The following is an 83,675-nucleotide window of genomic DNA, read 5'->3' as shown; positions in this document are numbered from 1 at the left end:
GCTGATATATTGTTTCAACAATATCCTGTCTTAAAACAAGCTTACAGTTTATCTCAACAACTTAGAACTATCTATAATTCTACGACAGTAAAAGAAGTGGGATACACAAAACTTGCTCGTTGGTACAACGATGTTCAAAACACTGGATTAAAACAATTCAGTACTGTTATCAATACTATACAGGTTAATTACAAAACAATACTTAACTATTTTGATAATAGAAGTACGAATGCTTCTGCTGAATCATTTAATGCAAAAATAAAAGCTTTCAGAGCGCAATTTAGAGGCGTCAGAAATATTGATTTCGGATCAAAGTTAAAAGTTGGGGAGGAAATAGTAAAATAATATCTTTGTCTTATGATGGATAGCACAGAAATACTAAAACTAATCTTACCTGCTTACTTAGTAGAGCACTTCAATATTACTAAAATAGAAGAGTTAGAAACAAAACTACATATCTACTTTGAAGAAAAGAATAATTATGGGAATCAATGTCCTGAAAGACAACTAATTTCCAAAGGCTTTCATAGTATGATTACCATTGAAGACTTTCCATTACGAGGTAAATCAGTTAAACTACATGTACAACGTCGTCGTTGGACAGATAAACAAACAGGAGAAATTATATCACGTGATTGGAATATCATCGCAGAGGGAACACGAATGACTACTGAGTTTTCGGAGTTTTTAAAAAAAATTAGCCGATACTAAAATACTTAGCTGTAAAGCTATTGGTGAATTATTCGGTGTTAAAGGAGAGAAATTTCAACGTCAGTACAAACATAAGACTAGTGGTTTCAAACAATGGAATCAACATGAGCATGCACAAGATTGGCTACTCTACCCTCAAAATATAACTAGCCAACTATCCATAGATGAAGTTTGTCTATCCATGGGAGAATTGTATACTATACTGACCTCTAAAGCAGGTAAAGGTAAGAAGAGAACCATTGTAGCGATAGTTAAAGGAACAAAGTCAGATACTGTAATAAAGCATCTATCTAAACTCCCTAAAAAGCTTAGAGATAAAGTTACTGAGATTACCTTAGATATGGCCGGATCAATGAAACAAATCGCTAAGAAATGCTTCTGTAAAGCAGTACAAGTCATCGATCGTTTTCATGTTCAAAAGCTAGTAAGTGATGCCTTACAAGATATTAGAATAAAATATAGATGGGTAGAACTTGATAATGAGAACACTGCTATTTTAAAGGCTAAAAAAGAAGGTTATATGTATAATCCTGAAATACTTTCTAATGGAGATACTAGGAAGCAACTTTTAGCCCGTTCACGTTCGCTACTTTATAAAAATCAAATTAATTGGACACCAGACCAACAAGAAAGAGCTAAGATATTATTTGAATTATACCCTGAGATTAAACAAGCATATTTACTAGCTAATAATCTCAGAAACATATATAATTTAAAAATAGATAAAGAAATAGCGATGACTAAGCTTGCCCATTGGTTTAATGACATTGAAAAGGCTTCAATCAAATACTTTAATACGGTTTTAAAGACTTTTAATGTACACTATAACGAAATCATTAATTACTTTAATAATAGAAGTACAAATGCTTCTGCCGAATCGTTTAATGCAAAAATTAAATACTTCCGTATGATGTATAGAGGGGTTAGAGATAAGAAGTTTTTTCTTTTTAGATTAACTAAACTTTTTGCCTAGTCCCCAACTTTGGTCACTGATCCTTGATTTCTTCCTATACAGATTAGCTAAACTTTATGCGTAAACACAAATTTTGAGACTGATCCCTTTTGAGACTGATCCATAAAGATGAGTATGAATGGTAATCAATAAAAAAGGGAGGAAAATAAAAAAAGGAACCACTAAAAGTGATTCCTTTTGTCGGGGTGGCAGGATTCGAACCTGCGACCTCCTGCTCCCAAAGCAGGCGCGATGACCGGGCTACGCTACACCCCGATTGGGTCATCTAATATTTTTTAATCTAAGTTTGGGACTCGAACCCTGGCATCGGTTACCCGATGACAGATTAGCAATCTGCTCCGTTACCACTCCGGCACCTCTCCGTTGCTAAGAGAATTACTTCCCTATTGCGAGTGCAAACATACTACGAGTTTTTGTTTTGTGCAAATTTTGAAACCATAAAATAACTCTATTTTTCAATCATTTTTAACAATTACCACATATCGTATTATAAATGAGATAAATACCCTTGAATATTTTTTTTAACTTTTTTAAAAAAAAAGCACAACTACTCTCCATATTCTTCTCACCCCCTATGAATACTAGTATTTCTCCTACTTATAAAACACGATTACTGCTATAAAGTCACATATGTTTTATACTAACAGACTACAAATATTCCTTTTCAACCATTGCAAATACAGTCCCATATTTTAATTGGTGGACAATTCTTGGACAATAAGCAGTATATACTAGACTAGAGCTATCGTTTCTCCATCCATTGTTGAGATATTCACCATGTACTGTCCTATATCCGAAATATCTGAATAATACAACACCTCTTTTAAATAAGCCTTATTATCAAGATAGCATCTTGACTTAAAATCTTTCTAACACTTAACAACTTATTTTAAAACAGAAATAGTCACGGATTAAAAAAATGTGTATATTTGTTTTTCGTCTTTTACTTTTCGCGGTATCAGACATCGTATAGATAGTATTATTTAAACAATATAAAACTATACACGCTAACTAATTCAATTAATCATTTAAGTCAGGTAAGTCTCTTACCTGACTTTTTTGTTTTAGATTATAGATATTCTTGTTAGAGGAATTAGTACTTTTGTTTTTCAGTACCAATATTTGAAGTATAAATGGGAGATTTAAAGGCACACTGGGAAACTGTTTACAAAACAAAAACACCTAATCAAGTAAGCTGGACACAAGAGAAACCAATCAATTCTCTTAATCTTATAGAGAGTTGTAAGCTGTCCAAAGAAGCTAAGATTATTGATATAGGAGGAGGCGATAGCAATTTAGTTGATTACTTATTAGAGCAGGGCTACAGTGACATCACTGTACTAGATATATCTAAAGAAGCATTAGAACGCGCTAAAACAAGATTAGGAGATAAGGCTATACAGGTTAAATGGATTGAAAGTAATATACTGGACTTCCACCCTACTGAGCAGTATGATCTATGGCATGATAGAGCAGTATTTCATTTCTTAAAAGAAGGAGAAACTCGTCAATATACTGATCTAGTAGCTAAGGCTATAAATGGAGATTTAGTAATAGCTACATTCTCAAAACAAGGCCCTCTAAAATGTAGTGGATTAGATATCATTCAGTACAATGCTGAAGATCTAGAAGGGATATTTAAAGATTCGTTCTCTGTACAAGAGAGTTTCTATGAAGATCACATCACTCCTTTTAACACCACACAAAACTTTGTGTACTGTCATTTTAAAAAGAATAAATAATATATAGATATGGGATATAGTAGAGATATCAATTTTTCTTCAGACAGATTATCTTACCTAGTGGTAAATGATAGCTATAAAGAAGATATTTTTAATGCATTAACACCTACAGTTGCTAAGTTTTTACCTTTTATACCAACAGGTAAAATCGAAGACACTCAAGGATTTATTGATTACAGTCTAGATGTTTTAGACAAAGGAACAGATATCACACTAATCGCGGTAGATAAAGACACTAAAGAATTTATCGGATGTTGTGGTATCCACGATATTAACCCAGAGTCTATATCTTTAGGTATCTGGTTAAAAGAAGCAGCTTTTGGTAAAGGATATGGTCAAGAGTTAATCAAAGCACTAGAATCTTATGTAAACGAGAACTTAGATGTTGATTACCTAATCTACAATGTAGAGAAAGACAATCACGGAAGCATTAAGATTGCTGAGAAATTAGGATATATCTACCACAGTGATTTCGTAAGAAACATCAGTGAGCAGAAGATTCTTAATATGCTTCAGTACCGCAAAGACAATAAAAAGAAGTAATAAACTAAAGTTCAAAGGACCTAGTGTTCTTTGAACTTTTTTACAATACATTATGCATTACACAATAACAGAATTAGAACAGATTGACTTTAATACTATTCCTTGGGAGTTTTTAGTACATTATAACGGCCGTGCAGATGACCTTGCCCCTTTATTAACTCAGGCTATAGGCAGTGATATTAGAGAGAGTCGTTATGCCTTATTTTCTATAGCAAATAATATAGAACATCAAGGAGGAGTGATTACTACTACCCCTATCATACTTGTTCGCTTATTTCAGTTATTAAAAGAAACACCGCATAATCAAGATATGCTTCTTCGCATTATCCTAAAAGTAGCAAAAGCAATAGGGTTTCAGTGGGAGCTATTTAGAGATAGTAATGAGTTTGATAACATTCCTCCTATCCAAGAGCTTTACAGCACTCAATCTTCTTTCTTATGGCCTGAGTTTGAAACTAGAGAACAAGATGCTATTATTTGGGCAGCTACAGATATGCAAAAGGTATTTGACTACGCTTGGTTTTACACTAAGGAGGTATTGTGTACTTACCAATCTGTTTTAGAAGCGTTAACTGCTCGCGATGAGATAGAACAAGGGCTTATCTACGACATACTTACTGTAGTTAAAATGGTAAAAGACCAAAAACGAAACATTATTGATATCAATAAGACTTGGGAGAGCGACCATCTAAAATACACCATAGTAGAAGACGTTTTCTTAGGTTCTTTTTTAGAGAACTTAACACCAGAGATAACAAAGTACTTAAGCTTTGATGCTAATGGCAATCAACCTCTTTTAAAAGAGTACATCAGACGTTCTCGTATAGAAATAGCTAATGGTACAGCCTTAGTATTAGTCATACTTGATAAAGCTACTAATGAATTTATGGGAAGCTGTGGCCTGAGTGATATCAATGAAGATTCTGTAGAAATAGGCCTTTGGTTAAAAGCTAGTGCTCAAGGTAAAGGGTATGGTACAGAAGTAACTCAAAAACTAATAGACATCACTAAACAAGAGGTTAATACTAAATCGATTCTTTATGCTGTAGAAAAGGGCAATGACGCAAGTGTGATAATTCCTGCTAAGTTTGGTTTTACACATACGTATGATTTTATTATAGAGCCTAGTCCTCTTAAAAACAGAATGAGAGAAATGCAACTCTTCTCACTAACGCTAGCTTAAAAACAATGAATAGAACATTACCAATTATCTATCCAATTAATAGGTTTAAATTAGTTTTATATCTATTAGGAGCCTTGCTTTTAGTAGCAGCTGGAATACTTGTCTTCTATAATTGTTTAAACCATCAAGGGAGATACTTCATGGGATCTATAGAGCTAACATATATTCTAGCAGTACTGTGTATTGTATTTTTCGGATATGCTTCTATACTGTTTTGCTCTAAACTATTTAGCAATAAACCAGGTATTGTCATAGATGAAAAAGGAATAGTGGAGAACGCTACATCTGTCGTGAATGGTATAATCCCTTGGAAGGATATTACTTCTGTAGCACTGTATAAAATGCAAAGTAATAAGTTTGTATTAATCTATGTGCACAATCCTGAAGAATACATTGAAAGACAAAAGAATATCATCAAAAAGAAGTCCATGCAAGCCAATTTAAAAACGCATGGTACATCTATATTTATCAACACCAATATGCTAAAGATAACAGATGTAGAATTAGCTCTAGTTATTAAAGAACAATTAGCAATCAGACAAAACTAAACTCTACATTATGTCTAGACCTACCAATAAAACAGACTTATTAGCACTTTCTAGCAACTTATATGATAAACTAGTATCAACTATAGAGTCTATGGATAAAACTCGTTTAAACGAAGATTTCTCCTCTCTATCGCTTAATAAGAATGTAAGGGACGTACTAATGCATTTACATGAGTGGCATATCATGTTTCTTGCTTGGTATGAAGTAGGAATGGCTGGAGGCAAGCCTATAATGCCTACTGTAGGGTATTCTTGGAAAACTACACCTGAACTCAATATTGCTATTAATCAAAAACACCAAAATATCTCAGCTCTAAAAAGTATTGATAAATTCAAAGAATCTCACTTAAAGGTCATACAGATTATAAAACAACACAGTGATGAAGAACTATTCGAAAAGAAGAGATATACTTGGACAGGAAGTACTTCACTAGGTGCTTACCTAATATCAGCCACCTCTAGTCATTATGATTGGGCATTAAAGTTCCTAAAGAAGAATAGCATTAAATAACTACCCTATTTATAAATTAGCACAAAAACACATAAACTTCTTTGCTTTGTTTTGATAAGCTGCAGATTTGCTAGCATAGTTCACCTCTATCACTTCTGCAATTAATTGAACATCCACTTTGTACTTCTTTGCCAAGAGCATTAGTATATCCATAGCAAAAGCTTCTGTGGCTACCTTAGAATCATTAGAAAGCCATAACATCGACACATCTACTAATTGGCGTTCTTGTTTAGCGGTTAGTGTGAGTTTCTTACTTTTAGCCACTAGCCAACATATACGGCTTAGCAGTCGCTTACTAGATTCATTTGTAGCCTCACCTACTCTATCTAAATAGTTTTGCAAATAAGGTTTTATTCTAGTAATGTCCTTGTCTAAAACATCTTGTAGCAAGATACAGGCATTGACATAAATAGGATCTTTTACCTCAAAGCTGTATTTCATCAAAAACTTTAATACCTCGTCTTCTGTTCCTATTAAGTTTAGGGTATTCAGTCTACTTTTAACGTGGACGTCAGTAGCTAATACATATTGATAAAGTTCTTTTGAGGTCATTTTATTTGCTTTAGATTGAAATACGAATGTATAAAAAAAGCCCATGCAATAGCATGGGCTCTTATATTTTTACTTCTATATAGTATTAAACTAATACAGGAAGAATATGCTCCCAGTTTAACTGTTTTGCATAATCAACTGGTGTTTTACCTTCATTATTAGGTTCATTCTTATTAGCTCCTTTAGCTAATAATACCTCAACGCTAGTTAAGTTTCCACCTATAACCTCTTTGTGTAAGAATGTATATCCAGCTTCATCCTTATTCGTTAATTCATCTGGATTCTCATCTAAGAACTTCTCTAAGCTCTCTTTCATACTCTTACTCATAGGGTGTTCTATGATGTTCTCTGGGTGCTCATCTTGTTCAAATACATAATTAACGTGGTTAAAATCTCCAAAGTCAAGTCCCCAAGCAGCATCGTGCTCTGCTCTTTCTTCTTCTGTCATTACAGAACGCATAGCCTGTACTGTATATCCACCATATGTTTTACCTTGACTGATGAACATCCAGTCACTGATTTGGTCTAAAGTAACACCGATTTGTTCTCCTTCTTCGATATTTGTAAGAACATTTGGTTGGTTTAATAACTCACCGTAGATAACATCTCCATCGAAGTCCACATCACCTATCCACATATGCTCTACTACAGGCTCATCCTCTCCTTCTACTTCTTGTGTAAAAGCAACTTTCACACTTGCCATATCTAATCCTGGTACTATTCTTCTATATTCCCAAGTTAACTCTCTCCAAAAGTATTTGAATGAATCTTGAGCTTTCTTATATGCCTCAACTAAAATAGGATCATCTCCTTTTGCGTAAAAAATCGGGTTCTCTTTTTCCATAATAAGTGTTTTTTATATAGACAGGCTTTTGTGCCTATCTTATTTTATAAAGTAATCTAGTATTACTACGTATGCAAAAATACTTATCTCTGTGATTTATTCAAGTCTCTGAACTGAATAAACACAAGTATTAACACATATTTAATCCTCTGTATTTTACTTCGAAATATACTTAGGATCTATATAATCGGTAAGCCACACCCCATTAGCAGATTGATAGAACGCTATACCATCGGCATACATCTTACCAGCTAAAATTGTAAGTACAACTACCCTACCATGACGAGAACCAACATTAATAGCTGTCTCTTTATCTTGGCTTAAGTGTACATGTTGTCTACTCATTTTCTTAACTCCTTCTGCTTCTATACTATTTAAGAAACGATCAGCAGTTCCATGGTATAAGAACATCGGTGGCTCTACCGCTGTAAACTCTAAATCTACAGCTATAGAATGGCCTTGATTAGCTCTAATCTTAGTTTGATCCTCATTAAACGAATACCTCTTTTTATTGTTCGTCTCTACGATTTCATCTAACTCTTTACGAGTAAAAGATACCCTATGCTTAGCGCATTTACTAATTAGTTCTTCTACATTAGCCCAACCATTATCATCTAATGTAATCCCTATTTTACTTGGCTCGTGTCTAAGTACTAAACTTAAAAACTTACCTATATGTTTCTTTCTTGTTTCTTCCATTTTTAATTTAAATCTTCAATCTCCATCCCTAACTCACCTAATCGATGTTTAAGATTAGTAACGATATAATTATCCTCACTGCTTTCCTTATACTTCTGATATACTTCTTTATACACAGGTAGTAATTGCTCATCTAATACAGTACTTAACGCTTGTAGTGTATTTAAGACTACACGTTCATTACTATCTCTAAGGCCATTGATAAACGAAGATACATATTGTTGCTTATTGTTAAGTTGACCTAAAGTATAGATTGCTTGCCCTCTATTCTCAGCATTATCAGAAGCAAGTCCTACAGTTAATAACGGTCCAAAATCACTTGTAGCACTTACTAATACATAACTGTAAAAACGATATGTTTCTGCATCCATTACTTCTTTATTTTTAGCTTTTAATAAGGGTAACCAATACGCCTTATCCTTACCATACCAATGAATCATCTGTAATACGTGAAGTAAATCAGTATTCGCTTGTTCCTCTAAGAAAGGAATAGCTTTATCAAAAGCATTTTTAGATAAAATAGTAAGTAAACTTTTCTTTACTAATTCTGTAGCCTTAGGTATCTCTTGAATAATTTCCTCAATAAGTTGGCTTGTAAGCTCTTTTTTCTTTAGTAAACCTTCTAAGAAAGTTAATTGTTGAGCCTCTTGAGAAGTATGTTTATATGACTCCCATAAAGACTCACTACTACCTCCGATTGAATAGCCAAACCAGCCTGCATTATCAGACACTAAATCTCCTGATATAATCTCGTCTAACCAGCGCTCATACCAATCTAAAAAACTATCTTCATGAGCAAAGATAGGTTGATAATCCTCATTTAGATAAACGATACGTCCTTTGTATTCTCCTGTAAGTATTAGACAGGTCGTGATTGCACAGCCCTGAGTACCTATAGGAAGTAATCCTCCGAATAGATTACCCATTCGCTCATAATAGACCTCATCAGATATCCCCTCTTCTCTAGTACTCTCCGATAATGCTATCCATTGCTCTTCTGTCATATCTGATCTTAGTAAACAAGGGTAAGACGTAAAACGCTCTACATCCTCTACACCTAGATCATCTAACCCTTCGCCTACAGGATAAATACCATAATAAGGCCCTGCTGCACTATTTGCATAAGCTTCCTCACTAGTATTAGCATTTCCTATTTGGGTTAAGAAAGCCACGTAAGCCTCAGGTAAGTTAATATTATATGTTTGTTCGAAGTCTTTTATTTCTTGCTCACTAACTATTTTTCCTATTGTATATTCATGCGAATCTGCACCAAATACATTATAGTCCTTGTCATACTCTTTGATAGTAGCTAGCTTGTCTTTTATTCTATTGATTTGTGTATTCATAACTTTCTTTTGTACTTCTACAAAGAAACTACTTTTAAACAATAATGTTACTCCCTATAAAAAGGCATATTCTACAGAACTACATTTCTTTTAGCTCTTTTTTATAAATACTAAAATTCTCAAAATCATAACAAACAAACACAACTTCTTTAATCCCATTATTTGTTTGTAAAAAGGACTCTACAGTTCGAATTGCTACTTTAGCCGCTAACTCTTTGGGATAGCCATATATACCTGTACTGATATTAGGAAATGCAATAGTCTCACAATTGTGTTTTACAGCTAATAACAAACTGTTGTTATAACAGCTCTCAAGTAATTGCTCTTCATTCTTACTTCCTCCATTCCACACAGGCCCCACAGTATGTATCACATACTTAACAGGTAATCTCCCAGCAGTAGTAATTACAGCTTCCCCAGTAGCACAACTACCTTGTTTGGCTCTTATCATTCTACACTCTGCTAAGATATCTTCTCCTCCTGCTCTGTGAATAGCTCCATCTACACCACCGCCTCCTAACAAAGAACTATTCGCTGCATTTACTATCACATCTACTGTGATCTGTGTGATATCACCTTGTATGATTTTCATTCTCTCTTCCATAATCACTTATTTTTATAAAATCTTTAGAAAAAATCTCTAAATCACTACCATCAAAATCTGGTATGAAGTACTGGAATATAGGGTAATAAGCATTGTGCATCCCACTGTGTTCCTTTACCTTCTTTTTATTTTTCATAATAAAACCATCGTAAAAGCGATTCTTATCCTCTCCCAATACTTGTATCACAGCGATATCTAGATAAGGATGCTTTCTACTGAAGCGTTCTATCATATTATCATACTCATAGATTTCATCTACTCCATTAATCCCATTGATCATTGTATCAATATCCCTATAGACAATTAAAAACTGTTTTTGATGACAGACTACATTAACAATATTGCTTAAAGGAAATAATTTACTTACCTCTTGGTTAAAAGCATTCTCATTACAATCTACTAATGGCACTATGATATAAGACATTTCCATATACAACTTGGTTTTAAAGTTATCTTTATCCAAGTTACTATATATAATACACTATATTGTAACCAAATTCTTAAGTAATTATAACTAAAACATTAATATTACAACACTAAGATAATAATTTAAACTTTTTAACCCTAATTATATAGATTTTTACATATAAGCAAAACTATTCAAACATATTACCAATATCCTATAATCGCTTCTTTATCTAAAAAGATAGAAACACTATCTAGTTCTTTATTAATAATCACCAGACAATCATATTGCTTTAGATTATAATTATTTTCATTAATTGTCACTGTATTATCTCCTAGAGCAAAAACAAATACATGTCCTGATTGTGTGTTTACAGTATCTAAGCTCAACCGTACAGTCTCATTCTTTATAGAGTGATTTAGCATTAGGTTAAAGTCTTTACCAAATGAATAAGAAGTTATGTCATCTGAAGATTCAAATGAGAAAAGGACCTGATTATCATAGCATTCTTCTTTTCCATTTTTATATAAACGAATATCCCCTTCTAACATAGCTAAATACCTCTTATACCCCGTAAATTGGGTAAAATCTGATGGTATAGCCTCTATGGTAGCGCTGCTAATTCTAAACAGAAAATCTCTATCTGCATACTTAGCTTTACTCGGGTATATAATATATTCATTTGTCTTACCACCAGCCCACTGACTAGTAAGTACTTCTTCTTTTCTTATTAATCTAATATCCATAAATATCTTACTATCTATTGTGGAAGAAAGCGAACATCTTTTTCATGCTTCTTATCTATTACTAATATCAGACAAGGGTGTATCGTATAGCTTCTATCCTCTTGCTCCTGTTTGATCGAATATATCAACTCTAGATTATCCCCTTGAGTGTTTAACTTCTCTATCTTAAAAGATGTTTCTTTCTCAGTCGGTTGTCCTATTAGAGCTAAGACAAATGACTTCTTAAAATCAATAATTGTTGGTTCTCCATCTTTACCCATCGTTCTAGCTACTCCGAAAAACTTATCGAAGTGATCCTGAGAAGTAATGCGAAGGCTCTCTACCTTCTCATTCTTCACTGTATTTAAGACAAAGAAACCTTTAGCTTCTATATAAGGCACATCTTCACTAATAGTATTATCCGCTAACTCTATATTTTCTTTTACCTCTGTTTTAGTACTATTGCCTGTATTACAACTGCCCAACATAATCATTAGAGCAGCTAACATCCATATATTTTTTTTCATTCTGTTCTTTTATATAAATAACTATTACACAATACTTTTATTGCTAATACACTAAACTTTAACAACCTAAAATCAACTTATTTCTCTTTTTAATCAAATAACAATCTCGCATAAATACAAATTACAAATAGAAAATAGCTTAATAAAACAAACCTTTTATGACATATATCGTCATTATTCAAAGATATTACTATATTTATCATTAACTAACAACCTACATTATTATAACCTATGAGAAGAAAGACCTTTTTTGCAGGAGCTATTTTAGCAACTGCTTTTACATTTGTTGCGCTTACAGCGTGTAACAGCGATGACAATAATCAAAACATCGACAACAGTAAAGAATACGTATCCGAAAAGGACTATACGTTAGACAAACTTGATGAGGCTAGCTCTATCAAGATCATGACTTATAATATGCCTTATCTAAATGGCAAAAATCAGAGTGCTACTGCACTGATTATGTATCCTAAAACACCTAAACCTAAAGATGGGTATCGAATCGTAATATGGGCTCATGGTACTGTAGGTGTAGGTGATGCCTGCGCTCCTAGTAACAACGTATTAGGAGATAACTTTAAAGTAACAGCTAAAGCACTACTAGCTCAAGGTTATGTAATCATAGCTCCTGACTATGAAGGATTAGGTACTCCTGGTATACATCCGTATCTACACCTTAAGAGTGAATCACTATCTGCTATACATGCGATTAAAGCTGTAAAAGAGAAATATGCAAAAGACTTTAATGGTGATTGGATGTCTGCTGGACAGTCTCAAGGTGGGCAAGCATCATTAGGTATTGCAGAATATGCTAATACAGATAACACGTATAAAGGAGCAGTAGCTGGCGCACCTGCCTCTAGTCTAGGTAAGATTATCCTAGAAGTAGCGCCTAAAGCTTTGGCTGGTATCGAAGCCCAAGAGAATGCTAGTCCTGTTCCAATTCCTTTAGAGAAGAGAAGCTCTGTTACTTCTTATGCTACTTTATTAGCTTACGCAGCATTAGCAGGTGTGGGAATTAAAGCAGAGAAGCCTTCTTATGATTACACCTCTATCTTTGAAGACAGAGCGAAGGGATTTGCTAAACTAGCAGAGGGAAGCACTGGGGACAACGGAGACTGCCTAGATGGAGTACGCCAAGCATTCATGGCTGATATTATCAAGTTTATGAACGAAGATTCAAAAAACAAGGTAATGCAGTACCCTGGTCTAAATGCAGAGAAGTTTAAGAATGACCCTGTAATCGCTCAATTCTTAAAAGATAGTCAACCAGGTACTAAGAAGATAGACAAGCCTATCTTAGTAATCCAAGGTAAAGCGGATACGAATGTACCTGCTGTAGTAACAGAGGCAATGGTAAAAGGACTTAAAGATCTAGGCTCTCCTACTGTAGATATCATCTTAGTAGATGGTGCTGGACATACTCAAGCTATCGTATGGAAAAATGACGAACTAGTGAAGTTTATCAATAAATATATGCCTGCTCAATAATAGGCAATACAAAAGAGGTCATTAGCTAATTACTAATGACCTCTTTTTTTATATACTTATTAATTTCTAAATCTCGTGTTGTAATACGAAAGCTTTATTATAAGTCTCCTTACGCTGTTTTCTAGGATAGAACACTAATCCAATCTTACCATCTGTAATAGGATTAATACCTGATAATACTAAATCGTTATTATCAATAGACAATACCTCTTTAGTCAATAGGTTTTGGTATCCTTTCTTATTCTTGTTATAGAATAATTCGACTAATTCATCATTTTTAATCACTAACCATCCGTTTCCAAACTCTGTAGTAAACTGTACTGCATTAGTATCATCACTTACTCGTTGTGGATGCCAAGTACCGAAGAACTCATCACCAATATTAAATAGATCTCCATACATTCCTTCTCCATCTGCGTCTATCTCTACAATACCTATCTCTCCATTTTCTTCACATAATAAGTAAGACTTCTCTTCAAAAGATAAAGTCAATGCCTCGTGTACAAATGGGAAGTCAAACTCTAATAATCTTCTTCTTACCTCTTCTCCATTCTCATCTATTTGACGGTGAAGCCATCCATCTTCTACTTCTGTAATAATGTGTATCTCACCATTTTTTACACAAATCTTATTGGCTTTCGGGAAAGGTATTTCTACTTTCTTTTCACTTACTAATACACCATCTTTAAACTCTATCACGTTCATGACATCTGCCGCTTGTTCGCTCCAGATATCTACGTTATAGAATATACTATGATTAGTTGTACATCCTACAAAACGTCCATCAAATGACTTACTTCCTTTAAAACCTTTTGCACTTTTATCAAACACAGCATAAGAAGTCATCTCTTCTTCTTCTCCATTTACTAATGAGACAAAGTTCTCTTTAGTAGGGCTTAAAAATAAAGTAGGCAATACTCCTCTAGTCTCTTTCTCTTCTTTTGTATTTCCTTCTTTATCAATGATAGTGTACACTAATTCATACGAATTAGTATCCCCTTCATTCGAATAAATATAATTTGCGACTAACAATCCCTCTTTACTCCAGCAGCTTCCTTTTACACTTAATGCATTAGGTACTTCTATTGTAGATATTAATCCAAAAGATGTTTTTTCGTTCATAAGATTTTATACGTTTAATTCTTTGCAAAGGTAGCAAAAAAGAAAGCGGATAAATTATTATCCGCTTTCTTTATTTTATACTAAACATAGCTCCTTCTTTTGAGAAGCTATTCTATCTAATTATACCAGTACATCGCCAATCTCTGCTGCCATCTTCTTAAACATAGCACTGGCAAAAGGGCATAATGGTAATACCTTTAAACCTTTTTCTCTTACATAAGGTATTACTCCTTCAAGCAAGATAGCCTTACCTACACCTTTACCTCCAAATGCAGGATCTACATCTGTATGATCTATGATAATCTTATCTGCACCTGCTACTGAGTAGGTCATCTCTCCAGCGCGTTGTCCATCTATATAGGCTACGAACGAGCCTTTAGTTTCTTGAGCTTGATGTTTTATTTCCATAACTTTATTTTTATAGTTTATTGCTGTTATATTGCTAGTTCCGTATTGATTGTCACTTTACCTGTTAAGACTTTGTGTACAGGACATTTATCTGCTATAATATACAACCTCTTAGCCATATCTGCATCTAATGAAGCGCCTTCGAAATGTACTTTTCTATTAAAAGTAGTTTTAGTACCTGAAGCATCTCTAGTCATATCCACTTCTACCACTATCTTCTCCGCTGTCCATTGCTTTCTATCCATATACATTCTTAGAGTAGCTGCAGTACAACTAGCTAGTGAAGTAGCTAATATCTCGAATGGGTTAAATCCCTTATTTTGTCCTCCTAGATCAGTAGGTTCATCTGTGATTAACACATTATCACCTGCTGTTACTTCTGTATAATATAATTGAGTTCCTAAAACGGCTTTTACACTTACCTCCATATCTTATTTAGTTTTGTTTTTAAATGATTTCATTCCATCCGGGAATGGTACATAACTATCACTGTCTCCTTCTATTAATGGGAATACATCATAGTTCTGATCGATCCAGTCTTGCTTAGCTTTCTCTAGTTTAGCTGGGTCATGAGACACGAAATTCCACAGGATATAACGCTCTTCTGGAAGTGGATTCCCTCCGAAAATATACACTGTTGTATTAGGCATAATCTCAAATTCACATAGCGTACTATCGTTAGAGATTAAGATATTCTTAGATTCATACTCATGCTCTCCGCTCTTCACACTTCCTTCTAAGATATACATTGCTGCCTCTCCGAATAAGCCACTACCGATATTAATCTTCTTTTGTTCTTCTGATTTTATCTCTATATAATACAGTGGACTATACACTGGTACTGGTGACTTTCTACCTAATGCTTCACCAGCTATTAGCTTATAAGACACACCGTCTTCCTCCCAGCTAGGTAAATCTTTTGCCTCTATGTGTACGAATGATGGTTCTATCTCTTCTAACTCTTTTGGTAGTGCTATCCAGATCTGTAGCCCGTGTAAGATAGCCTCTGGATTAGTCTGACGTATATCCTCAGGCATACGCTCAGAGTGCACTACTCCCCTACCTGCTGTCATCCAGTTTACTGCTCCAGGTGTGATGCGCTCTAGACTACCTATGCTATCTCGGTGCATAATTGCTCCCTCGAATAGATAAGTCAGGGTAGATAAGCCTATATGAGGGTGTGGGTCCACATCTAAGTTATCGTGTTCTGCTACTGATATAGGTCCCATATGGTCTATGAAAGTAAAAGGCCCTACTGTACGTTTCTGTCTGAATGGCAACAATCTACCTACTAGAAAATTACCTATACTCGCAGCACGTTCCTCTATTACTAAATCTACGTTTGACATAATATATTTCTTATTGATTAATACTTATTTGTTCTAGTGTAAAAGTATAGAAGATAATACCATCTCGAGTTAACATAGATTAAGAACTCTACTAATACATAAGATATCACTCTAAATATACAAAAACCTAATAATAACCAATGTTAAGAAAACTGTTAAGCCTATATTATACAACAGACTAACCAAGAAGAGCTAGTTGTAAAAAAAATAACACTACAGTATGATTTTAAAAAAAAACATAGTGAATTATCTTGTAAGATTGGGTGAATGCAGAATCAAGATTAATCATTATACTAAGCATATATCTCCACCTAAAGGCATAAAAAAAGCATAAGTATGGAAGAACTTATGCTTTTATAAACAAAACCTAAATAATAAAAATTTATTACTTGTTTGATGCTAATAAAATCTGTTAACATCTCTCTCAAAAAAAAATAACTATGAATATAATACTACGCTTATTCTAAATACAAATGCCGTGCCAAAACATATAATCTAATAAATTTTCTCTTAATAAATTATAGTATAACAACATCTACCCTTAATAAAATAAGTAGTTTATATGTAATATTATATATTAGTCCCATTGATTCTTAGAAGATACAGCTAGGTTACCTCCACCTGTAAAGAATAATCCTACAGCTACTAAAGCATAAATACCTAATAACTCTACCTTCCATCCTCCATTGTCATTTAAACTAAAAATGTCTGCACTCTGTACTAATAACATAGCTGTAAGACAGTTAATCGCAAATACTAAACTAGCTAATCTAGTTCTATATCCGATTAATAGTAATAAAGGTGCTATTACCTCTCCTACATATACTCCATACCCGAAGAATGCAGGAAGTCCTTTATCCACTAATACACTCTGTATAAAAGAAATACCGTTAAACAACTTGCCGATTCCGTATAACAACATTGGAGCCCCAATACTAATACGCGTAATTAATAAACCGATGTCTTGATTCTTGTTCATATTTGATTTGTTTTTAAAGATTTACTTTAGCGAATACACCATAGTTCTCTAGATGTTTCCACGAATTATTAAACTGTTCTAAATTAACTGCTACCCCAAAGCTGTACTGTTCATACTTCACTCCCAATCTGATGTGTTGAAAACCTCGAGTGTATTCCTCTGTATTGACATTTCCTACTGCTGATACTCTAAACAATCCCTTTACTTTATCTGTTATTTGAGGACTGTACTCAAACAAAAGTGATTGTTCTAAAGTAAAACCGGCTTGATAGGTAGTCCCTACAGAATATGAGAATAATATATCCTTACCTGTAACTTGATATTGTAAAAGCATACTAGCGAACTTTCCAGGATTCTTAATCCCTACTGAAGTATTTAAGCTAAAATGTTTAGAGAATTGATAAGCTAGCGTGTTGCGCATAAATAAGATATTGTGCTTATCATTATCATACTCTGTATCAAATAAGATAAGATTCTGAAGTTTGACCTTATCGCTGATTTGATAATTAAAAGTATGTGTATAAAAGTAAGAACGGTTACCTACCATTCCCTCTGGTGTATATGAAAACTTCTGTGCCAAAACTGTTTGACCAAAAAGCATTAAAATCATTGTATAAAAAAAAGCTAATCTCATTTGTCTCTATCCTTATTTTGTATGAGACAAATGTATTAGCTAGCCTTAACCTGGTTCTTAAGATAACTTAAGAAATACTTTACAGGTGTTTTTTCTTTAAATAACTTAGAAATTCTGGAGTCACTCCTAAGTATGATGCCACAATATACTGGGGTACTCGTTGCTCTATATCTCTGTAATCCTTAATAAACTTTTGATAACGAATATATACTTCAGCACTTAAGTTCTCTATCATTCTCTCCTGTAGAGCAACATAAGCATTCTGTATCTTAATTCTAAAGAAAGTAGATACTTCAGGTACTTCTCTGTACAACTTCTCTAGATTAGACTGACTGATCTGTAAGATTACAGCAGATTCTATAGCCTGTATATACATCTGCGAATCTTTTTGAGTTAAAAAACTATACAAATCATTGATCCACCAATTCTCTATTCCTATCTGAAGTGTATGTTCCTGACTATTCTCATCAAGGTAATAACTCCTAGCACTACCTTCTGCTATAAATCGCATATGTCTAGAAGGCTGCCCAGGCGTTAATAAAAATTCCTTTCGCTTTAACTTCACTATTTCTACTACCTCTAATATTTTATCTATATCAGATGTGGTTAACTCTATAGTTTCTCTTAAGTGTTCAATAAAAGTTTTAAAATATTGTTCTGCCATATTTATTATCTTTAAAGTCTCTTTAGACCTTCCTTCTTCGTTTGTTTATTCCTATTCTTCTCTCGCTCTAGATTACATATTACTTCATACTGAATAAGTCCATAGTGAGTCCATGATGAGTCCATAGTGAGTCCATTATTTTAAATAAAACAATGGACTCACTATGGATATATAACTCAGTCAATTTAGACTTACCCCTAACTTCATTACTCTAAGTATCAATAATTAGTCCAATCATTAGCATTACAACTAAAAATAGACTCTATCTCTTAGAAAGCACAAAGAAAAGCTTTTCACTATGAATCGACAAACAACACAACTTAAGAGGGACTTATCTAAGATGACACCTTTTTGAGGAGTTAAATATAACCTCATCTTCTAATATTGATGAAACAATTCAAACATTTAAACCAAATACTATCACAATACAAATAATAAGGTTTTTAAATCCAAAACTCTTTCCTACTTTTAATCTGTACCAAATATATATCGTGTTTATGAATTCAATTAGATGAATGCAATAATAACACAATTAACTACTTTTTTATTACTATAAAAGGGACTTTCAACACCTAGTGAAAGTCCCTTTTTAATTTGTATTTTACGATATGTATTTTTGCTTTCTTCTTAAGAAGCTGCTACTACTTTTAATCCAATAATAGAACCAATCAATGTAGCGATAAAGAACATTCTCCAGAATGTAGCAGGATCTTTAAAAACAAATATTCCTACTAATACTGTACCTACTGCTCCTATTCCTGTCCATACAGCGTATGCTGTTCCTAATGGTAATGATTGAGTTGCTTTAACTAAGGCAGCCATACTACAAACTAATGCTATCAAAAATGCAGCATACCATCCGATAGCTTCTCCTCCAGAGGCTTCTTTTGCTTTACCTAAACAGAATGTAAATGCAACTTCGAATAACCCTCCTATAATTAATATAATCCAGTTCATCTTTGCTTTTAAATTTTAAGGGTGCAAAGGTGATTAATAAAATCATTTTATTTTTTATCAAATGAAAACAAAAATCTCATTTCTTTTTTGTAAAGACACTTTGTATTATTAAACTTATCTATCAATAACACATGAATTAGCAAAAGCTAGTATACACTTATTAAGACTAGCATACAATTTATCCGATAAAGCCAAATAAGTACTCTCTTGTTCTTTAGTCTCAAAAGAAACAACATCATTCCACGATCCCATACCACCAAATACATATGACCTATCTGCTGCCTCCATCAAAGCTAATGCTTCAGGAGTATAACCCCCATCTACTATCATATCTTTTAGGTAAGTAGACACAGAGGGCTTAGCATTATCTAATACTGTCTTAGCTCCTGCAAATATACTTTGCCATCCACTTTCTTTTATTTCACTACAAAACGATACTAACTCTGATAAAATCAATTTTAACTCTTCTGCCTGAGTATCTACAGTATATACTTCTGTCAATAGTTCTGTAATAGGTGCTTTCTTATAAGTCACAGTCCATATTCTATCAGAGCCTAATTTACGCTGATGTTCATCTACTTGCCACTTACTATACCAGAACTCTGACTTACCATCTAATACTGTCTCTACCATCCAGATACCTGCTCCCCCTACAAAACCTGCGGACATACGCTCTGGCATATTCAGATTAGGAACTGATTTATAATGCAACTTGACTTGCTGAACACCTCTATATTTTAAAGATAAGAACCAATCTATAGGAGCTTGGGTTGTATATTGAGTTTCATTGCCCTCCACTGGTATGTGAAACAACACCTTATTACAATACATAGATATCTTTTCTCCTTGATTAGATATCTCAGGTAACTGATCATTAAGATATGCGTTAGAATAGCTCACTATACTAACCATCTGAAGTATGGATACATTCATAATTGTAAATTATTGGTCTAATTTAGATAAAAACTCATTTATAAGCCAAGAAATAACAAGAATAATCTTCTCTATATGTTGTAATTTTCATAAAAACAGTGTGTTAAAGATCATTTCTATTTTCGCTAAAAACAGTACCTTTCCGGAATAGTTTAGCACTTAGTAAAACACAGTATGCCTAGTCCAGTAAAAATACCTTATCAAAGCTTTATAAAGATTGATAGAAACTCTTCTACAGCAATTTATATGCAAATAGCTAATCAATTTAGCAATGCAATACAACGCAACTTCATACCTGAAGGAACCAAATTGCCAGGTACGCGTACTATCGCTAGTCTACTAGAAGTAAATAGAAATACTGTAGTGGCTGCCTTCGAAGAGATAGCTACACAAGGATGGATAGAGATGCAGGCAAACAAGGGATGCTTTGTGCTTAATAAAAAGTCATTTAATCATAAAAGAACTAATGCTTCTAATTACAAAGCTTTAGAGCAATATCCTACTAAACCTGGATATACATTTCACTCTAGTAACTTATTAGACTCTCCTCTTGAAATCAGCAATTGTGATCACGTTTTTACAGATGGCACTACAGATAGTAGAATTATCCAGATAGATCAGTTATCATCATTTTACAGCGCGAACCTAAAGAGAAAGAGCAATAGAAAGAAACTACTTAGCAATACTCATCAAGACAATACTTCCTTTAGAAAGAATATGGCTAACTACCTCAACCTATCTAGAGGACTACACGTAAGTAGTAAAAATGTCTTGATAACTAGAAGCACAGAGATGAGCATCTACATCGCCTGTAGAGTCCTACTGAGTCCTAAAGATAAAGTTATTGTGGCGAACCTTAGTTACTACTCTAGTAATATGGCATTTCAGGAAGCTGGAGCTCAGATATTAACTGTATCTATAGACGAGGATGGTATAGATGTAAATGAAGTAGAACAACTGTGCAAAACACAACAAATAAGAATGCTCTACCTCACTCCTCATCACCACTATCCTACCACAGTAACACTGAGTGCTCAGCGCAGAGTACAACTACTTAATCTAGCTAATAAATACGGCTTTATCATACTAGAGGATGATTATGACTATGACTTTCATTATGACAAGAGTTCGGTATTACCACTAGCCAGTGTAGATACCGAAGGAATGGTAGTATATATAGGTTCTTTTGGTAAGTCGTTAGCCCCTAGTTTTGAGAATGGTTTTATAGTGGCTCCTGAAAATGTTCTGTTAGAGATGCAAAAATACTTGCGATTACTGGACCCTCGTGGAGATATGGTAATGGAGCAAGTGTTAAACGAACTAATAGAAGAAGGTGAAATATTTAGATATTTAAAGAAAGCCTCTAAGGTCTATAAAGAACGACGTGATACATTCGCTCAATTAATAACGCAATTCTTAGGAGATCAAGTAACCTTTAAACTTCCTGCTGGAGGATTAGCTATATGGATAGAATGGAAGGTTCCTATTAACTTAATGCAGCTACACAAAGAATGTGAAAAGAATAATCTATTCTTACCAAAAACTATTCTTTATCAAGATAGAACACTAACAGGGATGAGACTTGGCTTTGGTCATCTAAGCAGAGAAGAAATGGAAATAAACTTAGAAATACTATATCGCTCAATACTAACGCTATCAACAATAGATAAAACAAAAGGCAGTAACCAATAACCTCTCTCACAAATACAACTATAACATTATTTAGCTATATTTGTTTATCATTTACAATATTTGAATACAAAATATGAAAACATTTAAGACTTGTACTTATATTATTCTATGTACACTAGCTTTAGTTAGCTGTAAAAAAGAAGAAAGCTTTAATCTCCCAGAAATGACGGAGCAAGAAAAGACTCATGCTCAAACTATAGAAGGTGCTTGGACCGAATTCACTCCTTTTAATGAGCTAAAACCAAAGAGTTTTATCTTAGATGCAAATGGAGAAGCTAAGTCTACTAACATGATTAATAATGAGTATAAGAAGTGGTGGGTATCTAATAATAATTTATGCATCTTATCTCAAACAATCGATAGTAAGAATGATACCTTAGTATTTGGGTTAAAGGCACTAAGTCATGATGTTATGGTATTAGAACAAAACAATAGTGAATACACTTACAAGAGAGAGACTATAAAGTAGTCACTTCATAAATATAAAAAAGAGGCGGGATAGATTTAAATCTATCCCGCCTCTTTTTTATGACCTTATATAAGTATAGGTATCTTGTGCAGATAAGCTAACTGAAAGACCTTATCCTCTGAAGAATCACTAGTGATAAATCCTTTGTATTTAGGGGAACTCATCTCTTTATAAATCCTCTTTGCCTGTCCTACTAATCCCTCTCTCTTTAAGTAGTTATTAAAGCCCTGAGTACTCTCTTCTCTAGTTGCAAAACAACACATAAAGTCTATAGGGTAAGCAAAGTTTTTAGCTTGCATATAGTCATTTAGCCTCCATCCATTTTCGACAACATGTGCTATTAGTAACTGTCTATCTGTGAAAAAATTATAAATAGGATTAGCATATAAACTGAGCAACTGCTTTAAGTGTTCTTTAAACTCTTGTTCATTCTTCTGATTGATCTCCCAAGTAAACTTCTTTGGTTGTTCTGGAATAACATCTTGAATATTTGCCATAAACACGGTATCTGTAGCTAAATCCTTACTCCTATACTGTTTTAATCTCCACTCTTTTAGTTCTTCTGACAATACCGTTAGCATACAGTCAATAGTCATACTCTGCTTGACATCACTCTGTATGATATGAAACTTTAGCAAGAGTTCAAAACCATTAGTAGGTACTTTATACTTGAGTACTAAACCCTTCTGAGAAGATATAAAACCTCGTTGGACATAAACCTGTCCAATCTCATTTACCATATTTAAAACCGTTTGCTTTCCTATCATATAGATACACAGCTTAATAGTTTTATTACTCTCTTACTAACTCAATACAGTCTGCAGAGTCGTCTTTTTCTTCGAGATTTAACTTGTATATTAAAGCCTCTAGCTTTCTATAGAAATTAAAATAGGATGCAAACAACAGGGTACAAACTAAAATAAGTACATTAATAGCAATACCTATGTTTAACACAATACTAGCATCTACAAAATAGGCTATTCGATATTGAAACACTCTTAAAAGTACAATCAACAAGAAATTAACCCAAATCAATAATAACCATAATGGTTTATATCTTTTAAGTGAAACCTGAGTATGAACCTTAACGTAATTAACAGCGCTCAAACTCATCTTATTAAACAATCTATAAGGCATAATAAGATTAAACAAAGGTGCTATCCATCCTAATACTGCCCAATATTTATGATCTGTAAGTCTATTGTCTAAAGTCTGCATATTGGAATATGCTCTATATAACCAAACCATAAGAATGGCTACAAAGAAAAGACCTGCTACAATATTTGTAATAGAAACAATAAATATTATCGTTTCAAACCTTACTAAATCTCTATTGATATAATGAATGCCATCTGCTACATTACTATAGATAATTTGCTGAATTATTAAACAATTTAAACTAGCGATAGAAGCTATAATTAACATATTAATAGCTACCGCTAATACATTTCCTCTACTAACATTAGACAACAACATACAACGTCTTGTTTATTACTTATCTCCAAAGTTCTTGGCTCTGAATCTTGATTTCTTTTACTCTATTCTTTTCTTTATCTCCTATCTTATTCTCACACACTACCCAGTACATCAGTTTTCTTTTACTGTTTGGGTTAGTATACACACAGCTTAATAGTGGAGACTCTGGATTATTACCCTTACCATTTTTGTAACTCATCGGTGTAGTACAATATGGCATTAGATCTTCTATAGTAGTATTATATAGATAGTCCTTATCCTTATATGTTACCTTACCTGAAGGATCTTTAGTATACTCACTACTTATCAAAAACTGTAAGGTATAGAATAACTTATCTCCTTGCTTTAGTTTCTCAACAGAATAGCGAGGTTCATCAGCTGTCTTATATGGAATATAATAAAGTGTATCTCCTTCGAAGTCATCATAAATACTATAGTCCATCGCTCCTTCTTTCATCTCTTTAGGTGCGATAGCTAATGTTTTTAATATCTCTCTTACTTGGTTATTATCTACATTTTCTGCTGTTACTAATTCCATTAGTTTACCAACCTTTTGACTAAAGGTCATTTCTTGAGCATTCATAGTACATAGACTAAAGAATGCTACTATAGCGAATATCTTTTTATACATAACTAAATATTTGAATTCTCTAATTTATGACAATTGAAAACGAACACAAAATACTAATAGGTAAATTTATCTATATACGCTTGTCTTTTCTCAGGAGTAATACCTAATCCTGTTGTGATATAGTTATCCATAGTACCATACTTAGACTCTATTCCTTTAAACATAGCTTCTATATAAATTGCCTTAATCCATGAGAAGTTCTCTATCACTTGATAGTTGATCTTAGGAAACAGTACTTTACCTGCCTTGGCTAATTTCATTCTATTCGTTATGTCTTCTACTCTATAATTATTAGACAACATATACTCTGAGATAATAGTCTCTCTATCTACCTTAAGAATACTCAAAACTAAGGCTCCTATCATCCCTGTTCTATCTTTCCCAGCAGAACAGTGAAACAGTACTGCGTCATTAGACTCAAATAATTGGTCTACTATCCCCTTTACTAACTGTGGATTCTCTAGCATATATAGTTTATAGAACTCCATCACTAAACTATCAGACTGCACTGGTGTCACCTTACCTTTTAAGACCTCTTTCTTTGTCTTAGAGAACATATCCTCTGAATCATCGTACACTTGTACATTGGTATATCCTACTCCAGCTGGTATTCTATCTGGTTTTTTAGACAATTCCTTATCTGTACGAAGGTCTATAACAGTCTTAATGTTTAATTCGTTAAACTTGTTATATTCCTTATTCTTAAGCTTAGATAGATGACCACTTCTAAAGAAGTGCCCCCATACTATTTGTTTTCCTTCCTGGTTCTTAATACCTCCCATATCACGGAAGTTGTGAACTTTCTTAAACTCTATATGCCTATTAGATAAATAGGTAGTGTCTTTTGTCTCTACTACTTTGTAGATTTCTCTACTCTGAGTTGGAACGAATAGTTTCTCAGCCTTGACTACCGTCTGGTCATTTAAGACTAATTTATCTTCTGCAGGTAACTGCACTGTATATCCTTTTTTCTCTTCTACTATATTCTTTCCTTTATCTAAATCTGAGAAAGCAACAGGCTGATATGTCTTATAAGAACACCCTGTCAATAATACAGAAGTAAGAATATATAGCAATATATGTGGTTGGCGCATAGTATAAAATCTTTGGTTACTAACAAAAATAGGTATAATTATCTAGAATGTCAGTTTCTCAATTGCCTTTGAGGGCTATATACAAAAAAGCCTCCTAGCTATCATAAAATAGCAGGAGGCTTGGGGAGTAATATAAAATAACTATTATGAATTCATATGTTTACTAACATCGAAGTTTAGTCCTTGTGCGATTCTCATTCCTAATTCCATATTCGCTCTAAACCAGTGGCATAATTGTCTTCCGATGATCTCATCTCGTTTAGGCCCATCCACTCCACTCATCGCAGCTACGATATTAGCTACCGTATTTGTTTTTTCTTCAGGAGTCATGATTTCATATAACTTACCTGGTTGGCTAAAGTGATCATTCTCACCTTCTCCATTTCTATCATATCGATCAGCTACAAGACTATTCAAATCATACGCTGGTTCTTTATAACTTTGATCTACTACAATGTCATCAAAGCTATTTGGGAAATAGTTAGGTGCATCTTCTCCATTGCCATCTACTCTCATATACCCATCTCTTTGGTATGTATTAGTCATAAATGGGCAACGGTTTACAGGTATTTGCTCATAATTAGCTCCTAATCTGTATCGTTGAGCATCTGGGTAAGACAGTAAACGTCCTTGTAACATCTTATCTGGTGAGAACCCAATACCATCTACGATATGCGCTGGAGCAAAAGCTGCTTGTTCTACATCTTGGAAGTAGTTACGTGGGCTTCTGTTTAATTCCATTGTACCTACATCGATAAGAGGGTACTCAGCGTGTGGCCATACTTTAGTCACATCAAACGGATTTACTACAGCTGCTCTAGCTTGCTCTTCAGTCATTACCTGAATCTTAAGATTCCATTTAGGGAAATCTCCACTAGCAATATGCTCATTCAAATCTCTTTGAGCATAATCCATATCCTTAGCTCTCATCTCATCTGCCTCAGGTCCTGTAAGATTCTTAATTCCTTGAGCTGTTTTAAAGTGGAACTTCACATATACTCTTTCATTCTCACTATTAATCATAGAGAATGTATGACTTCCGTATCCGTTCATATGTCTATATCCATAAGGAGTACCTCTATCTGACATCAATATTAATACTTGGTGTAAACTCTCTGGGTTTAATGACCAGAAGTCCCAAACCATAGTAGCTGACTTTAAGTTAGTCATAGGGTGTCTTTTCTGAGTATGGATAAAGTCAGGGAACTTCTTAGCATCTTTAATAAAGAATACTGGAGTATTATTACCTACTAAGTCCCAGTTACCATCCTCTGTATAGAATTTAACTGCAAAACCACGTGGGTCACGCTCAGAATCCGCAGATCCTTTCTCTCCTCCTACAGTAGAGAAACGAACAAATACCTCTGTTTGTTTACCTACTTCACTAAATAGTTTTGCTTTTGTATATTTAGTAATATCATTAGTTACAGTAAAAGTACCATAAGCTCCTGCTCCTTTTGCGTGTACGATACGCTCTGGAATACGCTCTCTATTAAAATGAGCAAGCTTTTCGTGTAAGATATAATCCTCTAATAGTACTGGACCTCTAGCTCCTGCTGTTAGTGAATCTTCATGATCTACATATGGTCTTCCTGATGCTGTTGTTAGTTTTTTATCGTTCATAACTTTATCGTTTATTGTATTTGTTTCATTTTTCTTTTACAAATGTAGCCTTATAACACACTGATAACTAATATTAAGCATACTATAAAACAATACAACTATAAATAAAATTGATTGTTATTAAAAAATCAATAATAAAAACAAATACATATATTAATTACTTCAGTTACTCCTATACAAACTTTAAGCCACTATTCAACCAAAACTCAGTATCTACAATACTTAAACACTTTACAACCTAGCTATGAATGAGTTACTAATAATTAAAATTTTAATAAAATTATATTAATAAATACTGTAACTTTCTCTCCCAGAACCAGTGTTTAACAAGCCCAAAAAGATTAGAAAATTATAGTTTACAATGAATACAACTGAGTTTAACTTTGTTAAGTATGATACTATTCATACACCTCAGATAGAGGTATTACTTAAAGAAGTAGAACAGTTAGATAGTAATCCACAATACTTAAAGTTTGACAAAATCAAAACAAAGTACTGGCCTCATATATATCAAGCATTTCCTAATACACAATTCTTTGTATTTTGTGACAATTCCTTAGCTGCAGTAATTAACTGTGTTCCTTTGCATTTAACTAAAGGTGAGCTTAATAATCTATCTGATGACGGTTGGAGATGGGCATTAGAAAAAGCTTTTACAGACAGAGATAGAGGGAATAATCCTAATGCTATGTGCTGCCTTTCTATCAAAACTAGTAGGGAGTTTAATCAACAAGAGCTATTTCAATTTATTATCAAACATTTAAAAAATAGTGCTAGTATTACTCATTATCCTGTAATCTTATGCCCTGTAAGACCTAAGATGAAACAATACTATCCATTACAAGACATAAACAACTATGCCCAATGGATTAACAATTATGGCTTGCCTTATGATTCCAATATAAGAATGCACGTTAAAAATGGTGCTGTAATAAAAAAAACATGTAATAAATCACTTCAAATAGAAGGAACAGTGAGTCAATGGGAAATGTGGACAGGCTTTACCTTTCAGACAACAGGCGAATATACTTTAAACCGAGCTTTATCTACACTAAAAGTCAATGTAGAATTAAACAAAGCATATTATAATGATCCGCATATATGGATGCTATACAATGTTTAACTCCCTTCTTAATAAATAGTTTTACTTAAAAAACTAGTAATAGCACCTACCTCTATAAATGAAAAAGGTATGGTTTTTCCATCAGTATGAAATCTAAATTAGAAGAATATCAAAGGATATTACAGTTCCTACCCCCTCTTTACTATCTATTGCCAATTTAGAGTTTATAGCATGGAGTCTATCTCCCATATTCTTAAGTCCCAATCCTTTTTTGATTGTTTTTACATCAAAGCCTTTTCCGTTATCATGTATTACAATTGTAAAAGTAGTTTCTGAGACATACACTAATTCTAAAACACAAGCACTTGCTTCTGCATACTTTTGTACATTCTGAAATGCTTCTTGGAGAATTCGATATATATTAACCTTAACACGATGCGAAAGTATCTCTAAATCTAATTTTGTGTCAATAAAACAACTAAAATAAGTATTCTTACTTCTGTTTTGCAACATTACAAGCTCTTCTATTAATTGCTTAAAATCACTAACTAAAAACTTATCCTCATTAAGTAAAGCCTGCGAGCTATGTCTTATAAAGGTCTCCACCTCCTGTACTTCATTTGCTAACATATCTTTAGCAGATTGTAAACCTTCCTCTTCTAATTGTTGTAGTGAAAAACGCGTAACAAAAAGCTTATTCAATACTCCATCGTGAAGCTCTTTTGCGAACTTCTTACGCTCTATTTCTTGTACAGCATTTACTTTATTCTGTATGTGAATAATAGAGTCATAATATTTCTCAGTATCCTTTTGGTACATCTGTACCATATTAATCTCTTTAGCTTTATTTCTAAATACAATAAAGATTAATACCCCTAGTAATACTAATACAACAGTAGTACTTACTGTAACAATAATGAAGTACTGATTTTTTAAAAGTTCAATAGATGTAACAAGGCTATCTGATTCATACTTTAACTTAGCGAAGCTACTTCGTACAGTATTATTAGAGTGATTAATACGCTCATTCACTTCCTTATAGGAATAAAAATTAGCATTAATATTCTCCTTGTCATAAATAAGTAGTAACTCTAATGCCTTTTTCTGTGTTAATAGGTCATTATATTTTCTAGCAGAGACTAAAGCCTTATCTACATACTGCCTTGCTTTAGTAATATCCCCTGTTCTAAAGAAATACTCTGCATATAAGATATAATCTAAATTAAGTGAATACTCATTCCCTAAACGTTTATCTACTTCTAACAACTTAGTAATATATCCTAGTGCTTCTTTATACTTCTCTGTTCTTAATTTGACTCTAACTTTTTTATTTAACAACAAAGGTAAAAACAGCCCTTTATCCTCCTCTTTTAAAAAGTTTACATCTATTAAGGCTGTATTAGTGATAACATCTGCGATATCATATTCATGCTTAGAAATATATGCTCTAGCTAGGTAATTTTTAATAGCTAACTTATTTAAAGCTATCTGATAATCATTATACTGGTCTTTAATTTCTACATTATCTAAAAGGAAATTAGCTTGATTAAAACATTCTATTGCCTTATCATACTCTTCTAATCCCAACTTTACCATACCCATCACATGTATTTGAGCATATGAAGTATAAACACTTATATTTTTATTATTTAGAGTAATTGCATCGTCTAAATATAACTCTGCTTCTTGGAAAATACCTCTATCACAAAGTAGTATTGATAAAGACAAATAAGTTCGCTGAAGATGTTCTTTATTCTTTATGCCTCTATAGTATAATGCAGATTTGTTGTAGTAGTAATAACTACTATCTTGTGCTAAGTTATATTGAAAAAACTCTCCTAAAGCAAAACTAGAACTAGCTACCGAAACACTATCATCTAAAAACAAGGCTTCAGAATAATTCTTAATCAAATTATTCTTTTCTCTCTTCGCTTTTATAAAGCGAAATAAGTCTTCCCCTTCTTCACTATGATTACTAAAAGTTAATAGATACTTCGTTAGACGACTATTTTCACTTCTATAAAGAGAGTCACTAAGAACAAAGCTATTAGATCCAACAGCCATCTTCTCAGTCATTGTAACTAACTGATTTCCTACTTTATTAGTACAACTAACAAAGAAGATTATCATTAAAATATAGAAGACAATTTTATTAAACACGATAATAGATACTCTATTAAAAAAACAGTGCTAAAGATATAATAATATAAGTTTTAAAAAACAGATGTCTCTTCTTTTTATTAACACTTCTCTTTTTAGATTGATAAGATTAGTCTATATCAGCTCCTAAAGCTTGTTTAAAAGCCTTTAAAACACGTTCTCTAGCGAACTTATGCTCTACTATAGGCTGTACATAATCAAGTTCTCTCCATTCAGGCACCCATTTGTCCAAATAAACAAAATCCTTATCAAACTTCTTTACCTGTTCAGTTGGATTAAACACTCTAAAATAGGGTGCTGCATCACATCCACAACCTGCTACCCACTGCCAGTTGCCATTGTTAGATGCTAAGTCATAATCCAATAATTGTTGTGCAAAATATACTTCTCCCCATCGCCAATCTATAAGCAAGTGCTTTGTCAAGAAACTTGCTGTAATCATACGAACTCTATTGTGCATAAATCCAGTCTCATTCAGTTCTCTCATACCAGCATCTACGATAGGATATCCAGTCTGTCCATTACACCACGCTTTAAACTCTTCTTCATTATTGCGATACTGTACAGCTTCATACTTTGATTTAAAACAGTGATTTTCTACCTGTGGATATAAGTATAAGATCTGACTAAAGAACTCTCTCCAAATCAACTCTGATAACCATACCGCATTCTCCTTCAGTGCTATCTTAACACATTGCCTAACCGAAATAGTCCCAAAGCGTAGTGCAACACCTAACTTACTCGTTCCATCTATACCTGGATAATCTCTATATTTATCATAATTAGATATGATTGGTAGATCTACATATGGAGGTATAATACCACTAACACCATGAGTATACCCTAATGATTCTAAAGTAGGAATAGCACAATTAATAGAGTAAAATAACTCACTCGCTAACTTTACTGAATAGTCATATAAATGCTGATTGGTAAGTTGCTCTCTCCACTTTTTAGCATAAGGAGTATATACCTGATATGGTGTACCATCTTGTTTTAAGATATCCCCTCCTCTAAAGATGACTTGGTCTTTAAATAAATAAAAAGGAATAGAATAAGTCCCAAGATAATCACCTACCTGCTGATCCCTTTTTATTGCCTTCGGTTCATAGTCTTCATTGGCATAAATAGCTTTGATATCATACTCTTTGGCTAACTCACTAAAAACCTCTAATACAGTGCTGTGAAAACACATTACTCCTGTACCTAATGATTTTAATTGATTGTCTATACCAGCAACAGCATCGTGAATATAGGTAAGGCGTTTATCTAATGGATTAGGGAATTGCTTCAATACTTCTTTGTCAAAAATAAAGATAGGCAACACTTTATATTCACTTTGCAAAGCGTGATATAATCCTACGTTATCACATAAACGCAGATCTCTTCTAAACCAAAAAACAACAATCTCTTCTCTATGTTTCATTACACCAATATTAACTAACTACAAAAAAAAATGAGTTAAGTATTCCTTTATTCCCGAAAGATATAAAAGAATACTTAACTCACTAAATCAAATATAAAGTACTTATTAAAAAGCGCCTATTAAGCTCATCCAGCTAGTACCTATTACTAAATAAACAAACAGTAATAATAGTCCTATGATTAAACCATAGGTCCACCAAGACTTAAGCTCTACATATCCACTTCCGAAGAATACTGGAGCAGGTCCGTGTCCATAATGTGTTAATGTTCCGTAGATAGATCCCATAAATCCAAGCATCATCGCTAACAATACAGGAGGTACTCCTAATGATATACCAACTCCTAATAGAGCGGCATACATAGCTGCTACGTGAGCAGTTGCACTAGCGAATATATAGTGACTCAAGAAGTAAACAATAACAATAACTGGGAAGGCATAATGCCAATCCATATTGCCCATTTTACCTTTTACCAAGTCGCTAAACCATCCGATGAATCCTAACTTATTTAATGAACTAGCCATCATTACTAATACAGCAAACCATACGATTGTATCCCACGCTCCTTTTTCTGCCTTCACGTCATCCCAAGTTAACACTGAAGTTAACAATAAAATAGACAATCCTATAAAAGCAGTAGTAGTAGCATCAATACTAAATAAATCTCCTGTAATCCACAGTCCTAATAAGATAACAAACGTCACTAACATTAAAATCTCAGGAACAGATAACTTACCCATTTCTTTTAATTTCTCTGCAGCTACCTTTGGTGCATCACCAGTCTTTTTTAATTCTGGCGGAAAGATCTTATATAAAACTATAGGTGTAATAATAAATGCGATTAACCCAGGAACTAAACCAGCTGCTGCCCAAGACATCCAACTAATATTAATCCCCATATCAGCAGCAAACTTCTGACACATAGGATTACTTGCTGTACCAGTCAAGAACATAGAAGATGCTATCAAGTTCATATAATAACAATTCAATGTCAAAAAAGAACCTAACTTTCTATGCGTTTCTGGTTTAGCAGCATCAGAGCCAAAGCTAGTAGCCATAGACTTCATAATCGGATAGATAATACCTCCTCCTCTAGCTGTATTACTAGGGATAGCAGGAGCTAATACTAAATCAGCTAATCCTAATCCATAAGCTAGTCCTAATGTACTTTTTCCGAAAGCTCTGATAAACAGAAAAGCTATTCGGTTTCCTAATCCTGTCTTGATAAATCCTCTAGCGATAAAGAACGAAATACCTATCAACCAAATTACTTTATCCCCAAAACCACTCAAACTTAATGCAATGGATTGGCCAGGATTACCTGGAGCTAATAATTGGAAGAATGCCGTTAACGCTACTGCTAACATACACATTGTTCCCATCGGAGCCGCTTTTAGAATAATCCCTAAAATAGTACTCACAAAAATGGCAAATAAATGCCATGCCTCTACTGTTACGCCCTCTGGTATTGGACAAAACCATAATGCTGCGCCAACTACTACCGTAATGGCTAAGTTTTTAAGATTAATTTCCTTTATCATCTATTGTTGTTTGTTATGAGTTTTGCTTAGTACCTACACTGCAGCTGTATAAAAGCTAGATTAGAATTATACGTTGAAGTGTTCTGTATATTCTTCTTATAGTTATCTATCTGCATACCTATTTGTATTCTAGCTCCATAGTTCTTTAAGAACTCTAAACTAAACATAGGTACTAGTGTTTGGCGGGCATTTGAGTTTAGCTTTGACTCCGCATCTAAATATTCATAACGACAAGAAAATTCTACTGCTTGGAAGTGTTTTTTACCAATCTCATATCTGACATTCGGTACGACATAGAAACTTCTCATTAGATAGTTATCTAAACTTCCTAAGCGTTCTTCTGGTTTTAACTTAAAGAAGGCATCGTGATTATTACCTTGTTTTGCCTCTGTTTGGAAATCTAAACACCAGCGATCTCCAAGTGGAAACTTAGCTGCTGCTTCTATTCCGACAGCATACACATTTTCTTTTTGTACCTCACCGATACCACCACTAAATCCTACGTTAAAGTCGTGTTTCTTATCAATGTTAAACAACACTCTACTTGAGTAATGTTTACCATCATCACTATCTGTCTTATTTTTACCATTACCATTAGTTACAGAAAAACCGTAACTCATCGGAACATTACCTAAATCTACACTACCTGTAATAGCAGCCCCAACTTGGAAACTCATCCAACCGTTGTTACCAAATAAGTAATATGAATTAGAATAATCTATAGACTTCACAATATCCACAGGATAAGTCTCTTCTAATCCGAATAAAGGTCTAAACTGTCCAACTGTAATCTGGAAGTATCGATTAACAGTATACTTAGCATACGCATTCTCTAATACCTTAGTCTTAGGATCAGACTTAAAGTCAGCAAAGTTTACTAAGGTATTTACCTCTAAATTCTCAGTAATCTTTACATTCATAGATACACGCATTCTCTTGATATCAAAAGAGCTATTAGAATAACTAGTCTTCTCTGGTGTAGTAGCATGGTGTAATCCGTCTATATCAACACCTTTTTTAAAGTTCTCTAGATATCTAGTCTGAAATACCCCTCCTACTTTAAACTTAGGATACTTCTGTGGTTCAGGATGTAGTATTATCTTTTCTTCAAAGACTACTACAGTATCATTCTCTACCTCTTGTGCAAAAGAAATAAAGGAGCAGAACAAGCCTGCCCCTATTAATAATTTTGTTTTTAAGCTATGAAATAATGTAAGAGTGCTCATAGGCTTATCTTTTTATTTTTTAAATTTTAAAAAACTTGCTCTGTTGTACTCGTAGTTCATACGAGCGATGTTTAGTACAGAAATACCCTGTGGACATTCTACCTCACATGCTTCTGTATTAGAACAGTGTCCGAAGTCCTCAGCATCCATCTGGGCGATCATCTTCAAAGCTCTTTCTTTTCTCTCCTCTTGAGATTGAGGTAAGATAGCTAATTGAGTGATCTTAGCAGAAGTAAATAAAGCCGCACTACCATTCTTACACGTAGCTACACATGCTCCACATCCGATACAAGCTGCAGAGTCAAACGCAGCCTCAGCTGTCTCATGACTCACAGGTATAGTATTAGCCTCTGGAGCTTGTCCTGTATTTACTGATACATATCCTCCAGCAGATATAATACGGTCAAACGCGCTTCTATCTACTTTTAAATCTTTCTTCACAGGAAAACCTTTAGCTCTAAAAGGCTCTATCAGTACAGTCTCCCCATCTTTAAACTCACGCATGTGTAACTGACATGTAGTAGTGTTCTCTAGTGGTCCGTGTGCGTTACCATTGATAACTACACCACACTGTCCACAGATCCCCTCTCTACAGTCATGATCAAACTCTACAGGTTCTTCTTTATTTACAATTAACTGTTCGTTTAATGTATCCAACATCTCTAAAAAAGACATATGTGGATTTACATTCTCTAACGTATAGTTTACAAGTTGACCTTGTGCTTTACGATTTTTTTGTCTCCAAATTTTTAAATGCAGTTTCATAGACTTTTTTATTATTTATAACTACGGATAGTTGGTTGTACGAATTCGAATTTTAACTCCTCTTTATTTAAGATAGGTTCTTTGTCTAATGACCCTGGCCATTCCCATGCAGAGATATACTGGAACTCATTATCATTACGCTCTGCTTCTCCTTCTTCAGTCTGGAACTCCTCTCTAAAGTGTGCTCCACAAGACTCATTTCTAGTTAAGGCATCATAGCACATTAACACTCCTATCTCTAGATAATCTGCTACACGTCCTGCTTTTTCTAATTCAGCATTCATTGTATCATTTTCTCCAGGAACATAAACGTTTTTATAAAACTCGTCTCTTAGCTTTTTAATCTCTTCGATTGCAAAAGTTAATCCTTCAGCTGTTCTAGCTAAACCACAGTAATCGTATAATAACTTACCAAGTTTTTTGTGATAGTAGTCAACTGACTTATCCCCTTTTATATTTAATAATTGGTCTATTTTATCTTGATTCTCTTTGATCACTTTATCAAACTCTGGGTGATCTGTAGAGATCTTACCTACTCTAATCTGATCTGCTAAATAGTTAGCAATTGTATATGGAGCGATAAAGTATCCATCCACAGAAGCCTGAAGTAATGAATTAGCTCCTAATCTATTAGCCCCATGATCCGCAAAGTTAGCTTCACCTAATGCAAACAATCCAGGTATAGTAGTCATTAATTCATAATCTACCCATAGCCCTCCCATAGAGAAGTGAGCTGCAGGAGATATTTTCATTGGTTCCTTATATGCGTTGATACCCGTAATTTTCTCATACATACGGAATAAGTTACCATACTTCTCAGCGATTTTTGGTTGTCCTTGTTCCTTAATAGCTTTAGAGAAATCTAGGTATACAGCATTCTTAAGAGGTCCTACACCATGCCCAGCATCGATACGCTCTTTAGCAGCACGTGATGAAATATCACGTGGAGCTAAGTTACCGAATGCAGGATAGCGACGCTCTAAGTAGTAATCTCTTTCTTCTTCTGGAATATCATTAGCCTCTCTAGTATCATCTGCTTTTTTAGGTACCCATATACGTCCATCGTTACGCAGTGATTCAGACATTAATGTCAATTTAGATTGGTAATCACCTGACTGAGGTAATGAAGTAGGGTGTATCTGAGTCCAGCTAGGAGATGCAAAATAAGCTCCTTTTTTATGGGCTCTCCAGATAGCAGATCCATTACATCCCATCGCTAAAGTAGATAAGTAATAAATTTTACCAAATCCTCCAGTAGCTAATACTACAGCATGAGCAGAGTGTTTCTCTATTTCTCCTGTCTCTAAGTTACGCACTACTACCCCTCTAGCTTTACCATCGATAGTAACGATATCTAACATCTCATGAGAGGAGAATAACTGTACCGTTTTTTTATCTACCTGACGCATTAACGCTTGGTAAGTACCTAGTAATAACTGTTGTCCCGTTTGACCTCTTGCATAAAAGGTTCTACTTACCTGAACCCCACCGAATGATCTATTATTTAAATATCCTCCATATTCTCTACCAAAAGGAACCCCTTGAGCAACAGCTTGGTCAATTAGGTTAAGAGAACACTCTGCTAAACGATATACGTTAGCTTCACGAGCTCTAAAGTCTCCCCCTTTTAATGTATCTACGAACATACGGTACACGCTGTCACCGTCGTTTTTATAATTCTTAGCAGCATTTACCCCTCCTTGTGCAGCTACAGAGTGCGCACGACGTGGAGTATCTTGAAAACAGAACGCTTTCACATTATAGCCCATCTCTCCTAATGACGCAGCTAATGAACTTCCTGCTAATCCTGTACCTACTACTATTACGTCTAATTTCTTTCTGTTAGCAGGGTTTACCAGACGAGCAGTTTTTTTATAATTAAACCATTTTTCTTCTAACGGTCCTTGAGGTATTTTTGCATCTAATTTCATAGCTAGTTATTAAGATTAGTGATGTAAATAAAAATTGGCATTGCTGCAAAACCTGCACAGATAATAACAGAATAAGCAACACCTACTATATTAACCCAACGTACAAACTTTGGGTGGAATAAACCTAGTGTTCTAACGCCACTAGTAATCCCGTGTACTAAGTGATAACAAAGTGCTATCATAGCGATTACATAAACCACTACTAACCAAAGCTCTTGGAATGCAGCTACTACTACTGCGTATAAATCCTTGTTCCCATTAGCATCTAAACCAATTTGACCAAACTTATATACATACCAGAAGTTTTGGAAGTGTAGTACAATGAAGATAAGAACTACCGTTCCTAGTACTCCCATGTTTCTGCTATACCATTTACTAGCTCTACCTCTATTGTCTTTTTTATAAGTACCTCCAGAAGCTTTGTTCTTAGAAGTAATGATTAAAGCATAGATAGCATGCCCTATGATAGAAGCATATAAAACATACGAAACCATTTTTACTAATGGGTTTCCTGTTAAGAAATGCGAATACGCATTAAAGCTTAATCTTGCGTGTTCTGGCTCCATAAATAACTGCATATTTCCTAGACAGTGAATCAATAGGAAAAAACACAGAAATAGTCCTGTCGCGGCCATTACAATCTTACGTGAGAGTGTGTTCATCTTTGTACTTTATTTTAATAGTTAATGAATCTTTGTTTTTTGTAACTAATGTCTTTCATCAGTAGGTTAAAATTATTCATTTAGTACTTTTTCAAAACTGACATATATCAGTCATATTCTGTTTTTGAAGACTAAAACAACACATTAACGAACATTGATAAAATATTATAACTCAAACAAACTGTACTTAAAATTATCAAATATTTTTAACATAAATAGAATTATAAAAAAAAGAAACTTCTAAAATAAAATATAGAATCATTATAAATAGTTACTGATCTTTAATACCGAATGACTTATCGCTACTACTAGCCTTTAAACATTCTTATAAACAAACTCTAAATTGTAATAATTCTAAATATCTTTCTTTATAAAACCTCCTGTTTTACACTGTATCAATAACCCAAAAACTGTTCCGTTTATGCCAAAACAAACTACTTTATAAAGAAGAGTTGTTATTTATAACCATTTTTAATTTTACAACACAAGCAAGTATAAAATCACTATTTTTATAACTCCTACTAAATACTACCTCCTAAACCTAAAATCAGCGATAGAGTAAACTATACAGCTCTGAACTTATAAAAGAGCACACTGTAGTATAGCTTAAGAAAAAGTGATAGAGATATAAAGTAGAATTAGCTCATAGTATTGGGCTAATGCGGAATCTGGGTTAAACCCTATTTACAAATCCATATTCTGTAGCTTGTCCTTGATTGGAGAATGCAAGAACAATACTAGGTCTATTGTTCGACAAAACACTTCTCTCGTCCACTAATCTCCTAGGATTGTCCTAGAATAGTCCAACAATCAGCATCCTGTACTTATGAATAATGAGTTGAGAGAAATAGTAGATTAATAGTATTACCCTATAATTTATCTACATGGTCTCTTCAAAAAGGTAAGAAAATCTACTCCTAAGAATATTTACTAAATTCCGTAAGATATAAAACAAACATAGGCCACTAACTTGCGTTAGTGGCCTATGTTATTATCTATTTATTATATTGAGTATATTACTTCAGATATTTCACTAAGTACTTAGGTACATCCTCATATCCTTGTCTGAAATAAAAGCGGTGTGCATCTACTCTTCTACTGTGACTGTGCAATTCGATTCGGTCGCATCCTCTGCCTTTAGCTAGAGCGGTAACATGTTCCTCTACTAACTTACCAACACCCTTACTTCTGATATTCTGATCAACAGCAAAATAGCTAATACGTGCAAAATCTCCTTCTAGAGCAATCTGTGGAATAAAATGAACTGATATAAATGCAATAACTTGCCCTTCATCCTCTACTACTAATAATTGCTCTTTATCACAGGCGTTCATTTCTTCTATTCTCTTAGGCAAGAAGCCTAGTGTATTGGGATACCCCATTTGTTCTAATAAGTCTGCAACTACAGAAGCATCGTTGACTTGCATTGTTCTTATATTCATAATTACTTAGGTTTACACTAAAGTAATTACTTTCTAAAAAAAGGCAATGCATTATCTCTTATTCTTCACTCTTATCTCCGTATTCTCTCTTGCCAGACATACTCGCTCCTGCATCCTTGTTCAGTTTAGTAAAGACAAAACTAGATAATACAGTGATCAGTCCCATCACTAAGAAAGTGTATCTAAAGACTGTTATCTGGTCTGAAGATACTGCTACAGTACTGTTTTGGAACATCATCAATACCATCGCTGATAATGAGATACCTAAACTAACAGCTAGTTGCTGTGTCACAGATAACAGACTATTACCCTCACTAGAAGTCTCTTGGTCTAGATCAGCTAGAGAGATCGTATTCATAGAAGTAAACTGTATAGCATTAAAAGCTCCGTTACCAATCATCAATATAATGATTATCCAATAAGGAGTATTCGGTGTGATAAAGAAGAAACAGCTTATTAGTAGTCCTGTTAATATAGTATTTGTAATTAAAGTACTTCTATATCCAAATCGTCTTACGATAGGTACTACGAAGTTACGAGATACTAGATTAGACAATGCCTGAGGAATCATCATCATACCAGCATACATCGCAGAATATCCATATCCTACCTGTAGCAATAAGGGTATCATCAGTGGCATACCTCCTATCCCGAATCGAGTCACTAGGTTACCGATAAGTCCTAGGCGAAGAGTCGTGATCTTAAATAAATCAAGTTTGATTAGTGGGTCTTTAGCTCTTCTAGCATAATATACATATGCGACTCCCATTAATACAGCTAATAAACATAACATAATTAGTTGTATAGTAGATATGGTAGGGCTATTCCATTTCTCTATCACTAGTGTAAGCATAGTCAATCCTCCACTAAAAAGTATCCAACCTAATAAATCAAAACGACCTACTTTATTCGTAAAATTTGGCATGATAGATTTAGCAACCAGTACTGCTATAAGTCCCACAGGTACATTAATTAAGAATATCCAGTGCCAAGATAACTTCTCTACCAAAAAACCTCCTACTGCTGGCCCAAGCATCGGTCCTATCAATCCTGGAATAGTAATAAAGTTAATTACTTTTAATAGTTGATCTTTAGGATATGCATAGATTAAGGTTAGTCTAGCTACAGGTACCATCATCGCTCCACCTATGGCTTGAAATATACGAGCTAAGACTAATTGGTCTAAGGTGTTGGATATAGAACAGAATACAGAACCTAAAGAGAATAATCCTACAGCGAGAATAAATATTCGCTTAGTACCAAATCGGTCTGCTAACCATCCGCTTAGAGGGATTAATAGTGCTACTGTTAAGGTATAAGATACGATGACACTCTGCATCTCTAATGGAGATTCGCCAAGACTCTTAGCGATGGATGGTAATCCTGTGTTTAAGATAGTGGCATCTAAAGCTTGCATAAAGATAGCTAGTGCTCCTAGCCATGGCAAGTATTTACGGGTTCTTTCGTCTTTTATTACTCCTGCTTGCATTGTATTCTAAATCATTTAGTAATTAATAATTCCTTTTTCACACTGCAAAATTAGGCTATCTAACCTCATTTAATCCAGGATTTAGATAGATATTTCTTATTAACAAAAAGAGGGAAAATATTGGATAAAAGGAGGAAATATCAATTGTATAATTCAGAATATACTAATTTGACAATATAGAATTTTATGACCTCTATTCTTACTAGATAGATAATTCAAGCATCATTATCGTCTTATTTTTCGATAGAGAACACCTATAATGATTGATAAAAATCTTCTATAAAGTCAAAAACACAAAAAATAATGCAACTACTTATGACTAATCACCCAATTATTTATGATTTCTCTACCATGAGAAGTAATAAAGGACTCTGGGTGAAACTGTACTCCCTTAATATCGTATTCTTTATGTCGGATAGACATAATCACTTCATCTTCACTAACTGCTAAAACTTCTAATACTTCTGGGATATTATCAATAGACAGTGCCCATGAGTGATAAAGTCCTACTGTAATAGAAACTGTAATATCTAAGAACAACTGATCTTCTTTTAGAAGAGTTAACTGAGTAGATTGCCCGTGATAAACAGATGGTAAATTTACTAGTGTAGCTCCAAAATATTGACCGATAGTCTGGTGACCTAGGCATACTCCTAATATAGGTTTAATCCCCTTATATCGATCTAAAATGCTAAATAAGATAGGATAACTAGTAGGTACATCAGGTCCAGGAGACAATACTAACATATCATAAGTATCTAAAGTGTCTAATACTACCTCATCATGTGAAATCACTGTTATATCACAGTGTTCGTTCTCGTCAAATAACTGAACAAGATTGTAAGTAAACGAGTCGTGATTATCGATTATAACAATTTGTTTGATTTCACTCATAAACTATTTTGTACTTTTGAATTCTTAAATTAGATACGCTTAAATATGGTGCTCAAAGATACGACTATCTCTCTTATGAACTCACTAGGGACACAGAGAATTCCTTTCCTTTTCATTATTAGTTACGATGGAAAAGACTGTATCGTAGAGCCACTAAACAAGATCAAAACAGACGAGATCAAATATAACTTTAACGGAGTGAGTAATCAACTCACTCAACCTAGTCCTAGCGTACTTCAGATAGAGGCTCATCCGCTTAGTTTTGAACAGTATCAAAAGAAGTTTGATATCGTTAAACACGAACTACAAATAGGTAATACCTACTTAACAAATCTAACAGTAGAAACTCCTCTTACTACTGATAATACTTTAGAAGAGATCTATAACACAGCGAAGGCTAAGTATAAATTATGGGTTAAAGGGCAATTCACTTGTTTCTCCCCTGAGATCTTTGTACAGATTAAAGACAATGCCATTTACTCTTATCCAATGAAAGGAACTATCAAAGCGGATATTCCCAATGCTAGTGAGATCTTGCTAAACGATAAAAAAGAAACTGCAGAACATTATACGATAGTTGATTTAATACGCAATGACTTAAACATCGTGTCAAAGAAAGTAAGAGTAAACCGATTTAGATATTTAGATAAATTAGAAACCTCTAAAGGACCTATCTTACAGATGAGTTCTGAGATTGCTGGTGAACTAACTCCTGAATGGCATAATGAAATAGGAACTATATTTCATAAATTATTACCTGCTGGCTCTATTACTGGTTCGCCTAAAGAGAGTACTATGCGAATCATAAACGAATCAGAACAATACAATCGTAAGTACTATACAGGTATCTGTGGAATCTATGATGGCAATAGCATCGATAGTGCTGTGATGATACGCTATATAGAACAACAAGGAAATCAATATGTCTATAAAAGTGGTGGTGGTATAACTTCTTCGAGTACAGCATCTTCGGAATACGAAGAATTACTTCAAAAAATATACATCCCTAGTTGATAAAACCTAACTATAACACAGTTTAACTGGTTAAAATGTATTTTTATCATTTTGAAGGTGATAAATACTTCTTTCTAATAATAGTTAAAAAACAACTCTACTGAGAGAATACAAATTATCTAATTAGTAGAATACCTTAATTTTTATTGCATTTTAGTTAATTAAAATGACTCAAAACAAGGGTTTTACCTATTCACAATTCGCTTTTTTATTTTTATATACATCTTAATTCTGTAAATTACCACTACCAAAAACTAATTTAATAAAGAATGAAAGATTTGTATAAACAAATCGGTGAATTACTCATCGATCAGGATTACGATGCCTTACATGATCTAAAAATCGAAAAGCCTGAGTACTTTAACTGGGTACAAGAAGTGTATGAAGATATACACGTAAAAGAGACACCTGAGAAAACTGCATTATTATGGACAGATGGAGAGGTGACTCATCACTACACATTCCAAACACTACACGATAGGTATAATCAATTAATCAACTTTCTGCGTACTAAAGGGATTAAGAAAGATGATGTAATACTAACGCAGATGATGCTACAACGCATTAACTGGGTTACGCATTTAGCTACTATTAAAGCTGGATATAGATTATCTCCTGCTGCTAGTATACTAGGAGTAAAAGACTTAGTATACAGATTCGAAAAGATAATGCCAAAGGTAATCTTAGCAGATAGCGATAACGTAGAGAAGATAGACCAAGCAGAAAAAGAATCAGGTATAACAATACCTGTAAAGATTATAGTAGATGGCCAAAGAGAGGGCTGGTATCCACTAACAGTATTAGATGAACAAAGCAAGGAAACTAAGGGAGAAATGACAAAGCCTGATGATACACTGTTTATGTTCTTTACCTCTGGTACTACAGGAATGCCTAAAATCGTATGCCATACACAACTGAGTCAACCTTTAGGACACTTAACAACTACCTCATGGATAGGGTTGACACGCAATGATATTCACTATAATATCTCTCAACCAGGTTGGGCTAAGTTTGCATGGAGTAGTTTATTTGCTCCTTGGAATGTAGGTGCTACCATCTTTGCTTATGCTACTAAAGAACGCTTTAATGCTGCTAAGACATTAGAGATGATAGAAAAACACGAGGTAACTTCTCTATGCGCTCCTCCTACTGTACTACGTTTCTTTATTCAAGAAGACTTAAAGAAGTACAACTTTAGTCTAAAGAAATGTGTAGCTGCTGGTGAACCTCTTAATCCTGAGATTATAGAAGAATGGAAAGAAGGGACAGGTTTAGTGGTTAGAGATGGGTTTGGTCAAACCGAAAGTACATGTATGATCGCTAACTATCCAAATGCAAAACTAAAATATGGTTCTATGGGTAAACCTACTTTCTTATACGACATTGTTATCGCTGATGATGAAGGGCAAGAAGTAGCTACGAATGAAGAAGGAAATATCTGTGTAAGAACAGGTACTGGGCAACTAAACGGTATATTTAAAGAATACTTATACGACAAGGTAAAACAAGCTGAAGTATTTAAACATGGGCTTTACTACACAGGTGATAAAGCATATAAAGATGAAGATGGTTATATTTGGTTTATCGGTAGAGATGATGATGTTATTAAAGCATCTGACTATCGCATTGGCCCATTTGAGGTAGAGAGTGTATTACTAGAACATGATGCTGTGGTAGAATCTGCTGTAGTTGCGAGTCCACATGCTGTAAAAGGATTTGAAGTGAAAGCATTCATTATCCTAAACGACCATTCTAAAGCATCTGTTGAATTAGCAAATGAGTTATTTAAGTATTCTCGTGAGCATTTAGCTCCATACAAAATGCCTAGAAAAATAGAGTTCGTCACTGAACTACCAAAGACTATTAGTGGTAAGATTAAGCGTGTAGAACTTAGAGCACTACAGGCTGAAAGAATAGCTAAAAAACAAGAAGTCGCATTAGAATTCGACTATGTAAAATAAGAAAAGGGCTGTCAGATATTCTGACAGCCCTTTCTAATTATCAAATATAAAAACTTACTATTCTAATGTAAAGCTTATAGATACGTTAGATACTACCTCTAACTCTCCTAATGCTAATGTTTGATCATTCATATCTCCTGCAGCAGCTTTCATCATATACATCGGTCTAACGATGATAGGTGTAGAAGCACTACTATCTGATACTAAGATAGCTTTACCTACTTTTTGTCCTAATGCACTAGCATAGTCAGTAGCTTTTTGTTTAGCTTCTTTTACTGCTAATGTACGAGCTTCTGCCTCATACATCGCTGTTTTAGAAGATTGGAAGTCTACTCCATCGATTCTATTAACTCCAGACTCTGTAAGTCCTATCATTAATTTCTCATACTTAGATACATCAGTTAATGTAATAGATAAAGTCTGAGATGCTGAGAAGTAATCTTTCTTCTCTTCATAGTCTCTAGATTTATAAAGGCTTACACGTTGAGTTTGTAAATCTTTATCTTCTATCTTCATTGACTTCACATATTTAATAATAGCTGCAATAGCTTTATCATTTGCTTTTTTTGCATCAGCTGCCTCTTCTGCTCTGTTCTCTACCCCTACTCTGATAACTACTTTATCTGGTGTTACATTTACCTTACCAACTCCGTTTACTTGGATTTGAGGAGTAACTACACCATTGTTATTTTGAGCTACGATTGCTGTTGTTGTCATTAATAATGACGCGAACATAATTGACATTTTTTTCATGATTGACTTTCTTTTTGCTTTTCTTATATACAAATGTATCTAAAAAACTTTCTTATCAAAGTTCCCGTCTCTTAAATAAATGTCAAATATCGTCTATCCTATTTTGTTCTTCTTATACATCACAACTAGTATAATAACTGGAATTAATAAGATAGCTATTAACCTATACTCTAATTGTACTAAAATTGGGAACTTCAAGATAATAAGTAGTAAACCAGCTAATGCTCCTCCAATGTGAGCAGAATGCCCTATGCTATCATTATTCTTTTGCAATCCATATAACGAATACAATAAATATCCTACAGCAAATAAATAAGCTGGTATAGGAATAATGAAGTATAGACCTAATACCATATCAGGGTTAAGCATAATAGATGCATATAATACCCCCATAATAGCACCAGAGGCTCCTACTGCTCTATAAAAAGGTACGTGCTTATAAAACTGATAAGTCAATACATTACCTACTAATAAACTAACTAGGTATATAACTAGAAAATAGAATACGCCTACAACTGAAACAATAGTATCTGCAAAGAAATACAAGGTCATCATATTAAAAATAAAGTGCATCCAATCTACATGTAAAAAACCTGCTGTAAGAAAACGGTATTTCTCTCCTTTATTGATTTGATTAATACTAAAACAATACTTATTAAAAAAGTTAAAATCATTTAACCCTTGATAAGTAACTAAACCATTTATCACTAGTAATACTAAGGTTACCATTGAAATATTATCCATAAAAAACATTTTGCTAAAAATAAGAATTGTTCAGCACACAGCTATTAAATTTGTGTTAGATTATCGTATTAGTCTATCTTTGCACAAAACAGAACCAATGAATTTCATTATATATATAATTGTTTACCCTATAATTTGGCTGATATCTAAGATGCCTTTTCCTTTGTTTTATTTTATGTCTGACGTATTTTATTTCTTATTATACAGAGTAGTTGGATATAGAAAGAAAACGGTTAGGGAAAACATCCGCTTAACAATGCCTGAATTATCAGAATCAGAACTAAAAAAAGTAGAAAAAGAATCATTCAGACATCTATGTGATATCTTTTTAGAAATGGTAAAGACATTTACTATCTCTGAAGCAGAACTAAAAAAACGTTTTACTTTCACTAATCTTGACACTGTACTAGAAGTAGAAAAGCAAGGAAAAAGTGTTATGCTATTTTGTGCTCATTACGCTAACTGGGAGTGGATTATTATATTAGATAAATTCATAAAATTTCAAGGATATGCTGTTTACAAAAAGATAAACAACCCTTACTTTGATGCATTGATAAAAAGAATACGTTCTAGATTTGATACAGTACTTGTAGAAATGAAAGAGACAATTCGTGTTATTAGACAGAATGAAATTAATAAGAACCATGGAGTATATGCTTTTATCAGTGACCAATCCCCAATGGTAAGTCAAGCTAACTGCTGGCAAAACTTTATGGGAATAGAAGTACCTGTATATACTGGTGGTGAAGCTCTATGTAAAAAGTTTGATATGGTACCAATGTACTTAAATGTTGAATATGTAAAAAGAGGGCATTATAAAACAACCTTTGTTCCTCTACTAAAAGAAGGAGAACAGCTAAAGGATATCCCTAACTATGAAATCACACAACGATTTTTAGTAGAGGTAGAAAAGCAGATTAGAAAAGCTCCTGCCTATTACTTCTGGACGCATAAAAGATGGAAACACAGAGGGAACAAACCAGCGAATATTAAATAAATCTCTATATCTAAAATCCTTTCAAAACAATGAAAGGATTTTTTTTACAACCTATTAAAAATAATTATACATTAGCACTACTGTAATCATCAAAATTTTATGAGATATATAAAAAAATTAATAAGAATAATCTTAATTACTTTACTTACATTTCTTTTTAGTATAGCATTCTATTTTATTGCCGCTCGTGGATTATCAAGTATCACAGTTAATAAAGAACAGAAAAACACTAAAGATATGACTATGTATATCTCTACTAATGGAATGCATACTGATTATGTCTTCCCAATAGAATCTGATCTTATCAACTGGAGCGATGAAATAAAATTCACAGACACGAAAAGCCAACGTGAAGATTATAAATATGTAGCTATAGGATGGGGAGACAAAGGTTTTTTCTTAGATGTAGAAGATTGGGATAGCGTAAAACCAAATATTGCACTTAACGCTGCCTTTGGATTAGGTACCACTGCTATACACACTACATTCATACACGATATAAAAATAGATGAAAGCATAAGAGAAATATCTATAACTAAAGAGCAATATAAAGCTCTAATTGATTATGTAAATGCTTCTTTTAAAAGAGATGCAAATGGTCAGATCATTAATATCCCTACTGATAAAGTATATGGAATGAATGACTCATTCTATGAAGCAACAGGAAGTTATAGCTTCCTTCACACTTGTAATAGCTGGGCTAACACAGGATTTAAAAAAGCAAAGATGAGAGCCTGTCTATGGACTCCGTTTCAAGAAGGAATATTCAGAAAGTATGAAATGGGATATATACCTGAACCTGTGTTCTAAAAAATTAGTCTATTACAAACCAAATAATAGATAGAAACAGATACCTAAATGAGGTTTTCCGTAAATAAATAGAAAATATCCTCATTACTTTTGTCATGCGCTATGTAAGATGCCTTATTCTATATAAGGTTCAATTAATACTTATAATTACAAATAAAGGGAACCAATTGGTTCCCTTTATTATTTATATATTCTTTCGTTATTACAATCCTGCGATAACTTTTAGTTCGTCTATCATACGAAGTGCTAATCCATCAGCCTCTTCTTGAGTTCCTGCTTCAGTATAAATACGAATAATAGGCTCTGTATTAGATTTTCTTAGATGTACCCATGACGTTGGGAAGTCAATCTTCACTCCATCCACTGTTGAGATTTCTTGGTTACTGTAATTCTCAGCTATTTGCTCTAAGATCATATCTACATTTAACTTAGGAGTAAGCTCTATCTTATTTTTACTCATATAGTATTGAGGATAAGAAGCTCTTAATTCTGCTACAGTCATATCTAAATTAGATAAATGAGTCAAGAATAATGCAACTCCAACAATAGAATCACGTCCGTAGTGAGTCTCTGGATAGATAATACCTCCATTACCTTCTCCACCGATAATTGCATTGGTAGCTTTCATCATCTCTACTACATTTACTTCTCCTACTGCAGAAGCGTTATATGTACCTCCGTGCTTCTGCGTGATATCTCTTAATGCACGAGAAGATGATAAGTTAGATACTGTATTACCAGGTGTTTTACTTAATACATAATCAGCTACTGCTACTAATGTATACTCCTCACCAAACATCTCTCCATCATTTGAAATAAAAGCAAGACGGTCAACATCTGGATCTACTACAACACCGAAGTCAGCATTCTCTTTCTTCACTAACTCACAGATATCTCCTAAGTGCTCCTTAAGAGGTTCTGGGTTATGAGGGAAGTGTCCATTTGGCTCACAGTATAGTTCTACTACTTCTACTCCTAATTTTCTTAATAAAGCAGGTATAATAATACCTCCTGAAGAGTTAACTGCATCTACTACTACTTTAAACTTGCGTTTTTTAATAGCTTCTACATCTACTAACTTTAAGTTTAATATCTCATCTATATGAATATCCATATAGTTGTCTTTATGCTCTATAGTACCTAAACTATCTACATCAGCAAAATCAAATGCGTCTTTCTCTGCTAATTCTAAAATGATTTGCCCTTCAGCTCCACTTAAGAATTCTCCTTTGCTATTTAAAAGTTTTAAAGCATTCCATTGTTTTGGATTGTGAGAAGCAGTTAAGATAATACCACCATCTGCTTTCTCTAATGGCACAGCTACTTCTACAGTAGGAGTAGTTGATAGCCCTAAGTTAATAACATCAATTCCTAATCCTATTAATGTATTCACTACTAAATTATGAATCATCGGTCCAGAAATACGTGCATCTCTACCAATAACTACTTTTAAGTTTTCTTTTTGAGTGTTATTTTTAAGGAATGTTCCATAAGCAGAAGCGAACTTTACCGCATCTATTGGAGTAAGGTTATCGCCTACTTTACCTCCTATTGTACCACGTATACCAGATATAGATTTTATCAATGTCATAATTACTTATTTTTTTATTACCACAAAGATATATAATTCTATAAGGTTCTATCTGAACTATTTTGTAAAATACTGTATTTTTATAGGCAAAATGAGACTATGAACTTCCTAGCACATATTTTCCTTTCTGGAGATGATGCATTACTTAAGATTGGTAATTTCGTTGCAGATAGCATAAGAGGAAAAGACTACTTAAATTATCCTACTAAAATACAACAAGGAGTTATCCTCCACCGAGAAATAGATACCTATACAGACTCTCACCAACTGTGGAGAGAAAGCAAGAAACTAATTGTACCTCAATACAGACATTACGCTGCTGTGCTTATAGATATGTACTATGATCACTTCCTTGCTAAGAATTGGGATAATTATTGTGATACCCCATTAGAAGAATATACAGATCAATTTTACGAATCACTTCAAGCTAATTTCGATATTTTACCTCCTAGAGTGCAAAACTTCCTACACATTATGTTAGAAGAAAACTGGTTAGTAAAATACCGCAGTATTGATGGATTGAAATACATCTTAACTCAAATGGACAGGCGTTCTAAAGGCATTTCTAAAATGACTAATGGCACTACTGAACTTCTACTGTATTACGATACATTTGAAGTTCAATTTACCGCTTTCTTTGAAGAATTACGAAATCACTTAATACTTTTCAAACAAACTGATCGTTACTTATTAAAGTAAGAGTTATCTTTAGTTTTTATAAAAACAAATTTAGCTAACTCTTGTATAAGGCTTGCCTTTTACACTATTTTTGCAATATGAAAATTAGAAATCCAAAGAAATTAAAGTATTACGCTAATCAAGTGTTTAAATACTCGGAAGGGATATTGTTCTTTCTGAAGTCCATCTTGACTAATCGTCAATTCTTATATCTTTCTTGTGTCTTAGTGGGTGCATCTGCAGCTATTGCTGTGACAATTCTTAAATACTTTGCTCACAATGTATTTAAGCTAGCTACTTATATAGATAATATATCTCACTTACCTTATATGAATAGTATCTTACCTATTATAGGTATCTTACTAACAGTATTCGTAGTTCGCAAATTCTTAAATGGATCTATAGAGAAAGGAACATACCAGATTATGATAGCTGTTGCTAAAAAATCAGGTATTATGCCTCGCAAACAAATGTATTCTCAGATTATCACAAGTTCCCTTACAGTAGGTATGGGAGGTTCTCTAGGACTAGAGTCGCCTATTGCTATTACTGGTGCAGCATTTGGATCTAATTATGCTCAGAATTACAAGCTTAATTATAAAGATAGAATACTCTTACTAGGATGTGGAGTTGCAGCAGGAGTATCTGCAGCATTTAATGCGCCTATAGCAGGGGTTCTGTTCGCTATTGAAATTATCTTGGTAGATGTTTCCGTATCAGCTTTTATTCCTATTATGATTTCTGCTGCTACTGGTACAATTGTAACCAACCTAATCATCAAAGAAGACATTCTTCTGTCGTTTAAGAATCAATTAGTCTTTGATACAGGTAATACAGTCTATTATATCTTACTAGGTATATTATCAGGATTCTTCTGTGTATATCACGCTAGGATGTTTAGAAAAACAGAACACTATATATCTTCAATGCGCTTTGGAGCATATAAGAAAGCATTGATAGGAGCTTCTATGTTAGCTGTATTAATATTTCTATTCCCAACTTTATTCGGTGAAGGATATGAGAGTATCAAGATCTTAACAAGTGATAAACCTCAAGCAATATTACAGAACACTTTATTAGCAGACTTTTCTAGCAGTCAGTGGGTCTTACTTCTATTTGTAGCAGGAGCAGCTTTAGTCAAGACTTATGCTGTGGGTCTAACCATGGGAAGTGGTGGTAATGGAGGTAACTTTGCTCCTTCCTTATTTGTGGGTTCATATTTGGGCTTCTCATTAGCTAAGCTATTACAAATCTTAGGGATAAAAGAAATCCCAGTACAAAACTTCACTGTAGTAGGTATGGCTGCTGTGATTAGTGGTTTATTTCACGCTCCGTTAACAGGTATCTTCTTGATTGCAGAGATTACAGGAGGCTATGGATTAATGGTTCCATTACTTATTGTTTCGTCTATTAGTTTTGCTATTTCAAAGCAAATGGAGAAATATTCTATGGACATAAAGTCTATTGCAACTACAGGAATGGTGTTTACATCAGATAAAGATTCTAATATTCTAAATACAATTATAGGAGAAGACTATATTAAAGATGATATAAAGACATTGACTATGCAACATACAACAGCTGCTGTAGTAGATATTTTTGCCAATACAAAACAGTCTTTTATCCCTATAGTTGATCATGATGGCAAAATAGAAGGTATAATAAAACTAGACAGTGTACGTCCAGTTATATTTAGTGGATTTCAAACAAAGTTTACTCCTATTAAAGACTTAGTAGAATCACCTATAATAGTTTCTAAAAATGACTCTACAAAGATTATCCTGCAAACATTAGAGACAAATCACTTAGAATATGTTCTAGTACAAGATCAAAAGAAATATATAGGATATATCACAAAAGCAGAACTTATGGAAGCCTATAGAAAGAACTTAAAGTCCCTTCTATTAGAATAATACAAACTTAAAAACACATTAATTAGTACCATAAAAAAAGGTTCCTCGAATGAGGAACCTTCTTTATTTTGTATGTATTTTACTTTGTTTCACAAATTTTGAAATAGAACAACAAAACAACAAAACCAAATCCCTTTTTAAGTAGCCAGCTCAAAAGAAATTAAAATAAAAAATCTATTTCAGAAACAAAACATATAACTGATTGAATTACTTCGCCTTTGTAATTCTTAAACAAAGATAGAACAATTTTGTAGAGTTGAAAATCCAAATACGCGTTTTTAACAACTAGTATCCCAAATAGATACTTTGCCATAACTAGCCTAATATTGATCCCTATCTAAATATCACTAATTATAACATCAAATATTTGTTAAACAAGCTACAACCTTTCTAATACAATTCTTACATTTACATTACAAAACCCTTTTACAATCAATATAACAAGAGGTTTTTAGAAATAAATAAACATTAAAAGCTACTTATTTCTATAATTTACCTGTGCAACATTCATTGTACTTTTTCAAAATTATATATCTAATAGCTTTAACCCAAATTACACAAATTCATGCAAATTGATTTCGTTAGAGAACTTCTAACACAAAACGAAAGCTCGCAATCTTTTCTAGACAAGCAAAGAATAGAGAACTTTACAGATACCCTATTTCATTTCCTTTTTCAATTAGAGGATAAAAAGTACTTATCTGAAGAGTCTATCAACATTCGCCTAGCTACACTAAGAATAGAGTTACTTTCAATTGTTTTTAATATAAACAATAATGTAGAGAAATCTCAAAAGATAGCTGATGACTTTTTTAATGCATTGCCTGAAATTTTCTTCACTCTAAAATCAGATGCACAAGCTATTTTAGACAATGATCCAGCAGCTACTTGTTTACAAGAAGTTTATATCGCTTATCCAGGTTTTTACGCAATTGCAATATACCGTTTCGCACACCAACTACATACACAAGAAGTCATCCTACTTCCTCGTATTTGGACTGAGCATGCTCATAGTAAAACAGGTATAGATATACACCCTGCGGCGACTATTGGTTCCCATTTTTGTATTGATCATGGTACTGGTATTGTTGTTGGAGAAACATGTGTTATAGGGCAAAATGTAAAAATATACCAAGGAGTAACACTAGGTGCTATCTCGGTATCAAAAGATAAAGCAAACACTAGAAGACACCCTTATATTGAAGATAATGTTATTATCTATTCTGGAGCAACTATATTAGGTGGAGATACAACTATAGGTCATGATACTGTCATCGGAGGTAACGTATGGTTAACAAAAAGCGTTAAACCTAATTCTATTATCTACAGTAAAAGTAAGAGTTATTCTAAAGATCAAGAAGGATATCCTGAACCAATCAATTTTATAATTTAATACAACTAAAAAAATCAATAGCAATGAAAATTAATAATATCCTTGAGGCAATTGGTAATACGCCTCATATCAAAATCAATAAGTTATTTCCTAACGACATTAATGTTTGGATTAAACTAGAGAAACAAAATCCTGGAGGAAGTTTAAAAGATCGTATTGCATTAGCAATGATCGAAGATGCTGAAGCTAAAGGATTAATTAATAAAGATACAGTAATCATAGAACCTACCTCTGGTAACACAGGTGTAGGACTAGCTATGGCTTGTGCCGTTAAAGGGTATAAACTAATCTTAGTAATGCCTGAGTCAATGAGTATTGAGAGAAGAAAACTTATGGCTGCTTATGGTGCTAAGTTTGTTCTTACTCCAAAAGAGTTAGGTACATCAGGTTCTGTATCAAAAGCAGTTGAATTAGCAGAGCAAATGGACAATGCTTGGGTACCTCAACAATTTAGCAACTTTGCTAACCCAGAGATTCACCGCAAAACTACAGCTCAAGAGATCCTTAAAGACTTCCCTGAAGGTATAGATTACTTTATCACAGGTGTAGGTACTGGAGGGCATATCACAGGTGTAGCTGAAGTATTAAAAGAGAAATTCCCTAATATGAAGGTATATGCTGTAGAACCAGAGAACTCTCCTGTATTAAGCGGAGGTAAGCCTGGTCCTCACCCACTACAAGGAATCGGTGCTGGTTTTGTGCCTAAGGTGGTTAACACAGATATCTTTGATGGAATTATCACTATTGGTAAAGAAGAAGCTTATGAGTACACAAATAGAATCGCTAGTGAAGAAGGAATCTTAGCTGGTATTTCTACAGGGACTTCATTAGCAGCTATCGCTAAAAAACTACCTGATATGGAAAAAGGAGCTACTGTACTAACGTTCAACTACGATACAGGTGAAAGATACTGGTCAGTTAGTGAATTGTTTGATGAAAAAGCAGCTGAATTAAAATAAGAATTACGAAAAGGTGTTTTGAGTTCAAAACACCTTTTTTATTTCCCATCTCCTAATCTAGAGTTTATTACACATACACACCATTTTAGCCACTTCTCAATAGATTAATACCACCCTAATACAGATAAATATCGTACTTTTGTAGGCATAACAGAAAATATAAAACACATGCTTAAGAGATCTTTTCTAATTGCAGGATTAGCTTTTACAGCTTTAACTGCATGTAAGTCAGTTCCACAAAGTGCAACTTCTACACAAGAGAATGTATTAAATAACATCGAGGTAAATGGTAAGTTATACGCTGCTGTATTCCAACAAAACGCAGCTGAATATCAAGCTTTATGCGCACAAGCTTTCAATATTGCTACTTTACAACTAGATCGTATCCTTACAGAACAACACAATAAGCCTCTTGCTATCGTTACAGATATTGATGAGACATTCTTAGACAACTCTCCTTATGCTGTACAAATGGCTAGAGAAGGCAAATCTTATGACCAAGCTACTTGGACAGAGTGGACATCTAAAGGGGAAGCTATTCCTTTATTAGGAAGCTTAGAGTTCTTTAACTATGCTAAATCTAAAGGTGTTGAAGTATTCTATATCACAAATAGAAATCAAAATGACAAGCCAGGTACTATGAAAAACTTGGTTAAGTACAACTATCCTTATGCTGATGAAGCACACGTTATCGTGAGAACTGCTGAATCAAGTAAAGAAGCTAGACGTCAAAAACTAAGTGAAACACATGAAATCGTAATGTTATTAGGAGATAACTTATCTGACTTCTCTACTGCTTTTGATAAAAAAACTCAAGAAGAGCGTTCTCAAAACGTAAAATCTAATCAAGAGCTTTTTGGTAAGAAATTCATTGTATTACCTAATACAGGATACGGAGATTGGGAAGCGGCATTATTCCAATACAGAAAAGACCTTACAAAAGAAGATAAAGACAAAATCTACAACAAAAGCGTAAAAGGTTTTAAATAAAAACTCGATAACAAATAACTAACAACTTAATATACAATGAAGAAATTAATGGCTTTAGTACTTTTCGTAGGTACTACTCTATCATTCACAGCTTGTTCTAGCGATGATAATGCTCCTGTTCGTGTGAACAATGAATATGAAGGTACCTGGGTTACAGATAGTTTATTCTACCAAATGGGAAATTTTAAAGGTAAACACAAATTTTCAGAATTCCCTGCTGATGGAGTAGAAGAAGGAGAGCAAGTTACTAAAGAGATTTTAACTCTTGCAACAACATCTGCTACTCTTCAAGAGTTTCAAAAAAACGGTAATAAATTACCAGAAGCTTCAGGAACAATTGAGGATAAAAAAACAATCGTTTTAAAAGGATCAAAAGTATATGAACCTAGAAAAATAATTGGTGTTACTAAAACTAAATTATCATTAGAATATAAAATTGAGATGCGTGGTGCAGAACTACCAGTAACAGTAACATATATCAGAAAATAATTTCTTTACACTAAATACACAAAGCTCCATAATGTTAATTATGGGGCTTTTTTATTTGAATTAATTCAATTAGTTCTTATTTTTTATATATTCACGACCTATAACTAACTTAAATAAACTAATGAAGAGATTATTATCAATTGCGACCTTATTAATAGCTATGATTTTCACAAGCTGTAGTAGTGATAGTTCAATTACAGTTAAAACTTACTTTGGTAAATGGGAAGCTGACACTGTAACCTTCACAGATGGAACTACTAAAAAATACGTTGAATTAGGAACATTCGAAAGAAATGAAACACTAGAAGTCTTTACTGATCAACATGAATCAGCAAAGCTAGAACAATACTACACTGATTCTCTTAAGCCATTAGTTCAACTTGGCTCTGTAAATGATGATTACATTGTTTTAGAAAAGCTACAAGACAAGAGAAGGATTCAAAGAGTAGAACAAAAGACCCTGCACCTAGTAACTCAATTAATGATTGATAACAAACTACAAACAGTTCAAGTCAATTACATAAGAATTGGAGATCCTAGAGATGAAGAACCTAAAAAATAAAATATACTCAACCTGCTTTTGAAGCAGGTTTTTTTTTGCACATTCAGCAATAAAATGTCAACATACCCTTTTCTACTAAATAATATACGGTAAATACAGTATTCTTTTGATTTTTATGTATATTGAACTCCATTAATTAACTAAAACACATTTATGGAGGCAAGTATAAAACCTAAACCCAAGAAAATCACCTTATTTCAATCATTAATCCCAATGGTTATTCTAATAGCCCTTTTAGGAATTAATGTATTTGTTTATGGCAGTGCAGCTCTAAAGGGCTCTAATCAATTTGTTCTACTTATTGGAGGACTTATAGCCATTGGGGTAGGTTTATACAATAAAGTTGACTACGAAGATATTATCAAAAAGATTACTAAGAATGTAAGAGAGACTACTAGAGCTATTTACATCTTATTGCTTGTAGGAGCTCTTTCAGGTACTTGGTTACTTAGTGGTATTATTCCTACTATGATCTATTATGGATTACAGATACTAGAGCCACATATTTTCTTACCTGCTACTGTGATTATCTGTTCGATTATCTCTTTAGCTACAGGTAGTTCATGGACTACATCAGCTACAGTAGGTATTGCCTTAGTAGGTATTGGTAATGCAATGGGAATAGACCTAGCGCTTATCGGTGGAGCTGTTATCTCAGGAGCATACTTTGGAGACAAATTATCTCCGCTATCAGACACTACTAACCTAGCTTCGGCTATGGCAGGAACAGACTTATTTACTCATATTAAATATATGATGTATACAACTATTCCTACCTACATACTTACACTGATTATATTTATCATTATAAGTTTTAATCTAGACGTTCCTGATACTATTGATATGTCAGCTACACTATCAGCTATCAAAAGTACTTTTAATATTACACCGTGGTTATTCTTAGTACCCGTTATTGTAATTGGAGCTATCCTAAAGAAGATCAAACCTATCTTAGCCTTATTACTAGGTACATTATTAGGAGCTGTATTTGCCTTATTCTTCCAACCAGACATTGTAGCCTTTGTAGGAGAAGGAACTACTTTAACACCTGTTACAGCTTATAGAGGTATCATGAATGCCATTACTACAGATATTGCTATCTTATCCCCTATGGAGAGCTTAAATAGCTTATTTGAGGCTGGAGGAATGAAGAGTATGTTAAACACAGTATGGCTTATTATTTGTGCAATGTTCTTTGGTGGAGCGATGGAAGCTATTGGAGCTTTAAAGAAAATTACAGAAACTCTACTTGGCATTGCTAAATCTATATTTGGATTATTTGCAAGCACTATGGCAAGTTGTGTAGTAGTAAACTTAACGGCTTCAGAGCAGTATTTATCTTTAGTTATTCCAGGTAAGATGTTCTCTAAAGCTTATAAAGAAAGAGGATTAGCTCCTGAGAACTTAAGTAGAACGTTAGAAGACTCAGGTACAGTTACATCTGTACTAATCCCTTGGAATACTTGTGGAGCATATCACTCAGGAGTATTAGGTATTGACACAATGACGTATGCACCATACGCATTCTTTAATATCATCTCTCCTTTTGTATCTCTTACTTACGTAATATTAAATATCAAAATCAGAAAATTAGTTGATGCAGTAAAAGCATAACTCTAAATATAACCTCTAAAAAGGGCTATTTCATCAAATGAAACAGCCCTTTTTTTATCCCAGAATACGCGATAGCTCTATTAACGAGGATTAATTATACAAAACAGCTCTGAATTTATGAAAAAAGCATACTATAGTATGTTTTTAGAAAAAATGAAAGAGATCTAAAGTAGAATTAATACATAGTATAGAGCGAATGCGGAATCTGGGTTTATCCCACATTCCGCATTAGAAAAAGATGTATATTTATTAAGTGTAATTCCTAACGCGTAGCGTTAGAAAATTTAAGCCTATGAATTTTGATCTATCCTTTACCAACAAAGAGATTACACCATGGGGTGGAATGGTCTTTTTAAAGCAAATGTTAGATAAAATAGACTTTAAATCTCAGATTAATTCCTGTGAAAGTCTTCCTTGTCAAAATTCTAATAGGGCACATGATGTTGATGTGATTTTAGAGTCTTTTATGACTAGTGTTTGGTGTGGTGCAAATCGTTTTTTACACACAGAAGTAACTAGACATGATAAAGCTCTTGGTAAAATCTTTAACTGGCGAACTTCACCAGGTCAAGATGCGTATAAACGTTATTTCTCCAAGTTTGATGCTAGTAGTAACATTGAAACTGCTAAGCACTTCTTTGAGTGGTTTTTTAAAAACATCAACTTAAATTACTTTACCTTGGATATTGACTCTACTGTCATAACTCGCTATGGAGAACAGCAACAAGGAGCTAAAAGAGGATATAATCCCAGTAAACGCGGACGTAGATCTCATCATCCTATTATAGCCTTTGTAAATGATATTCGCATGGTAGCCAACTTTTGGTTGCGAAGTGGAGATACAAGTTCTGCCAATAACTTTATTAGCTTCCTAGAGGATACTTTATCTGTTTTTGGAAATAAGAAAGTAGGCTTAATACGGTTAGATAGTGGTTTTTTTCAAAAGGATATTTTAGATCATTTAGAGTCTAAACCTATGAACTACATCATTGCTGCTAAGTTTACTCATCCAGTACAAAGATTAGTAGATAGCCAAACCTCTTGGCTAAATGTCGATGAAGGTATCCAAATAAATGATACCTTCTACCAAGCTAAGAATTGGGAAAAACCTAGAAGAGTTATTATTGTAAGACAAAAAATAAGTAAACGCCCACAAGCGCCTGGAAAAACATTAAGTCTGTTTCCAGAAGATGAAATACACAGAAATTACAGGTACTCCGCTTATGTTACAAATTTGGAATGTGGTGCTTATGACGTATGGAAAAACTATCGAGCAAGAGGTGATGCAGAGAATAGAATCAAAGAGCTAAAACAAGATTTTGGAGCAGAATCATTTAATCTAAAAGACTTCTATGCTACCGAAGCTGCCTTGATCTTTGTAATGATTGCTTACAATCTAATGGCTCTTTTTAGAATGTTTGTTTTACAAGAGAAAACACAAAAATCACTTTCTACATTAAGATATAGAACCTTTGCTATTGGAGCTTATTTTGAAAAAACAAATGACACAATCAAGCTTAAAATAGCATTGGTCAAGAAGCGACGAAAATGGTTCGTAGGTTTATGGGATTACCCTTTAGACCTACCTTTAAATATACCTAATGCGTAATCCGGGTTTATTATACATCTTTCCCATTCTTAGGTCTTATATACAATCCAAAAAAGTATAGAGAGCATAATAATACAGACACAATAAAAGCAAAACAAAAACGGCTATCTCATCTACTGAAATAGCCGTTTTTTATTATTATATCTACTTTACCTGTTTCCAGTTCTCCAAATATATTATCTAGAATAGTTAGGTGCAGATTTAGTAATCGTAATATTGTGAGGGTGACTCTCTCCGATACCTGAAGCAGTTAACTGAACGAATCTAGCTACTTCTTGTAACGTAGGGATATCTTTAGCACCACAGTAACCCATACCTGCTCTAAGACCTCCTACGAACTGTAACATACTTTCGTTAAGTTCTCCTTTATAAGGTACTCTACCTTCAATACCTTCTGGTACAAGTTTTTTCACATCATCTTCTACATCTTGGAAGTAACGATCTTTAGAACCTTGTTTCATAGCTGCTACAGATCCCATTCCGCGGTAAGCTTTGAATTTTCTACCTTCGAAGATAATAGTTTCACCTGGAGACTCTTTAGTACCTGCTAGCATAGAACCTAACATAACACAGTCTGCTCCTGCTCCTACAGCCTTAGGAATATCTCCTGTATAACGAAGACCACCGTCACCGATAACTGGTACACCTGTTCCTTTTAAAGCTGCAGCTACTTCCATAATAGCTGAGAATTGAGGGAACCCAACACCTGCTACTACACGTGTAGTACAGATAGATCCAGGTCCGATACCTACTTTTACAGCATCAGCTCCATTCTCTACTAAAAATAACGCAGCCTCAGGAGTAGCGATATTACCTACTACTACATCGATTTCAGGGAAAGCAGCTTTTACCGCTTTTAACACCCCTACTACACCTTGAGAGTGTCCATGAGCCGTATCGATAATTAAAGCATCTACACCAGCCTGAACTAATAAACTAGCTCTATCTACAGCATCAGCAGTTACTCCTAGAGCAGCTGCAACACGTAGTCTACCGAACTTATCTTTATTAGCATTTGGTTTTAAAGTAAGCTTAGTGATATCTCTAAAAGTGATTAAACCTACTAATTTATTATCAGCATTTACTACTGGTAATTTCTCGATTTTGTTTGCTTGAAGAATTTCTTCTGCTTGACCTAAAGTAGTACCTTCAGCAGCAGTTACTAGATTATCTTTAGTCATTACCTCAGTGATAGCACGTTCGTTTTGTTTTTCAAAACGCATATCTCTATTAGTAATAATACCTTTAAGAAGTCCTTGTTCATCTACGATTGGAATACCACCGATTCCAAATTCAGCCATTGCTTTTTTAGCATCACCTACAGTAGCTGTTAGAGGAAGAGTTACAGGGTCTATGATCATTCCAGACTCTGCTCTTTTTACTTTTCTAACTTCTTTTGCTTGCTCTTCTGCAGTCATGTTCTTGTGAATCACTCCGATTCCTCCCTCACGAGCCATAGCAATAGCCATTTCACTTTCCGTAACAGTATCCATTGCAGCAGATACGATAGGAACGTTTAAGGTAATGTTTCTTGAAAATTTTGTTTTTAAACTTACTTCTCTTGGAAGTATTTCTGAATAGTTTGGTACTAGCAATACATCATCGTAAGTAAGTCCTTGACCGATGATTTTAGTTGTGTGTGCTTTCATGTGCAATGTCGTTGAATTGCACGCAAATTTACTATTTTTCCACTAAATAAAAAACTTTAGTGGAAAAAATTAAATATTTTCAATGCTTCGTTATATGAACTCTCAAAAGACATCGCACTTAAATTCGTATCTACCTTATTAGCTGTAAAGTAACTTAACATCTTTTCTGTAGGCATATTTCCTGTCAAATCATCTTTTGCCATCGGGCATCCTCCATATCCTTTAATAGCCCCATCATATCTCAGACATCCTGCCTTATAAGCAGCGTCAATCTTCTCAAACCAACTATCAGGAGTAGTGTGTAAATGTGCACCAAACTCTATCTCTGGATAAGCAGGAATAAGATTGCTAAACAAGTAATCTATCACCTCTGGTGTAGAACTACCTACTGTATCTGACAGCGAAAGTATCTTCACTCCCATCTTAGCTAATCGTTCAGTCCACTCTCCTACGATATCTACATCCCATGGATCTCCATACGGATTACCGAATCCCATAGATAGATAAGCTACCACCTCTTTATCAGCTTTAGTCGCTATATTTAATATCTCATCTAAAGTAACGATAGACTCCGCAATAGTCTTATGCGTATTACGCATCTGGAAGTTCTCAGATATAGAAAAAGGGAATCCTAAATATCTAATCTCTTTATGCTCAGCAGCCTGCTCTGCACCTCTAGTGTTAGCGATAATAGCCAGTAACTTACTCTCTGTCTTACTCAAATCAAGTTGACTTAACAGCTCTGCTGTATCCTGCATCTGAGGAATAGCTTTAGGAGATACGAAGCTACCAAAATCTATGGTATCAAACCCCACTCTTAAAAGCGACTGTATATACTGTGCTTTTTTTTCTGTTGGGATAAACATCTTGATGCCTTGCATAGCATCACGAGGACATTCTATAATTTTAACTGCTGGTTTCATATAAATTCAAATATAACAGAAAACACACAATTTTACAATGCGATTTTCTTTATTTTATTTTCTTCCATTCCACTAAATCAATTCTACTGATTTACTGTAACATAGAATTATACAAACGTAAAAAAGGTTCTAAAGACCACGTCCTTAGAACCTTTTTTTATTCTTTATTTCTCTTAGCTAACTAGAAGATATACTCCTAACCCACTAAAAACGATAATCTGCAACCATTTTAAAAACAAATTGACAGATTTATTATCTCTCATATAATTAGTCAGCTTAGCAGCCACACTACAGATGATAAAGAATATCACTACTGCCTCTGCTATAAACACGCTTCCTAATACGAATACTTGTTTCTGAACACTACCTGCAGCCTCTGTAATAAAACCAGGAAACAAGGCTAAGAAGAACATCATTACTTTAGGATTCATCACATTCATCAATAGTCCTTTTCGCACAAATCCCATAAAAGTCTTATCATTCTTACCCGAAGTAGATTCATCTATCACGATTACATTCTCCTCTTGAAATACTTTATAAGACAACCAAAATAGGTATAGAGCTCCAAATAACTTAACTCCTTTAAACAGCAACTCTGACTGAGTAATCAAGGCAGATACCCCAAAGGCGAATAGTGATAAGTGGAATAACAATCCTCCCATCTGTCCTACTACTATTGCATATCCATATTTGCGCCCTCTAGTAATACTCTGTGACACCACATATAAAATATCTGGCCCTGGAGTGATAATCAATAAAAAACAAGTTATAAAAAAAGTATATAATACTTCTGTTGACATAATTAATTCTAGTATTTAGATAATAAGGCTTTATTAATCTTTTTGATCAAGCCTGGGCCTTCATATATAAAGCCTGTATAAAGTTGTATTAAACTCGCACCAGCCTCTAATTTTTCTATCGCATCCTCCGCTGAGTGTATACCACCAACACCTATGATAGGGAACGATTTATTACTCTTCTCAGATAAGAATCTAATCACCTCAGTACTGCGTTTCGTTAATGGTTTTCCACTAAGTCCACCTGTCTCTTTTTGGTTGATTGATTTCAGATTACTGCGATCTATCGTAGTATTAGTAGCGATTACACCTGCTATTTTAGTCTCCTCCACTATCTCGATAATATCTAATAATTGCTCATCTGTCAAGTCTGGAGCTATCTTAAGCAAAATAGGCTTAGGAGCTTCTTTCTGATTATTTTTTACCTGTAGCGCATTAAGTAATGCCATTAAAGGTTCTTTGTCTTGTAATGCTCGAAGATTAGGAGTATTAGGAGAACTCACATTCACCACGAAGTAATCTACATAAGGAAATAGTGCTTCAAAACAGATTTCATAATCATCAGTAGCGTTCTCATTAGGAGTCACCTTATTCTTACCAATGTTTCCTCCGATAAGAGTTCCCTTATTCTTCTTAAGGCGCTCTATTGCTTCCTCAATACCTCCATTATTAAACCCCATTCTATTGATAAGACCGTTATCCTCTTTAAGTCTGAATAATCTTTTCTTATCATTACCAGGTTGTCCTTTTGGGGTTAATGTACCGATTTCGATAAACCCGAATCCAAAGTTTTCTAACTCACTATATAACTTAGCATCCTTATCCAACCCTGCAGCTAATCCTACTGGATTTTTAAACTTTAGTCCAAAGACTTCTCTTTCTAATCGAGGATCATTTACTTGACAGTTGGCGCGAATAAGTGCGGATACGCCAGGGATACTATTAACGAACTTAAGAGCTCCGAAAGTAAAATGGTGTACTTTCTCTGGGTCAAACCTAAAAAGTATAGGCTTAATAATGCTTTTATACATGCTAAATTACTTTGTGTTGTTGTGTGTGTAAATTTGGTGCAAAGGTAGTGTTTTGCCTCTTGATTTCACAACAGTATTTTTAAGGTTTTTAGTATTATTACAAACTCTATAATAAAACACATAAATTACTATAAACAAAAGACTTAATCTGTTTGATTAATGTTACTAATCCTATAATTATACCACTTTAGAATCAACACATTCTTGAATAATGTAACTACAGTATCCTTCCCTAATTCTTTTTACTTCAAAAAAAGACAACTCATTTTTTCTAAAAATCCACTTACTTCTCTCAAAAACTCCCTTATTCTAAACAACTTTCAACCTATTTTTTTCAAAAAAGCCTTGTTTACCTCTTATTTTGAGACAAAAAATAAAAAAACAACCTTAACTTTTTTATTTACAAAACATTATAAACAACTTAATTACAGCTAATTACCAAAACAAACACTAATCTTACTGAATATCACTCCCCTTCTAAGTGCTTATAAACAGTGACTTCAATGAAGATTCTTGGACAATTCATGGACAATACTCCGAGATTAGTTGAGTAGAAAGGCATTTTGTCGAACAATTGTCCTTTTATTGATATCTTATTGTCCTATAAACTAGTTTGAGCAGCGCATCTGTTTGTTCTGATTAAATAACACTAAAAAACCGAAGGATTTAGCAGAACATAAGTATGCGTTAAATATATCTTCCTTAACGTTTTCTTTATATTAACCTAGTACTATGGTAATTCACGCGAGATATCTCCTAAAATTAGTACAGTATATTATGGGTAACACACCACTTATTTAAACCCAGTATAAACAAACCTTTACTTCCCTTTGTTTTTGAGATGTTTTGTAAATTGTAGCGTAATAAAAGAGATTAATATTATGTTACCATTACAATATCAAAAGTTTCAAAATGAACTAGCTAATCACATCGATATCAATAGGATTATCACCAATCCGATACAGTTATTAGCGTATGGTACTGATGCAAGTTTTTATACCTTAGTTCCTAAAATAGTTGTTCAAGTACACAATCACGAAGAGGCAGTAGCTACATTGCAGACTGCAACTAGGCACAATATAGCAGTGACGTACCGAGCAGCAGGAACAAGTCTATCTGGGCAAGCAGTAACTGACTCTGTGTTAATGGTAGCTACACATAAGTGGAAAAACTATGAAATCTTAAACAATGGGCTTCAAGCAAAGTTCCAACCTGGTATTATCGGTGGTAGAGCGAATATTATATTGGCTCCCTATGGACGTAAGATAGGTCCTGATCCAGGCTCTATTAATGCGGCTATGATAGGTGGTATCGCCGCTAATAATGCAAGTGGAATGTGCTGTGGTACTTCGCAAAACTCTTATAATACTATCGCTGATATCAAAATCGTGTTATACGATGGAACAGTATTAGATACATCAAATGAGGAAAGTAAAAAAGAGTTTGCAAATAAGCACCCTGAAATTATTAAAGAAATAGAACGTCTAAGAGATGTTATTCACACAGATCAAACACTTTACGATAGAATAGAACGCAAGTTTAAAATCAAAAACACAACTGGATATAGCTTAAACGCTTTTATAGATTACCACGATCCTTACGAAATCATCAAACACATCATGATAGGATCTGAAGGTACACTGGCGTTTATCTCAGATATTACCTATAATACAGTAATTAACTACAAGCGTAAAGCCTGTACGCTAATGATATTCGAAACGATAGAACAGGCATGTCAGGCAGTTCCTTTTTTAAAGAAAAGTCCTGTGGCAGCAGTAGAGCTATTGGATAGAAACAGTATCAAGTCTATAGAGGATGAGCCTTTAGCTCCAGAATACTTTAAGACCTTACCAGATACAGCATGTATCTTATTAGTAGAAGCACAGGCGGAGAATGAAGAAGAAATGTCTACTAAGCAACAACAGATAAGAGAGGCTGTTGCTTCTACACCTACTTATAAGCCGTTTGAATTTACTTCAGAACCTCAACAATATGCCTTTAACTGGAAAGCCCGAAATGGGTTACTACCAACTACAGGAGCGCTAAGAAAAACAGGTACTACGTGTATCATCGAAGACGTTGCTTTCCCTGTAGAGAAATTAGCAGATGCATGTATCGCAATGAAAGCTCTGTTTGCAGAATTAAAGTATGATGATGCAGTTTTGTTTGGTCATGCTTTAGAAGGTAATTTACACTTAGTATTCTCTCAAGACTTTTCTACACAACAGGAGATTGACAGATATGCTCGATTGATGGATGGCTTAGTAGAGTTGGTTGTAGATAGATTTGACGGTTCGCTAAAAGCAGAGCACGGTACAGGTCGTAATATGGCTCCTTTTGTGGAAAAAGAATGGGGTAAACAGGCTTATAATATTATGCTTAAAGTCAAAACTATCTTTGATCCGCATAACTTAGTTAACCCAGGAGTGATTATCAATGCTAACCCTCATGTTCACTTAGAAAACTTTAAGGCATCGCCTGCCACTAATGAGATTGTAGATAAATGTATAGAATGTGGGTTCTGTGAATCACACTGTGTATCAGAAGGATTAACACTTTCGCCAAGACAGCGTATCGTAGTAGGTCGAGAAATAGCACGCTTAAAAGCGTTGGGACAAAATACAGAAGAATTAGAGAACTTAGTCAACAGTGCACATTACTACTCTGATGAGACTTGTGCTACTGATGGGCTTTGTGCTTTAGCATGCCCTGTGAAGATAGATACGGGTAAATATATTAAAGATATCCGTCATAGCGCTATCACTGAGAAGGATAGAAAGAACGCAGAATACTTCGTCGAAAATATGGAGCGAGTGACATCTATGGGACGTACTGCTCTTAATACGGTTGGAGTGTTCCAAAATATCCTTGGCAACAAGATTATGACGACTATGTCAAGCGGTATGCGCAAAATATCAGGTAATAAAATACCTCAATGGAATGTAGCAATGCCTAAGGGCAATAAACATAAAATAACGGACTTAGTCATCAATGCTGGACAAGAGAGAAAAGTAGTGTACTTCCCTTCTTGTATTAATAGAACAATGGGTAAATCAAATGATTATCCTAAATCAGATATTGACTTAACGGCTAAAACAGTAGAACTACTTAAACGTGCTGGATTTACAATCATCTATCCTGAGAATGTAAATAATATGTGCTGTGGAATGCCATTTAGCAGTAAAGGTTTAAAAGAAGAAGGGCATACTAAATCTTCTGAATTAGAGCTTGCTTTACTAAAAGCTACTGAAGATGGTAAGTACCCGGTCTTATTTGATATGAGCCCTTGCTTCTATACCTTTCACGAAGCTCATCAAGGAGGTAAACTAAAGATGTATGACCCTATAGAGTTTATGTTAGACTTTGTGATGCCTTTGTTACCTGTTAAGAATCCACGAAAAGAAATTAGTGTATTCCCTGTTTGTTCGGTTAAAAAAGTTGGCTTAGAAGGGAAATTATTAGAATTGACTAAACTATGTGCCGAAAAAGTTAATTATATAGATAGTAACTGTTGTGGTTTTGCTGGAGATAGAGGATTCACTTTCCCAGAGTTAAACAAACATGGAAATAGACATCTGAAAGAACAGATACCTACTGGTACTAAGGATGCTTTCTCTACTAGTCGTACTTGCGAAATAGGGCTGACGGAATATGGAGGAGTAAACTTTAAGTCTATCTTCTATCTGATAGATGAAGTAACTAAGTAATTATGGGATTTGTTTTTTCGTGATTTTGTGATTTCGTTTTTTTGTAATGACAGGACATGATATTCAGGATAGGGCGTAAAGTGTTACACCCCTATCATTGTGTACTAAGAAAACACACAGAAACAATCAATATCCGTAAAGATTGTCATCTCGACGAAGGAGAGATCGCACTCGTAACTCCATACTGTATATCCATATAGGATGCGACCTTTCCTGACGTCAAGGTGACAATAACCATAGAAGTTGTTGGTGGATCTGTATTGCGTGACACGGATAATAATCCGTCTCTACATTGATATACTAAATCAAAGATAACGTAGAATGTATTCTGTGCTTTTATATTTTAAAAAACAGACATGATATACTGGATAGGGCGTAAAGTATTACGCCCCTACTATTGTGTACTAAGAAGGCATGATATACGGAATTGCATTATGTGTCTATCTTTTTTCCTTTCTCATTCACTCCTTATTCTCTGTGTTCTTTTTTTAGTTAGATTTGTTTCTAATGAGAGATAGAATTACTCTCTGTATTAAAAAACAACAACCAAAAAGCAATATGTTACAAATAGATTTATCTGTATTTCCTGTACTAGAGACGGAAAGACTTATCCTTAGACGTTTAGATATAAATGATGCGCCCACAGTATTTACACTGCGCTCTAGCCCTGAAATAATGAAATACATACCTGTGCCTTTAACTCAATCACTAGAAGAGGCAGAAACCTATATTCAATCTATCGATAAGAGGATGGAGGAAAAAGAATGTGTCAATTGGGCAATCACCTTAAAAGAAAACAATGTGATGATCGGTAATATTGGTTTCTATCGCATGAAACTAGAGCATTACAGATCAGAAGCTGGATACAGTACATTGCCAGAGTTTAATGGTAAGGGTTATGTGACAGAGGCTCTTCAGGCTATTGTCAATTATGGGTTCTCTACTATGAAGCTACACTCTATAGAAGCATTAGTAGATCCAGATAACATTGGGTCTATTAAGGTATTAGAGAAGTGTGGTTTTGAAAAAGAAGGACACTTAAAAGAGAACTGGTTCTTTAATGGAAAGTTCTTGGATACTGTTATTTATTCAAAGCTGAATAAGGGAGTTTAATAGACAATCTGTTTTCAATTCACAGAAAACAAAATAACAAAAAGCAGAAAGCATGCTTGATATAAACTTTATCCCATTTCCGGAGCTAGAGACAGAGCGATTAGTATTAAAACGCATTACTCTTATGGAGGCTAGTACAATGTATACTCTACGCTCTAATGTTACTGCTATGCAATATATTCCTAGGCCTCTGATGCAAACGCTAGACGATGCAAAAAAACACATACAGGCAGTAGATGATAAAATAAACCTCAATGAATGTATTAACTGGGGAATCTATTTAAAAGAGAGTGGTCAAATGATTGGTACTATTGGTTATCCGCATTTTCAGTTAGATCACTTTAGATCAGAAATAGGTTATATGATTTTGCCTGAATACAATGGAAAAGGATATATGACAGAGGCGCTTACTAAAGCAGTAGATTATGGTTTCTCAACTATAAAATTACACTCTATAGAGGCATTAGTAAATCCTGAGAATGTAGGTTCTAGAAGGGTATTAGAAAAATGTGGATTTGTAAAAGAAGGCCACTTAAAAGAAAACTTCTTCTTTAATGGGATATTCTTAGATACTGTTATTTATTCAAAACTGAATAAGTGAATCTATTTACTACTCACAAAATCACAGAAAATAAAAAACATAAGGCTATCTCAATGAGATAGCCTTATTATGTTATTACAATTCTTAATCTACTAATCTATTGTATGCGGTACTGATATGTTTACTGATATCTGATGCTATTAAACTATGTGGATGTATAGTTTCTATAGCACAGTCACCTGCTAATCCGTGTAAATACACTCCTATAATAGCTGCTTCCTTACTCGTATATCCTTGTCCTACTAACGATGTGATCATACCTGTTAGCGTATCTCCTGCTCCCGCAGTAGCCATTCCCCAGTTACCTGATGAATTAAAATATACAGTTTCGTCAGGAGCAATAGTTATTGTATGAGCTCCTTTTAATACAAATACAATATTGTGTTTCTTAGCTAATGCTTTTACTTTACTTATTTTATCAAAGTCATTATCCCACTCTCCTATTAATCTCTTTAACTCTTTCTCATGAGGAGTTAGGATACTCTCTGCAGGTACTTTATCTAAGCATTTATGCTCACTTATAATATTAAGGGCATCAGCATCTATTACTAACTTTTTGTCTTTGTTCTCTTTTAAGAAGGTGATTAAGGCAGTAGCTGTTTCTTTATGCAGGCCTATACCACAGCCTATTCCTACAGCATTATAATGCTCTAAAGAAGGATATGTAGTAATATGATTCTCATTGTCACCAGTAGCACACATCACCTCTGGTACTACAGTTTGCATAATAGTATATCCACAGTTAGGCACATAAGCCGTCACTACACCACTACCTGTGTACATAGCGGACTTAGCAGCTAGTGTCATAGCTCCTATCATACCTTTACTTCCGCCTATTAATAATACGCGCCCAAAGTCATCTTTAGAACTAAACTTAGTTCCTGATTTTACAAGTCCCTTTACTTTCTCTTGTTCTACGTAATAGCTATCCGACTTCGTATTTTCAATACATTCAATATCTGATCCGATATCAAGTATCTCTAATTCCTTTACATAGTCTTTAGCATCAGACAATAACAGCGCTGTCTTAGGTAACTGGAATGTATAGACGATATCTGCTTTAAATACGATAGCGTCTTTAGGAGTACTTACATCTGCCAATAATCCAGAAGGGATGTCTATAGATATACGTTCTAAGCAAGGTGTCTCATTCAGAAAATCAAATATGGGACGCCATTCTTCTTCTAATGGATCGTGTAGTCCTATACCAAATAAAGCATCGACAATGACGTCGTCTTTCTTTACCTTTAATTTACTCTTAGTAGTAAATTTCTCTACATTGATATCTCTATCTTCTAATAGATCTTGGTTTTGTGCATTGTCAGGGCTGTATTTCTTGGTTTGCACTAAGAATACTTTCACCATTGCACCTCCTTCTTTTAGCAATCTAGCTAACGTTAATCCATCCCCTCCATTATTTCCTATTCCGCAAAAAATAACAAACGAGGTTTGATACAACTTATGTCTTGTCTGTAATCTCTCAAAGACTTTTGTTGTCGCTCTCTCCATTAATTTAAATGAAGAGATATACTGATTGGATACTGTTTCTTTATCCAATGCTTGCATTTGTGCAGTGGTGAAAATTTTCATATCGTTATTTATAGTTATTCATCACGAGTAAAGGTAGCAAATACAAGTATTGAAAAACATAGTATAAGCCCATGACTGACTGAATTATATAACTGCGAAAGAACATACTAATTCGCACTTTGACTAATACTAATTATATAAAATAAGTATCAAAAAAAGGATTATTAACTATAATTCTCATCAAAACAGAAACAACAAAATACGCATTATGCCAACTTGCTACTTACTTTTGTATAATTATCTAAGATTAATAAGTCTATTATTACATCTGGATGTCTAGGTATAAATTTATTATCTTTGAGTTTTAATAAGAGATCATATTATGAAACTATATATAAAAAACATGGTGTGTGAAAGATGTAAGATGGCAGTAGACAACCTACTATCAGAAGCAAAATACACTCCTGTCAAAATAGAACTAGGTGAAGTCGAAATAAAAGAAGGATTAACTTCTGCACAACTTAAAGAAGTAGAGAGCAAACTTCAGAAAATAGGTTTTGAACTACTAGACAACCAAAAGAGTAAAACAGTAGACAAAATAAAAACAATATTAATAGAACTAGTACAGAAAGATAACGCTAATCTACAAGTTCCTTTATCTGCTTATATCGCTGATAAAATGCAAATGGATTACCACGCACTTAGTCTTTTATTTTCTCAATTAGAATCCACTACAATAGAACAGTACTTTATTCAATTAAAGATAGAAAAGGTAAAAGAGCTACTAGTGTATGATGAACTAAGTCTAAAGGAGATTACTTATCAACTAAACTACAGTAGTGTAGCACACTTAAGTAAACAGTTTAAGAAAGTAACCGGACTTACTCCTACTCACTTTAAAACTACAGGAGCAGAAAGACGCAAAGTGATAGATAAAATATAACAACAAAAAAGACGAACCTCACAGTTCGTCTTTTATTATTTATAGGCTATTACAATTTGCGTTCTAAAGCTTCTTTAGCATGGCTAAACCACTCGTCTTTAAGAATACTAAACACAGCAGTATCACGACGTCTTCCTGTATTGATTATAATCTCACTTCTCAATACTCCTTCTAACGTACATCCAATACTTTTTACAGCAGCTTTACTTCTTTCATTAGTATTGTCTACTCTAAACTCTATTCGTTCCATTCCCATTACTTCAAAGGCATATTGAAACAATAAATATTTAGCGTGTTTATTTACACCTGTTCCTTGGGTTTCTTTAGCATACCAGGTATATCCTAACCAAAGTGTCTTATTCTTCTGATCAATATTATAGAATCTCGTAGATCCTACATACTTTTCGGTTTGCTTGTCAAATACAATAAAAGGATATGATTTACCAATAGCTCTATCTGCTAAAGCTGTTTCTATATATGCTTTCATTCCATCAGCTCCCTCTAATCCTACAGTAGCATACTTCCAAATATCAGGTTGAGAAATAGCATAATCAACTAAATCCTCATAGTTATAAGCTTCTAAGGGTTTAAGAATGATCTTGTCATCCATTAAAACGACATCCTGCATGACCTATCCTTTTTTCTCTTTAGAAATCTCCTTCACTAAAACATATTTAATAGAAGGTGCATCTGCAGCAAGATTAGATACTTCTTCTCTCTTTACCTCAATCTTATATTCATACCCTTCTTGGTAATCAAAGCCTTCTATATCTTGATACATTAACTCCCATGGAGCATCTTCTTCTTCTTTTACCATCAGACATTTCTTAGGAGCAGCACCAACACACTCATCTAATGTAGAGGCTACATACAATACCTTAACACTATTGATATCTTCGGCGTGCTCTCCTACTTGAGGGATTTCTGTTTGTTCTGTTTCTGTAGTATTAGTTTCATCTGTTTTTGCATCTTTACAAGAAATAAATATACCTACCGATAAAGCCATTAATAAAATTACTCTTCTCATTACTTATAGTTTTTCATCTGTGGTAAAAATAAGTATTTAATCCTCAAAACACCGTTTTTATAAGAGCAATTAAAATATCGGATATAAAAAAAGCTTGCCACTAAGCGTAGGCAAGCTCTAATATTTCTTCATTTAATAAGGATAAATCCGCTTTGAGTTCTGGTTTATCTATTAAAAATTCATTTACCCAGTTTATCAATTGTTCTACATCATAAGGCAATAATGTATGCATCGCTTTATTTAATTCTTTACAAAACAACACTGAATCGAAGCTGACATTTTTTAGAACATGTATATTGTGTTCAAACATCATTCGTTTATTCATAACTACTTTTTTTTCTTTTTCTATGAACAAACATACACACTTTGTGTTAAAATAAAAAACAAATACGCAGAGTTAACCTTAAAATAAAATTAATCACACAAAATTAATAACCGAATAACAAATAATTAACCTTCGAAATCATATAAACATACATTATATGTAATATAAACTTCAATAAATAACTCATTTTACTTGATAAACAATAAATCTGACGGATTAAGATCTTTTTAAACACTGTAGAAGCTCCACTTCTACTACAGCTTATAAGCGACTAACATTTCTCGTTTTCCTGGAGGTCCTTCTACCTTCTCAGTAGTAAAACCTACTTCTTTCATCGCTATTTTAATTGGTCCTCTACAAGCATAAGTAACCAATACACCAGTTGTATCTAAAGCATCATATACTTTCTTAAAAATTTCGACAGACCATAAATCAGGTTGAAACTGATAACCAAAGACATCAAAGTAAACAACGTCAAAAAAACATTGGTTGACAACTGCTTCTTCAAAGGTACTGTGAATCTTATGTAAGGTAAAATTAGGTGTAATTTCGTTTAGCTCATTCCAACTACATTGATGCATCTGTTTAAAAAGTAGTTCATCTTCTTTAGTACTATATAGTGCACTAAAATCTAGTGCACTACTCTCCTGCTCTGTAACAGGAAAAGCTTCTATACTGTGATACTCTACTTTCTTACCTTGCTTTCGAGCTTCTACTAGGGTTAAAAAAGCATTTAAACCTGTACCAAAGCCCATTTCTAGAACTTTGATTACAGGTTTATTTATCTTGTCAAATCCTCTCTCGATGTATACATGTCTAGCTTCTTGAATAGCTCCGTGGATAGAGTGATAGGTTTCTCCCCACTCTTCCATTTCTATAGATGTGGAACCATCTGAAGTAGTAATTACTTTTCTTTTCACTTAATTAAAAGTTTTTTAATTCTAGGTATTGGGCCACCACATTTCTTCTGATGACACTCTAAGCAAGAATTAATTAAATTATTAAACTGTTCTTTTTTATCACCTTCTACGTTCTCATATAAGATCTTTTCTAATCTTAAGTATTCCTCTGCTTGATAAGTAAAAAACAAATCCATATCACTAGGATCAGTCATTTTAGCCGTTAATATCTCCTTATGCTTCTCAGGCCACGCACCAAAGTCAGTTTTCCCCTCTTCTATTTGTGCTTTTAAAAAAAGTCCTTTAGCGTGCATTTCCTCCATTAAAGATGCTAATGGAGACATTTCATACATCTTAAATGATGTAGTATCTTTAACTATTGCTTCTACTTCTACATCTTTAGTATCTATCTCCTTTTTACAAGAGAATAAAGTAAGTAATGCAAACAGAATAAGACTTAATGATAATCCTCTACTACTCACGTCTATTGTTTATCTTTATTGATAGCAATACCATCTGCTGTAAATGCGTAGGTAATCTTAGGTTCTGTAATAGCAGCAATCTCTTCTTCTGATTTACCAGCATCTTTAGCATAGTGCTTTAACTCATCTACTGATACAACAGAAACAAATGCTTTACCATCTACTACTACTTCATGACCTGCTGCATTCATAGGCGCAAAGAAACCATAGTTAGTAAAACGCACAAAGCCTTTTTTCTCTCCAGGTAACTCCACATTCATCCAACAACCTTTCTTCTGGCAAACCTCATTAATAGTTGTCTCGAACTGTACTTTAATAGTATCTCCTTCCTTTAGATTTTGATACTTCTCTAACATAGCTTCTTTAGACAATACATCCTTCATCACTATACTATCTCCGAAATAGTCATAACTCTTTACAAGTTCAACTACTGCTGTTTCTTCTTTTTTCTCTTGGTCTTTACATCCCATAAAAACTAAAGCAACTACACTTAAACAAGCGACAATTCTATTCATGATAAAATTAAGTTTATATAATCCTCCAAAAATAAGTCAAAAAAATACATCAAAAACAAATACTTTATCTGAACATCTTTCACTGATTATTATAAATTCAGCAAAAAATTTTGATTAAACAATATTTATCACTCCATTTTAGATAAAGTTCAACAAGAAACTATTTTAAAGGACTTTTTTTGATAATTTTGTAATGTGTTGCTTTTTTAATACATTGCAAGCATAAGTAACAAACAGACAATAAAAAAAACATTATAAGAAATGAGTTTAGAATCAAACAACGGTATTTCTATTCAAAAAGTAGAAACATCAAAAATTGCATCAGTTGACTTCGAAAATCTGAAGTTTGGATCAGTATTTACTGACCATATGCTAGTATGCCATTACAAAGATGGTAAATGGGGACAAGTAGAGATTAAACCTTACGGGCCAATGTCTTTCGCTCCATCTACAAATGTTTTCCACTATGGACAAGCAATCTTTGAAGGAATGAAAGCATATAAAGATGCAAACGAAGACGTATGGTTATTCCGTCCACGTGAAAACTGGGCTCGTTTTAATAAATCAGCTGAGCGTATGGCTATGCCACACATCGATGAAGAAAGATTCGTAGATGGATTAAAAGCGCTTATTAACTTAGATAGAGACTGGGTTAAGCAAGGTGAAGGAAATGCATTATATATTCGTCCATTTATGATCGGAACTCACGAAGGTGTAGTAGCTGGACCATCTAGCGAATTTATGTTCTGCATCATTTGTTCTCCTGCTCGTACTTACTACTCAGGAAAAGTAAAAGTACAAATTGCTGAGCACTATAGCCGTGCAGCTAATGGAGGTGTAGGATACACTAAATGTTCTGGTAACTACGCTGGACAATTCTACCCAACTAAATTAGCTCAAGAAGCAGGATACCAACAAGTAATCTGGACTGATGATGCTACACATACTAAATTAGAAGAAGCTGGTACAATGAACGTATTCTTCAGAATTGGAGATACTCTAATCACTGCTCCTACTAGTGAAAGAATCTTAGATGGTGTAACTAGAAAAAGTTTATTAGACATCGCAAAAAGCAAAGGAATTAACGTAGAAGTAAAATCTATCGTAGTTCAAGACTTAATCGATGCACACGCTAAAGGAGAATTAAAAGAAATCTTCGGAGCTGGTACTGCTGTAACAGTAGGTCAAATCGAAGGATTTGCTTTCCAAGAAAAATACTACCAATTACCTGAAGTATCGGATGATAACTCATTCGCAATCCAATTAAAAACTGGTCTTCAAGGTATCCAACAAAAGAAAATTGAAGATACTTTTGGGTGGACTGAAAAAATCTAATATCGATTTATTTAAATCATATTGCAAAACGGCAGAATTCCTGCCGTTTTTTTTGTTTAATATACAAGTCTTTTGACTATTTTTGCTAAAAAATAATTATGTTTACACCTGGACAAATGCAGTTTGCTCTATTTTTTATCATTGCCTTTACAATCGTAATGGTGGTAATGTATAGAAAAGATTTAAAATTACACCGAATCTATTATAAAAACAGAATATGGGTTCTTGTTGTTTTCTTAGCATTTATAGGTTCTCTATTTGTATTAAAAAACCTTTTAAAGTAAAGTAATATTGCTCTAAGTTGTTGTTATGAAAATTGTACAGTATTTCCTTCTTTTATTCCTACTAGCACTAGTCTCTCTTTTTGTGTTCATTCTAACACAGAGTCCTGAATATAAAATAGAGCGCAAATTCTCTGTAGATGCTCCTAAAGAGCTTGTCTATAATTATATCAATGATTTAGATAACTGGACAGACTGGATGAAGTCTTCTAAAGAGAATAATGGGACATATAATATAGAACTTGAAAACTTAGGTACTTACAGTATCAGACCTGAATATAGCCATCCTTATGATAGTTTATCTCAAGATATCTTAAATGACAATAAGATTTCGAATATCATCTGGAGACTAAAAGGAAATCAGAATAAAACTAATATTACGTTTACCTTTAGCGGTACTCTAGATTTTAAAACTAAGTTTATCACTTTCTTTAAAGGAACTCCAAATCAAGTAGCTACAAATAGTTTAGATAAAAACATAGACGCTTTTATTGTCTACTTTATCAAACAATATAAAGAATATGAAGTCAAATTAGATGCTGTTAAAACAACGCCTTCTATGCAATACCTTTATTTAGAAACTTCTTCTTCTATAGGTATGCTTAATGAAGATCTTAAGACTTTAAATAATGAATTATCTAAGTTCTGTGAAACTAACCAAATAGAAATAGCTGGCGATCCTTTCCTAATCTTAGATAATAATAGAACTCAGGATATTTTTAAATACAAGTTTGCATTACCTATTAAAGGGCATATCTTCTTAAATGAGGAAGAGAAGTACAAAATAGACACTTTGGCTAAACAAAGTTATTTTGAATCAACTCTTAGTGGTTACTACACTTTCTTACCAGATGCGTTACGCAAAACTAGAAGTGAAATCAACAATAGAGAATTAAATGTGATAGCTGACCAACCTATAATATTACTACTAAAAAATTCAGTAATAGACTCTAGATTAGCAGCTGAATGGGAAACAGTGATTAAAATACCTGTAGAGCAACAAATAATCCCTGTTACTACTCCTGTATATACTCCAACACATAGTAATACAGCTAGTGGTACTATAAATTCCAACACTTCAACAGAAAATACAACAACAGAAGAGCCTATAGCTCCTGCGTTGTAAATAAAAGAAAGAGGCTTGCATTTAATTAATGCAAGCCTCTTTTTTATTATTTTAATTCTGGATTATCTGCTATTATCTGTTTAGCTCTTTCTAAATCCTCAGGAGTATCAATTCCAATACCTAAATGCTTTGTTTCAGCCATTTTAATTCGTTTTCCATACTCTAAGTATCTCAACTGTTCTAACTTCTCTGAAGCTTCTAAAAACTTCATTGGCAAAGTCGTAAATTCCAGTAGAGCTTGTTTTCTAAAAGCATATACTCCTATGTGTTGATAGTACTGTACTTTCGCTTCTTTATCTCTAGGATATGGTATCACCGAACGAGAGAAATACAATGCTGTATTTGTCTCATCTACCACTACCTTTACATTATTAGGATTCTCTATTACTTCCCATTCATTGATAGGAGTCATCAAAGAGGCTAAATCTACTTGTTTCTCTACATCTGATTTAAAGATACTAATTAACTTTTCTAGGTTTTCTTTACTCACAAAAGGTTCATCTCCTTGAACATTAATAACAATATCAGCCTCAATATCACGTACTGCTTCTGCTATACGATCACTCCCACTCTCATGCTCTTTTACACTCATCACAGCTTTACCTCCATGGCTAACAATTTCATTATAAATTAGCTCTGAGTCAGTAGCTACAAATACATCAGCAAAAAGCCCTGTAGCTAGTGTACCTTCATATGTACGACGAATAATAGTCTTGCCTGCTAAATCTTCCATAAGTTTCGCTGGGAAACGCGTAGAAGCGTATCTAGCTGGAATTACTGCTATAACTTTCATATCTCTTTATTATTTATATTCAAATATAATATCTCTACTTAATAATTCTATTGTTTCTAGTAAGTTTTACTCTTGAAGAAAATACTCGTCCTGAAAACCTATCAGATACAGTTTATCTTTAGCACGAGTCATCGCTGTATAAAGCCACTTTACGTAATCTTCTGTTATTCCATCAGGTAAATAAGGTTGTTCTATAAACACAGTCTCCCACTGCCCACCTTGTGATTTATGACATGTGATAGCATAAGAGAACTTGACTTGTAGTGCATTAAAATACTCATTCTCTTTTAACTTCTGCATCTTTCGATATTTAGTTATTTCATCTTCATAATCTAGTAGCACTTCATTGTATAACTTATTCATCTGATCATATGATAAAGCTGGAGATTCACTAGTTAAAGTATCTAAGAATATCATGGTATCAAAGGGAGCCATATCAGGATAATCAATCATTCTGATTCGAACTGAAGCAAATCTAAAACCATATAATTCTATTGTTCTATATATCTGAAGAACCTCTACAATATCACCATTAGCGATAAAATCTGTAACTGTAGAATCCTTTAACCAGAAGTAATTATTCTTTACTACCATTAGTAAATCTCCTGCAGAGATCTCACTGTCCTTATCTAATATACGAGCTCTGATTTGCTGATTGTAAGCATTAGCTCTTTTATTAGAACGAACAATAAACGTTGTTTCCTCTGGTCCGCTATTAGAATATGATGAATATATAGCATCCTGTATATCATAACCATCTACTAAACGAACAATGTCTTTAAAACCACTTAACTGAAACTGGAAAGTATCTGCAAAGTAAGAACCTATAGCTAAACGCAATTCAGTAGCGTTATACAAAATACCTGAATCTACTTCTTGTCGCATTACTTCATCTAACTCAATATGTTGAATATCCATATTGTAATTAAAGCGAAGCTGATCTATATCCAATGCAGGACTAATAGTCATATTCACTGGTGGCAACTGTGCTGTATCTCCTATCAGAATAAGCTTACAGTTAAAACCAGAATATACGTAATACACTAGGTCATCCAATAAGGAGCCATGTGGGTACATAGAAGTATCTCCAGCACTAGCATCTCCTATCATAGAGGCCTCATCAACAATGAATATGGTATTTCTATTTCTGTTATGACGCATGGTGTACTGAAACGTACCTCCCGCTTTACTAGGTTTAGGGTAATAAATATTCTTGTGTATCGTAAATGCTGATCGATTAGAATAATTACTAATCACTTTAGCTGCACGACCAGTAGGTGCAAGCATCACAGAAAACTTATTAATACTCCTTAGTTCATTTACTACAGTCGACAATAAAGTCGTTTTACCAGTACCCGCATATCCCTTTAAAACAAATAATTCATCTGGATTGTCATTCGTAACAAAATCAGCTATCTTCTGCAGGAAAATATCTTGTTTTAGCGTTAATTCATAAGGGAATTTTTGACGGAGTAGTTTATAAAACTGTTGACCTATCATAGTATTGTTGACTTATATTTTATATTACTCTCCAAAGATACTAAGCTTTTTAGCCCTTGACTAGAAGAATGCAATAAAAAAGTGTAATTTTGCATACTATCAAACAATTATATCTCATATTTTAAACACACGATGTCAAAGAATTATCACAAACTTTTAATACAAGTTTCGCTAAAGAAATTCTCATTTGCTATAAAAGATAAATTAGCGCATGAGATTACTCACTTTGCATCAGAAGCAATTTCTCTAACCAAACCTATAGATGAACAGTTAGATAAGTTTTTTCAAAAACACATTGAGTTAAATGATAAATATGATGAAGTAGTTGTATTACATGACAACTCTCTAAATACCTTTATCCCTAGAGAATTATTTAGTGAAGAATCTATGGGTAGTTATCTACAATACACTACTAAAGTATTCTCTACAGATTATTTTGCCTATGATGAATTAGAGACAAGTAAAATAAACAATGTCTATGTTCCGTATGTAAATATCAACAACTATCTAATTGATAAATTTGGTACTTTTACATATCACAATATCAATACACTACTAGTAGAAAACTTGCTTAAAAAATCTATTCAAAACCCGAATAAAGAAGCGTATGCTTTTCTACAAAAAGATCACTTTGAACTAATTATAGTTCAAAATGGAGAATTAATCTTCTTTAATTCATTCCAATATCAAACACCACAAGATTTTATCTATTATATCTTGTTTACCTATGAACAATTAGTTCTAAACCCAGACTTTGTACCTTTACATTTACTAGGTAGAATTGATGAAAATGATACTTATTTTGAGCAAGCATATACTTACATTAGAGAAGTAGACATTGTACAAAACAAGTTCTTTATAAGCGGTGATTTATTATTACATCACCAAGTACCAAAACAATATTACATTTTATTCCATTCATGAGAATTATATCAGGAAAACTAAAAGGAAGACGTATATCACCTCCTAAAAACTTACCAGTTCGTCCAACAACGGATATGAGTAAAGAATCTTTATTCAATATTTTAAACAATCACTTCAACTTTAGTGAACTTACAATATTAGATCTTTTCTCTGGTACAGGAAATATTAGCTATGAATTTGCATCTAGAGGTGCAGAATCAATAGTAAGTGTTGATGGTGATATGGGATGTGTGAACTTCATTAAAAAGACAGCGAAAGAACTAGATTTAAATATCATTCCTTTAAAATCAGATGTGTTTAAGTTTATAGAAAAACACCAATCTTCTTACGACATTGTCTTTGCTGATCCTCCATATGATTTCACACAAGAGCAATTTGAAAAAATCCTTAAAGACATTTTTGCAAATGGTTTAGTAGATGAACAAGGAATGGTAGTAATAGAGCATTCTAAATTTACTAAAATGGATCATCTAGAACATTTTTCTTTTGAGAAAAACTACGGAGGTTCTGTATTTACATTCTTTGAATACGAACTAGAAGAAAGTGATGAAGATGAGGATGACGAGGATAATTAAGATCTAAACATAAAAAAATAGACATGCCCCAAAAAGTTAGACACTTTTTGGGGCATTTTTTATGAGTAGAAAACAGAAATACAATTTCGAGTTTAAGTTACGTTTAGTAACTATTATTTTGGAAGGGAAAGACAGTATGTGTGGACTTTCAGGATCAGAAAAAATTAGTGAGTTTAACCTTTACTTTTGGCTTAAACTATATGAAGCTTATGGAGAACAAGGATTACGAGGAATCTCCAAAAACAAATTCACTATAGAAGAAAAAGTTCATATTATTCAGGAGCATCAAAATAGTGGTTTATCTTTGACAGACACCTGTGTGAGATATAGAATTTCAAATCCTTCTGTCTTATTCCAATGGATAGCCAAATTTAAAAGCAAAGGATTTAAGGGTTTAGAAGATAATCGGGGTGTACATTTAAAGAAAAACAAAAAAATTACCTCAATGACAAAGAAAAGCGCTATTCCTGGGATAAAAAGCTCAATGACTGATTTAGAAAAATTGAAAATTGAAAATGAATATTTACGTGCAGAAATTGCTTATCTAAAAAAGTTAGAAGCCTTGGCTCAAAGCAAGCAAGCCAAAAAGAAAAAGCCGTAATAGTTACGGAGCTAAGGCGCGATCATAATTTAAAACACCTACTACACTTAGCAGGGCTAGCTCGTAGTTGTTATTATTACCATATAAAGAGTGTTTCTTTTTTGGATAAACATGTGAATTTAGTCAAACATGTAGTTGATATCTACAATAAACACAAAGGATTGTATGGATACAGACGTATCACATTAGCTCTTAGAAAAGAGTTAGGAATACCTGTAAACTTTAAAACTATCGCTAAGATAATGAAGAAATCAAATCTTAAAAGCATAATCCGAGTTAAGAAATACAGGTCTTTTAGAGGAGATGTTGGTAAAGAAGCAGAGAATATACTTCAACGAAATTTTAAAGCTACAGAGCCTCATCAAAAGTGGGCTACTGATGTGACAGAATTTAATGTAAAAGGAAATAAATTATATTTATCTCCAATTATAGACTTATTTAATGGAGAGATTATTAGTTATAATTTATCTACTTCACCCAATTATAAACAGACTATTGACATGCTTGATAAAGCATTTAAAAAAAGGAAAAAAGAGAATAGAGCACATATCCACACTATACTTCATTCTGATCAAGGATGGCAATATAGACTACAAAAATATCAACACAAACTCAAAGCTAATAACATTATTCAAAGTATGTCTAGAAAAGGGAATTGTCTAGATAATGCTATTATAGAAAATTTCTTTGGAGTGCTAAAGTCAGAACTATTTTACCTGAAGAAATATACTTCGATAGTAGAATTGAGTAAAGAGATCAAAGACTATATTAAATATTACAATAACGATAGAATAAGGATTAACTTAAATGGAATGAGCCCGATAGAATATCGAGCTCATTATATTAAAAACATTGCATAACTTAGTCCAACTTTTTGGGGTCAGTCCA

Annotated in this window: 83 protein-coding genes and 1 tRNA gene; 35 read left to right on the top strand and 49 right to left on the bottom strand. The window is 33.7% G+C overall.

Annotated elements, in window-relative coordinates; genetic code table 11:
• The 3 genes from BMX53_RS13980 to BMX53_RS13970 form a co-directional block, all read left to right on the top strand.
• On the top strand, positions 1 to 345 hold a 345-nt coding region (locus BMX53_RS13980; RefSeq protein WP_143061428.1), incomplete at its 5' end, for a transposase.
• Between the two features lie 12 nt (positions 346 to 357).
• A complete protein-coding gene (locus BMX53_RS13975; protein ID WP_074747023.1) occupies positions 358 to 711 on the top strand; it encodes an ISAon1 family transposase N-terminal region protein in 354 nt (117 codons plus the stop codon).
• 1 nt (position 712) lies between these two features.
• The gene (locus tag BMX53_RS13970) at positions 713 to 1,684 is read left to right on the top strand and encodes an ISAon1 family transposase (protein WP_074747021.1); all 972 of its coding nucleotides are present in this window, start codon (positions 713 to 715) and stop codon (positions 1,682 to 1,684) included.
• Positions 1,685 to 1,864: 180 nt separating this feature from the next.
• On the opposite strand, the gene BMX53_RS13965 is transcribed toward BMX53_RS13970, so the two are convergent.
• Positions 1,865 to 1,939, bottom strand: a tRNA-Pro gene (locus BMX53_RS13965).
• 878 nt (positions 1,940 to 2,817) lie between these two features.
• On the opposite strand from BMX53_RS13965, the gene BMX53_RS13955 reads away from it, so the two are divergent.
• The 5 genes from BMX53_RS13955 to BMX53_RS13935 are packed head-to-tail and all read left to right on the top strand — an operon-like array spanning position 2,818 to position 6,211.
• The gene (locus BMX53_RS13955; protein ID WP_063175947.1) at positions 2,818 to 3,426 is read left to right on the top strand and encodes a class I SAM-dependent methyltransferase; all 609 of its coding nucleotides are present in this window, start codon (positions 2,818 to 2,820) and stop codon (positions 3,424 to 3,426) included.
• Between the two features lie 9 nt (positions 3,427 to 3,435).
• Positions 3,436 to 3,969, top strand: coding sequence for a GNAT family N-acetyltransferase (locus BMX53_RS13950; protein ID WP_038984631.1), 534 nt, complete (start codon positions 3,436 to 3,438; stop codon positions 3,967 to 3,969).
• Positions 3,970 to 4,021: 52 nt separating this feature from the next.
• Positions 4,022 to 5,152, top strand: a complete 1,131-nt coding sequence (locus BMX53_RS13945; protein WP_063175948.1) for a GNAT family N-acetyltransferase — start codon at positions 4,022 to 4,024, stop codon at positions 5,150 to 5,152.
• A 5-nt stretch (positions 5,153 to 5,157) separates the two neighbouring features.
• Positions 5,158 to 5,700 carry an STM3941 family protein gene (locus BMX53_RS13940; RefSeq protein WP_074747019.1) on the top strand — a complete coding sequence of 181 codons (543 nt, stop codon included), beginning with the start codon at positions 5,158 to 5,160 and terminating at the stop codon, positions 5,698 to 5,700.
• Between the two features lie 10 nt (positions 5,701 to 5,710).
• Positions 5,711 to 6,211, top strand: coding sequence for a ClbS/DfsB family four-helix bundle protein (locus BMX53_RS13935; protein WP_074747017.1), 501 nt, complete (start codon positions 5,711 to 5,713; stop codon positions 6,209 to 6,211).
• Between the two features lie 9 nt (positions 6,212 to 6,220).
• Here BMX53_RS13935 and BMX53_RS13930 read toward each other — a convergent pair whose 3' ends face one another.
• From BMX53_RS13930 to BMX53_RS13895, 8 genes are all read right to left on the bottom strand, one after another.
• Positions 6,221 to 6,763 carry a hypothetical protein gene (locus tag BMX53_RS13930; protein ID WP_074747015.1) on the bottom strand — a complete coding sequence of 181 codons (543 nt, stop codon included), beginning with the start codon at positions 6,761 to 6,763 and terminating at the stop codon, positions 6,221 to 6,223.
• An 85-nt stretch (positions 6,764 to 6,848) separates the two neighbouring features.
• The gene (locus tag BMX53_RS13925; protein WP_074747013.1) at positions 6,849 to 7,607 is read right to left on the bottom strand and encodes a DUF2314 domain-containing protein; all 759 of its coding nucleotides are present in this window, start codon (positions 7,605 to 7,607) and stop codon (positions 6,849 to 6,851) included.
• Between the two features lie 156 nt (positions 7,608 to 7,763).
• The gene (locus BMX53_RS13920) at positions 7,764 to 8,306 is read right to left on the bottom strand and encodes an RNA 2'-phosphotransferase (RefSeq protein WP_074747011.1); all 543 of its coding nucleotides are present in this window, start codon (positions 8,304 to 8,306) and stop codon (positions 7,764 to 7,766) included.
• A 2-nt stretch (positions 8,307 to 8,308) separates the two neighbouring features.
• The gene (locus tag BMX53_RS13915) at positions 8,309 to 9,652 is read right to left on the bottom strand and encodes an SMI1/KNR4 family protein (protein ID WP_074747029.1); all 1,344 of its coding nucleotides are present in this window, start codon (positions 9,650 to 9,652) and stop codon (positions 8,309 to 8,311) included.
• A 79-nt stretch (positions 9,653 to 9,731) separates the two neighbouring features.
• Entirely contained in the window at positions 9,732 to 10,256 is a 525-nt protein-coding gene (locus BMX53_RS13910) for an O-acetyl-ADP-ribose deacetylase (protein ID WP_074747009.1), read from the bottom strand.
• Positions 10,225 to 10,686 (bottom strand): hypothetical protein, encoded by a 462-nt coding sequence (locus BMX53_RS13905; RefSeq protein WP_074747027.1) that lies wholly within the window; start codon positions 10,684 to 10,686, stop codon positions 10,225 to 10,227. Before BMX53_RS13905 ends, BMX53_RS13910 begins: the two co-directional genes overlap by 32 nt.
• 179 nt (positions 10,687 to 10,865) lie before the next feature.
• Positions 10,866 to 11,408, bottom strand: coding sequence for a HutD family protein (locus BMX53_RS13900; protein ID WP_074747007.1), 543 nt, complete (start codon positions 11,406 to 11,408; stop codon positions 10,866 to 10,868).
• A gap of 14 nt (positions 11,409 to 11,422) precedes the next feature.
• The gene (locus tag BMX53_RS13895) at positions 11,423 to 11,914 is read right to left on the bottom strand and encodes a hypothetical protein (RefSeq protein ID WP_074747005.1); all 492 of its coding nucleotides are present in this window, start codon (positions 11,912 to 11,914) and stop codon (positions 11,423 to 11,425) included.
• A 231-nt stretch (positions 11,915 to 12,145) separates the two neighbouring features.
• On the opposite strand from BMX53_RS13895, the gene BMX53_RS13890 reads away from it, so the two are divergent.
• Positions 12,146 to 13,405, top strand: coding sequence for an alpha/beta hydrolase family protein (locus tag BMX53_RS13890; RefSeq protein WP_074747003.1), 1,260 nt, complete (start codon positions 12,146 to 12,148; stop codon positions 13,403 to 13,405).
• A gap of 66 nt (positions 13,406 to 13,471) precedes the next feature.
• On the opposite strand, the gene BMX53_RS13885 is transcribed toward BMX53_RS13890, so the two are convergent.
• From BMX53_RS13885 to BMX53_RS13845, 9 genes are all read right to left on the bottom strand, one after another.
• Positions 13,472 to 14,527, bottom strand: coding sequence for a hypothetical protein (locus BMX53_RS13885; RefSeq protein ID WP_074747001.1), 1,056 nt, complete (start codon positions 14,525 to 14,527; stop codon positions 13,472 to 13,474).
• Between the two features lie 120 nt (positions 14,528 to 14,647).
• The gene (locus tag BMX53_RS13880; RefSeq protein WP_074746999.1) at positions 14,648 to 14,935 is read right to left on the bottom strand and encodes a GNAT family N-acetyltransferase; all 288 of its coding nucleotides are present in this window, start codon (positions 14,933 to 14,935) and stop codon (positions 14,648 to 14,650) included.
• Positions 14,936 to 14,961: 26 nt separating this feature from the next.
• Positions 14,962 to 15,363 carry an OsmC family protein gene (locus tag BMX53_RS13875; protein ID WP_074746998.1) on the bottom strand — a complete coding sequence of 134 codons (402 nt, stop codon included), beginning with the start codon at positions 15,361 to 15,363 and terminating at the stop codon, positions 14,962 to 14,964.
• A gap of 3 nt (positions 15,364 to 15,366) precedes the next feature.
• A complete protein-coding gene (locus BMX53_RS13870) occupies positions 15,367 to 16,284 on the bottom strand; it encodes a pirin family protein (protein WP_074746996.1) in 918 nt (305 codons plus the stop codon).
• A 577-nt stretch (positions 16,285 to 16,861) separates the two neighbouring features.
• Positions 16,862 to 17,263, bottom strand: a complete 402-nt coding sequence (locus tag BMX53_RS13865) for a DoxX family protein (RefSeq protein ID WP_074746995.1) — start codon at positions 17,261 to 17,263, stop codon at positions 16,862 to 16,864.
• A gap of 13 nt (positions 17,264 to 17,276) precedes the next feature.
• Positions 17,277 to 17,897, bottom strand: a complete 621-nt coding sequence (locus BMX53_RS13860; RefSeq protein ID WP_063175954.1) for a hypothetical protein — start codon at positions 17,895 to 17,897, stop codon at positions 17,277 to 17,279.
• A 79-nt stretch (positions 17,898 to 17,976) separates the two neighbouring features.
• Complete coding sequence (locus BMX53_RS13855; RefSeq protein ID WP_082671520.1) at positions 17,977 to 18,567, bottom strand: Crp/Fnr family transcriptional regulator; 591 nt, start codon at positions 18,565 to 18,567, stop codon at positions 17,977 to 17,979.
• Positions 18,568 to 19,188: 621 nt separating this feature from the next.
• Entirely contained in the window at positions 19,189 to 19,518 is a 330-nt protein-coding gene (locus BMX53_RS13850; protein WP_038984612.1) for a DMT family transporter, read from the bottom strand.
• A gap of 114 nt (positions 19,519 to 19,632) precedes the next feature.
• Positions 19,633 to 20,451 (bottom strand): hypothetical protein, encoded by an 819-nt coding sequence (locus tag BMX53_RS13845; protein WP_074746993.1) that lies wholly within the window; start codon positions 20,449 to 20,451, stop codon positions 19,633 to 19,635.
• 174 nt (positions 20,452 to 20,625) lie between these two features.
• Here BMX53_RS13845 and BMX53_RS13840 point away from each other — a divergent pair, with 174 nt between their 5' ends.
• Together BMX53_RS13840 and BMX53_RS13835 are read left to right on the top strand one after the other, a co-directional pair.
• Positions 20,626 to 22,143: an aminotransferase-like domain-containing protein gene (locus BMX53_RS13840; protein WP_074746991.1), complete on the top strand. Its 1,518-nt coding sequence runs from the start codon at positions 20,626 to 20,628 to the stop codon at positions 22,141 to 22,143.
• Between the two features lie 73 nt (positions 22,144 to 22,216).
• Complete coding sequence (locus tag BMX53_RS13835; RefSeq protein ID WP_074746989.1) at positions 22,217 to 22,612, top strand: lipocalin family protein; 396 nt, start codon at positions 22,217 to 22,219, stop codon at positions 22,610 to 22,612.
• 65 nt (positions 22,613 to 22,677) lie between these two features.
• Here BMX53_RS13835 and BMX53_RS13830 read toward each other — a convergent pair whose 3' ends face one another.
• The 5 genes from BMX53_RS13830 to BMX53_RS13810 form a co-directional block, all read right to left on the bottom strand.
• The gene (locus BMX53_RS13830; RefSeq protein WP_074746987.1) at positions 22,678 to 23,379 is read right to left on the bottom strand and encodes a hypothetical protein; all 702 of its coding nucleotides are present in this window, start codon (positions 23,377 to 23,379) and stop codon (positions 22,678 to 22,680) included.
• 25 nt (positions 23,380 to 23,404) lie between these two features.
• A complete protein-coding gene (locus BMX53_RS13825; protein WP_074746985.1) occupies positions 23,405 to 24,088 on the bottom strand; it encodes a DUF4328 domain-containing protein in 684 nt (227 codons plus the stop codon).
• A 19-nt stretch (positions 24,089 to 24,107) separates the two neighbouring features.
• Entirely contained in the window at positions 24,108 to 24,719 is a 612-nt protein-coding gene (locus tag BMX53_RS13820; protein WP_074746983.1) for a hypothetical protein, read from the bottom strand.
• Positions 24,720 to 24,772: 53 nt separating this feature from the next.
• Entirely contained in the window at positions 24,773 to 25,813 is a 1,041-nt protein-coding gene (locus BMX53_RS13815) for a tyrosine-protein phosphatase (protein ID WP_074746981.1), read from the bottom strand.
• Between the two features lie 144 nt (positions 25,814 to 25,957).
• Positions 25,958 to 27,436 (bottom strand): catalase, encoded by a 1,479-nt coding sequence (locus BMX53_RS13810; protein WP_074746979.1) that lies wholly within the window; start codon positions 27,434 to 27,436, stop codon positions 25,958 to 25,960.
• 361 nt (positions 27,437 to 27,797) lie between these two features.
• Here BMX53_RS13810 and BMX53_RS13805 point away from each other — a divergent pair, with 361 nt between their 5' ends.
• Positions 27,798 to 28,559: a hypothetical protein gene (locus tag BMX53_RS13805; RefSeq protein ID WP_074746977.1), complete on the top strand. Its 762-nt coding sequence runs from the start codon at positions 27,798 to 27,800 to the stop codon at positions 28,557 to 28,559.
• Between the two features lie 93 nt (positions 28,560 to 28,652).
• On the opposite strand, the gene BMX53_RS13800 is transcribed toward BMX53_RS13805, so the two are convergent.
• The 10 genes from BMX53_RS13800 to BMX53_RS13755 form a co-directional block, all read right to left on the bottom strand.
• Entirely contained in the window at positions 28,653 to 30,575 is a 1,923-nt protein-coding gene (locus tag BMX53_RS13800) for a tetratricopeptide repeat-containing sensor histidine kinase (protein WP_244154515.1), read from the bottom strand.
• 193 nt (positions 30,576 to 30,768) lie between these two features.
• Complete coding sequence (locus BMX53_RS13795) at positions 30,769 to 32,085, bottom strand: cryptochrome/photolyase family protein (protein ID WP_074746973.1); 1,317 nt, start codon at positions 32,083 to 32,085, stop codon at positions 30,769 to 30,771.
• A 105-nt stretch (positions 32,086 to 32,190) separates the two neighbouring features.
• Positions 32,191 to 33,621: an anion permease gene (locus BMX53_RS13790; RefSeq protein WP_074747025.1), complete on the bottom strand. Its 1,431-nt coding sequence runs from the start codon at positions 33,619 to 33,621 to the stop codon at positions 32,191 to 32,193.
• A gap of 29 nt (positions 33,622 to 33,650) precedes the next feature.
• The gene (locus BMX53_RS13785) at positions 33,651 to 34,850 is read right to left on the bottom strand and encodes a porin (RefSeq protein WP_038984600.1); all 1,200 of its coding nucleotides are present in this window, start codon (positions 34,848 to 34,850) and stop codon (positions 33,651 to 33,653) included.
• 12 nt (positions 34,851 to 34,862) lie between these two features.
• Positions 34,863 to 35,615, bottom strand: coding sequence for a succinate dehydrogenase/fumarate reductase iron-sulfur subunit (locus BMX53_RS13780; protein WP_038984599.1), 753 nt, complete (start codon positions 35,613 to 35,615; stop codon positions 34,863 to 34,865).
• Positions 35,616 to 35,626: 11 nt separating this feature from the next.
• Entirely contained in the window at positions 35,627 to 37,546 is a 1,920-nt protein-coding gene (locus tag BMX53_RS13775; protein WP_063175967.1) for a fumarate reductase/succinate dehydrogenase flavoprotein subunit, read from the bottom strand.
• Between the two features lie 2 nt (positions 37,547 to 37,548).
• Complete coding sequence (locus tag BMX53_RS13770) at positions 37,549 to 38,208, bottom strand: succinate dehydrogenase cytochrome b subunit (protein ID WP_074746971.1); 660 nt, start codon at positions 38,206 to 38,208, stop codon at positions 37,549 to 37,551.
• Positions 38,209 to 39,224: 1,016 nt separating this feature from the next.
• Positions 39,225 to 39,650, bottom strand: a complete 426-nt coding sequence (locus tag BMX53_RS13765; RefSeq protein WP_074746969.1) for a GNAT family N-acetyltransferase — start codon at positions 39,648 to 39,650, stop codon at positions 39,225 to 39,227.
• 58 nt (positions 39,651 to 39,708) lie between these two features.
• The gene (gene mdtD / locus BMX53_RS13760) at positions 39,709 to 41,139 is read right to left on the bottom strand and encodes a multidrug transporter subunit MdtD (RefSeq protein WP_074746967.1); all 1,431 of its coding nucleotides are present in this window, start codon (positions 41,137 to 41,139) and stop codon (positions 39,709 to 39,711) included.
• A 309-nt stretch (positions 41,140 to 41,448) separates the two neighbouring features.
• Positions 41,449 to 42,033: an anthranilate synthase component II gene (locus BMX53_RS13755; RefSeq protein ID WP_074746965.1), complete on the bottom strand. Its 585-nt coding sequence runs from the start codon at positions 42,031 to 42,033 to the stop codon at positions 41,449 to 41,451.
• 45 nt (positions 42,034 to 42,078) lie between these two features.
• Here BMX53_RS13755 and BMX53_RS13750 point away from each other — a divergent pair, with 45 nt between their 5' ends.
• A complete protein-coding gene (locus BMX53_RS13750) occupies positions 42,079 to 43,047 on the top strand; it encodes an aminodeoxychorismate synthase component I (protein ID WP_074746963.1) in 969 nt (322 codons plus the stop codon).
• Positions 43,048 to 43,316: 269 nt separating this feature from the next.
• Positions 43,317 to 45,008 carry an acetate--CoA ligase gene (locus BMX53_RS13745; protein WP_074746961.1) on the top strand — a complete coding sequence of 564 codons (1,692 nt, stop codon included), beginning with the start codon at positions 43,317 to 43,319 and terminating at the stop codon, positions 45,006 to 45,008.
• Positions 45,009 to 45,065: 57 nt separating this feature from the next.
• Here the strand turns inward: BMX53_RS13745 and BMX53_RS13740 are convergent, their stop codons facing one another.
• Both BMX53_RS13740 and BMX53_RS13735 read right to left on the bottom strand, forming a co-directional pair.
• Positions 45,066 to 45,743 carry an SIMPL domain-containing protein gene (locus BMX53_RS13740; protein WP_244154514.1) on the bottom strand — a complete coding sequence of 226 codons (678 nt, stop codon included), beginning with the start codon at positions 45,741 to 45,743 and terminating at the stop codon, positions 45,066 to 45,068.
• Positions 45,744 to 45,854: 111 nt separating this feature from the next.
• On the bottom strand, positions 45,855 to 46,505 hold the full coding sequence (locus BMX53_RS13735) for a rhomboid family intramembrane serine protease (protein ID WP_074746960.1): 651 nt from the start codon (positions 46,503 to 46,505) through the stop codon (positions 45,855 to 45,857).
• Positions 46,506 to 46,602: 97 nt separating this feature from the next.
• Here BMX53_RS13735 and BMX53_RS13730 point away from each other — a divergent pair, with 97 nt between their 5' ends.
• The gene (locus BMX53_RS13730) at positions 46,603 to 47,502 is read left to right on the top strand and encodes a lysophospholipid acyltransferase family protein (protein ID WP_074746958.1); all 900 of its coding nucleotides are present in this window, start codon (positions 46,603 to 46,605) and stop codon (positions 47,500 to 47,502) included.
• Between the two features lie 99 nt (positions 47,503 to 47,601).
• Complete coding sequence (locus BMX53_RS13725; RefSeq protein ID WP_063175976.1) at positions 47,602 to 48,312, top strand: TIGR02117 family protein; 711 nt, start codon at positions 47,602 to 47,604, stop codon at positions 48,310 to 48,312.
• A gap of 202 nt (positions 48,313 to 48,514) precedes the next feature.
• On the opposite strand, the gene glmM is transcribed toward BMX53_RS13725, so the two are convergent.
• Complete coding sequence (glmM, locus tag BMX53_RS13720) at positions 48,515 to 49,903, bottom strand: phosphoglucosamine mutase (RefSeq protein ID WP_063175977.1); 1,389 nt, start codon at positions 49,901 to 49,903, stop codon at positions 48,515 to 48,517.
• A 99-nt stretch (positions 49,904 to 50,002) separates the two neighbouring features.
• Between glmM and BMX53_RS13715 the strand changes: the two genes are divergently transcribed.
• The 9 genes from BMX53_RS13715 (at position 50,003) to BMX53_RS13675 (ending at position 60,110) form a co-directional block, all read left to right on the top strand.
• Entirely contained in the window at positions 50,003 to 50,602 is a 600-nt protein-coding gene (locus BMX53_RS13715) for an acyl carrier protein phosphodiesterase (RefSeq protein ID WP_074746956.1), read from the top strand.
• Positions 50,603 to 50,679: 77 nt separating this feature from the next.
• Positions 50,680 to 52,494 carry a chloride channel protein gene (locus BMX53_RS13710; RefSeq protein ID WP_038984585.1) on the top strand — a complete coding sequence of 605 codons (1,815 nt, stop codon included), beginning with the start codon at positions 50,680 to 50,682 and terminating at the stop codon, positions 52,492 to 52,494.
• Positions 52,495 to 53,059: 565 nt separating this feature from the next.
• On the top strand, positions 53,060 to 53,887 hold the full coding sequence (locus BMX53_RS13705) for a serine O-acetyltransferase (protein ID WP_038984584.1): 828 nt from the start codon (positions 53,060 to 53,062) through the stop codon (positions 53,885 to 53,887).
• Positions 53,888 to 53,910: 23 nt separating this feature from the next.
• Positions 53,911 to 54,846: a cysteine synthase A gene (cysK, locus tag BMX53_RS13700; protein WP_038984583.1), complete on the top strand. Its 936-nt coding sequence runs from the start codon at positions 53,911 to 53,913 to the stop codon at positions 54,844 to 54,846.
• Positions 54,847 to 55,014: 168 nt separating this feature from the next.
• Positions 55,015 to 55,836 (top strand): 5'-nucleotidase, lipoprotein e(P4) family, encoded by an 822-nt coding sequence (locus BMX53_RS13695; RefSeq protein WP_038984582.1) that lies wholly within the window; start codon positions 55,015 to 55,017, stop codon positions 55,834 to 55,836.
• 36 nt (positions 55,837 to 55,872) lie between these two features.
• Entirely contained in the window at positions 55,873 to 56,325 is a 453-nt protein-coding gene (locus tag BMX53_RS13690) for a hypothetical protein (RefSeq protein WP_038984581.1), read from the top strand.
• A gap of 121 nt (positions 56,326 to 56,446) precedes the next feature.
• The gene (locus BMX53_RS13685; protein ID WP_038984580.1) at positions 56,447 to 56,887 is read left to right on the top strand and encodes a hypothetical protein; all 441 of its coding nucleotides are present in this window, start codon (positions 56,447 to 56,449) and stop codon (positions 56,885 to 56,887) included.
• A gap of 153 nt (positions 56,888 to 57,040) precedes the next feature.
• On the top strand, positions 57,041 to 58,501 hold the full coding sequence (nhaC, locus tag BMX53_RS13680; RefSeq protein WP_038984579.1) for a Na+/H+ antiporter NhaC: 1,461 nt from the start codon (positions 57,041 to 57,043) through the stop codon (positions 58,499 to 58,501).
• 292 nt (positions 58,502 to 58,793) lie between these two features.
• On the top strand, positions 58,794 to 60,110 hold the full coding sequence (locus tag BMX53_RS13675) for an IS1380 family transposase (protein ID WP_063175018.1): 1,317 nt from the start codon (positions 58,794 to 58,796) through the stop codon (positions 60,108 to 60,110).
• Positions 60,111 to 60,286: 176 nt separating this feature from the next.
• Here the strand turns inward: BMX53_RS13675 and guaB are convergent, their stop codons facing one another.
• The 4 genes from guaB to BMX53_RS13655 all read right to left on the bottom strand — a co-directional run bounded on the left by guaB (position 60,287) and on the right by BMX53_RS13655 (position 64,510).
• Positions 60,287 to 61,759 carry an IMP dehydrogenase gene (gene guaB, locus BMX53_RS13670; protein ID WP_038984578.1) on the bottom strand — a complete coding sequence of 491 codons (1,473 nt, stop codon included), beginning with the start codon at positions 61,757 to 61,759 and terminating at the stop codon, positions 60,287 to 60,289.
• Between the two features lie 56 nt (positions 61,760 to 61,815).
• On the bottom strand, positions 61,816 to 62,682 hold the full coding sequence (locus BMX53_RS13665) for a hydroxymethylglutaryl-CoA lyase (protein ID WP_038984577.1): 867 nt from the start codon (positions 62,680 to 62,682) through the stop codon (positions 61,816 to 61,818).
• Positions 62,683 to 62,855: 173 nt separating this feature from the next.
• The gene (locus tag BMX53_RS13660; protein ID WP_063176428.1) at positions 62,856 to 63,482 is read right to left on the bottom strand and encodes a LysE family translocator; all 627 of its coding nucleotides are present in this window, start codon (positions 63,480 to 63,482) and stop codon (positions 62,856 to 62,858) included.
• A gap of 8 nt (positions 63,483 to 63,490) precedes the next feature.
• Positions 63,491 to 64,510 carry a quinone-dependent dihydroorotate dehydrogenase gene (locus tag BMX53_RS13655; protein WP_063176427.1) on the bottom strand — a complete coding sequence of 340 codons (1,020 nt, stop codon included), beginning with the start codon at positions 64,508 to 64,510 and terminating at the stop codon, positions 63,491 to 63,493.
• Between the two features lie 881 nt (positions 64,511 to 65,391).
• On the opposite strand from BMX53_RS13655, the gene BMX53_RS13650 reads away from it, so the two are divergent.
• The 3 genes from BMX53_RS13650 (at position 65,392) to BMX53_RS13640 (ending at position 69,931) form a co-directional block, all read left to right on the top strand.
• Entirely contained in the window at positions 65,392 to 68,217 is a 2,826-nt protein-coding gene (locus BMX53_RS13650) for an FAD-binding and (Fe-S)-binding domain-containing protein (RefSeq protein WP_063176426.1), read from the top strand.
• 558 nt (positions 68,218 to 68,775) lie between these two features.
• Entirely contained in the window at positions 68,776 to 69,330 is a 555-nt protein-coding gene (locus BMX53_RS13645) for a GNAT family N-acetyltransferase (protein ID WP_063176429.1), read from the top strand.
• Positions 69,331 to 69,382: 52 nt separating this feature from the next.
• Positions 69,383 to 69,931, top strand: a complete 549-nt coding sequence (locus tag BMX53_RS13640; protein WP_063176425.1) for a GNAT family N-acetyltransferase — start codon at positions 69,383 to 69,385, stop codon at positions 69,929 to 69,931.
• An 84-nt stretch (positions 69,932 to 70,015) separates the two neighbouring features.
• On the opposite strand, the gene BMX53_RS13635 is transcribed toward BMX53_RS13640, so the two are convergent.
• Positions 70,016 to 71,521, bottom strand: coding sequence for a bifunctional ADP-dependent NAD(P)H-hydrate dehydratase/NAD(P)H-hydrate epimerase (locus tag BMX53_RS13635; protein ID WP_063176210.1), 1,506 nt, complete (start codon positions 71,519 to 71,521; stop codon positions 70,016 to 70,018).
• A 322-nt stretch (positions 71,522 to 71,843) separates the two neighbouring features.
• Between BMX53_RS13635 and BMX53_RS13630 the strand changes: the two genes are divergently transcribed.
• Positions 71,844 to 72,404: a helix-turn-helix domain-containing protein gene (locus tag BMX53_RS13630; protein WP_063176209.1), complete on the top strand. Its 561-nt coding sequence runs from the start codon at positions 71,844 to 71,846 to the stop codon at positions 72,402 to 72,404.
• Between the two features lie 49 nt (positions 72,405 to 72,453).
• Here the strand turns inward: BMX53_RS13630 and BMX53_RS13625 are convergent, their stop codons facing one another.
• The 6 genes from BMX53_RS13625 to BMX53_RS13600 all read right to left on the bottom strand — a co-directional run bounded on the left by BMX53_RS13625 (position 72,454) and on the right by BMX53_RS13600 (position 75,652).
• Entirely contained in the window at positions 72,454 to 73,032 is a 579-nt protein-coding gene (locus tag BMX53_RS13625) for a GNAT family N-acetyltransferase (protein WP_063176208.1), read from the bottom strand.
• A 3-nt stretch (positions 73,033 to 73,035) separates the two neighbouring features.
• The gene (locus BMX53_RS13620; protein WP_063176207.1) at positions 73,036 to 73,431 is read right to left on the bottom strand and encodes a DUF4377 domain-containing protein; all 396 of its coding nucleotides are present in this window, start codon (positions 73,429 to 73,431) and stop codon (positions 73,036 to 73,038) included.
• 100 nt (positions 73,432 to 73,531) lie between these two features.
• On the bottom strand, positions 73,532 to 73,756 hold the full coding sequence (locus BMX53_RS13615) for a hypothetical protein (protein ID WP_038984634.1): 225 nt from the start codon (positions 73,754 to 73,756) through the stop codon (positions 73,532 to 73,534).
• A 254-nt stretch (positions 73,757 to 74,010) separates the two neighbouring features.
• Complete coding sequence (gene mnmD, locus BMX53_RS13610; RefSeq protein WP_063176206.1) at positions 74,011 to 74,676, bottom strand: tRNA (5-methylaminomethyl-2-thiouridine)(34)-methyltransferase MnmC2; 666 nt, start codon at positions 74,674 to 74,676, stop codon at positions 74,011 to 74,013.
• Positions 74,673 to 75,137: a hypothetical protein gene (locus BMX53_RS13605; protein WP_063176205.1), complete on the bottom strand. Its 465-nt coding sequence runs from the start codon at positions 75,135 to 75,137 to the stop codon at positions 74,673 to 74,675. The genes mnmD and BMX53_RS13605 overlap by 4 nt, the downstream gene beginning before the upstream one ends.
• Before the next feature lie 2 nt (positions 75,138 to 75,139).
• Entirely contained in the window at positions 75,140 to 75,652 is a 513-nt protein-coding gene (locus tag BMX53_RS13600) for a DUF4920 domain-containing protein (protein ID WP_063176204.1), read from the bottom strand.
• 261 nt (positions 75,653 to 75,913) lie between these two features.
• On the opposite strand from BMX53_RS13600, the gene BMX53_RS13595 reads away from it, so the two are divergent.
• Positions 75,914 to 76,987, top strand: coding sequence for a branched-chain amino acid aminotransferase (locus BMX53_RS13595; protein ID WP_038984565.1), 1,074 nt, complete (start codon positions 75,914 to 75,916; stop codon positions 76,985 to 76,987).
• 309 nt (positions 76,988 to 77,296) lie between these two features.
• Positions 77,297 to 78,394, top strand: coding sequence for an SRPBCC family protein (locus BMX53_RS13585; RefSeq protein WP_074746954.1), 1,098 nt, complete (start codon positions 77,297 to 77,299; stop codon positions 78,392 to 78,394).
• Positions 78,395 to 78,440: 46 nt separating this feature from the next.
• On the opposite strand, the gene kdsB is transcribed toward BMX53_RS13585, so the two are convergent.
• Positions 78,441 to 79,187 carry a 3-deoxy-manno-octulosonate cytidylyltransferase gene (gene kdsB / locus BMX53_RS13580; protein WP_038984562.1) on the bottom strand — a complete coding sequence of 249 codons (747 nt, stop codon included), beginning with the start codon at positions 79,185 to 79,187 and terminating at the stop codon, positions 78,441 to 78,443.
• Between the two features lie 66 nt (positions 79,188 to 79,253).
• Positions 79,254 to 80,687 (bottom strand): ATP-dependent DNA helicase, encoded by a 1,434-nt coding sequence (locus BMX53_RS13575; protein ID WP_038984561.1) that lies wholly within the window; start codon positions 80,685 to 80,687, stop codon positions 79,254 to 79,256.
• A 132-nt stretch (positions 80,688 to 80,819) separates the two neighbouring features.
• Between BMX53_RS13575 and BMX53_RS13570 the strand changes: the two genes are divergently transcribed.
• The 4 genes from BMX53_RS13570 to BMX53_RS13555 all read left to right on the top strand — a co-directional run bounded on the left by BMX53_RS13570 (position 80,820) and on the right by BMX53_RS13555 (position 83,647).
• A complete protein-coding gene (locus tag BMX53_RS13570) occupies positions 80,820 to 81,611 on the top strand; it encodes a DUF3822 family protein (RefSeq protein WP_038984560.1) in 792 nt (263 codons plus the stop codon).
• Positions 81,608 to 82,186, top strand: coding sequence for an RsmD family RNA methyltransferase (locus BMX53_RS13565; protein WP_038984559.1), 579 nt, complete (start codon positions 81,608 to 81,610; stop codon positions 82,184 to 82,186). Before BMX53_RS13570 ends, BMX53_RS13565 begins: the two co-directional genes overlap by 4 nt.
• A 61-nt stretch (positions 82,187 to 82,247) precedes the next feature.
• Positions 82,248 to 82,787: a transposase gene (locus BMX53_RS13560; RefSeq protein ID WP_074746351.1), complete on the top strand. Its 540-nt coding sequence runs from the start codon at positions 82,248 to 82,250 to the stop codon at positions 82,785 to 82,787.
• Complete coding sequence (locus BMX53_RS13555; protein WP_143061420.1) at positions 82,706 to 83,647, top strand: IS3 family transposase; 942 nt, start codon at positions 82,706 to 82,708, stop codon at positions 83,645 to 83,647. The genes BMX53_RS13560 and BMX53_RS13555 overlap by 82 nt, the downstream gene beginning before the upstream one ends.
• The last annotated feature ends 28 nt before the right edge of the window (positions 83,648 to 83,675 follow it).

It is taken from the genome of Myroides marinus (genome assembly GCF_900109075.1).
Lineage (GTDB): Bacteria > Bacteroidota > Bacteroidia > Flavobacteriales > Flavobacteriaceae > Flavobacterium > Flavobacterium marinum_A.
Note: the sequence above shows the minus strand (reverse complement) of the source record. Positions and strands in the feature narration are given on the sequence as shown.

What these genes read in the sequence shown, in the direction of transcription:
- BMX53_RS13975 (WP_074747023.1), top strand. Translation starts at nt 358, where the DNA reads ATGATGGATAGCACAGAAATACTAAAACTAATCTTACCTGCTTACTTA.
- BMX53_RS13955 (WP_063175947.1), top strand. Translation starts at nt 2,818, where the DNA reads ATGGGAGATTTAAAGGCACACTGGGAAACTGTTTACAAAACAAAAACA.
- BMX53_RS13950 (WP_038984631.1), top strand. Translation starts at nt 3,436, where the DNA reads ATGGGATATAGTAGAGATATCAATTTTTCTTCAGACAGATTATCTTAC.
- BMX53_RS13945 (WP_063175948.1), top strand. Translation starts at nt 4,022, where the DNA reads ATGCATTACACAATAACAGAATTAGAACAGATTGACTTTAATACTATT.
- BMX53_RS13940 (WP_074747019.1), top strand. Translation starts at nt 5,158, where the DNA reads ATGAATAGAACATTACCAATTATCTATCCAATTAATAGGTTTAAATTA.
- BMX53_RS13935 (WP_074747017.1), top strand. Translation starts at nt 5,711, where the DNA reads ATGTCTAGACCTACCAATAAAACAGACTTATTAGCACTTTCTAGCAAC.
- BMX53_RS13930 (WP_074747015.1), bottom strand. Translation starts at nt 6,763, where the DNA reads ATGACCTCAAAAGAACTTTATCAATATGTATTAGCTACTGACGTCCAC.
- BMX53_RS13925 (WP_074747013.1), bottom strand. Translation starts at nt 7,607, where the DNA reads ATGGAAAAAGAGAACCCGATTTTTTACGCAAAAGGAGATGATCCTATT.
- BMX53_RS13920 (WP_074747011.1), bottom strand. Translation starts at nt 8,306, where the DNA reads ATGGAAGAAACAAGAAAGAAACATATAGGTAAGTTTTTAAGTTTAGTA.
- BMX53_RS13915 (WP_074747029.1), bottom strand. Translation starts at nt 9,652, where the DNA reads ATGAATACACAAATCAATAGAATAAAAGACAAGCTAGCTACTATCAAA.
- BMX53_RS13910 (WP_074747009.1), bottom strand. Translation starts at nt 10,256, where the DNA reads ATGGAAGAGAGAATGAAAATCATACAAGGTGATATCACACAGATCACA.
- BMX53_RS13905 (WP_074747027.1), bottom strand. Translation starts at nt 10,686, where the DNA reads ATGGAAATGTCTTATATCATAGTGCCATTAGTAGATTGTAATGAGAAT.
- BMX53_RS13900 (WP_074747007.1), bottom strand. Translation starts at nt 11,408, where the DNA reads ATGGATATTAGATTAATAAGAAAAGAAGAAGTACTTACTAGTCAGTGG.
- BMX53_RS13895 (WP_074747005.1), bottom strand. Translation starts at nt 11,914, where the DNA reads ATGAAAAAAAATATATGGATGTTAGCTGCTCTAATGATTATGTTGGGC.
- BMX53_RS13890 (WP_074747003.1), top strand. Translation starts at nt 12,146, where the DNA reads ATGAGAAGAAAGACCTTTTTTGCAGGAGCTATTTTAGCAACTGCTTTT.
- BMX53_RS13885 (WP_074747001.1), bottom strand. Translation starts at nt 14,527, where the DNA reads ATGAACGAAAAAACATCTTTTGGATTAATATCTACAATAGAAGTACCT.
- BMX53_RS13880 (WP_074746999.1), bottom strand. Translation starts at nt 14,935, where the DNA reads ATGGAAATAAAACATCAAGCTCAAGAAACTAAAGGCTCGTTCGTAGCC.
- BMX53_RS13875 (WP_074746998.1), bottom strand. Translation starts at nt 15,363, where the DNA reads ATGGAGGTAAGTGTAAAAGCCGTTTTAGGAACTCAATTATATTATACA.
- BMX53_RS13870 (WP_074746996.1), bottom strand. Translation starts at nt 16,284, where the DNA reads ATGTCAAACGTAGATTTAGTAATAGAGGAACGTGCTGCGAGTATAGGT.
- BMX53_RS13865 (WP_074746995.1), bottom strand. Translation starts at nt 17,263, where the DNA reads ATGAACAAGAATCAAGACATCGGTTTATTAATTACGCGTATTAGTATT.
- BMX53_RS13860 (WP_063175954.1), bottom strand. Translation starts at nt 17,897, where the DNA reads ATGAGATTAGCTTTTTTTTATACAATGATTTTAATGCTTTTTGGTCAA.
- BMX53_RS13850 (WP_038984612.1), bottom strand. Translation starts at nt 19,518, where the DNA reads ATGAACTGGATTATATTAATTATAGGAGGGTTATTCGAAGTTGCATTT.
- BMX53_RS13845 (WP_074746993.1), bottom strand. Translation starts at nt 20,451, where the DNA reads ATGAATGTATCCATACTTCAGATGGTTAGTATAGTGAGCTATTCTAAC.
- BMX53_RS13840 (WP_074746991.1), top strand. Translation starts at nt 20,626, where the DNA reads ATGCCTAGTCCAGTAAAAATACCTTATCAAAGCTTTATAAAGATTGAT.
- BMX53_RS13835 (WP_074746989.1), top strand. Translation starts at nt 22,217, where the DNA reads ATGAAAACATTTAAGACTTGTACTTATATTATTCTATGTACACTAGCT.
- BMX53_RS13830 (WP_074746987.1), bottom strand. Translation starts at nt 23,379, where the DNA reads ATGATAGGAAAGCAAACGGTTTTAAATATGGTAAATGAGATTGGACAG.
- BMX53_RS13825 (WP_074746985.1), bottom strand. Translation starts at nt 24,088, where the DNA reads ATGTTGTTGTCTAATGTTAGTAGAGGAAATGTATTAGCGGTAGCTATT.
- BMX53_RS13820 (WP_074746983.1), bottom strand. Translation starts at nt 24,719, where the DNA reads ATGTATAAAAAGATATTCGCTATAGTAGCATTCTTTAGTCTATGTACT.
- BMX53_RS13815 (WP_074746981.1), bottom strand. Translation starts at nt 25,813, where the DNA reads ATGCGCCAACCACATATATTGCTATATATTCTTACTTCTGTATTATTG.
- BMX53_RS13810 (WP_074746979.1), bottom strand. Translation starts at nt 27,436, where the DNA reads ATGAACGATAAAAAACTAACAACAGCATCAGGAAGACCATATGTAGAT.
- BMX53_RS13805 (WP_074746977.1), top strand. Translation starts at nt 27,798, where the DNA reads ATGAATACAACTGAGTTTAACTTTGTTAAGTATGATACTATTCATACA.
- BMX53_RS13800 (WP_244154515.1), bottom strand. Translation starts at nt 30,575, where the DNA reads ATGACTGAGAAGATGGCTGTTGGATCTAATAGCTTTGTTCTTAGTGAC.
- BMX53_RS13795 (WP_074746973.1), bottom strand. Translation starts at nt 32,085, where the DNA reads ATGAAACATAGAGAAGAGATTGTTGTTTTTTGGTTTAGAAGAGATCTG.
- BMX53_RS13785 (WP_038984600.1), bottom strand. Translation starts at nt 34,850, where the DNA reads ATGAGCACTCTTACATTATTTCATAGCTTAAAAACAAAATTATTAATA.
- BMX53_RS13780 (WP_038984599.1), bottom strand. Translation starts at nt 35,615, where the DNA reads ATGAAACTGCATTTAAAAATTTGGAGACAAAAAAATCGTAAAGCACAA.
- BMX53_RS13775 (WP_063175967.1), bottom strand. Translation starts at nt 37,546, where the DNA reads ATGAAATTAGATGCAAAAATACCTCAAGGACCGTTAGAAGAAAAATGG.
- BMX53_RS13770 (WP_074746971.1), bottom strand. Translation starts at nt 38,208, where the DNA reads ATGAACACACTCTCACGTAAGATTGTAATGGCCGCGACAGGACTATTT.
- BMX53_RS13765 (WP_074746969.1), bottom strand. Translation starts at nt 39,650, where the DNA reads ATGAATATAAGAACAATGCAAGTCAACGATGCTTCTGTAGTTGCAGAC.
- mdtD (WP_074746967.1), bottom strand. Translation starts at nt 41,139, where the DNA reads ATGCAAGCAGGAGTAATAAAAGACGAAAGAACCCGTAAATACTTGCCA.
- BMX53_RS13755 (WP_074746965.1), bottom strand. Translation starts at nt 42,033, where the DNA reads ATGAGTGAAATCAAACAAATTGTTATAATCGATAATCACGACTCGTTT.
- BMX53_RS13750 (WP_074746963.1), top strand. Translation starts at nt 42,079, where the DNA reads ATGGTGCTCAAAGATACGACTATCTCTCTTATGAACTCACTAGGGACA.
- BMX53_RS13745 (WP_074746961.1), top strand. Translation starts at nt 43,317, where the DNA reads ATGAAAGATTTGTATAAACAAATCGGTGAATTACTCATCGATCAGGAT.
- BMX53_RS13740 (WP_244154514.1), bottom strand. Translation starts at nt 45,743, where the DNA reads ATGTTCGCGTCATTATTAATGACAACAACAGCAATCGTAGCTCAAAAT.
- BMX53_RS13735 (WP_074746960.1), bottom strand. Translation starts at nt 46,505, where the DNA reads ATGGATAATATTTCAATGGTAACCTTAGTATTACTAGTGATAAATGGT.
- BMX53_RS13730 (WP_074746958.1), top strand. Translation starts at nt 46,603, where the DNA reads ATGAATTTCATTATATATATAATTGTTTACCCTATAATTTGGCTGATA.
- BMX53_RS13725 (WP_063175976.1), top strand. Translation starts at nt 47,602, where the DNA reads ATGAGATATATAAAAAAATTAATAAGAATAATCTTAATTACTTTACTT.
- glmM (WP_063175977.1), bottom strand. Translation starts at nt 49,903, where the DNA reads ATGACATTGATAAAATCTATATCTGGTATACGTGGTACAATAGGAGGT.
- BMX53_RS13715 (WP_074746956.1), top strand. Translation starts at nt 50,003, where the DNA reads ATGAACTTCCTAGCACATATTTTCCTTTCTGGAGATGATGCATTACTT.
- BMX53_RS13710 (WP_038984585.1), top strand. Translation starts at nt 50,680, where the DNA reads ATGAAAATTAGAAATCCAAAGAAATTAAAGTATTACGCTAATCAAGTG.
- BMX53_RS13705 (WP_038984584.1), top strand. Translation starts at nt 53,060, where the DNA reads ATGCAAATTGATTTCGTTAGAGAACTTCTAACACAAAACGAAAGCTCG.
- cysK (WP_038984583.1), top strand. Translation starts at nt 53,911, where the DNA reads ATGAAAATTAATAATATCCTTGAGGCAATTGGTAATACGCCTCATATC.
- BMX53_RS13695 (WP_038984582.1), top strand. Translation starts at nt 55,015, where the DNA reads ATGCTTAAGAGATCTTTTCTAATTGCAGGATTAGCTTTTACAGCTTTA.
- BMX53_RS13690 (WP_038984581.1), top strand. Translation starts at nt 55,873, where the DNA reads ATGAAGAAATTAATGGCTTTAGTACTTTTCGTAGGTACTACTCTATCA.
- BMX53_RS13685 (WP_038984580.1), top strand. Translation starts at nt 56,447, where the DNA reads ATGAAGAGATTATTATCAATTGCGACCTTATTAATAGCTATGATTTTC.
- nhaC (WP_038984579.1), top strand. Translation starts at nt 57,041, where the DNA reads ATGGAGGCAAGTATAAAACCTAAACCCAAGAAAATCACCTTATTTCAA.
- BMX53_RS13675 (WP_063175018.1), top strand. Translation starts at nt 58,794, where the DNA reads ATGAATTTTGATCTATCCTTTACCAACAAAGAGATTACACCATGGGGT.
- guaB (WP_038984578.1), bottom strand. Translation starts at nt 61,759, where the DNA reads ATGAAAGCACACACAACTAAAATCATCGGTCAAGGACTTACTTACGAT.
- BMX53_RS13665 (WP_038984577.1), bottom strand. Translation starts at nt 62,682, where the DNA reads ATGAAACCAGCAGTTAAAATTATAGAATGTCCTCGTGATGCTATGCAA.
- BMX53_RS13660 (WP_063176428.1), bottom strand. Translation starts at nt 63,482, where the DNA reads ATGTCAACAGAAGTATTATATACTTTTTTTATAACTTGTTTTTTATTG.
- BMX53_RS13655 (WP_063176427.1), bottom strand. Translation starts at nt 64,510, where the DNA reads ATGTATAAAAGCATTATTAAGCCTATACTTTTTAGGTTTGACCCAGAG.
- BMX53_RS13650 (WP_063176426.1), top strand. Translation starts at nt 65,392, where the DNA reads ATGTTACCATTACAATATCAAAAGTTTCAAAATGAACTAGCTAATCAC.
- BMX53_RS13645 (WP_063176429.1), top strand. Translation starts at nt 68,776, where the DNA reads ATGTTACAAATAGATTTATCTGTATTTCCTGTACTAGAGACGGAAAGA.
- BMX53_RS13640 (WP_063176425.1), top strand. Translation starts at nt 69,383, where the DNA reads ATGCTTGATATAAACTTTATCCCATTTCCGGAGCTAGAGACAGAGCGA.
- BMX53_RS13635 (WP_063176210.1), bottom strand. Translation starts at nt 71,521, where the DNA reads ATGAAAATTTTCACCACTGCACAAATGCAAGCATTGGATAAAGAAACA.
- BMX53_RS13630 (WP_063176209.1), top strand. Translation starts at nt 71,844, where the DNA reads ATGAAACTATATATAAAAAACATGGTGTGTGAAAGATGTAAGATGGCA.
- BMX53_RS13625 (WP_063176208.1), bottom strand. Translation starts at nt 73,032, where the DNA reads ATGCAGGATGTCGTTTTAATGGATGACAAGATCATTCTTAAACCCTTA.
- BMX53_RS13620 (WP_063176207.1), bottom strand. Translation starts at nt 73,431, where the DNA reads ATGAGAAGAGTAATTTTATTAATGGCTTTATCGGTAGGTATATTTATT.
- BMX53_RS13615 (WP_038984634.1), bottom strand. Translation starts at nt 73,756, where the DNA reads ATGAATAAACGAATGATGTTTGAACACAATATACATGTTCTAAAAAAT.
- BMX53_RS13600 (WP_063176204.1), bottom strand. Translation starts at nt 75,652, where the DNA reads ATGAATAGAATTGTCGCTTGTTTAAGTGTAGTTGCTTTAGTTTTTATG.
- BMX53_RS13595 (WP_038984565.1), top strand. Translation starts at nt 75,914, where the DNA reads ATGAGTTTAGAATCAAACAACGGTATTTCTATTCAAAAAGTAGAAACA.
- BMX53_RS13585 (WP_074746954.1), top strand. Translation starts at nt 77,297, where the DNA reads ATGAAAATTGTACAGTATTTCCTTCTTTTATTCCTACTAGCACTAGTC.
- kdsB (WP_038984562.1), bottom strand. Translation starts at nt 79,187, where the DNA reads ATGAAAGTTATAGCAGTAATTCCAGCTAGATACGCTTCTACGCGTTTC.
- BMX53_RS13575 (WP_038984561.1), bottom strand. Translation starts at nt 80,687, where the DNA reads ATGATAGGTCAACAGTTTTATAAACTACTCCGTCAAAAATTCCCTTAT.
- BMX53_RS13570 (WP_038984560.1), top strand. Translation starts at nt 80,820, where the DNA reads ATGTCAAAGAATTATCACAAACTTTTAATACAAGTTTCGCTAAAGAAA.
- BMX53_RS13565 (WP_038984559.1), top strand. Translation starts at nt 81,608, where the DNA reads ATGAGAATTATATCAGGAAAACTAAAAGGAAGACGTATATCACCTCCT.
- BMX53_RS13560 (WP_074746351.1), top strand. Translation starts at nt 82,248, where the DNA reads ATGAGTAGAAAACAGAAATACAATTTCGAGTTTAAGTTACGTTTAGTA.